Here is a 108,725-nt window from a genome sequence, read left to right on the forward strand (position 1 = left end):
GGTCCGGGGGGGGCCCCGCCCGCCACCCGCCACCGCCCCCCCCACCCACAACTACCCCCCCCCGCCCCCCCGGGGGGGGGGGGGGGGGGGGCCCCCCCCCCCCCACGCCCCTTCTTTGCGTTACGCCGACGTCTTCAGTGCGGTGATGAAGGGGGTCCAGGCGGCGGAGGGGAGGAGGAGGGTGGGGCCGCCGGGGATTTTTGAGTCGCGGACGGGGACGAGGTCGGGGATGTTGGGGGCTACTTCGACGCAGTTGCCGCCGTCTTCGTTGCTGTAGCTGCTCTTGAGCCAGAGAGCTTCACTCAAGTCGATCCGGTTGCTTGCCATTTCGGTAATCCTCTGCCGTTGCCTTGATCATGGCGAGGGACGTGTCTGGTGACAGCGCGACGGCCCTGAGCCGATCGTATGCCTTGCGATACCGCTCCACGAGGGCCGGATCATCGACGGTGACTCCGCTGTAGGACGCCTCCATGTACACCAACGGCGGGGCGTCCGGAAACGTCATCGTCATGATGGAGGCGGCCATCAAGGGATACGCCTTCTGCGTCCGCGGGATGATCTGCGGAGTGATCCGGCGCCGGTCCGCAAGCTCCGCGATGCGGTCGAGCTGGACGGTCATGTCCGCGGTTTCCAGAAGCGGTTCGGTGATCAGCGACTCGTGCAGGATCACCCAGTACTCAGGGGTGTGGTGGTCCGCCTCGAAGAGCTCGGCGCGCTTCATCCGGGCGCTGACCTTCTTCTCCACGTCGGCGTCGTCCGACAGGGGGAGGCCCGCCAGGATGACCGCCCGCGCGTAGACCGGAGTTTGAAGCAGCCCCGGCATGAGCATGGGACTCCACTCCTCGATGGTCGTGGCGTGCTTCTCCGCCTCCAGGACCTTCTCGAAGTAGGCGGGGTGCCCAGCCCTCCGCGCCTTCCTTACGTCCTCACACCGCCGCTCGAAGAACCCGTCCGTCTCCAGGACCCGGTCCGCATGCCGCGCCAGATCCAGCGGCATCCTCCGCTCCCCGCGCTCGATGTCGCTGAGGTACGTCTTGCCGTAGAAGCTGCCCTCCAGGAACGCTTCCAGGGACAGGCCCGCCGCCTCCCGCTTCCACCGCAACTCCTTGCCGTAGAAGGTCGGAACGCTCATCGAGCCGTCGATGTCCTTGCCCCGAGCCACCGCTCGCCCTCCTCCGCTGCCCCGGTCGCGAACGCGAAACCTCTTTCACGGTAGCGAGTCGGGCGACACTCTGTGAGGCGTTCGTCACAGACCGCACAGAAGGTTGCCCCCATGTCCGACCCCCACTCCCCCACCGCCTACGACGTCACCCTCTGCGTGGAGGACCTCCGCTCCGCCCTCTCCCTGCACGGCATCACACTCCCGTCGCTCACGGTCGATCTGGCGAGCTTCGCGGGTACGTACACGCCGCCGGCCGGACTCGTCACGCTCGGGAACTGCAACACGGCGACCGCCCGCGCGCTGGCGGCCGCGCTCAGGAAGACGGCGGGCCGGTGAGGACGGCGCTCGAACTCCGGTTCCTGGCCACGCCGAAGGCCGCGCCGGAGCTGCGGCACCAGCTCCGCGCACACGATTACGACGTCCGGCTGTGCGCCACGGAGCTGGTCACGAACGTCATTCGGCATGTCGGCGAGGGCACCCCGGTGACCGTACGGGTCATCGGTGCGGCGGGACACGGCCGTACCCGTATCGAGGTGAGCGACCCCGATCCGCGCGCCCTGCCGGTCCTCGTCCCGTCCGCCGGGGAGGGCGCGGAGGACGGGCGCGGGCTGGCACTGGTCGACGCGCTCGCCGAGCGGTGGGGGGTGGAACAGGGGCCGGACCGGAAGACGGTGTGGTGCGAGTTGAGGTGATCCGCGCTATCCGTGCAGCCAGACCCGCAGCGGGCCGACGGGTTCGAAGCCGTGGCGCAGGGCGGCCGTCAGGTTCTCGCCGTGTTCGTAGCCGACCAACGGCAGGTCCGGGAAGAGCCGGTGCGCCGTCTCCAGGACGCCCGGCCAGGCCGCGTCGGGGCCGCCCTCCACCGCGAAGACGTTGGAGATGCCGACCACCCGGTCGCTGCGGCTCGCCACCGCTCCGGCGGCCACCCGGCCGTCCGAGGAGCGGCCCGCGAGCACGAAGGTGGCCGGGTCGTCGAGCAGTTCGGGGCGGAAGAGGTCCGCGTCGCCGTCGCCGTCGTCCCAGGCCAGCGCCCAGGCGCGGAGGGTGTCCGGGTCGTCCGCCACGGTCCAGGTGAGGTCCGGGGCGGCGGCGGGTGCGCCTGCCGGGCGGTGGATCCACTGTGCCTCGAACAGGACGTCGAAGCCCGCCCCGCTCAGGTCGAGGTCGGCGAAGCTGTCCTTGACGGAGGCGCCCGGCGCGGTGGTGTCGATCCGGGCCGCCAGCGCGGCCGGGTCGGCGCCCGGTACGAGCGTCACCGCGTCGGGGTAGTACAGCGGCGTGCGGGCCGGGGCGGTCCACGCCTGCGGGCCGAACTCGCCCGCCAGGCCGTGCGAGCGGCTCATCGCCGCGCACCACTCGGCGTTGTTGCGGGCGGCGGCCAGGACCATGCTCTGCGTTGACGTCGTCACAATTACGGATCATGACGTGTGCCGGGCCGCAGGTCGAACGCTTTTCCGGCGCCGCCCCCGCCCCCCGGGTGAGAGCATCTGCCCATGAGCGACGACCCGGAAGTGAGTGCTCTGGCGATCAACGTCACGATCCCGCAGGAGCTGCGCTGGACGGACACGCGACGCGGCGAGGAGTTCATGCTGACCACGCTCAACGTCCGGCTGCTGCCGGACGGCCGCCTCGCCGCGAAGGCCTATGGGCGGCCGGTCGCCGGCGGGCGGGGCGCCTATGTCTCGTTCCCGGTGCCCGACCGGCCCGAACTGGCGGCCCTGGTCGCCGGCGCCGCCGAACGCGCCGGGGCGTTGTGGGCCGCCCATCGCGGTCTCGGCTGAGGCTCGGGCTCAGGCTCCCCGGCCCGCCTTCAGCCGTGCAGCGCCTGCGACTCCTGCGGCACCCGGCCCGCGACCACCCGGCCCGCCGACGGGGTCGCCCGGCGCCGGTCCACCGCGTAGGCCACGCCCGCCACCGCCAGGCCCAGCACCGCGAGCCCCGCTCCGGCCGTCGCCGGGGACGTCGTACCGAAGCCCGCGGCCAGCGCCAGGCCGCCGATCCAGGCGCCGCCCGCGTTGGCGAGGTTGAAGGCGGCCTGGTTGGCGGAGGAGGCGAGGGAGGGGGCCGCGGCGGCCTTCTCCATGACCATCAGCTGGAGCGGGGAGCCGGTGACGAAGGCCGCCGTGCCGAGCAGGGTCACCGCGAGGGCGGCGCTCCACTCCGCCCGCATCAGCAGCGGGAACAGCAGCAGGACGACGCCCAGGGCGGCCAGGCCGCCGAACAGGGTGCCGCGCAGGGAGTGGTCGGCGAGGCGGCCGCCGGCCAGGTTGCCGATCGTGGCGCCGACGCCGAAGAGGGCCAGCAGGAGGGTGACGGAGGTCTCGGCGTAGCCCGCGGCGCCGGTCAGCATCGGGGTGACGTAGCTGTAGGCCGCGAAGAGCGCGCCGAAGCCCGCGACCGTCGTACCGAGGGCCAGCCACACCGGCAGGGACCTCAGGGCGGCCAGTTCGCCGCGCAGGCCGCCGCTCGCGGTGGCGTGCCCCGTGCCGTGCGGGATCAGGAGGGCGAGCGAGGCGATCGCCGCCAGGCCGATCATGCTCACCCCGAGGAAGGTCGCCCGCCAGCCCAGGTGCTGGCCCACCAGCGTCGCCACCGGCACGCCCGCGATGTTGGCGACGGTCAGGCCGAGGAACATCAGGGAGACCGAGCGGGCCTTGCGCTCCGGCTCCACCAGCGACGTGGCGACGACCGCGCCGACGCCGAAGAAGGCGCCGTGCGGCAGCCCGCTGAGGAAGCGGGCGGCCAGCAGCGTGTCGTTGCCCGGGGCGAGCGCCGACAGCGCGTTGCCCACGACGAACAGCGCCATCAGGGCGATCAGCACCGTGCGGCGGGACATGCGGGCGGTGAGCGCGGCCAGCAGCGGGGCGCCGATGACGACACCCAGCGCGTACGCCGAGACCAGGTGCCCGGCGGTGGGGATGGAGATGTGCAGGTCGTCCGCCACGTCGGGCAGGATGCCCATCATGGCGAACTCGGTCGTGCCGATGCCGAATGCGCCGACGGCCAGGGCCAGCAGGGCCAGGGGCATGAAGAGCCTGTGCCTTTCGGGGAGAGAGCGGAGTGCGAGCGGTGGGTTCGCGCGGTGGGTTCGCGCGTTTAAGTTCAACCGCTGAACAAAGTCTCTCAGGCCCGGTATTCCAGCGGGTTACGAGGGTGTGTCCAGCTTCACTCGGGCCGCCACCGGGAGGTGGTCGCTGCCGGTGCGGGGCAGCGTCCAGGAGCTTTCCGGCTCGACACCCCGGACCATGATCTGGTCGATCCGCGCCATCGGGAACGACGCCGGCCAGCTGAACCCGAAGCCGCTGCCCGCCGCGCCCTGGGTGGAGCGCAGCTGCGAGGTGACCGCGTTGAGCGAGCGGTCGTTCATGGTGCCGTTGAGGTCGCCGAGCAGCACCACCCGCTTCAGCGGCTCGTCGGCGATGGCCTCGCCGAGCGCGTCGGCGCTGGTGTCCCGCTGGCGGGCGGTGAAGCCGGCCTTCACCTTCACCCGCACCGAGGGCATGTGGGCGACGTACACCGCGACCGGGCCCTTCGGGGTCGCCACGGTGGCCCGCATCGCCCGCTTCCAGCCGAGCTTGATGTCCACTGCCTGGACGTCGCTCATCGGGTACTTGCTCCACAGCCCGACCGTGCCGACGACCGCGTGGTGCGGGTAGGTCGCCGCCAGCGCCCTCTCGTAGACGGGTACGGCGGAGCCGGGGATCTCCTCCAGGGCCAGGATGTCGGCGCCGGACGCGGCCACCGAGCGGGCCGTCGCGGTCGGGTCGGGATTGTCGGCGTTGACGTTGTGGGTGGCCACCATCAGGTCGCCGCCGCCGCCGGTCTTGTCGGTGAGCAGCCCGCCGAACAGGTTCAGCCAGACGATCGCCGGCAGCAGTACCGCGACGAGCGCGGTCGCCGACCTGCGCAGCAGACCGCACAGCAGCAGCACCGGGACGGCCAGCCCCAGCCACGGCAGAAACGTCTCGGTCAGACTGCCGAGGTTGCCCACCCGGTTCGGGATGTGCGCGTGCAGCAGCATCACCAGGGCGAGCAGCAGCGCGCACAGGGCGAGCAGAATGCCCCGGCGCCACACGCCAGGATCGTTCCGCCAGCCGGCGAACAGACGGTGCATCAGGCGGCGGAACCGGTCTCCAGGTCGCTCGGGCCCCGAACCGCCGCCCGCCGTCTCCGTCATGTACGCCTGCTGCGCCATACCGTCTGCCTCACTGCCTGCCGTGCACACCGTTCGCCCCCGTGCTCTTCCGACCCTAGGGGATGTTCGGTGCTGTTCCCGCCGTCCCGTGACGGCCGTACGGAAGTCGAGGACGAACCGGGCGGCGGGAGAGGTTCCGATTACCGCCGTACACGCCCTGGTCTGTGACGAAACGCGTACACGAGCGCTACGACACTGTCGAGCTGACGGGCCGTAGACCGGCCAGCACGGCGTCGACGATCTCCTCCGCCAGCCCCTTTGGCAGCTGGGCGTCGGGGCGCAGCACGGAGCGGATCAGGATCGGCCCGATGAACAGGTCGTTGGCCAGTTCCACGTCCACGTCGGGCCGGAGTTCGCCGTCCCGCTGCCCGCGGCGCAGCACGTCGAGGACGAGGTTGCGCCGGGGCACTATGACGTTCTCGTGGTAGGCGGCCCACAGCCGGGGGTTGGTCTTCATCTGGGCGTGCACGTTGTGCAGCAGGGCCGAGGAGCGGCTGGCCAGTCCACGCTGGCGCAGGTTCTCCATCAGGACCACGAGGTCGTCGCGCATGGAGCTGCCGGGCAGCTCCGGGTCCGGTGGCTCGGCGGCGCGCACGACGTCGATGAGCAGTTCTTCCTTGCCGCTCCAGCGCCGGTAGATGGTGGCCTTGCCGACCCCGGCGGTGCGGGCGATGCGCTCGATGGAGAGTTCGCCCAGGGACACGCCCTCCTCCAGGAGCGTCATCACGCCTTCCAGGATGGCCTGTTCCACGGCCTCGCTGCGCGGGCGGCCCCGGGCGGGGCCCTCCGGGCGGGGCCGGCTGCCGGCAAGGATCACGTCGTCCGTCCTTCCACTGTGCTGCGGGAATTCTCCCGCAGCCGCCTCCTTCCCCCGTGGAGATCCGCTGGAATGCCCGGTGGCCGGGGGTCGGTCCCCGGCCGCGACATCAGTCCCCGGCCGCGACCAACTGCGCCTCCTTCTCGCCCCGCTGGGGGGCCGCCGGCCTGCCCGGCAGGAACAGGGCCGTCACCACGGCGCCGAGCAGCGCGACGGCCGCGCCGCACAGGGCGGTGGTGTGCATGGCGTGCAGGAACGCGTCGTTGGCCGGACCGACGAGCGCCTTGCCCCGCGGGCCGAGCTTCTCGGCGACGCCGAGGGTGGCCTCGATGGACTCGCCCGCGACGTCACGCAGGCCGGGCGGCAGCATGCCGAGCTTGCCGTCGATGCCGTTGCGGTACGCCGTGGACAGCACCGAGCCGAGGACGGCGATGCCGAGGGCGCCGCCGACCTGGCGGAAGGTGTTGCTGAGCGCGGAGGCGGAGCCCGCCTTCTCGCGCGGCAGCGCCTGCATGATGACGACGGAGGTCGGCGTCATCACATGCGCCATGCCGGTGCCCATGAGGAAGAACATGACCTCCAGCACCCAGATCGGCGTGTCGGCCTGGAGGGTGGCGAAGGCGGCGAGCATCGCGGCGAGCAGCACCAGCCCGGCGGTGGTGGTGACCCGGTAGCCGAACCGCTCGACGACCAGCCGGGCGCGCGGCGCGAAGACCAGCTGCGCGGCGGCCAGCGGGAGCATCAGCACACCGGACTCCAGCGGGGAGTAGCCGCGCACGCTCTGGGTGTAGAAGACGGCGAAGAACGTGACGCCCATCAGCGCGAAGAAGACCAGCGCGATGGCGCCGATCGCGGCCGAGAAGACCTTGTTCCGGAAGTAGCCGACGTCCAGCGAGGGGTGGTCGCTGCGCTTCTCGTAGATCACGAAGCCGGTGAGCACGGCGAGGCCCCCGATGATCGTCGCGAGCACCTTGGCGTCGGTGAAGTCGGCCAGCTCGCCGCCCTTGATGATGCCGTAGACGAGCAGCACGAGGCCGACGACGGACAGCACCACACCGACCGGGTCGAGCCGGCCGGGGCTGGGGTCGCGGGAGTCCGGGACCAGCCACAGCATCAGGGCGAGCGCGACGATCACGATCGGCACGTTGACCAGGAAGACCGAGCCCCACCAGAAGTGGTCCAGGAGCGCGCCGCCGGTGATCGGGCCGATGGCGATGGCGAGGCCGACACCGCCGGCCCAGATGCCGATGGCCTTGGGCTGCTCCTCGCGCTCGAAGACGTTCATCAGCACGGCGAGGGTGGCGGGCATCACGAAGGCGGCACCGACGGCCATCAGGGCGCGGAACGCGATCAGCTGCGTCGGGGAGCCGGACTCGGCGGCCAGGGCGGATCCGATGCCGAACACGGCGATGCCGCCGATCAGCACCTTCTTGCGGCCGAGGCGGTCACCGACGAGACCGGCGGTGAACAGCAGACCGGCGAAGACCAGGGTGTAGGCGTTGATCGCCCACTCGATCTCGCTCTGGGTGGCGCCGAGACCGGTCGGCGCCGGGGTGGCGATGGTCTTGATGGCGACGTTCAGGATCGAGTTGTCGAGTACGACGATGAGCAGGCTGAGCATCAGCACGCCCAGGATCGCCCAGCGGCGCCGGTGCACCGCTTCCGGTATTCGCGGGGCGGGGATGGGACTTGTCATGGTTCGAGCCTACGACCATTTCGATACGGGACCGTCTCGTATCTAAATTTCTTTACCCGGCTGTTACTGCACAGGGGTGGAGTCCCCGCTGCGGAAGGGATCACACCCGCAACCCGGGGGTCCCCCTGGCCGTGACTGGCACGAGGTGCCACCATGGAGACGATCCGGGGACGCCGTCAGGGCGCCTCGAGATGACTGAAGGAGCCGTTGCCATGACGCAGCTTTCGGCTGCCCAGAGCACGCAGCACACGCAGAGCACGCAGAAGTCCTCCGACGGCAGCAAGGCGCTGTACGGAGGGAAGAGCACCCGCCGCATCACCGTCCGCGACATCGCCCTCGCCAAGGAACGCGGCGAGAAGTGGCCCATGCTCACCGCCTACGACGCGATGACCGCGTCCGTCTTCGACGAGGCCGGGATCCCGGTGATCCTGGTCGGCGACTCGGCGGGCAACTGCCACCTCGGGTACGAGAGCACCGTGCCCGTCACCCTCGACGAGATGACCATGCTGTCGGCCGCCGTGGTCCGCGGCACCCAGCGCCCGCTGATCGTCGGCGACCTGCCCTTCGGCTCCTACCAGGAGGGCCCGGTGCAGGCGCTGCGCTCGGCGACCCGGCTGGTCAAGGAGGCCGGGGTCGGCGCGGTCAAGCTGGAGGGCGGCGAGCGCTCGCACGAGCAGATCCGGCTGCTGGTGGAGTCCGGCATCCCGGTCATGGCCCACATCGGCCTGACCCCGCAGTCCGTCAACGCGATGGGCTACCGGGTGCAGGGCCGGGGCGAGGAGGCGGCCCAGCAGCTGCTGCGCGACGCCAAGTCCGTCCAGGACGCGGGCGCCTTCGCGGTCGTCCTGGAGCTGGTGCCGGCGGAGCTGGCGGCCGAGGTGACGCGGGTGCTGCACATCCCGACGGTCGGCATCGGCGCGGGGCCGGAGACCGACGCGCAGGTCCTGGTCTGGACGGACATGCTGGGGCTGACCTCCGGCCGGGTCCCGAAGTTCGTCAAGAAGTACGCGAACCTGCGTGAGGTCATGGGCGACGCGGCGCGCGCGTTCGCCGAGGACGTCGTCGGCGGAACGTTCCCGCTGGAGGAGCACTCCGTCCACTAGGTCCACCAGGCCCACCAGGCCACTGCGGAAACACCAGGGCAGCCCGCCGATCGTCCCCCGTCGGCGGGCTGCCGGCTTTTTGCGCCGGGCGCGTGTCGGGCGGTGTCGGCAGGTTGTCGGAGAACTGTCGGTGGTTTGTCGGTCGGGGCTGGCAGTGTCTTGGGCATGACGCGAATCGATGACAACCCCGTCGGCGAAAGCCGCGCAGTGACGGTGCGGGGACTGGTCAAGCACTACGGCGAGACCAAGGCGCTCGACGGTGTGGACCTGGATGTGCGGGAAGGCACCGTGATGGGGGTGCTCGGGCCGAACGGCGCCGGGAAGACCACCCTCGTCCGGATCCTGTCCACCCTGATCACACCGGACGCCGGACAGGCCACCGTGGCCGGGTACGACGTCGTACGGCAGCCCCGGCAGCTGCGCCGGGCGATAGGACTGACCGGGCAGTACGCCTCGGTGGACGAGAAGATCCCGGGCTGGGAGAACCTCTACATGATCGGGCGGCTGCTGGACCTGTCCCGCAAGGAGGCCCGCGCCCGCGCCGACGAGCTGCTGGAGCGGTTCTCGCTGACCGAGGCCGCCCGGCGCCCGGCCGGCACCTACTCCGGCGGTATGCGGCGGCGGCTGGACCTGGCCGCGTCGATGATCGGCCGGCCCGCCGTGCTGTACCTGGACGAGCCGACGACCGGGCTCGACCCCCGCACCCGCAACGAGGTGTGGGACGAGGTCAAGGCGATGGTCGGCAGCGGCGTGACCGTGCTGCTGACCACCCAGTACATGGAGGAGGCCGAGCAGCTCGCCGACGAGCTGACGGTGGTGGACCGCGGCAAGGTCATCGCCGCCGGCGGCATCGACGAGCTGAAGGCCCGCGTCGGCGGACGCACCCTGCGGGTACGGCCGGTCGACCCGCTGGAGCTGCACCCGCTCGCCGCGATGCTGGACGAGCTGGGCATCACCGGCCTCGCCACCACCACGATCGACGCCGAGACCGGCACCCTGCTGGTGCCGATCCTCAGCGACGAGCAGCTCACCGCGGTGATCGGCGCGGTCACCGCGCGCGGCATCACCCTCTCCTCCGTCACCACCGAACTGCCCAGCCTGGACGAGGTGTTCCTGTCCCTCACCGGCCACCGCGCCGGTGCCCCCGAGGACCGCACCGCGTCCGCCGACTCCCGCGAGGAGGTCGCCGTATGAGCGCCGCCACCACCACCGCCCCCGCCACGGCCCATCTGACCGACGCCCGGATCCCGCTGCGCGGGCACCTGCGGCACACCGGGGCGCTCATCCGGCGCAACCTGCTGTGGATCCGGCAGGACCCGGAGTCGATGTTCGACGCGCTGCTGATGCCGGTCGTCTTCACGCTGCTGTTCGTGTACGTCTTCGGCGGCTCGATCGGGCTGGCGCTGGGCGGCGGACAGGACCGATACGTGCAGTACGTCATCCCCGGCATGATCGCGATGATGAGCATGTCTCTGTCCCAGGGCGTCGGCACCGGGTTCAGCCAGGACTTCAACAGCGGGGTCATGGACCGGTTCCGGACGCTGCCGATCGGGCGCGGGTCCGTGCTCTTCGCGAAGATCGCCGTGGAGCTGGCGCGGATGCTGTTCGCCACGACCGTGCTGATGGTCGTCGCCGTCCTGGTCGGCTTCCACATCCATCACTGGGTCGGGCTGTTCGCGGCCGTGGGGCTGTCCGCGCTGTTCGCCTCCTCGATCATGTGGGTGTTCCTGACCCTCGGCGTGATCCTGAAGAGCGCCCAGTCGGTGCAGGCGATGGGCTTCCTGGTGCTGTTCCCGCTCCAGTTCGGCTCGTCGATCTTCGCGCCGACCACCTCCATGCCTGGCTGGCTGCGGCACTTCACCGACTACAACCCGCTGTCCACGCTGGCCGACGCCTCCCGTGGCCTGATGGTGGGCGGCCCGGTGGCGCACGACCTGTGGGTGACCGTCGCCTGGTCGGTGGCGATCACCGCGGTCATGGCACCGGTCGCGATCCACAAGTTCCGTACGAAGAGCTGAGCCGTGGCTCAGAGCAGGGCGGTGGCCTCCGCGAGGGAGAGGCCACCGCCCTCGGCGTACGCGGAGTCGTACGCCTGCTCGTCCAGCGCCTCCCGGACCCGGGCCTCGGCCATCTCGTACAGCCGGCGCTCCATGCCGGAGGAGAGGTGCCCCTGCGGCAGCAGGGCGTCGGCGGCGCCCAGGCAGCGGGCCGCGTCGGCGGCGCGGCCGCCCTCGCCGTCGGCGGCGAGGGCCATCGCGGCGGCGGCGAGCACGATGGACGGCAGCTGCGGGGAGACGGTCCGGGCCAGTGGCTCGACGGCCAGCCGGAGCGTCTCGCGGGCCCGGGACAGGGCCTGCTCGACACGGCCGTCCAGGGCGTCCAGCCAGGCCTCCTGGGTGAGGATCTGCGCGTCGAAGACGACGAAGTGCGCGATGCCGAACTCCTCGCGCAGCAGCCGCAGTTGCTCGCGCGCCTCGGGTGTACGGCCGATCAGGCCGAGCCAGCAGGCGAGGAAAAGGCGGGCGGCGGGCATGGCCTCGTTGGTGGCTCCCTGCTGGCCGGCGATGACCTCCCGCAGCAGCCGTTCGCCGCGCTCCGTCTCGCCCTGCTCCATGAGCACGTTGCCGAGGCGGGCGGTGAGGATGGCGGTCTGGGCGTGCGCGCCGAGCCGCTCGGCGTGTTCCATGGCGGCCGTGTAGTCGGCTGCGGCCTCGCGGTAGGCGCCCTTGCGCTCCTGGGCCTCGCCGCGCGCGGACAGCGCCTCGGCGGTGCCCCACTCGTCGCCGAGCCGGCGGAAGATCTCCAGCGCCTCCTCGGCGTCGCGGGCGGCGTCACCGGCCCAGGCGGAGCGGTTGGCGAGGAGGTTGGCGCGCAGCTGGAGGGCGCCGGCCAGCTCCCACTCGAAGCCCGGGGTCTCCCGGCTGGTCCGTACGCTGGCGTCGATGACGGTCCGCATCCGGTCGGCGCCGCTGGTCATCAGCTCGGCGAAGAGCCAGAGCATGGCGGGCGGGCGGCAGGTCTGCGGCAGGCCCGGCTCGTAGACCTGGGTGATGATCCGCATCTTGGCCCGCGCCTCGGGCGTCTGCCAGACGTCCAGCTCCGTGTCCATGCAGGCGAGATGGGCCAGGTGCACCCCGCGCCGCGCCTCGGCGAGGATCTCGCCGGAGTACGGGGGCGGGCTGTCGGTGCAGCGCCGCCACACCGGGCGGGCCCGGCGCACCGGCTCGGTGAACGGGTCGGGGCCGAGCGCCATGACCTCCGAGCACCAGGTGCGTATCTCGATGCGCTGGTCGCGCATCCACCAGAACCACTGGAGGGACAGCACCAGGCAGAGCGCCTCCTGCTCGTCGCGGGCGGCGACCGCGTGCCTCAGGGCGGTGCGCAGGTTCTCGTACTCCAGCTGGAACCGGTCGATCGCGGCACGCTGTCCGGGGCCGCGCGTCAACGCGTCGGTGGCGCGGGCGAGTTCGCGGTAGTACACCAGATGGGCGCGCTCGGCATCGGCGCGGCCGCCGGCCTCGGCGAGGCGTTCGGTGGCGTACTCGGCGACGGTCTCCAGCAGCCGGTAGCGCATCGTGCCGTCGGCCGAAGGGGCGGCCACCACGAGGGACTTGTCCACGAGGGAGCCGAGGGCGTCCAGGGCGGCCGGGCCGCACACCGCCTCGGCGGCGGCCAGGTCGCAGCCGCCGGCGAAGACCGACAGCCGGGCGAGGACGTCCCGTTCGGCGGTGTCCAGCAGCTCCCAGGACCAGTCCACGACGGCGCGCAGGGTCTGCTGGCGGGGCAGTACGGTGCGGCTGCCGGAGGTGAGCAGCCGGAAGCGGTCGTCCAGCCGGTCCGCGATCTGGCGCGGTGTCAGCATCCGCAGCCGGGCCGCGGCCAGCTCGATCGCGAGGGGCAGTCCGTCGAGGCGCCGGCAGATCTCGGCCGCCGCCTCGGGGTCGTCCTCGACCCGGAAGCCGGGCCGGGCCGCCGCCCCCCGGTCGGCGAGCAGCCGCAGCGCGACCGGTTCCGGCAGCGGCTCCACCGGCCGGACCAGCTCCCCCGGTACGGCGAGGGGTTCGCGGCTGGTGGCGAGGACGGTCAGGTGCGGGCAGCGGGCCAGCAGGCGCTCGGCGAGGCGGGCGGCGGCCTCGATCACATGCTCGCAGTTGTCGAGGATGATCAGCATCCGGCGCCGGGCGCAGTACTCCACGAGCCGTTCGAGGGGGTCGTCGTGCCGGTCGGCGACCGCGCGCATGCCGTCCGCGCCGGCGCCGTGCAGCACGGTCTCGCGGGCGCCGATCGCGGTGAGCACGACGTGCGGTACGGCTTCGGGGTCGTCCACGGGTGCCAGCTCGGCCAGCCACACCCCGTCCCGGAGGGTGTGCCGTACCGCCTCGGCGGCCTCCTGCGACAGCCGGGTCTTCCCGGCGCCGCCGGGCCCGAGCAGGGTGACCAGCCGGGCGCGGGCGAGATCGGCGCCGATGGCCGCGATGTCGGCCTCCCGGCCGACGAAGGAGGTGAGCCGGGCGGGCAGGTTGCCGGGCGGGGCCGCGGGCGCGGCCGTTGTCGGGGCCGTGACCGGTGCGGTGCTTCCGGCCAGCAACTCTGCGTGCAGCGCGCGCAGTTCGGGGCCCGGGTCGGAGCCGAGCCGGTCGGCGAGCAGCCGGCGGACGTCCTCGTAGCCGGCGAGCGCCTGGGCCGGGCGGCCGGCGTCGCGCAGGGCGCGCAGCCGCAGGGCCTGGAGCGGCTCGTCCAGCGGGTGGGCGTCGCACAGGGCGGTCAGCTCGGGCAGCGCCTCCTCGGCGTGGCCGAGGGCCAGGGCGGCGCCGTGCCGGGCGCGCAGGGCGTCCAGGCGGCGGGTCTCCCAGCGGGCCGCCTCGGCGCTGTGCTCGGGCAGGTCGGCGAGGGCCGGGCCGCGCCACAGGCCGAGGGCGTCGTCCAGCACGGCGGCGGCCTTGGCGGGGTCGCCGTCGGCGAGGGCGGCGAGGCCGTCGCCGGTCAGCCGGTCGAAGCGGGTGAGGTCGACGTCGTCGGGGGTGGCGGTGAGCCGGTAGCCGCCGTCGGCGGAGGCCACGGCCTCGGCGCCGAGGGTACGGCGGAGGCGGCCGACCAGCGCCTGGAGCGCGCCGTTCGCGTCGGCCGGCGGATCGGCGCCCCACACCTCCTCGACGAGCACGCCGACCGGCACGATGCGGCCGGGGCGCAGCGCGAGCACGCTCAACAGGGCACGCAGGCGGGCTCCGCCCAGGGTGACGGGGGTGCCGTCGGGGCGCAGCGCTTGGGTGGTACCGAGCAGGCGATAGCGCACGGGGTTCACTGTCTCCGGGGGTGGTCCGAGGTGGTCGGGGTCGGTGGGGGTGGTCAGAGGTCGTCGGCGTGGTCCGCGGGTGCCTCCCGGGGCAGGTCCCGGAAGCCGGTGACGTCGAGCGTGACCAGGAGGCCCTCGACGCGGCGGACCCGGTACGGCCCCTCGCCCCCGGCCGGCGGTTCCTCCTCGAACCGGCCGGGACTGGCGTCGGCGGGTTCCCGGGTCAGGGTGCCGGGCAGCGGTTCCGCGCGGTGGGCGGCGGGCAGGAGGACCAGTCCGGCGGGCTCCGGGCCGGTGGGTGCGGGGGGCCGCGCCATGAGTTCCCGCACGCGCGGGTCGGTGTGGACCAGGTACTCCCTGCACACCAGCTCGATCGCGGCGACCCGGCCGGTGGTCGCCCGGTCGGGGCCGCCGTGGTTCTCCACCCAGGCCTCGGCGCCGTGGCCCTCGCCGCGCCGGCGGGCCCGGCCGTCGTAGCGGACCAGCCGCCAGGCCACCTCGTCGCCCACCGCGAACGGCGTGCCGCAGCACTCCATCTGCCAGTCCTCGTAGAAGACCCTCATCCGCGCCATTCCCCCAGCTTCCAGGAACCGGACCGCGATCGCGAGACGTTTCCCCCTCGAGTCGCGCGGCCGGTACGGTCGCACTCCGCGACCGTCCCCGGCCACCGCAGGAGCCGCACATGACCACCGCCACCACCCGGCACGGCGACCGCCGGGTCAGCCCCGTGTTCGTCGGGATCCTGGCCGTCACGGCGGTGACCGGCTGGGCCACCTGGACCGGTTTCGCGGCGCAGCCGGGGCTCGCGGTGTTCCTGTTCGTGACGGCGGCCTGGATCGTCTCCCTGTGCCTGCACGAGTACGCGCACGCGCGCACCGCCCTGCACAGCGGGGACATCACGGTCGGCGCCAAGGGGTATCTCACGCTGAATCCGCTGAAGTACACGCACGCCCTGCTGAGCATCGTGCTGCCGGTGCTGTTCGTGATCATGGGCGGGATCGGTCTGCCGGGCGGCGCGGTGTTCATCGAGCGCCACCGCATCCGGGGCCGCTGGCGGCACAGCCTGATCTCGGCGGCCGGCCCGCTGACGAACGTGCTGTTCGCGGCGGTGTGCACGGCGCCCTTCTGGCTGCACGCACTGGACGGCGTGCCGCCGGACTTCCGGTACGGCCTGGCGTTCCTGGCGCTGCTCCAGGTGACCGCGGCGATCCTGAACTTCCTGCCGGTGCCGGGCCTGGACGGCTACGGCGTGCTCGAGCCGTGGCTGTCGTACGACGTGAAGCGGCAGGTGGAGCCGTTCGCGCCGTTCGGTCTGCTGTTCGTGTTCGCGCTGCTGTGGGTGCCGTCGGTCAACAGCGTGTTCTTCGACGCGATCGACGCGGTGCTGCGCGCGCTGGGCGTGGACGACTTCTCGCAGGCCTGCGGTCACGCGCTCTACCAGTTCTGGAAGGGCACCCCCGAGGCGTGCACGGTCAGCCCGTGACCGAGCCGTCACGCCCGGCGGCGATGCGGGCGCGCTTCACGTAGTACCAGGTCATGTTGGACGACAGGCCCGCCAGCAGCACCCAGACGATCCCCAGCCAGCTGCCCTGGACGAAGGAGACGACGGCCGCGGCCACGGCGAGGACGCAGACGGCAAGGGTGTAGAGGGCGATGCGGGGCATGACGGACGGCTCCTGTCGGGGACACTGCTCGGTACTTCTTCGCCGACCAGTGTCCCCCATGGGTCATACGTCCGTGACGCGGAGCCCGGCGTGTGCCTTGTAGCGGCGGTTGACGGAGATCAGGTTGGCGACCAGCGACTCGACCTGGTGGGCGTTGCGCAGCCGGCCGGCGAAGACGCCGCGCATGCCGGGGATGCGCCCGGCGAGGGCCTGGACGATCTCGACGTCGGCCCGCTCCTCGCCCAGCACCATCACATCGGTGTCGATCCGCTCGATCTCCGGGTCCTGGAGCAGGACGGCCGACAGGTGGTGGAAGGCGGCGGTGACCCGGGAGTCCGGCAGCAGGGCGGCGGCCTGCTCGGCGGCGCTGCCCTCCTTGGGCTTGAGGGCGTAGGCGCCCTTCTTGTCGAAGCCGAGCGGGTTGACGCAGTCCACGACGAGCTTGCCGGCCAGCTCCTCGCGCAGCGACTCCAGGGTGGCGCCGTGCCCGTCCCACGGCACGGCGACGATCACGATGTCGCTGCGGCGCGCGGTCTCGGCGTTGTCGGCGCCCTCGATGCCGTGGCCGAGTTCCCCGGCGGCGGCCGCGGCGCGCTCGGCGGCGCGGGAGCCGATGATCACCTTCTGGCCGGCCTGGGCGAGCCGGTAGGCGAGGCCCTTGCCCTGGGGTCCGGTACCGCCGAGCACGCCGACGACGTACCCGGAGACGTCGGGCAGGTCCCAGGGGTCCTTGGCGGGGGCCTTGGCGGCGGCCTTCGCGGGGGTCTGTGCGCTGTCGCTGGAGGTCGTAGAGGTCATGGGCCGACTCTACGTCCGGGCGGCGGGCTCGCTCGCCGGTGTCCCCGGGTCGGGGGAATCCGGGGTGAACGCCCCGCCGCGGGGGCGCGGTTGCGGCAGGATCCGGCACATGGACGCCGTACGGGTCGCGCTGCTGCGGGAAGTGCTCGCCGGGACCGAGTGGCTGGGGGCCACCCGGAGGTTCGGCGGGGTGCTGCGTGAGTCGGTGGTGGCGCACGGGGGCGGGCTGCTGCTGGTGGGCACGCCCGCGTACGAGCCGTGGCATCTGGCGGCGCATCTGGTGGACGAGGCGGCCTGGTCGGGCACGCCGGAGCTGGCGCCGACGCTGGTACGGCACGGTGCGCGCCCCAGTGACCCCGCGCATCTGGCGGTCGGCCCGGGCCGTATCGAGGCGGCGCGGCGCGGCGAGACCCTGCTGGTCGTGGCGCCCGAGGAGCCCGCGCCGCTGCTGGAGCGGGTGCACGACGCCCGGCGGGCCGGGGTCAGGGTGCTGGCGCTGGGCGCGGGCGGGGGCGAGCTGGCGGCGATGGCCCACGAGACGCTGGCGGTGCCGGACGGCGCGGAGCTGGACCTGGACACGGTCCAGCACCTGGTCAGCGCGGCGGCCGGGGAGAACGGCGGGGTCTCTCCGAGGGTCCGGCGGGGGCTGCGGGACCGGTTGGCACGGCTGGCGGAGGCTCTGACGGCGCCGCCGCCGGCCCCCTGGTGACGTCGGCCTGTCAGTCCTCCTCGGAGCCGTCACCGGGCGGGGTGTCGTGCCAGCGCGGGTCGTTCTCCCACTGGAGGTTGCGCTCGCGGGCGGTCTCCATCGCGGCCTCGGCCTCCTGACGGGAGGCGTACGGTCCGAAGCGGTCCTTGCCCGGGCAGTCCGGGCCCTCCTCGACCGTCTTGTGCTCCAGGCAGTAGTACCACTCGCCCGGCCTACCGGCCGTGCGCTTCTTGAACAGCGCCATGAACGGCTCCTTTCGCCATCGACATGGTGCCCCATGTGCGTGGATAGACTCGCTTGCATGTCTGGCCAGTCGCTGCTCGTCCCAGGGGAGCTGTCTCCCACCCGTTCGGTACCCGGAAACATCCGCCGTCCCGAGTACGTCGGCAAGCCCGCGCCGACGCCCTACACCGGTCCGGAGGTGCAGACCCCGGAGACCATCGAGGCGATGCGGATCGCCGGCCGTATCGCCGCGCAGGCGATGGAGGAGGCCGCGAAGATCATCGCGCCGGGCGTCACCACGGACCAGCTGGACAAGGTCGCGCACGCGTACATGTGCGACCACGGCGCCTACCCGTCGACGCTCGGCTACCGCGGCTTCCCGAAGTCGCTGTGCACCTCGGTCAACGAGGTCATCTGCCATGGCATCCCGGACTCGACGGTGCTGCGCGACGGTGACATCGTCAACCTGGACGTGACGGCGTACATCGGCGGGGTGCACGGCGACAACAACGCCACCTACCTGGTCGGGGAGGTGGACGAGGAGTCGCGGCTGCTGGTGGAGCGGACCCGCGAGGCCCTCGACCGCGCGATCAAGGCGGTCAAGCCGGGTCGGCAGATCAATGTCATCGGCCGGGTGATCGAGTCGTACGCCAAGCGGTTCGGGTACGGCGTGGTGCGGGACTTCACCGGGCACGGGATCAACTCGTCGTTCCACTCCGGGCTGATCATCCCGCACTACGACAGCCCGCACGCGACCACGGTGATGCAGCCCGGGATGACGTTCACCATCGAGCCGATGCTGACGCTGGGGACGCACGAGTACGACATGTGGGACGACGGCTGGACGGTCGTCACCAAGGACCGCAAGCGGACCGCGCAGTTCGAGCACACGCTGGTGGTGACGGAGACCGGCGCGGAGATCCTCACCCTGCCGTGACACCGGCCCCCTGCCGCTGCCCGCCCTCGTTCCGGGGGCGGGCTTTTTCGTACCGGTGAACGGCGCTCCGATGTTTTTCCGACAGTGCGTCGGTAAAATTACCGACAGCAGGTCGGACAGCTGAGGAGAACCCCATGGAGCCGTTCTCGACCCTCATCCGCACCGCGACCCGCGAACAGCACGCGGCTGCGGAGACCTCGACGTTCATGACCGACCTGCTCGGCGGCCGGCTCGGCGTGTCCGCGTACGCGCGCTACACCGAACAGCTCTGGTTCGTGTACGAGGCGCTGGAGCGTACGGCCGCCGCCCTGGCCGGGGACCCGCTGGCCGGCCCCTTCATACGCCCCGAGCTGTTCCGGCTGGCCGCGCTGGAGCGGGACCTGGCGCATCTGCGGGGGCCCGGCTGGCGGGCGGGGCTGAGCGCGCTGCCCGCGACCCGGGCGTACGCGGACCGGATCCGGGAGTGCGCCGAGCACTGGCCCGGCGGCTATGTCGCCCACCACTACACCCGCTACCTCGGCGATCTGTCCGGCGGCCAGGTCATCCGGGACCGGGCGGAGCGGACGTGGGGCTTCGCGAGGAAGGGCGACGGCGTCCGCTTCTATGTCTTCGAGGGCCTGTCCAGCCCGGCCGCCTTCAAGCGGTCGTACCGCGAACTCCTGGACGCGATACCGGCGGACGAGCTGGAGCGGCAGCGGATCGCCGGCGAGTGCAGGCGGGCGTTCACCTTGAACACGGAGGTGTTCCGGGCCCTGGGCGAGGAGTTCCGGCTGAGCGCCTGAGGGTCGCCTGGCGTTCTGGGTGCCTGAGGGTCGCCTGGCGTTCTGACCGCCTGAGCGTTGCCTAGCGTTCGAGGACGACCCGGCCGCCGATCTCCACCCAGCCGTGCGGCTGGGGTGCGGTGAGGAGCTGGGAGCCCTTGCCCTGGGTGATGTTGAGGGCGCGGCCCAGCCGGTCGGTGAGGAGGAGGGCCGCGGCGCCCGTCGCCTCGTCCTCCTCGACGCCGTCGCCGCGGCCGGGGAAGCCCCGGGCGCGGACCCGGCCGGCCGCCTCGTCCTCCCAGGCCCACGCATAGATCCTCCCCCAGACTTCGTCCGGGGGGACCCCCATCTCGCTTCGCTCCCCCGGCGGCGGCACCTGGAGGGCGTCCACCTCGGCGGCGGTGGCGTACTGGCGCAGGGTGCGCGGCGGCACCCACTCCGCGCGGGCCTCGATCCAGCTGAACTCGCCGTCCAGCCGGGCGCCGACCACCCCGGCCGGGGTGACCAGTTCGGGCACGTCGAGCAGCCAGGCGGCGCCGACGCAGGGGTAACCGGCGAAGGGCAGCCGCACACCGGGGGTGTAGATGTCGATCACGCCGCGCTCGGGGTCGTCCACGAACACAGTCTCGCTGAACCCGAGTTTGGCCGCGAGGGCCTGCCGGTCGCTCCGCTCGGGCAGCAGCGAGCCCTCGCGGACGACGCCGAGTTCGTTGCCGTAACCGCCGTTCGGTGCGCAGAAGACGCGGAGTACGTCGTAATCAGTCACGCGGGCATTGAAACATCGCGGCCCGGGCGAGCGCGTCCCAGGCGGGGGCGCCGCCGGGCAGCAGGTGGATGCCGGTGCGCACCACGGCGTACGGCAGCTCGGCGAGGGCGTCGCCGTAGCCCCGCTCGATGGTGACCCGTTGGCGCTCGGTGCCGGGGCCGGGCGGGAGGGCGGCGAGCCGCTCCAGGTGGTACTCGTAGGCCCGGGCGATCTCGTCGGCGCCCTCCTGCTGCTTGTCGGCGTCGGGCACCCGGGTGAGCACCACGGACTCGGGGATCCGCCCCTCGGCCAGCGCGGCCACCGCCCGGTCGTGCCCGTCGAGCAGCAGCCAGCCGTCGAGGAAGGTCACCCACCACAGCAGGACCGGCGCGGCCGTTCCCTCGCGGACCTGCTTGCGGTACGCCTTGACCCGGCCGGAGTCGGGCGGCGACAGCGGGCGCAGCGGTATCACGCCGTGCCAGCCGCCGCCGCAGTACAGCTCGATGCTGCCGCCGGGCCACTCGCGGACGAGGTCGGCGTCCCAGATGCCGGGCGGGAAGCCGGTGCGCAGGGCCAGTTCCCAGCGGCCGTCGGCCAGCGGGGTGCCGTCCGCGTGTTCCAGCAGCCGGGCGTAGGCGTGCGGCCAGTTGACCGGGGAGCGCTGGAGCGCCGCGGTCGGCGGCGGCAGCGGCGAGCGGTAGCCGTCGAGCCGGTGCAGATGCAGATCGCGGCAGCAGCTCGGGCCGGCCACCGAGCGGCCGAGCAGCAGGGGGCGCCCGGACTGACGGAGCAGCAGTCTGCCGTCGTCGGCGGTCTCGAAGCGCAGCGGGGGCGGGCCCGGCCGGTTTCCGATGTCCAGGACCAGGCGGTGCTCCCCGAGGAACTCCCGGCGCGCGTTCTGCATGCCCGCCAGCCTTCCACACGGCTCGGTGAGAGATGAATCACCGCAGGATTGGGTAAGACTCAGGTAAGGCTCAGTTAAATTAGGCAAGCCTCACCAACCTTACTTGCCTGGAGCCTGCATGCGAGCCGCCCGACTGACCGTCATCGCCGCCGCCGGCGCTGCCGCTCTGACCGCCCTCACAGCCTGCACGGCGAAGAGCGACGCCAAGGACGGCGACGCCATCCGGGTCACCGCCGCCGACGCCACCTGCGACACCTCGGCCCACTCCGTGCCCGCGGGCCAGGTCACGCTGAAGATAGAGAACAAGGGCTCCCAGGCCACCGAGGTCGAGATCCTGCTCCCGGACGACCGGATCGTCTCCGAGAAGGAGAACATCGGCCCCGGCACCAAGTACACGCTGACCGCCGAGGTGAAGGCCGGTGCGTACGAGATCGCCTGCCGCCCCGGCATGAAGGGCCGCGGCGTCCGGCAGAAGCTCACCGTCACCGGCGGCGCCCGGGCCGCGCAGCGGGACCCGCGGCTGGACCAGGCGGTCGCCGCGTACCGGCAGTACGCGCAGGACCAGGCCGACGCCACCGTGCCGCTCGCCGAGACCTTCGCCAAGGCCGTCCGGGACGGCGACCTCGACGCCGCGAAGAAGGCCTACGCGCCCTCGCGCCTCGGCTGGGAGCGCACCGAGCCGATCGCCGAGTCCTTCGGCGACATCGACCCCCTGACCGACACCCGCGCCGACGGCCTGGAGAAGGGCCAGAAGTGGACCGGCTGGCACCGGCTGGAGAAGGCCCTCTGGCAGGACCGGAAGATCGGTGCCGAGGAGAAGGCCCTCGCCGCCCGGCTGGTGACGGACCTGAAGGACTGGCGGGACCGGGTCGGCACCGCCCAGATCACCCCTACCTCCATGGCCAACGGCGCCAAGGAACTGCTGGACGAGGTCGCCACCGGCAAGGTCACCGGTGAGGAGGACCGCTACGCGCACACCGACCTGGTCGACTTCAAGGCCAACGTCGAGGGCGCGCAGAAGGCGTACGAGCTGCTGAAGCCGGTCGCCGCGAAGAACGACCCGGCGCTGGCCAAGGAGCTGGACAAGCAGTTCCCGGCGCTGAACACGCTGCTGGACAAGTACCGCACCGACAAGAAGTCCTACGACTTCGTCTCCTACGACAAGGTGACCGAGGACCAGCGCAAGGAGCTGTCGGACGCGGTGAACGCGCTCGCCGAGCCGCTGTCCAAGCTCGCCGCCGCGGTGGTGAAGTGACCATGACCGAGCAGAACCAGGCGCCCTCCCCCTCGCGCCGGGCGCTGATCGGCTGGGGCGGGGCCGGGCTCGCGCTCGGTGCCGCGGCGGCCGGCGGCGCGGTGGCGATGGCCAGGGCGGGCGACGACATGGCCCCGGCCGCCGCCGACGCGGGCGGCGCGGTGCCGTTCCACGGCGCCCACCAGGCCGGTATCGCCACACCGGTGCAGGACCGGCTGCACTTCGCCGCGTTCGACGTGAAGACCGACGACCGCGCCGAGTTCGTGCAGCTGCTGAAGGACTGGACCGAGGCGGCCCGGCGGATGACGGCCGGCAAGCCGGTCGGCGAGGGCGCCTTCGACGGGCTCGCCGAGGCGCCGCCGGACGACACCGGCGAGGCGATGGGGCTGAAGCCGTCCCGGCTGACCCTCACCCTCGGCTTCGGGCCGTCCCTGTTCGAGAAGTTCGGCCTGCACGACCGGCGGCCGGCCGCCCTGGTCGACCTGCCGCGGTTCCCCGGGGACAACCTGGAGAAGGCCCGCACCGGCGGCGACCTGTGCGTGCAGGCCTGCGCGGACGATCCGCAGGTCGCCGTGCACGCCATCCGCAACCTGGCCCGGATCGGCTTCGGCAAGGTCGCCGTCCGCTGGTCCCAGCTGGGCTTCGGCAAGACCTCCTCCACCACCCCGGACGCGCAGACCCCGCGCAACCTCTTCGGCTTCAAGGACGGCACCCGCAACATCGCGGGCACCGAGACGGACCGGCTGAAGAAGCACGTCTGGGTGGGCGAGGGCGACGGCCCGGCCTGGATGACCGGTGGGTCGTACCTCGTCGCCCGGCGCATCCGCATGAACATCGAGACCTGGGACCGCACCCCCTTGCAGGAGCAGGAGGACGTGTTCGGGCGGGACAAGCGCGAGGGCGCCCCGGTCGGCAAGGCCAAGGAGCACGACGAGCCGTTCCTGAAGGCGATGAAGCCCACCGCGCACGTGCGGCTCGCGCACCCGGACGCCAACGGCGGCATCACCATCCTGCGCCGCGGCTACTCCTTCACCGACGGCACCGACGGGCTCGGCCGGCTCGACGCGGGCCTGTTCTTCCTGGCCTACCAGCGGGACGTGCGCCACGGGTTCATCCCGCTCCAGCGCAAGCTGTCCGCGCACGACGCGCTCAACGAGTACACGCAGCACGTGGGTTCGGCCGTCTTCGCGGTGCCGCCCGGTGTCCGGGACGCCCACGACTGGTGGGGCCGCACCCTCTTCTCGAAGGAGGCGTAGCAGTGTTCTCCAACTACCTGATCGGACTGCGGGAGGGCCTGGAGGCGTCGCTCGTCGTCTGCATCCTGATCGCCTACCTCGTCAAGACCGGCCGCCGGGACGCCGTGAAGCCGATCTGGACCGGCATCGCCATCGCGATCGCCATCGCCATGGGCTTCGGCTGCGCCCTGGAGTACGGCTCGCAGGAGCTGACCTTCCAGGCCCAGGAGGCGCTCGGCGGCTCGCTGTCGATCGTCGCCGTCGGCCTGGTCACCTGGATGGTGTTCTGGATGCGGCGCACCGCCCGGCACCTGAAGTCGGAGCTGCACGGCAAGCTGGACGCGGCCCTCGCGCTGGGCACCGGCGCCCTGGTCGCCACCGCCTTCCTCGCGGTCGGCCGGGAGGGCCTGGAGACCGCGCTGTTCGTGTGGGCGTCGGTGCACGCGGCGAGCGACGGCACCCCGCGCCCACTGGCCGGCGTGGCGCTCGGCCTGGCCACCGCCGTGCTGCTCGGCTGGCTGTTCTACCGCGGCGCCCTGCGGATCAACCTGGCCAGGTTCTTCACCTGGACCGGCGGCATGCTGGTCGTGGTCGCGGCGGGCGTGCTGGCGTACGGCTTCCACGACCTCCAGGAGGCCGGCTGGATCCCGGGCATCAACCGGCTCGCCTTCGACATCAGCGGCACCATCCCGCCGGACAGCTGGTACGGCACGCTGCTCAAGGGCGTGTTCAACTTCCAGCCCGACCCGACGGTCGTCCAGATCACGGTGTGGGCGCTGTACGTGGTCCCGGTACTCGGGCTGTTCCTCTCCCCGGTAGGGTTCGCCTCCGGAAAGGGGAAGGTGAAGGAGCCCGATGACCAGGGAACGCAGCCGTCGACGGCGTCGGCGTGACCGGAACGCACTCATAGCGGCCTCGCTGACCGCTTTGTCGCTGACCGCGAGCGGATGCATGGTGGTGCACGGCGAGCGCACGGTCCTCCCGGCCGCGACACGCGCCGAGACCACCAGGGCGCTCACCGCCTTCACGGACGCGTACAACAAGGCCGACAAGGCCTACGACAGCTCCCTGGACGCCCCCTATGTCACCGGCCCGTTCGGTGACGTCGACGCCGCGCGGCTGAAGGCCGGGCACACCAACAGCCCGTCGGGCAACTCCGCTCACGTGCCGCTGAAGCTGACGGACGTGAAGATCACGATCCCGAAGAAGGCGGGCTGGCCGCGCTGGTTCGTCGCCGACGCCCAGGGCAACATCGCCACCGGCTACCGCTGGCTGCTCGTCTTCACCCGGGGCGACCTCGGCGAGCGCTGGCGGGTGTCGTATCTGACGCTGGTGCGGCCCGGTGCCGTACCCGCCTTCACGACCGGTGACGACGGTTTCGCCGAGGCGGTGCCGGCCGACGCCGCCGGGCTGGCGATGAAGCCCGCCGAGCTGAGCAAGGCCTACACGGGCTATCTGAAGAACGGTGGCAGCGGCTTCGCCGAGGGCCCCTTCACCAGCGGGCTGCGCGCCGGCCGCACCCACCAGGCCAAGCGGCCGGGGCTGGTCCGGCAGTACCTCGACCAGCCGCTCGACCACGGCGCCTACGCGCCGCTCGCGCTGCGCACCGCGGACGGCGGCGCGCTGGTCTTCTTCAGCACGCACCACTTCGAGAAGCAGACGGCCGCCCAGGGCACCTCGGTACCGGCCCAGACGAAGGACGTGCAAGCCCTGACCCAGGGCGAGATCAAGCAGTCGCTGACGCTGGAGTCCGTCGCCGGCGATGTCGCCGTGGACCCGGCGGGCGGCGGGCAGGTGCGGATGCTCGGGCGGCTCCAGGGGCTCACGGCGGCCAAGGGCGAGTAGCGCCCCCGGCGCGGTCAGTGCCGCAGCGGCCAGGGGGCGGCGGTGTCCGCGTACCGGGCGCAGACGTCGGTGAGGACCTCCAGCAGGGTCAGCGGGTCCGGCAGCGGATGCTCCGGTCCGCGGGTCCAGCGCACCTGCTGGTCGTCGTCGCCGGGCAGCCGGGCGGGCGGCACCAGGACGTAGGAGCCCCGGCAGTGCCAGCGCAGGCCGGGGTGCTCGTCCATGGTCTCGGGGTGGCAGTCCAGCTCACAGGGCCACCACTCGTCCTCGTCCTCCGGGGTGCCCCGAGTCAGCGTGAAGAACAGCATGCGGCCGTCGTCGCTCTCGGCGACCGGGCCGACCTCGACGCCCGCGTCGAGCAGCCGGCCGAGGGCCTCGCGCCCGGCCTCCAGGGGCACATCCAGCACGTCGTGCACCATGCCGGTGGCGGTGATGAAGTTGGCCTGCGGCTGGTGCCGGGCCCAGCGCTCGATCTGGGCGCGGTCGGTCGTGGACTGGGTCTGCCAGGCGAACGACACCGGGTGCCGGGCCGGGGTGGGACAGCCCACGCGGTCGCAGGAGCACCGGTAGCCGGGGGCGGGGTGGGCGGCGGGCGCGAGCGGCAGGCCCGCCGCGGCGGCGGCCACCAGCAGGTCCTCACGGCCGCCGGGGTCGGCGGTCTCCTTCGCACGGCGTCCGAGCAGCCACTGGGAGAGTTTGCCCTGCCGACCGGACCGGCCGCCGAACGTCGCGCTCATCTATCCCCTCGGTTTGGTGGTCGCCAGGTGAGTGGTCGCCTCGCCGGCGTGCGGACAGCATGCCTTATCGTCCCATCTTCACGCGCTTCGGGGGTCCGCGATGCCGTGCAGGGCGTAGTCGACGAGGGTGTCCGTGTAGTCGTACGAGATCGGCCCGGTGCGCTGGAGCCAGCGCTGGGCGAGCGGCGAGACGAAGAGTTCCAGGGCGATCCGCGGGTCGATGCCGGCCCGCACCGCCCCGCTGCGCTGCGCCGAGCGGAGCCGGTCGACGTACAGCTGGAGCTGGGGTTCCAGGAGCCGGGTCACATAGGTGCGGCCGACCTGATCGTCCAGCAGGCCCTCGGCGGCCAGCGCCCGCGCCGGTGCCTCGAAGCGCGGGTCGCGGAGCGTGTCCACGGTGGCCCGGAGCACCGCCTTGAGGTCGGCGGCGAGATCACCGGTGTCCGGGATGACGTACGGCTGCTGCCCCGCCTCCCGGGCGGTCTGCTCGCCGAGGGCGAGGAACGCCTCCAGCAGCACGTCCGCCTTGGACGACCACCAGCGGTAGATGGTCTGCTTGCCGACGCCGGCGCGCGCGGCGATGCCCTCGACCGTGGTCCTCGGGTAGCCGATCTCGCCGACCAGGGCGAGGGCGGCGGCGTGGATCGCCCGCCGGGACTTCTCGCTGCGGCGGCTGGTGTCGGGGGCGGGCTTCCTCTCCATGGCTCGAAGCTAACAACCTACGCTTCGGCGTCCTCGGGCGGCCAGGCGTCGCCCCAGTCGGCGTCCCGGGCCGCCTTGTACAGATCGCCGTGGCGCTTGGTGACCGTGGTACGGCTCAGCCGCTCGTCCGCCTCGCACAGGTCGAGCAGCACCTGGCCCTTGCGGATCTGCGGGCGCCGGACGATCCGGGCGGGGGCCGGGGTGACGGGCAGCCGGGTCGCGGCGACATAGGAGAACTTCTCGTCCTCGTGGCCGAGGGAGCCGCCCTTGACCTGGCGGTGCAGCGAGGAGCGGCCGACCCGGGCGGAGAAGTGGCACCAGTCCTGGCCGGGCACGATCGGGCAGGCGGCGCTGTGCGGGCAGGGCGCGGCGATGTGGAATCCGGCGCGGACGAGCCGGTCGCGGGCCTCGATGACCCGGGCGTATCCGGCGGGGGTGCCGGCCTCCACGATCACCACGGCCCGGGCGGCGGCCGCGGCGGCGTCCACCAGGGCGGCCCGGTCGGCCTCGGCGAGTTCGTTGAGGACGTACGAGACGGTGACGAGGTCGGTGCTGTCGAGGGTGAGCGCCGAGCCGATCCGGGCGCGCTGCCAGCGGGCGCCGGCCAGGGCGGGGTTGGCGGCGGCCAGCTCCCGGCCGAGGGCGAGGGCGGGCTCGGCCCAGTCCAGCACGGTGATGCTGCGCCCGCCGGGCCAGGTGTCCGCGACGGCCCAGGTGGCGGCGCCGGTGCCGCCGCCCACGTCGACATGGCCGGCCGGGGTCCAGCCGGGCACGGCGTCGGCGAGGGCGGCGAGGGCCGAGCGGGCCGCCTCGAAGGTGGCCGGCATGCGGTAGGCCGCGTAGGCGGCGACGTCGGCGCGGTCACGCAGGATCGGGGCGTGGGTGGGGGTGTCGCCGCGGTAGTGGGCGATCAGTCGTTCCACGGCTCCGGCGGCCTGGGTGGGGGGCAGCTCGGCGAGCAGCTCCGCCAGTGCGCTGCGGAGGGTGTCGTTCACCCGGTGATTGTATGGCCGGGACGCGGCCGCCCCCGCCCGCCGCCCGGTCAGATCACCGCCCGGGCCAGCAGCGTGCCCAGGGTCGCCCGGGGCCGGCTGTCCGGTGGGCGGCGCCTCGGGTGGACCGTGTTGGCCAGCAGGACCAGGAAGGTGTCGGTGGCCGGGTCGAGGACCAGCGAGGTGCCGGTGAAGCCGGTGTGACCGGCCGCGCCCCGGCCCGCCAGCTCTCCCATGAACCAGGGCTGGTCCACGGCGAAGCCCAGCCCGGGCGGGGTGAGCAGCAGCTCGGTGAAATCCGGGCCGAGGATGCGCGCGGTGCCGTAGGAGCCGCCCGCGAGCAGGGTCCGGCACAGGATCGCGAGGTCGCCCGCGGTGGAGAAGAGCCCGGCGTGCCCGGCGACCCCGCCCAGCGCCCAGGCGTTCTCGTCGTGCACCACGCCCCGCAGCATGCCCCGGTCGGCCTTGGCCCAGGGCCGCCGCTGGTCCTCGGTGGCCGCGGCGCCGGGGCAGGGCCCGAAGCGGGTCGCGGTCATGCCGAGCGGGCGGGTGATGCCGTCCCGGACGAGGATGTCGAGGGGGCGGCCGGTGATCCGCTCCAGCACGAACTGGAGCAGCAGCATGTTGAGGTCGGAGTAGAGCGGGGTGCCGGGCGGCCCGGTGGGGGCCTCGGCGCGCAGCAGGTCGAGGCGGGCTGCGATGTCCGGGCAGTCGTACAGCGGGAGTTCGGGGCGCAGCCCGGAGGTGTGGGTGAGCAGCTGCCGCACGGTGATGCCGTGCTCGGCGGCCGCGCGGAAGTCGGGCAGATAGGCGCCGACCCGGGCGTCGATGCCGAGGGTGCCGCGTTCGATCTGCTGGACGGCGGCCACGGCGGTGCAGAGCTTGGTGAGGGAGGCCAGGTCGAAGGGGGTGCCGAGGGTCATCGGCACCCGGGCGGCGGGCGGGAGTTCGACAGCGTTGTCGGCGGCCGCGTCGTAGCCAGCGTAGCGGACGGCCCAGCCGGCGGCCTCGGCCACGGCGATCACCGGGCCGCGTCCGGCCAGCAGCACGGCGCCGGCCGCCCAGGGGCGGTCTCCGGCGGTGAGGGCGTGCAGCTCGTCGGTCATGTGCCGCAGGTGCGTGGGGTCGAGGCCGGCCCGCTCCGGGGTGTCGACGCGCAGTCGCGGTGCGCTCAGTTCCGGTCTCCCTCCGGCCCCACCTGTGTCGTCGGTGTCTTCCAGGGACGGCACATTGCCATGAAGCAGACCGTGGCGGCCAGTGCCGCCGTCAGTTGTACGACGGCCATGGGGACGGCGGTGCGCTCCCCGGCGATCCCGACCAGCGGGGAGGCGACCGCGCCGACCAGGAAGGAGGAGGTGCCGAGCAGGGCGGAGGCGGAGCCGGCGGCGCGCCGGGTGCGCAGCAGGGCGAGGGACTGGGTGTTGGGCAGGGTGATGCCCATCGCGGACATGAGGACGAAGAGGGCGGCGGCGACCGGGGCCAGGCCGGGCGTGCCGAGGGCGCCGGTGGACATCAGCAGCAGGGCGGTGGCGGCGAGGACGATCACGGCCAGTCCGGTCGCGAGCACCTTGTCCAGGCGGACCCGGCCCACCAGCACCTTGCCGTTGATCTGCCCGGCGACGACGAGACCGACGGAGTTGAGGCCGAACAGCAGGCTGAAGGTCTGCGGGGAGGCGCCGTAGATCTCCTGGATCACGAACGGGGACGCCGATATGTAGGCGAACAGCGCGGCGAAGGCGAAGCCGCCGGCCAGCATGTAGCCGGTGAAGGGCAGGTCGGTGAGGAGGCCGCGCATGGCGCGCAGGGCCTCGGGCACCCCGCCGTCGTGCCGGTCGGCGGGCGGCAGGGTCTCGGGCAGCCGCAGCCAGACCAGTGCGGCGAGTCCGGCGCCGACCACGGTGAGGACGACGAACACGCCCCGCCAGTCGGTCACCCGGAGGATCTGTCCGCCGACCAGCGGGGCCACGATCGGGGCGGTCCCGGAGATCAGCATCAGGGTGGAGAAGAAGCGGGCCATGGCCACACCGTCGTACAGGTCGCGTACGACGGCCCGGGCGATGACGATCCCGGCGGCGCCGGCGAGGCCCTGGGCCAGCCGGAAGGCGACCAGGGTCTCGACGTTCGGGGCGACGGCGCACAGGGCGGTGGCGAGGAGGTAGACGGCGAGGCCGGTGAGGAGCGGGCGGCGGCGGCCCCAGCGGTCGCTCATGGGGCCGACGACCAGCTGTCCCAGGGCCATGCCCAGCAGGCAGGCGGTGAGCGTGAGCTGGACGGTGGCGGCGGGGGCGTGCAGGGACCGGGTGACCTCGGGCAGCGCCGGCAGATACATGTCCATGGCCAGCGGGGGTGTGGCGGTGAGGCCGCCGAGCACGAAGGTGACGAGCAGGCCGGTGCGGCGCGCGGCGGCCGGCGGCGGGGTGGAGGCGGGGGTGGTGGTGTCGTGTTCCGTCTCCGGCGGCGGTGCCGCCGCGTGCTCGGACATCTGTCCCTCCCTGGTGGTGACCGGCCCCCATGCTCTCAGCTCGCACAGACTGCCGAGGCACACATGAGCGAGTGCGGCGGTGGGGGCGATGGCGGGCGGCTAACCGTATGGCGGACAGTGGATTCCGCATGACGGACCTGCCGCCTAGGCTGCGGAGCCATGACTGAGAGGCAATCGAAGATCGCGGTGGTGACCGGCGCGGGCTCCGGCATCGGGCGGGCCGTCGCCGTCGAGCTGCTGCGCGCCGGCTGGTCGGTGGCGCTGGCGGGCCGCCGCACCGGGACCCTTCAGGAGACGGCGGCGCTGGTGCCGGAGGGTGCCGCGCTCGCCGTGCGCACCGACGTGTCACGGCCCGAGGAGGTGGAGGCGCTGTTCGCGGCGGTGGTGGACCGGTTCGGGCGGGTGGACCTGCTGTTCAACAACGCGGGCACGTTCGGGCCCGGCGGGGTGCCGGTCGAGGACCTGCCGTACGACGCCTGGCGGCACGTGGTGGACACCAACCTCAACGGGGCGTTCCTGTGCGCACAGGCGGCGTACCGGCGGATGAAGGAGCAGGATCCGCAGGGCGGCCGGATCATCAACAACGGCTCCATCTCGGCGCACACGCCCCGCCCGCACTCGGTGGCCTACACCGCGACCAAGCACGCGCTGACCGGGCTGACCAAGTCGCTGTCGCTGGACGGGCGGCCGTACGGGATCGCGGTCGGGCAGATCGACATCGGCAACGCGGCGACGGACATGACGGCCCGGATGCAGACGGGGGCGCTCCAGGCGAACGGGGTGGTAGCCCCGGAACCGGTGATGGATGTGGCCGATGTGGCGCGTACCGTCCGGCACATGGCCGAATTGCCGCTGGAGGCGAACGTGCAGTTCGCGACCGTCCTGGCGACGGCCATGCCGTACATCGGGCGGGGCTGAGGGGCCCTTCCGCCCGCACACAAGCGGAATTTGATAATCCGCACTATTGCGGCCGGTCGAGGACGTATGCTCAACTCTCCTCCACCAGAGCTTCACACTTGAGGCACCGGAGTTCCGCAAGCCATACCGAGGGGGGCGCGGCAGCCGTTCCACCGGCCGGAGTTGGGGGTGGGCCTCGCGATCGACGCGAGGCACGCACCGGTGGGTGGAACGGCTGCCGCACACATACGGCGGGGCGCTGCCGCACACATACGGCGAGCCACCGCCGCAGACACACGGCGGGGCACTGCCGCAAGCACGCGGCGGGGACACATGGCGCCGCTCAGCGGCGATGCCTGCCTCCGGCCTCCCCCGCCTCCCCCGCCTCGCCGAACTCTCCCGCCGCTCCCCGCTCCCCGGCCCCCGGGCTCCGCCGTACCGCGGCCCGCGCCTGCGCTCGGGCCTGTGCCCTGGCCTCCGCCCTGCGCACCGCACGCCTGCGCAGCGCCCACACGCCGCCCCCCAGCAGCGCCAAGGTCCCCGCCGCACCCTCGGCGAGATGCCACGGCGAGTCCTTGCCGTCGGCCGGGTCCTGAGCGCCGGCGGCCGCACCGGAGGACGTGCGGGCGACGCCACCGGGGCCCGCGGCCGCGCCGCCCTCGCTCAGCGGATCGACCAGCATGCCCACGGCCCGCGCCGAACTGCCCTGCGCGAAGCCCCAGTCGAGCAGCGCGGCGGTCTGCTCGTAGACGGCGTTGCTGCCGGTCGCGGGGTGCATCACGGTCACCAGCAGGGTGCGCCCGCCGCGCGTGGCGGCGCCGGTGAAGGTGTTGCCCGCGTGACTGGTGTAGCCGTTCTTCACGCCGATGAGCCCGTCGTACGTCTTCAGGCCCCACGCCCCGGTCAGCAGGCGGTCGGTGTTCTGGATCTGGAAGGTCTTCCGGCCGCCCGCCGGGAAGTCGGCGGTGCGGGTGGAGCAGTAGCCCCGGAAGTCGGCGTCCTTCAGACCGTGCCGGGCGAACAGGGTGAGGTCGTACGCGGAGGACAGCTGGCCCGGGTGGTCGAAGCCGTCGGGGCTGACCACATGGGTGTCCAGGGCCTGGAGGTCCTCGGCCTTGGCCTGCATCTCGGCGACCGTCCGGGGCACACCGCCGTTCATGTGGGCGAGCACATGCACGGCGTCGTTGCCGGAGCGCAGGAACACCCCCTGCCACAGCTGCTCGACGGTGTAGGTGATGCCGGGTTTGATGCCGACCAGGCTGGAGCCGGCCGGGATGTCCGCGAGGTCGCTGTCCTTGACGGTGTACCGCTCGGTGCGGTCGAACTTCTTCAGCACGGTGTCCGCGAACAGCATCTTCAGCGTGGACGCGGGCGCGAGCCGCCGGTGCGCGTTGCACGAGGCGAGCACCTCACCGGTCTCCTGGTCGGCGACGAGCCAGGAGCGGGCGGTGAGTTTCGCGGGCAGTCCGGTGGCACCGTTCACCTGGACGCCGGGACGGGCCAGCCGCTCACCTCCGACGACCCTGGTGGCGGCGGAGGCTTCGGTGGCAGCGGAGAGGGGAAGGGCGGCGGCCGTCAGTCCGAGGACGGCACGCCGGCTGAGCCGGGAACATTCGCGCACTCCGGGACCGTACACCGCGCAGAGCTGGGGATTCCGGTACGCCGGGGCGGGAGGGAGCGGAATGTGCCGCCTTATGAAAATCGTACGAGCGGCTGGCTTTCCGAGCCCTTGTACACCTCTTACCGAGGGCGGCTTCTTATCCGCGGGCGGCTCGGAGCTGCTCGCTCAGGCCTGGCCGGTCTCGAACCGGAGGATCGATCCGTCGCCGTCGACGGTGAAGTGCCACCGGGTGCGCATCTCGCCCCAGGTGTCGTTGCGGTAGCCCGCGACCAGGGTCCGGCCGCCGTCGGACTCCCTCTCGACGTCCAGGTGGCCGTGGGAGGAGAAGATCTCCTGGTCGATCCACTCGGCGAGGTCGCGGTCGGTGCCGTCGTCGGACATGGTCGCGTCCGGGGCGAGGAGCTCCAGGAAGGCCTCGCGGTCATGGGAGTTGACGGCGGTGACGAAGGCGCGGACGGCCGGGTCGCTGAGTCGGGAGGGCTGAATCGTCATGGCGTCAGGCTCACACCGCTCCCTGGGCCCCGCCACCCGAACGCCCTCCAGGACGGGCCGCCCGGCGCCCCGGATGCGACGGTGGGAGGACAACAGCCCCCCCGTCCCCCTTGTCTGCCCGGGAGCCGCCATGACCTGTTACGACCGACGCGATCTGGGCCTGCTGCTGCTCCGGCTGGGGACCGGCGGGGTGCTGGTCGCCCACGGCGCGCAGAAGCTGTTCGGGTGGTTCGGCGGGCACGGCCTGGAGGGAACCGGCCAGTTCATGGAGTCCGTCGGCTACAAACCCGGCAAGGCGAGCGCCATGGCGGCGGGCCTCGCGGAGGCGGGCGGCGGCACGCTGCTCGCCCTGGGCCTGGCGACCCCGGCGGCGGGCGCGGCGGCGGCCGGCGCGATGACCGGCGCGGGGGCGGTGCACGCGCCCAACGGCTTCTTCGCCCAGGAGGGTGGCTACGAGCACGCGGCGACCGTGGGTCTCGCGGCGGCCGGTCTCGCGATCACCGGCCCCGGCCGCCTCTCCCTGGACCACGCCTTCGGCCACGTCTTCGACCGGGGCTGGATGGTCCCGGCGGCCCTCGGCGTGACCGCGGCGGCGACGGCCGTGGTGGTGGGCCTGCGCAACCAGCGGGTGCGGGCGCGGACGGAGGGCGAGCAGGAGCCGCTGTTCGAGGAGTAGGGATTCCAGGTGGTGGAGGGTGTTCCGGACCACCTGGTCACCCCCGCCGTGACCGGCCGCCTGCTGCACCGCCCGCCGCCCCGGCGTGGGGTGACGCACCTGACGGCGTGGGGAAGGACGTACCGTTCCCGACCCGCAGCCGGGGAGCCCGGGAGTCCTACTTGATCTTGTACTCGCAGCCCTTGGCCACCTTGCCCCCGTTGTTGTCGGCGACCTGCTTGCCGTCGACCTTGATCACGCAGCCGCCCATCGTGAGGGTGCCGTCCGCGGCCTGGACCGAGCCGGGCACGACCGACACCAGGTAACCGACCTTCTGCTCCGCGTCGGTGAGCGTGACCTTCTCCGTCTTGGTCCAGGGCAGCTGGTGCTTCTCGAAGCCGCTGCTCGCCGCGTGGTACATGACCTGGGTGGTGCCGGTGCCGGTCACCTCCATCGTCACCTCGTGCACCGCACCGTCGGCACCGGCCGTCGGGGTGGCGGACTGCGACACGGCCGCCTTGCCGTGGCCGCTGTCCGCGCCCTTACCCTGGTCCGTGCCCTTCCCGCCGCCGCCACCGCCGCAGCCCGTCAGCAGCGCCGCCGCCGCGACGCCCACGATGGCACCCTGAAGCGTCCTGAACATGAGTCCCCGTTCCTGGCCCTGATACGAACCCCAAGATCCAATCACGACCCGCACAGGGACCCGTCCCGCCCCCCTCAGACCGCGGCCGGCTTCCACACCCTGACCGAGAGATCGATATAGGGAGCGTAGTTGTCCGGCGTATAGACCTTGACGACCTTGGCCGCGACCACGCGCCCTTCCTCGGTCACCGAGCAGAGCGTGGCCCCCTCGACGAGTCCCTCCTCTTTCGCATTGCCGTAATGATCCATACGGCTGCTGGTCCAGGGAGCAGACCCCGTCGCGTCCAGACACGAATCCGCCGTGGCGTCGACACCGGGTTTGAGAATCCCGAACTGGCGCTCGTTCATCACGCTGAGAGCACCCTCGTCCGAATTCACATAGGAAAGATCGAACTTGGCTTTGTCGCCCTCGGACATCACACCGAATGCGTCGTCGCTGATCGCCCGCGCCCAGCTGCGCGCGTCGAAGTCCACATAGAGCGGGGTCTCGGGCCGGTTCAGCCGGAGATCACCGGTCCGCTCGACGGTGTAGACGGGGCTCGCGGACGGGCTCGACGACGGCTCGGACCGGTCGGAAGAAGACTGGTCCTGAGCGGGCTGCACCGGGCTCGACGCCCCGCCCTTCTGCCCCGCGTCGCCGCCGTGCACCACCGCACTCTTCGACGGCGTGGGGCCCGTGCCCGCGTTCGCGTCCTGCGCGCCTCCCTGGAACGGCTTCAGGACGATCACCGCGGAAACCGCGCTGACCACGACGATTCCCGCGACGATAAAGATGATCGTTTTCGAGCCGCTGTCCCTGGCCGCCGCCGGCCCTTCGTACTCGCCTTCCAGCAGCCCTCTGCGCCACTTGAAGCGATGTCCCTGACCGGTCTCGGATTCCTCGCGATTCGATTGCTGCTTCATGGCTCCCGCCCCGTCCGCCTCATAGTCGCCCTGAGAGGCGGCAGCCTAGCGGAACAACGGAGCACGCATGGACCACTATTGACGCTGAGTAATATCTCAGGCCAAGAATTCAATTTCCCGTGCACCATACAAAGAAAGGCCTCCGACCCGCGGTGCGCTGGTCGGAAGCCTTGAGGGGCAGACGAGTCGGGCTGTACGCCGGGTTCTGTTCTCCAGGGTCCTCGCGGGCCCTGGAGCGACGGCCATCCATCTAGGACCGACGTTGCCGTCGGCCTCGTGCGGTCTACCCGCGGACTCGGGCGGGCAGCCCTCGATCGTCCGCGCAGAGACACCGGGGTGTCTCCTCTTGACCTTGCTCCGGGTGGGGTTTACCTAGCTGCCCAGGTCACCCTGGGCACTGGTGGTCTCTTACACCACCGTTTCACCCTTACCGAGGACCGAGGTCCCCGGCGGTCTGCTTTCTGTGGCACTGTCCCGCGGGTCACCCCGGGTGGCCGTTAGCCACCACCCTGCCCTGTGGAGCCCGGACGTTCCTCGGGAAGCCCCCTAGGGGGACTCCACGCGGCCGCCCGCCCGGCTCGTCTGCCGTGCCGACCATGGTACCGGGCGGGAGCCGCGGCGCGGACCGGCGGCCGTCGCGAGGACCGAGCCCGCCAGGATCAGGGCGAACGCGGCCAGCACGGTGAGGGTCAGCGGCTCGTGCAGCAGCAGGGCACCCGCCGCCACCGCCACCGCCGGGTTCACATAGGTGATGACCGTCGCCCGGCTCGGGCCCGCCTCCTTGATCAGTTCCAGGAAGGCGACGAAGGCCACCGCCGTGCAGATCACGCCCAGGCCGGCCAGCGCCGCCAGGACGGACGGCGAGGGCAGGGAGGAGGGCCGGGTGAGGACCGCGGCGGGGGCGTAGACCAGGGCCGCCAGGGTCAGGCAGGCGGCCGTCAGATGCAGGGACGGGACGTTCTTCAGACTGCGCGCGGCTATCAGGGGGGCGGTCGCATAGCCCAGGACCGTCAGCAGCACCTCGGCCAGGGAGAGCGTGTCGCCCCCGGTCAGATGCGGGACGGTCAGGACCGTCACGCCCGCGAGGCCCAGGGCCAGGCCGGTGAGCCGCCGGGCTCCCAGGCGCTCCGCCTCGCCGAAGAACCGGCCCAGCAGCACACCGACGATCGGTACGCCCGCGATCAGCAGGCCGGCCGTGGAGCTGGACAGGTGCCGCTCCGCGTCGGTGAGGGTGAACCAGGGGCCCATGATCTCCAGGACCGCGAAGGCCAGCAGGGGGCGCCAGTGGGTGCGGACGGTGCCGGCGAGCCCGCCCTGGCGGAGGGCGAAGGGCAGCAGCAGGACCGCGCCGAGGGCGCAGCGCGTGAACACCACGACGGGCGGGGACACCGCGTCCACCGCCACCTTGATCATCAGATAGGGGATGCCCCAGACCACTCCCATCAGGGAGAACAGAAACCAGCCACGTGCAGTCATGGGACGAGTTTCGGCCGCCGCCTCACCCCGCGTCTTGAACGCTGTTGCGGTACGCCGCCGGGGTCGCCCCGAGCACCCGGCGGAACCAGCGGGTCAGATGCGCCTGGTCGGCGAAGCCCACCAGCCCCGCCACCTCGGCCGGGCGCAGGCCCGCAGCCAGCAGCCCGCGGGCCCGGTTCACCCGGTACTGGGCCAGCCAGGCGTAGGGGGGTATCCCCATCGTCGTACGGAAGGCGCGCAGCAGCTGGTAGCGGGAGACGCCCAGGTCGGCGGCGAGCAGGGCGAGGGAGGGCGGGTCGGTGAGTTCGTCGGCCAGCCGGTCGCGGACGGTGCGGGCCAGGCCGGCCGCGCCGGGGACGCGGTCCAGGACCGGCCGGGCCGTGGAGTGGCGCTGGGCCAGGGCCGTCAGCAGCCAGGGCAGGCGGGACTCGGCCTCCAGCGGGTCGGGGCAGATGCTCAGGTCCGTGTGGGCGAGGCGGAGGGCGGCGACCAGTTCGGGGTCGTGCACGAGCGGTTCGCGGAAGTGCGGGAGGCCGCCGAGGGTGCCGTCGGACAGCAGCGACGGCTCGGCGTACAGGGCCCGGTACGCGTAGCCCTCGCCGGCGTTCCCCGGGCCGCCGGTGTGTGTCTCGTCCGGCTCCAGGACCACGATCGTGCCGGGCCCGGTGCGGATGTGGCCGCCCCGGTAGTCGATCACCTCGGAGCCGCCGACGCACACCCCGACGGTGTACTCGTCATGGGAGTGCGGGGCGTAGACATGGCGGCGGAAACTGGCGGTCAGCAGGTCCAGCGGGGGCCCGCACCGGCCCAGCCGCGCCCGTGTCCACAACGCCTTCTCCACCATCGTGCCCCGCCCCCCGTTGCCGTACCGCGTGCGAAGGGTGCAACGCCTGCGGGGCCGTCCTGCTTCCATGCCGGGGGCCGCGCGGCCGGGGGCCACTCCGGCCCGGCGCCCCCGCGGTGACCGCCCGTACGATGAACTCCCTTACCAGGGAGGCGAGATGACGACACTGCGGCGGCTGTGCGGGCACGAGATGCGGCTCTACGCGAGCCTGGTGCTGTGGCTGGCCCGGCGCACCCAGGGCACCGCCGCCGGGCGGGCCTTCGGGTACGCGCGCGGGCAGGGTGCGACGATGGCGGGGCTCGCCTTCGTGTGCGTCGTCGAGGCGGTCGGCGTCGCGGTGATGCTGCGCGACTGGCCCGCCGCGCACGACGTCGTGCTGGTGCTGGACGTCTACACCGTGCTGCTCGTGGCCGGGGTGTACGCGGCCTGTGCGGTCCGCCCGCACGTGCTGACCGGGGAGGCGCTGCGGGTGCGGTACGGCGTCCATGTCGACCTGCGGATCCCGCTGGCCGCGATCACCGCCGTACGCCGTGAGACGCGGACCACCCACCGGCCGGACGACGACGCGCTCGACCTCGCCGTCGGGTCGCAGACGTCGGTGACGCTGGAGCTGGCCGAGCCGGTGCGCCATCTGTCGTTCCTCGGGCGGCGCCGGGACGTGCGTGTGGTGCGGCTGCACGCCGACGACCCCGGTGCCCTGGTCCAGGCGCTCACACGGGCGTGAACAGCACCTTCGCCGTGCCCGGGTCGGCCCGGACCAGCCGGACGCGCAGGCGCTCGCCGAGCGGCAGCTGCCCGCCCTCGACCCGGCCGACGACGGCGGGGGCCGCCAGCTGCACGGTCCCGGCCGTGGGGTGGGCCTCCTCCACGTCCACCACCAAGCCCTCGAACACCTCCCCGACCCGGTCCCGGAGCAGGGCCGCCTCCACGAGGTCGACGCACTCCCGCTCGACCGTGCCCACGCGGCGCGCCCCCTCGGCCATCCGCCCGGGCAGCGCGTCCAGCGCGGCGAGCACCCAGTCGGGCGCGGGCCGGCCGGCGCCGGCGGCCAGGCAGATCTCGGCGGCGTAGCGGTCGGCGAGCCGACGCAGCGGGGCCGTGCAGTGGGTGTACGGGGCGGCGACGGCGGCGTGCGTGGTGATCGCGGGCAGGGCGCCGTCCCGGAAGACGGTGTAGCCGGCGCCCCGCAGCAGGGTCGTGCACTCCTGGAGGAAGGCCGCGTGGTGCGGGGCGTGCGGGTTGAGGGAGCGGATCAGGGCCGCGTACAACACATGGTGCGGCCAGTCGATGTGCAGGGCGACGGCGGTACGGCGGAGCCGGGCCACCGCGCCGTCCGGGGCGGCCGGGAGGGTGCGCAGGATGCCGGTGCCGTGGGTGAGCATCAGCTCGGCGGCGGCCATGCCGGTGAGCAGCGAGAGCTGGGCGTTCCAGGCCTCGGCGGGCAGGGGGGCGCGGTAGCGCAGGAGGTAGCTGTGGTCCTGCTCGGCGATCTCCTGTTCGGGCACGTTGAGCGAGATGCCGCCGCGCGCCACCTCCAGCCGTTCCCGGGCCTCGCCGATCTCCCTGAGCAGGGCGACCGGCTCCTCCGCCGTCCCTGCGTCGATGGCCCGCTGGACGCCCGCGTAGTCGAGCCGGGCGCGGCTGCGGACCAGCGCCCGGCGCACGTCGACCGCGCCGGTCCGGCCCTCGGCGTCCAGGTCGAGGGTCCACAGCACGGCCGGCCTGACCTGGTCCGGCAGCAGGCTGGCCGCGTCCTCGCCGACGACGGCCGGGTGCAGGGGGATCTTCTCGTCGGGGAAGTAGAGAGTGTTCACCCGGCGGTGCGCCTCGGCGTCCAGCGGCCCGCCGGGTACGACGAAGGCGGCGACGTCGGCGATGGCGTACCGGACCCGGTAGCCGGCGCCCTGCCGGGACAGGTGCATCGCCTGGTCGAGGTCGGTGGCGCCGGGCGGGTCGACGGTGAAGAAGGGGACGTCCGTCACGTCGTACGGCAGCGGGGCGGGGTTCTTCGCGGCGCGCTCGGCCTCCTCGCGGACCTCGGACGGGAAGTCGGACGGCACGCCGAGTTCGGTGCGCAGCGCGGCGAGGGCGGCCCGCAGCGGGGCCTCGGGCGCGCCGGTCACCCGGATCATGCGGCGGGTCATGCCCCGAGCCTAGGCCGGGGGCCGGGGGGCGGCACGCCGTACGCTGGCGCGGAGGTCTATCTGAAGGAGTACGTGGTGCTGGTCCTGCTGCCGCCGTCGGAAGGCAAGGCGAACTCGGGCGAGGGCGTCCCGCTGGAGCTCTCGTCGCTGTCCCTGCCGGGGCTGACCGATGCGCGGGAGGCCGTGCTGGGCGAGCTGGTCGAGCTGTGTGCCGCCGACGAGGAGAAGGCGCGCGAGGTGCTAGGGCTGAGCGAGGGGCTGCGCGGCGAGGTCGCGAAGAACGCCGGGCTGCGCACGGCCGGGGCCCGTCCCGCCGGGGAGATCTACACCGGTGTGCTCTACGACGCCCTCGGCCTGGCCACGCTGGACGCGGCCGCCCTGCGGCGCGCGGCCGAGTGGCTGCTCGTCTTCTCGGGGCTGTGGGGCGCCGTGCGGGTGACCGACCGGATCCCGTCCTACCGCTGCTCGATGGGGGTGAAGCTGCCGGGTCTCGGGGCGCTGGCGGCGCACTGGCGGACCCCGATGGCCGAGGTGCTGCCCGCCGCGGCCGGCGACGGACTGGTGCTGGACCTGCGCTCCTCCGCCTACACGGCCGCGTGGAAGCCGAAGGGCGAGGTCGCGGGGCGTACGGCGACGGTACGGGTGCTGCACGCGCCGACCCGGAAGGTCGTCAGCCACTTCAACAAGGCGACGAAGGGCCGGATCGTACGGAGCCTGCTGACGGCCGGGGCCGCGCCGGAGGACCCGGCCGGGCTGGTGGACGCGCTGCGCGGCCTGGGATACGTGGTGGAGGCGGAGGCACCGGGCCGGGCGGGCAGGCCGTGGTCGCTGGACGTGCTGGTGGACGAGGTCCACTGACCCTGCCATTGCGCTCTGCGCAACGCCCTTTGCGCAGGGTGAAGCACGTCGGCACGATGAGCGCATGACCGTCCCGGACTCCGTGCTGGACCTCGCGCCCGTCGTCCCCGTGCTGGCCGTGCCGGACGCCGCGACCGCCGTACCGCTGGCGCGGGCGCTGGTGGCCGGCGGGCTGCGCGCGATCGAGGTGACCCTGCGGACCCCGGCGGCGCTCGACGCGATCCGCGCGATCGGCGCCGAGGTGCCGGAGGCGGTGGTCGGGGCCGGGACCGTACTCACCCCGGAGCAGGTCTCCGCGTGCGCGGCGGCCGGGGCGCGGTTCCTGGTGAGCCCCGGCTGGACGGATGCGCTGCTGGCGGCGATGCAGGCGTCCGGGGTGCCGTTCCTGCCCGGGGTGTCGACCGCCTCGGAGGTCGTGGCGCTGCTGGAGCGCGGGGTGCGGGAGATGAAGTTCTTCCCGGCGCGGGCGGCCGGGGGTACGGCGTATCTGCGGTCCCTCGCCGGCCCGTTGCCGCAGGCCCGCTTCTGTCCGACGGGCGGCATCGGCCCGGCCGACGCGCCGGAGTATCTGTCCCTGCCCAACGTCGGTTGCGTGGGCGGCAGTTGGCTCGCCCCGGCGGACGCGGTGGCCACCGGGGACTGGACCCGGGTGGAGGCGCTGGCCCGGGCCGCGGCGGGGCTCGGCGCTCAGCGCAGGTGAGAGGTGTCGTTGAACAGCCGGACGCTCGCGTTGCCGTCCGCGTAGTACGCCACCGCCGAGAGGGAGGCCGCCGACAGCTCCATGCGGAACAGCGCCTCGGGCGGGGCGCCGAGGGCGAGCCGGACGAGGGTCTTGATCGGGGTGACGTGCGTGACCAGCAGCACCGTGCGGCCCGCGTGCGCCGCGACCAGCTTGTCCCGGGCGGCCGCGATCCGGGTGGCCGTCTCGGCGAAGCTCTCGCCGCCGCCGGTGGGGTGGGCCTCCGGGTCGGCGAGCCAGGCGTTCAGGTCGTCCGGGTAGCGCTCGCGGACCTCGCCGAAGGTGAGGCCCTCCCAGGCGCCGAAGTCCGTCTCGCGCAGGCCCTCGTCCACGGCGACCTCCAGGCCGAGGCGCGCGGCGACCACCCCGGCGGTCTCGCGGGTACGGGCGAGGGGGGAGGCGATGACGGCCTGGACGGTGCCGCGGCGGGCCAGGGCCTCGGCGACCCGGTGGGCCTGTTCGCGGCCGGCGGCGGAGAGGGAGGGGTCGGTACCGCCACTGCCCGAGAAACGCTTCTGCGGGGTCAGCGGGGTCTCACCGTGCCGGAGGAGGACGAGGGTGGCGGGGGCCCCGAGGTCGGGCGCACTGCTCCAGCCGGGAGCGGGGGTGGCGGCCGGGGCGGGAAGCTGCTCGGCGGGGGCGGGGGTGGCGGCCGGGGTGGCGGCCGGGGTGCGACCCGGCTCGCCGAGGGCGGGGGTGGCGGCCCGGGCAGCAGACTGCTCGCCGAGGGCAGGGGTCGCGGCCCAGGCAGCAGACTGCTCACCGGAAGCAGGGGTGACGGCCGGGGTGCGACCCGGCTCGCCGAGGGCGGGGGTGGCGGCCGGGGCAGCAGACTGCTCGCCGAGGGCAGGGGTCGCGGCCCAGGCAGCAGACTGCTCACCGGAAGCAGGGGTGACGGCCGGGGTGCGACGCGGCTCGCCGGGGGCGGGGGTGGCGGCCGGGGCAGCAGACTGCTCGCCGAGGGCAGGGGTCGCGGCCCAGGCAGCAGACTGCTCACCGGAAGCAGGGGTGACGCCCGGGACGGGACGCTGCTCGGCGGGAGCGGGGGTGGCGGCAGAGGCCGGACGCTGCTCGGCGAGGTCTGCCGTCGAGCCGGACGGCGTCCACTGCTCGCCCCTCGCGCCCGCGTCCATCGCCTCGTTCGCCAGCCGGTCGGCGTGCTTGTTCTCGGCGCGGGGGATCCACTCGTAGCTGACCCGGTCGACGGGGAAGAGGGACCGTGCCTCGGTGGCCAGCGGCTTCAGGTCCGGGTGCTTGATCTTCCAGCGGCCCGACATCTGCTCGACGACCAGCTTGGAGTCCATGCGGACATGGACCCGTGCCGTCGGGTCCAGGGTGCGGGCGGCGCGCAGGCCGGCCACCAGGCCCCGGTACTCGGCCACGTTGTTGGTGGCGACACCGAGGTACTCCGCGGCCTCGGCCAGGGTCTGGCCCGTCGCCGCGTCGCGCACCACGGCCCCGTAGCCGGCGGGCCCTGGGTTGCCCCGTGACCCGCCGTCGGCCTCGACGATGAACTCCCGCACCCCTTCAGCCCCTTACCGGCTCTACAGCCCCGACTCGGCCGTGCGCACCAGGATCCGGCGGCAGTTCTCGCAGCGCACCACGGTGTTCGGCGCGGCCGCGCGGATCTCGTTCAGCTCGGTGATCGCCAGCTCCTGCCGGCAGCCCTGGCAGGTGCGGGCGTACAGCTTGGCCGCGCCGATACCGCCCTGCTGCGCGCGCAGCTTGTCGTACAGACCCATGAGGTCGGCGGGGACGGAGGCCGCGACGACCTCGCGCTCCTTGGTGACCGAGGCGACCTCGCCGTCGATCTGCTCGAAGGCGGCGTCGCGGCGGGCGGCCGCCTCGTCGATCTTCGACTGCGCCGACGCGACCCGCTCGGTCAGCTCCCGCACCCGCTCCTGCGCGGCCTCGCGGCGCTCCATGACCTCCAGGACGACGTCCTCGAGGTCGCCCTGGCGCTTGGCGAGCGAGGCGATCTCGTGCTGGAGGCTGGACAGGTCCTTCGGCGAGGTGACCGCGCCGGAGTCCAGCCGCTGCTGGTCGCGGGCGGCGCGCTGGCGCACCTGGTCCACGTCCTGCTCCGCCTTCGTCTGCTCGCGGGCGCAGTCGCTCTCCTCGGTCTGCGCGGCGACCAGCAGGTCGCGCAGCTGCGTGAGGTCCTTGGTCAGCGACTCGATCTCGGCGTGCTCCGGCAGCGACCTGCGCTTGTGCGCGAGCTGCTGAAGGCGGACGTCGAGGTCCTGGACGTCGAGGAGTCGGATCTGGTCGGCGGGCGCGGCGTTCAGTTGGGGGCTCCCTTGGGGCTAGCGGTGGTGGTGGACGCCGCGTGGGCGGTCCAGGGGTCGGTGACCGTCTTGGAGACGTGGACGCGCAGGTCCCAGCCGTGGCGGTCGGAGATCTCGTCGAGCTGGCTCGCGGCCAGCTCGCACCAGGGCCACTCGGTGGCCCAGTGCGCCGCGTCGAGCAGCGCGAGGGGACTCTGGGCGACCGCTTCGGACGCCGGGTGGTGGCGCAGGTCGGCGGTGAGGAAGGCGTCGACGCCGGCCGCGCGGACCTGCTCGAAGAGGCTGTCGCCGGAGCCGCCGCTGACCGCGACCGTGCGGACGACGGCCTCGGGGTCGCCGGCCACCCGGATGCCCTGGGCGGTGGCGGGCAGCCGCTCGGCGGCCCGGGCGGCCAGCTCGCGCACGGTGAGCGGGTGGTCGAGTTCGCAGACCCGGCCGAGGCCCCGGCAGCCGGCGGGGTCGGAGGGGTCCGGGACCAGGGGCCGTACGACGCGCAGGTCGAGCGCGCCGGCGAGGGCGTCCGAGACGCCCGGGTCCGCCGTGTCGGCGTTGGTGTGGGCGACGTGCAGCGCGATGTCGTTCTTGATCAGCGTGTGCACCACGCGGCCCTTGAAGTGGCCCGCCGCGACCGTGGTCGTCCCGCGCAGATAGAGCGGATGGTGGGTGACCAGCAGGTCGGCGCCGAGCTTCACCGCCTCGTCCACGATCTCCTGGACGGGGTCGACGGCGAACAGGACCCGGCTGATCTCCTGGTCGGGATCGCCCACGACCGTGCCGACCGCGTCCCAGGACTCGGCCCGCTCGGGGGGCCACAGGTTCTCCAGCGCGGCGATGACTTCAGACAGACGGGGCACGTAGGAAAGGCTACCTGGCCGTTCTGCGGGGCTGTACCCATCCGTGCGGATGGGCCCCGCTCTGCACAGAAGCCCCGGTTTCCTCAGAGGAATCGCTTCTGCACCACCCGTATGTGTGAAGCGGACGACGGCCGGTCCCACGCCCGTGCGTGCGAAAACTAGCTTCGTCGCCGGAGGTGACCGAACGATGACGGCCTGTGCGATCGAACCCCAGTCGACCGGTGCCGAGGACCCCTCGCCGACGGGCACGGAGGACTCCCCGGCGACCGGCGCGGAGGACTCCCCGTCGGCACCCGGCGCGGCGGGCCGCGCCCCGGACGGCGCGGAGACCGGCTGCACCCTCACGGCGGACGGCGCGTACGCCGCCCGGCTCGCCCGGGACGGCGACTGCTGGTTCCCGGAGCGCTGGACGCTGGACGGCCCGGAGCCGTACGCGGTGCCGCTCCCCGGCCACCAGCCGGAGGAGCCCGGCACCGAAGTGCAGCCCATGGGCGACGGCCGGGTGCTGATCCACCGGCTGGTGGCCGGGCAGCGGCACGACTTCGCGCTGCTCTACCCGACCGGTCCCGGCACCGGCGAGCTGCCGCTGGGCGCGGTCGACTGCCCGGGGCCCGGCATCCGGCTCCGGCTGCTGCCGCCGGCGCCGGACGGGGTGCGGGCGTACGCGCTCGCCGTCGGGCCGCGCTCCAGCGTGGTGTGGCTGGTGGCGGGCGGCGCGTTCGGTCCGGAGCGGCTCGCCGAGGTGCCGGGGCGCTGCTCGGGCGGGGTCTGGCTGGACGGCGGTGGCCGGCTGCTGGCGCTCGACCGGGAACTGGGCGGTCGTACCAAGACGGTCGTGGTGGATCTGGAGCGCGCGGAGGTCTCGCCGCTGTTGCAGATCGCGGAGGACAGCGACGACCGGCTGCTGCTGGCCGACCTGGACAGCGGGCTGCTGCTGATCTCCTCCGACGCGGCCTCGCCCGGGCGGCAGCGGCTGGGCTGGGGGGTGCTCGGCAGCACCCTGCCGGTGCGCTTCCCGGAGTGTCTGCGGATGCCGGAGTGCGCGGTGACGCCGTTCGCGATCCAGCCGGGGCAGGTGCTGACGCCGGAGGGCTGCGCGGTGGCCCTGCGCATCGACGGGCCGTTCGGCACCTGGGTGGGCGTCTGGCGGCCGGCCGAGCGGCGGGTACGGCATCTCGCGGCACCGGCGGGCTGGCTGCCGGGAGCCGGGCTGTGGACGCCGGCGGGGGTGCTGCGGCTGCCGTACTCCACCCAGGAGACCGCGTGCGCGGTGGCGGAGCTGACGGTGCCCGGGGCGGAGCCGGTGGAGGCGGCGGGGCCGGTGGCGCCCGTGGCGCCGGTGGAACCCGAGCGTCCGGAGCCGGCGGCGGAGACCACCCCGGGATGCGCGCAAGAACGCCTGGTGGAACGCGTGGTGGAACCGGTGATGGCCCGTCCGGTGCCGTTGCAGCAAGCGCCCCTGGGACGTCTTGTAACGAAGTAGTGCCGGTTGGCGTGTGCGCCTGGATTCGGCCCGTGGTGTGCCGGTTACACTCGCCCGGCTGTACGAAAGATGATGTTGACGGGGTGAATTCTTCCGATGAGCGACACCAGCACGACGGGGCAGCTGTCCGCCGACTCGCAGAAGGACGCCGGCCACGGCCGGCACCGCGGCCCGATCGCGGTCCAGGAGACGGATGCAGCGCCGCACGGCCGGCACCGCAAGCCGGTCCAGGAGAAGGCCGAGGCAGCCGCCTGACGGCAGTGGAGATGAGGGGGGCCTTCCGTCACCGGACGGAAGGCCCCTCTTCTGTTCAGCCCCGCTTGAGCCCCAGTACCTCGGTCGCCGCGAAGGTCTCCCCGGCCGGGCGGTCCGCGTAGTGCGGGGTGAGCAGCGCGTCGAGTTCGTCGTAGGTGAACGCCTCCTGCTTGCTGTCGAACTTGGCCCGCACCCGGGGCCGTTCCATGACCGCGACCATGCCGCCGTGGACGACGAGCAGCTGGCCGTTGATCCGGGCGGCGGCGGGCGAGGCCAGATAGCCGACGAGCGGGGCGACATGCTCGGGGGCCAGCGGGTCGAGGCCCTCCTCGGGCCGGGTGAACCCCGCGAAGACGTCCTCGGTCATCCGGGTCCGGGCGCGCGGGCAGATGGCGTTGGCCGTGACGCCGTACCGGGCGAGGGCGAGCGCGGTGGAGGTGGTGAGGCCGACGATGCCGCCCTTCGCGGCCGCGTAGTTGGGCTGTCCGGCGGATCCGGCGAGGAACGCCTCCGAGGAGGTGTTCACGATCCGCCCGTGCACCTTCTCTCCCCCGGCCGCCTTGGCCCGCTCCCGCCAGTGCGCGGCGGCGAACCGGGTGGTGTTGAAGTGGCCCTTGAGATGGACCCGCAGCACCGAGTCCCACTCGTCCTCGGTCATGGAGAAGACCATGCGGTCGCGCAGGATGCCGGCGTTGTTGACGAGGATGTCGAGCTTGCCGTACTCCTCGATCGCCGACCGCACGAGCGCTTCGGCCTGCCGGTGGTCGGAGACGTCCCCGGTGTGCGCGACGGCCGTGCCGCCGGCCGCGCGGATCTCGGCGACGACCTCCTCGGCCGGTCCCGCCGAGGCCTCGCCAGTACCGTCCCTACCAGGCCGGCCGTAGTCGTTGACGACCACGGCCGCGCCGAGCCGGGCGAGTTCCAGGGCCTCGGCGCGGCCGAGCCCGCGTCCGGCGCCGGTGACGATCGCCGACAGTCCGGCGAGCGGCTGTGACATGGGCAGTGACATGGGCCGCGTCCTCAGATCTCGATGCACGTACGCAGGGCCGTCCCGGTACGCATCTGGTCCAGTGCCTCGTTGATCTCCGCCAGGCGCACCCGGTGGGTGATCAGGCCGGCGAGGTCGATCCGCCCGGCCCGCCACAGGGCGATGGTGCGTTCGTAGGAGCGCAGCACGTCCCCGCCGCCGTACAGGGAGGGCAGGATGCGCTTCTCGTCGAAGAACAGCTCGAACATGTTGAGCTGGAGGAAGTCGTCCAGGGCGCCGGCCCCGACCACGACCAGGGTGCCGCCGCGCCGGGTGTTCTCGTAGGCGGTGCGGGCGGTGGCGGACCTGCCGACGACCTCGAAGACGTAGTCGAAGCCCTCGCCGCCGGTGATCTGCTGCCTGGCGTCGGGCAGTTCGTCCGGTGCCACGGCCCTGGTGGCCCCGAAGCCGAGGGCCGCCTCGCGCCGGGCGGCGACCGGGTCCACGGCGACGATCTCGGCGGCGCCCTTCAGCCGGGCCCCCTGGACGGCCGAGATGCCGACGCCGCCGCAGCCGATCACCGCGACCGACGAACCGGCCGCCACCTCGGCCGTGTTGAGGGCGGCGCCGAGACCGGTGGTGACCCCGCAGCCGATCAGCGCGGCGATGTCGTAGGGCACGTCCTCGGGGATCGGGACGGCGCACCGGGCGTCGACCACGACCTCCTCGGCGAAGGTGCCGGTGCCCGCGAAGCCGAAGACGTCACCGCCGGGGCGCCGGAAGTTGGGGGTGCCCGCGTTCAGGAACCCGGCCAGGCACAGCTGGGTCTGGCCGCGCCGGCAGGCGGGGCAGGCACCGCAGGCGGGCAGCCAGCACAGCACGACCCGGTCGCCGGGCTTCAGGTGCGCCACGCCCTCCCCGGCCTCGAGGATCTCGCCCGCGCCCTCGTGGCCGGGCACGAAGGGCGCCGGCTGGGGCAGCACCCCGCTCATCGCGGACAGGTCGGAGTGGCACAGCCCGGTGGCCCGCACCCGGACCCGGACCCGGCCGGGGCCGAAGCCCACCGCCTCGACGTCCTCGCGGACCTCCAGCTTCTCCTGGCCGATCTCGTGCAGTACGGCTGCGCGCATGGTGCGGCTCCCCTCGCTCGGGCGGTAGGGCGGCGGTACGGGTGCTGCGGGTGGTACGGCGTCGCGGGTGCCGGTCGCGGGTGTCGGTCGCGGGTGTCGGTCGCGGGTGCCGGTCGCGGGTGCCGGTCGCGGGTGCCGGTCGCGGGTGCCGGTCGCGGGTGTCGGTCGCGGGTGTCAGGAGTGCTCGACGACCGTGTCCGTGAGGACCGGCGCGTCGTCCCGGTCCGCCGCGCCGACGGCCACCCGCACCGTGCCCTCGCCCTGCCACATGCGGATGCGCAGGGTCTCGCCCGGGTACACCACCCCGGCGAACCGGGTGGTGTAGGAGCGCACCCGGGCGACGTCGCCGCCGAGCAGCGTGTCCACGACCGCCTTGAGGGTGATGCCGTAGGTGCACAGGCCGTGCAGGATGGGCCGGTCGAAACCGGCGCGCCGGGCGAACTCGGGGTCGGCGTGCAGGGGGTTGTAGTCGCCGCAGAGGCGGTAGAGCAGGGCCTGGTCCTCGCGCACGGGCCGCTCGACGGTCCGGTCCGGCTCGCCCGTGGGCGGCTCGGGGCGGGCGCCGGGGCCGCGGTCGCCGCCCCAGCCGCCCTCGCCGCGTACGAAGATCTGGGCGTCGGCCGTCCACAGCGGGCCGTCCGTGTCGGCGACGTCGGTGCGCAGGACGAGGAGGGCCGCCTTGCCCTTGTCGTACACGGCGGCGATGCGGGAGGTGGCGGTGGCGGTGCCGCGCACCGGGAGGGGCCGGTGGACCGTGAGCGACTGGCCGCCGTGCAGCACCCGGGCGAGGTCGACGTCGATGCCCGGCATGGACAGCCCGCTGATCACGCCGGGGGATCCGGCGCCCGCGACGGTGGCGAAGCTCGGCAGGACGTGCAGCCGGGACTCCAGGGTGTAGCGCAGTTCGTCGGGGTCGGTGGCGGGGTGGGGCCGGTCGGGGTTGGCGGCCGCGCCGATGCCGAGGTGGTAGAGCTGGACGTCCTTGGCGGTCCAGGTGATCTCGCCGGAGCGGGGTTCGGCGGCGAGGGCCTTGGCGGCGTCGATGGGCATGGGGCTCCTGACGGGTCTTCGAGACCTCGGCGCGGACGTCCGCACCGTCGGCCGCACCGAGGTCGTCCACGGGCGGGATCTAGAACGCGTTCCAGTCCGGCGGCCCCCTGTATAGCCGAGCGCTCCGCAGTTGTGAAGCCTCCTGACGTGGCGTCAGACACCGGGTTCTCTTCGTACGCTGTTTGCGACCATGCACTTCTTTCGGGGGAAACGGGGAACACGGACATGACGACGCGCGCACGGAGAATCCGGTGCCGCCTTCAGGACCTGCACGCCGAGCGGCTGAGATGGCAGGCCGAACACGAGCGCTTCAAGGCCGCGCAGCGGGCCGCCCGGAAGGAGGGCAGGACCCCGGACGTCGACCACCCGGGCCCGCCGCCCACCGGCTTCGCCCTGCTGCCCTGGCTGCTGATGGGGACGGGATCCCTCTCGGACCTGCTCCGCGGCGAGACCCCGAACCCGTGGTGGGGCGCCCTGGGCCTGGTCGCCTTCGACTGCCTGTACGTCTACGTCGCCTTCCGCTCCTTCGAACGGGACCGGCGGGAGGCGGTCCCCACCCGGGTGGCGCTGGCGCTGATGGGCCTGGTGGCGACGGGCCTGGCGCTCGGCTACGGCGGCGACTGGCTGGTCTTCCTCCCGCTGCTGGGGCTCGCGGCGGGCGCCGCCCTGCGCGGTCCGTGGCTGGGCCGTACGGGCCTGCTGCTGTCGGGGTACGCGGGCGCCGTCTCCTCCGTCCGCGGCGACTGGGGGGACGCGTCCGGCATCGGCTACGCCACCTTCCTCTCCACCATGGTGACCGCCGCCATCCTCGGTCTGTCCGAGGCCGTGCGGGAGCTGCGCGCCGCCCGGGAGGAGCTGGCCCGGCAGGCGGTGGAGCAGGAGCGGCTGCGGTTCTCCCGGGATCTGCACGACCTGCTCGGGCACACCCTGTCGGTGATCGTGGTGAAGTCGGAGGCGGCCCGCCGGCTGGCCCCGCGCGACATGGGCGCGGCGCTGGCGCAGATCACGGACATCGAGTCGGTGGGGCGGCAGGCGCTCACCGAGATCCGCGAGGCGGTGACCGGCTACCGCGAGGGCAGCCTCGCCACCGAGCTGACCCGGGCCCGGTCGGCGCTGTCCGCGGCGAGCGTGGTGCCGGTGGTGCAGCAGTCGGGGACGCCGCTCGCGCCGCAGACCGAGGCGCTGCTCGGCTGGGTGGTGCGCGAGGCGGTGACCAACGTGGTGCGGCACAGCGACGCCACCCGGTGCGAGATCACCGTCGAGGGCACCACCGAGCTGGTGCGGCTCACCGTCACCGACAACGGCGGCGGTGCGCCCGCGTCCCGGCCCGAGCCGGGCATCGGCGGCACGGGCCTGAAGGGGCTGACCGAGCGCCTGGCGGCGGCGGGCGGCTCGCTCACGGCCGGCCCGTCGCCGCGCGGCGGCTTCACGGTGACCGCCGAACTCCCCGTCAACTCCGGTGAGTTGGCGGCCCTCGGCGTGCCTACGGGGCCCACGGGGAGCTGACCGCCCAGCTGACGTCGTCGGTCCAGGACGTGCAGCTGCCGAGGAAGAGTCTTCGACCGGACCGCGGCTCGATGCGCGGCGCGCCGGCCCTGCACCGGCGCGTCAGATCACTCGAACACCTCCGCGTTCGCATAACTGGTCCCCTCCGGGGCTGTGCACACGAACCAGTTCACCGGGGAACCGGCCGCCCGCACCGGCCGGGTCAGGGTGCTGGTGCCGTCCTTCCAGACGCACTTGACCTGCGGGGCGGTGGTGGAGACCTCGCCCACCACGAGCCGCTCCGGGCCGTCGGAGTTCCCCTCGGCCAGCGGCAGCGCCGCCGACATGGAGTCCGTGGCGGTCATGGACGCCCACTTCACGGCCGAGTCGAACATGATCACCCTGAGGTGGTTGCCGCCGTAGTACAGGCCCGCGTAGTGCGAGGTCTTGCCGATCAGGTGCAGGCGGTCGGGCAGCGCGCCCTCGTCGATGCCGTACTTCCGCATCGCGGCCAGCTGACCGGTCACCTCGGTGTGGTCCCGCGGCGGTCCCCACACGGAGAGCACGACACGCCACCTCTTGCCGTGGTCCGTGCCCCGCGCCAGCTCGGTGAGCTGCGGGGTGTACACATGCCGGGGGTCCTGCGGGGCGGGCGGCGCGGTGGCCACGTCCGACCGGGTGCCGGTGTGGCCGCCGCCGGGCAGCCCCGTCACGGCCAGCGTCGCCCCCGTGGAGCCCGCCAGCACCAGGGCGGTGGCCGCGGCCACCGCCCAGCGGCGCGCCCTGCGGCGGCGGCCGCCCCGGATGACCGCCTGGACGGGGGCTATGCCGATCTCGACCTCGTCCGCGGCGTCCGCGAGAAGGAAGGAGATGTCGGTCCGGCTCATGTCGTTGTTCTCCGCGCTCATCACTTCCGCCCTCCGTGGGTCACCGTCTCCGCCAGTCCCGGTATGGCCCGCAGCTTCGCGATGCCCTTGGCCGCGTTGCTCTTGACCGTGCCGACCGAACAGCCCATCGCCTCGGCCGCCTGACTCTCGGTCAGGTCCTCCCAGTAGCGCAGGACCACCGCCTCGCGCTGCCGCACGGGCAGCTGGGCGAGCGCCTTGAGGAGGGTCCTGCGGTCGTCGGCCTGCGCGATCCGGTCCCCTGTGTCGGCCACCTCGGGCACCAGCCCCGAGTCGTCCTTCGGCGCCAGGTACTCCTTCAGCCTCCTGCGGTGCTTGCGCGCATGCAGATTGATCATCACGCGCCGTACGTACGCGTCGGGTTCGTCGGCCCTGCCGACCCGGCTCCAGGCCACGAAGACCCGCTCCAGCGTCGACTGCACCAGATCCTCGGCCGCGTGCTGCTCCCCCGTGAGAAGAAATGCCGTACGCATCAGCCGCGGCCAGCGGCCGACCATGAAGCTCTGGAACTCCTCGGCCCCTGTCTGCTTCCCGTCCCCCATGGGCACCTCCTAGACATTCAAAGGAGTCCATGAGCGGCCCGAACCGTTGCCCCTCCCACGGAAAATCCCGGAAGCCGGTGCACCCGGCCCCCGGGCAGCGCCTCGGCGTCCTTCACTGTGCCCGCTTCATGCGCACCGGCACCCCGCAGTGCCCGCTTCATGCGCACCGGCACCCCCCGCAGTGCCCGCTTCATGCGCACCGGCGCCCTCCGCAATACCCGCGTCAGCGCCCCGGCGGGCCCTCCGCAGCTCCCGCTTCAGCGCCCCGGCGCCGGCGCGCTCACTTCCGCGGCAGCCACAGCCGTACCAGCACCGCGCCGCACAGCAGGACCACCGTGCTCGCGCGGAAGGCCAGGGCGTAGCCGTCGGTCAGGGCCGCGGGGCCGGTGCCGCCGTCCGTGCCGGAGGCGGCGACCGTGGACATCACGGCGAGCCCCAGCGAGCCGCCCATCGTCCGGGAGGTGTTGATCAGGCCGGAGACCACCCCGGCCTCGCCCGGAGCCGCCCCGGAGGTGGCCAGCGAGGCGAGCGGGGTCGCGGCCAGGCCCGCGCCGAGCATCATCAGGACGCCCGGGATCATGATCGCGGTGACGTACTGCCCGTGCGCGCTCATCGTCGACTGCCAGCCGAAGCCGGCCGCGGCCACCAGCGTGCCCAGCACCGCCACCGACCGGGCGCCCGCCGTCCGCATCAGCCGCGGCGCCAGCTTGGAGCCGACGACCACGGACAGCGAGCTGGGCACCAGGGCGACACCGGCCTCCAGCGGCGAGTAGTGGAGCACGTTCTGCGCGTACAGGGTCATGAAGTACCACATGCAGAACATGGCCGAGCCGGAGACGAACATCGCCGCGTTCGCCGAGGCCACCGAGCGCAGCCGGAGCAGCCCGAGCGGCATCAGCGGGGCCGCCGTACGCGCCTCGACCAGCAGGAAGCCGCCGATCAGCAGCAGACCGGCGAGCAGCGGCAGCAGCGTGGCCGGTGCCGCCCAGCCCTCGGCCTCGGTCTGCGAGATGCCGTAGGCCAGGGTGCCGAGGCCCGCCGTCACCAGCAGCGCGCCCGGCAGGTCCAGGCGCCGTCCGTCCCCGATGCGGCTCTCGGTGAGCCACAGCACCGAGCCGGCCAGCACCACCGCGCCCACCGGCACGTTGATCAGCAGCACCCAGCGCCAGGACAGCGCGTCCACGAGCAGCCCGCCGACCAGTCCGCCCGCGGCGCCGCCGCCCGCGCCCACCGCGGTCCAGGTCGCGATCGCGCGGGCCCGGGCCGGTCCCTCGGGCACGGCGGAGGTGAGCAGGGTCAGGGTGGAGGGGGCGAGCACCGCCGCGCCGAGCCCCTGCACGGCCCGCGCCAGCAGCAGCTGCCAGCCCTCCTGGGCCAGGCCGCCGCCCAGCGAGGCCAGCGTGAACAGGCCGAGCCCGACGAGGAACATCCGCTTGCGGCCGTACAGGTCGCCGGCCCGGCCGCCGAGCAGCATGAACCCGGCGAAGGCGATGGCGTAGGCGTTCACCACCCACTGGAGCCCGGAGGCGCTGAGCCCGAGGTCGGTGCGCATCGACGGAAGGGCGACGTTCACCACCGACACGTCCAGGACGACCAGGAACTGGCCGGCGCAGGCCAGCGCCACCACCAGCCAGGTGGGCGGCTTCGTCCGACGGGATATGACGGGCGGGGTCTCGGTGGCTTCCAGCATGGGTGTCATGTTCTCAACCCCATGACGGTCCTTGCATCGGCATTTCGGACCACCGGGCCCTAGGCCGCTGGGCCTACGCGGGGAGCCCTGGGACCCCCGCCGGCCCTTGACGCCATCTCAGAAACCCATGGAACGGTCAAGAATTCATTAGGAGCTCGAAGCAACGGAATAGTTGCCTGCGCATACGAGGTTTACCCAGCACTTATGTACACGGGAGGCCTCACTCAATGACGCAGACGACGACCGACCAGCCCACCCGGGCGGTGAGCGGGGCCGTGGTCCCGGTGCTCGCCTTCGCGGGCATCGTGGTCGCGGTGATGCAGACCCTGCTCGTGCCGGTCATCAAGGACCTGCCGCAGCTGCTGGACACCGCCCCCAGCAACGCCACCTGGGTCCTCACCTCGACCCTCCTGTCCGGCGCCGTGGCCACCCCGATCATGGGCCGGCTCGGCGACCTCTACGGCAAGCGGCGCATGCTGATCCTCAGCCTCGCCGTGATGGTGGTCGGCGCCCTGGTCAGCGCGCTCACCAGCCAGCTGCTCACCATGATCGTCGGTCGCACCCTCCAGGGCTTCGCCATGGGCGCGATCCCGCTCGGCATCGGCCTGATGCGGGACATGCTGCCGCGCGAGAAGCTCGGCTCGGCCATGGCCCTGATGAGCTCCTCCATCGGCGTCGGCGGCGGCCTCGCACTGCCCGCCGCCGCCCTGGTCGCGCAGCACGCCGACTGGCACGCCCTGTTCTACGGCGCCGCCGGCCTCGGCGTGCTGTCCATCGCGCTGACGCTCCTCGTCGTCCCCGAGTCCCCGATGCGGGCCGAGGGCACCTTCGACCTGGCCGGCGCGATAGGCCTGTCCACCGGTCTGGTGCTGCTCCTGCTGCCGATCACCAAGGGCAGCGACTGGGGCTGGTCCTCCGGCACCACGCTGGGCCTGTTCGCCGCGTCCGTCGTCGTGCTCCTCCTGTGGGGCCTGTTCGAGCTGCGCGCCGCGGCTCCCCTGGTCGACCTGCGCACCACCGCCCGCCCGGCGGTGCTCTTCACCAACCTGGCCTCGATCATGGTCGGCGTCGCGTTCTACGTCGTCTCGCTGGTCCTGCCCCAGCTGCTCCAGCTGCCGAAGGCGACCGGCTACGGCCTCGGCCAGTCCATGGTCGTCGCCGGACTGTGCGTGGCGCCGCTGGGCCTGACCATGATGTTCACCGCCCCGATCTACGCCCGCCTCTCCGCCCGCTTCGGCCCCAAGGTCACCCTCATCATCGGCCTGCTGATCATCGCCCTCGGCTACGGCGGCGGCCTCGGCCTGATGGACGCGGCCTGGCAGACGATCGTCACGTCCGTGGTCCTCGGCGCGGGCATCGGTCTGGCCTACTCCTCCCTGCCCGCACTGATCGTCGGCGCCGTCCCGGCCTCCGAGACGGGCGCCGCGAACGGCCTGAACACCCTGATGCGGTCCATCGGCACCTCGGTGTCGAGCGCCGTCATCGGCATGGTCCTGGCCAACACGGCGAACGACGTCGGCGGCATCGAGATCCCGACCATGCACGGCTTCCGGGTCTCCTTCCTGATCGCCACGGCCGCCGTCGCCGCGGGTCTGGTGCTGGCGCTGTTCCTGCCGAAGGCCGGCCGCCCGGCCCCGCAGGAGCACCCGCAGCTGCGGGCCAGCAGCGAGGAGGACGCCGTGCTGGAGCGCGCCGAGGAGGTGCTGCGCGGCTTCCGCGGGCGGGTCCTGGGCGCCGACGGGGTACCGGTCGCCCGGGCCAAGGTCACGCTGATCGACCGCCGGGGACGGCAGGCCGGGGCGACCGTCTCCGACGAGGACGGCGGGTATGCGCTGGCCGTGCCGGAGCGGGGAGCGTACGTGCTGGCGGCGAAGGCCTCCGGCCATGGGCCGCTGGCTTCTGCCGCGACGCATTCCGGTGAGGAGCGGACTGTGGAGCTGGATCTGGCGTTGCCGGTGGAGGTGGTGAGCGCGTAGCGCTCTGCGCGTGGAGCTCGGGGGGTTCTGTTCGTCTTGCGGGTGACGCGCCGTCGTGGCTTGTCGCGCCCGCGCGGCGGAGCCGCATATCGATACAGCCCCGCGCCCCTTTGGGGCGTTGCCGCACCCCCGGTCACCTGAGTGACCGGGGGTGCGGCAGCATGGGCGGCCGGAACAGTCGTACGACCGGAAGGCTTCCCATGCCCGGCAGCGCCCCCAAGCCCGAAGTTCTGGCCGCGTTCGAAGCGGCCAAGGGTTTCATGCCCGTGGACGAGGGGCTGGCGTTGTACGAGGCCGCCGTCGAGGCCGGGGCGCTCGGGTTGCCGTTGCTGGAGGTCGGTACCTACTGCGGGCGGTCCACCATCCTGCTCGCCGACGCCGCCCGGGCGGCCGGGGTGACGGCGCTGACCGTCGACCACCACCGGGGCAGCGAGGAGCAGCAGCCCGGCTGGGACTACCACGACCCGGAGACGGTCGATCCGGAGGTGGGGCTGATGGACACGCTGCCGACCTTCCGCCGGACGCTGTTCCGGGCCGGGCTGGAGGAGCACGTGGTCGCCCTCGTCGGGCGCTCCCCGCAGATCGCCGCCTTCTGGAACTCCCCGCTCGGTCTCGTGTTCGTGGACGGCGGCCACACCGACGAGCACGCCACCGCCGACTACGAGGGCTGGGCGCCGCACCTCGCCGAGGGCGGACTGCTCGTCATCCACGACGTGTTCCCGCACCCCGAGGACGAGTTCACCGGCCAGGCGCCGTACCGGGTGTATCTGCGGGCGCTGGAGTCCGGGGCGTTCACGGAGGTCTCCGCCACCGGCTCGCTGCGTGTCCTGCGGCGAACCGGCGCCGGGATCGGAACGGCCGGTTAGAGTCGCAGACGTGTCGTACGCAGGACCGGAATTCGAACCCCCGCAGGTACGCCGGCTCCGGCGTGGCCCGCTGACCGTGGCGCTGGCCGCGCTGGTGCCCGGGGCGCTGGCCGGCTGGGCGGTGTACGCGGCGGTGGGCGGCGGCGGCGCGGACGGCCCGGACCGTGCGCAGGCCGGCGCCTCGCACACGAACCCCTCGGCGGCCTCGTCCGCACCGTCTCCTGGACGACCCTCCCCCGACGACGGGAAGTCGTCCGCCACCCCGCTCGCCGGGAAGGTCATCGTCATCGACCCGGGCCACAACCCGGGCAACTTCCGGCACACGACGGAGATCAACCGCCCGGTGGACATCGGCACGAACCGCAAGGAGTGCGACACCACCGGGACGTCCACGAACGCCGGTTACACGGAGGCCGAGTTCACCCTCGACGTGGCACACCGGGTGCGCACCCTGCTGGAGAAGCAGGGCGCCACCGTGAAGTTCACCCATGACGGGAACAGCCCGGCGTGGGGGCCGTGCGTGGACCAGCGGGCCCGGATCGGGAACACCGCGCACGCCGACGCGGCCGTCTCCATCCATGCCGACGGCGCCACGGAGGGCGACCGGGGCTTCCATGTCATCCTGCCCGGGCCGGTGCACTCCGGTGCCGCCGACACCCGCCCGATCGTCGGCCCCTCGCGCGACCTGGGCACCCGGATCGTGGGCCGCTTCCTGCGCGACACCGGGGAGCCGCCCTCCAACTACCTCGGAAAAGGTACCGGTCTCGTCACACGTACGGACCTGGGCGGTCTCAATCTGTCAACAGTTCCCAAGGTGTTCATCGAGTGCGGCAACATGCGCGATAGCAAGGACGCGGCACTCCTGACCAGCGGGACGTGGCGGCAGCGTGCGGCGCGAGGGATCTCTGAGGGAATCGTGAGTTTCCTGCGTCGGTCGTGACCGCCGGGTGGATTCGGCCGTACGGCCGAATCCCGCGGCAGGTAGTGTCTACCGACGACGAGACGACCGACGAAGGACCTGAAGTGAATATCCGCTCCCTCACCAGGGGCGACGGCGCGGTGATCGTGGCAGCGTTGGTGCTGTTCATCGCGTCGTTCCTCGACAACTACTCGTACAACGTCGACGGCGCAGACAGCCTCGACATGCCGAACCTCTGGGCGAGCGGACCGGTCTTCCTCGGCGTGGTGCTCACGGGGATCATCGGCGCCGCGCTCGTCGTCGTGAACCGCGGGCTGCCGCAGCCCCGCAAGGTGGCCGGGCTCGACCTCGGCCAGGCCGGCGTCGCGTTCACCGTGGCCGCCGCGCTCTCGGCGCTCGGCAATGTCATCGACCCGGCCGGCGGCGGCAACAACTTCGGCGGCTCCAGCAGCGACGGGCCGGACGCGGGCACGGGGCTGATCCTCGCCCTGGTCGCCACGCTGGTCATGGCCGCGGCCGCCGTCGCCACCCCGCTGGTCCCGGCGCTCCAGGCCGCGCTGCTCCCGGCCAACAAGCCGGCCGCCCCGCTGCCCTACGGCGGTCAGCCGTCCGGTGGTTACGGCTACCCGGGTGCCCCGGCCGCCGCGCAGACGCCGTACGGCGCCCAGCCGCAGCCGGGTCAGCCGTTCGGCCAGCAGCAGCCGGCGGCCCCGCAGGGGGCCGCGGCCCCGGCTCCGGAGGCGCAGCCGGCCGGGGACTTCTCGCCGTTCTGGTTCGCGGTGCCGGTGGCCCGTCCGCTGTTCGGTGAGGACGGTTCGCCGACCCCGATCGCCGAACTGGCGCCCGGCACCTGGTACCTGGCGGTCGAGCAGCGCGGTGCCGCGCTGGTCGCGCAGACCCAGGACGGCCGCCGTGGCGTCCTCCAGGACACCTCCGGCATCCAGCGCGGCTGACCCGCCGGAACCGTCGCACACGGCCCCTCGCCCTTCCGGGCGGGGGGCCGTTGCCGTACAGTCACGCGACCGGCAGGGAATTGACGGACCGTCAGGAGGATCCGGTATGCGGCTGGGTCTGGCACTCGGATACTGGGGGCGCGGTCCCGATCCCCGGCACGTGGCGCTCGCGCGGGAGGCGGAGCGGCTCGGGTACGCCTCGGTGTGGACGGCGGAGTCCTGGGGCTCGGACGCCTTCACCCCGCTGACCTGGATCGCCGCGCACACCTCGACGATCGGGCTGGGTACGGCGGTTGCCCAGATGGCCGCCCGCTCACCGGCCGCCACCGCGATGCACGCCCTCACCCTGGACCACCTCTCCGGCGGGCGGGTGCTGCTCGGGCTCGGACTGTCCGGGCCGCAGGTGGTGGAGGGCTGGTACGGCCGTCCGTTCCCGGCGTCGCCGCTCGCCGCGACCCGGGAGTACGTGGAGGTCGTACGGCAGGTGCTGCGGCGGGAGGCGCCCGTGGAGGCGGCCGGACGGTTCCATCCACTGCCCTACCGGGGACCGGACGGCACCGGACTCGGCAGGCCCCTGAAATCCATCACGCATCCGCTGCGCCGGGACCTGCCGGTGCTGCTGGGCGCCGAGGGCCCGAAGAACGTCGCCCAGACCGTGCGGATCGCCGACGGCTGGCTGCCGCTGTACTGGGCGCCGAGCCGGCCCGAGGTGTACGGCGAGGCGGTGCGGGAGCTGCCCGAGGGGTTCATGGTGGCGCCGATGGCGCGGGTGAAGGTCTGCGACGACGTGGCGGAGGGGCTGCTGGCCGTCAAGGCCATGCTGGGCTTCTACATCGGCGGCATGGGGCACGCGGCCCGGAACTTCCACGCCGATCTGATGGCCCGTATGGGGTACGAGGAGGCGGCGCGGCGGATCCGGGAACTGTTCCTCGCCGGGCGGCGGCAGGAGGCGGTGCTGGCCGTGCCGGACGCCTTCGCCGACGAGATCTCCCTGGTCGGCCCGCGCGAGCGCATCGCCGAGCGGCTGGCGGCCTGGCGGGCGGGACCGGTGACGGACCTGCTGGCCCTGTCCCCGGACCCGCACACGCTCCGGGTGCTCGCGGAGCTGAACTCCTGAGCGGCGGCTAGCCCTTGGAGAGCTGGGAGGCCGAGGGGACCTGGTCCTTGACCGTGGCGCCGGCGCTGGCGCCCGCCTCCTTCACCTTGGCGATGACGTCGTCGAAGGAGTTGGCCGCGTTCGAGTCACCGCTGCGCAGCTTGGCCGGCAGGCTCTTCAGGGCCGCGATGCTCGCGCTGAGCGGGGCGAGCGCCTTGGACAGCGCCGGATCGCCCTGGGCGTTGCGGACGGCCGCCTTGAGCCGGTTGTAGGTGAACGCGCCCGCCAGCCCGGCCTTCACCAGGGCCAGCTTGCGGCCGTGCGCGCCCTTCTTGAACTTGCCGGCCTTCCAGGGCTTCACGATCCACTGGTAGGTGGCGCCGGCGGCGAGGCCCGCGTTCGCCACGAAGCGGGTCTTGGCGAACTTCTGCCGTTCGGCGGAGGTGCTGGGGCTCGGGCTGTCGGCGGCGGGCATGGCCTGCACCGCCACGCTGTCCTTCGTACGGGTCTGGCCGGTTCCGCAGGCGGTGGCACCGGCCAGCATGGCACAGCACAGGGTGAGCGCCACGACAAGGCGCCGCATCGGCACGGACATCGGTACGGGCACGGGGTCCTCCGGACACGTCCTCCCCGAGTGGTCTGCTTCCTCGGGCAGCCTCCCCCGGGGCGGCCGCACGCGCCACTTGGCGTCCGCCGTCCGGGTTTCACCGCCCGTCGCCCGGCAATCCGGAAGGTATGTCCCCTCGATATCGCAACCCTGCGAATCAGGCCGGGACGGTCGTCGCGATCGTCGCCGACGTCATGGCCGTGATCCTCGGCCTGTGGATCCTGATGTATCTGCTGGAGGCGAACCGGGCCAACAGCCTGGTCCAGTTCGTCCATGACACAGCCAGGTGGCTGGCGGGCTGGTCCCACGACCTCTTCACGTTCAACGAGGCGTGGGCCCGGGTCGTCGCAGGCTATGGCCTGGCCGCCGTGGTCTATCTGTTCGTCGGCCACGCCATCGCCCACCGCCTGCACCGGCACTGACGCCGGGCCCCGGCTCGCTGTCGGCTAGCCGCAGCAGTCGGGGTCCAGGCCGCTCGGGAGGTGTTCGGCGCCGAAGACCGCGCACGTCGCGTCGTGCCCGCCCAGCGCCGCCACCGCGAGCAGCAGCGACCCCGCCGTCCACGAGGTGAGTTCGCGCGGCCAGATCGCGTCGTCCTCGAAGACGTAGCCCGTCCAGTACAGGCCGGTCTCCGGGTCGCGCAGATGCTGGATGGACTGGAGGATCTCCAGCGCCCGGTCCGACTCGCCCATCGCCCACAGGGCCAGGGCGAGTTCGCTGGACTCGCCGCCGGTCACCCAGGGGTTGGGGACCACGCAGCGCACCCCGAGGCCGGGGACGACGAAGCGGTCCCAGGACTCCTCGATGCGGGCCTTGGCCTCGGCTCCGGTGAGGGCGCCGCCGAGGACCGGGTAGTACCAGTCCATCGAGTAGCGGTCCTTGTCGAGGAACCGCTCCGGGTGCCGGCGGATGGCGTGCCGCAGCGCCCCGGCCGCCAGCTCCCAGTCCGGCTGCGGCTCCTCGCGCTGCTCGGCGATGGCCAGCGCGCAGCGCAGCGCGTGGTGGATCGAGGAACTGCCGGTCAGCAGGGCGTCCGTGGCCGCCGTACCGTCGTCGTCGCGGCGCCAGCCGATCTGCCCACCGGGCTGCTGGAGCCGCAGCACCCACTCCATAGCCGCGTAGACACAGGGCCACATGCGGTCCAGGAACGTGTCGTCGCCGGTGGAGAGGTAGTGGTGCCAGACGCCTACGGCTATGTAGGCGACGAAGTTCGACTCGCGGGCGCGGTCGGTGACGTCGTCGTGGGCGCCGTCGGCGTAGGCCGCGTACCAGGAGCCGTCCTCGTTCTGGTGCCGGGCCAGCCAGAGGTAGGCCCGCTCGGCGGCCTCGTGCTCGCCGGCCGCGTCCAGGGCCATGGCGGCCTCGGTGTGGTCCCACGGGTCGAGGTGGTGGCCGCGGAACCAGGGGATCGCGCCGTCCTCCCGCTGCACCGCGAGGATCCCGCGCACGGTCGCGGCGGCCTGCTCGGCGGTGAGGACCCCGGGCAGGACGAGGTGTTCTGTCCGGGGAGTGGTCACCGGGCGGCCGCCTCGTCGGAGAGCCGGGGCAGGTGCGGCTTGGTCGCGTAGACGACGAAGCTCTTGCCGATCAGCGGGTTGAGCGCCTGCTCGGCGACCCGGGTGGCGAGCGGCTTCTTCATGATGTCCCAGACCAGCAGCTTGTGGTACGCCTTCACCGGCAGCGCCTTGTCGTTGTCGACTCCGAAGGCGCACTTCAGCCACCAGTACGGCGAGTGCAGGGCGTGCGCGTGGTGGGTGCCGTACGGCTTCAGGCCCGCCTCGCGGACCTTGGCGAGCAGTTCGTCCGCCTTGTAGATGCGGATGTGGCCGCCCTCGACCTCGTGGTAGGCGTCGGACAGCGCCCAGCAGACCTTCTCGGGGCCGTAGCGCGGCACGGTGATCGCGATGCGGCCGCCCGGCCGGAGGACCCGGACCATCTCCGCGAGGACGCCCTTGTCGTCGGGGATGTGCTCCATCACCTCGGAGATGATGACGACGTCGAAGGACTCGTCCGGGAAGGGCAGGGCGAGGGCGTCGCCCTCCATCGCGGTGGCGGTGGCCCCGGCCGGCGCCTCCCCGGCCTCCTTCATCGCCGCGAACCACTTGGCGACCTCGCGGATCTCCTCGGCGTTCTGGTCGAGGGCCACCACCTGGGCGCCGCGCCGGTAGCACTCGAAGGCGTGCCGGCCGGCCCCGCAGCCGAGGTCCAGGACTCGGTCGCCCGGGGCGAGCGGGAACCGGGAGAAGTCGACGGTCAGCACGTGGCCCTGCTTTCGGAGGAGACGCCTGCAACGGTTACCGGGTCCGCGAAGCGGCCGGGGGTCTGGGCCGCCGAGCGGCCGGAGCCCGGGGTGCGGGGGGTGCCCGCGGAGCGGGCGATGGCCTCGCGGTAGTGGGCGACGGTGCCCTCCGCGGCGCGCGCCCAGGTGAAGTGCCGCAGCACCCTGTCCCGGCCCGCCGAGCCGAGCCGGGCCCGCAGCTCCGGGTCCCCGAGCAGCCGGCCGAGCCCGGCGGCCAGCGCCCCCGCGTCCCCGGGCGGTACGGCCAGACAGGTCTCGCCGTCGCGGCCGGCGACCTCGGGGATCGCGCCGCCGGTGGTGGCGAGCAGCGGGGTGCCGGTGGCCATGGCCTCGGCGGCGGGCAGCGAGAACCCCTCGTACAGCGAGGGCACACAGGCGATCTCGGCCGAGCGGATCAGGTCGACCAGCTCGGCGTCGGAGATGCCCTTGACGAAGTCGACGGCGCCGTCGAGGCCGTACCGCTCGATGGCCGCCGCGACCGGCCCCTTCGTGGGCCGCTTGCCGACGACGACGAGATGGGCGGCCGGGTGCTCGGTGCGCACCTTGGCCAGCGCCTCCACCAGGAACACCAGGCCCTTGAGGGGCACGTCCGCGCTGGAGGTGGTGACGATCCGGCCCGGCACCTCGGCCACGGACGGATCCGGCGCGAACAGATCGGTGTCGGCGCCGATGTGGACGACGTGCAGCCGGTCGTCGCGGACGCCGAGGTGGTCCACGATCTCCTGCTTGGAGGTGCCGGAGACGGTGAGCACCGAGGGCAGCCGGCGGGCGACGCGCTTCTGCATCCGGGTGAAGGCGTACCAGCGGCGCACCGCGTAGCGGCGCTGCCGGCTGTCGGCCGCGTCCAGTTCGAGCTGCCGGTCGACGGTGATGGGGTGGTGGATGGTGGTGACCAGCGGGGCGCCGATGTCACCGAGGAGGCCGTAGCCGAGGGTCTGGTTGTCGTGGACGACGTCGAACTCGCCGCGCCGGGCGCGCAGATGGCGGCGGGCCCGCAGGGAGAAGGTCAGCGGCTCGGGAAAGCCGCCGGTCCACATCGTCGCCACTTCGAGGGCGTCGATCCAGTCCCGGTACTCGCCCCGCCCGGGGGTGCGGAAGGGGTCGGGCTGGCGGTAGAGGTCGAGGCTCGGCAGCTCGGTGAGGGTGAGGCCGGGGTATCCCTCGTCGAGGACGGGGTACGGCTGCGATCCGATGACCTCGACCCGGTGCCCGAGCCGGGCCAGCTCCCGCGAGAGGTGACGTACGTACACCCCTTGGCCGCCGCAGAACGGGTTCCCTTTATAGGTGAGGAGAGCGATGTCGAGCGGTCGCCCGCCGTCGGCAGCGGGGCCTTCTTCGGCGCCTGCCGTCCGGGCCTCAGCGGTCACTCCGTGCCCCCTTCTGCCTGCACTGTCCCGCGAGACTACGACGGGACGCTAATCTAGAACAAGTTACAGACTTGATCGTTCAGGAGGCTCTGAATCTACCGGCAGGTAGGGGTGCTGTGAGCAGTGGATCAGGTGATTCGCGCCACGGCGCGCCGCCCTGTCGTGCAGGGTGATCACGAGCCCTGGAGATGCTCCTCACCGACTGTCACGGAACGGGACCCATGCCTGCGGAAGCCAGTACCACGCGGCCGGCGGCGCCGGCCCTGACCGAGCGGCAGGAAGCCCGCCGCCGCAGGATCCTGCACGCGAGCGCCCAGCTGGCCAGCCGGGGCGGCTTCGACGCCGTCCAGATGCGCGAGGTCGCCGAGTCCTCACAGGTGGCCCTCGGCACCCTGTACCGCTACTTCCCGTCCAAGGTGCATCTGCTGGTCGCCACCATGCAGGACCAGCTGGAGCGCATGCACGGCACCCTGCGCAAGAAGCCCCCGGCCGGCGACACCGCCGCCGAGCGGGTCGCGGAGACCCTGATGCGCGCCTTCCGCGCCCTCCAGCGCGAGCCGCAGCTGGCCGACGCGATGGTCCGCGCCCTGACCTTCGCCGACCGCAGCGTGTCGCCCGAGGTGGACCAGGTCTCCCGGCAGACGACGGCGATCATCCTCGACGCGATGGGGCTGGACCACCCCACCCCGGAGCAGCTCTCCGCCGTCCGCGTCATCGAGCACACCTGGCACTCGGCCCTGATCACGTGGCTCTCCGGGCGTGCGTCGATCGCCCAGGTGAAGATAGACATCGAAACGGTGTGCCGGCTGATCGACCTGACCTCGGACTGATCCGGGGCAGCGAAAGACCTACGAGACGGGTTCCCTTCGCCGGCATGGTCCGGATCAGGTGATGGGGGTCGCCGTCGGGCCCGACTGCTGCCCTCCGGCCTCTCAGCCCTACCGTCGCTGTCGGCCCGGGCGGATGCGTGTGCGTCTCGCCTGAGTCGGCTACCTCGGTCGGGCTCCCTCACTCGCCTCGTAGGCTGCTTCCAGGATAATCCCGACTCCGCCGGATGGAACCCCCCAATTACGACTATTTCCCCTCGGGGAACTCCATGGCACCGGGGCTACTCCTCGGGCGGGAAGACCGCTTCCCCGCTGCCCAGCAGGGTGATCAGGATGGCCTCCACCGGGCACTGCTCGGCCGCCGCCAGGACCGGCTCGCTCGCGTCGGCGTCCGGGGCCACCGGGTGGGACTGGCGGGCGGAGTCCAGGCGGAAGGCGTCGGGGGCGTGGTGCAGGCACTGGGCGGAGCCGATGCACACCGACCGGTCGACCTCGATGTGCCAGCGGTCGCCCATCGTCAGGCCCCCGCCGGGAGGTGGATCATCTTGTGCTCGAGGTAGGCGCCGTAGCCCTCGGGCCCGAACTCCCGCCCGAGGCCGGAGTTCTTGTAGCCGCCGAACGGGCCGAGCATGTCCAGGCTGAAGGTGTTGACGGAGTAGGTGCCGGTGCGGACCTGCCGCGCCACCTCGATGCCGCGCTCGACGTCCGCGGTCCAGACGCTGCCGGACAGGCCGTACTCGGAGTCGTCGGCGATCCGTACGGCCTCGGTCTCGTCGCCGTACGGCAGCAGGCAGATCACCGGGCCGAAGATCTCCTCGCGGGCGATCCGCATGGTGTTGTCGACGTCGCCGAAGAGGGTCGGCTCGACGTACCAGCCCTTCTCCAGGCCCGCCGGGCGGCCGCCGCCGGTGAGTATCTTGGCGCCCTCCTCCTGGCCGATGCGGATGTAGTCGAGGCTCCGCTGCTGCTGGCGCCGGGCGACCAGCGGGCCGACCTGGGTGGCCGGGTCGAGCGGGTCGCCGACCCGGAGCGCGCTCGCGGCCTGGGCGAAGGCGTCGGCGAACTCGGCGTAGCGGGCGCGCGGGACCAGGATCCGGGTCTGTGCCACGCACGCCTGGCCGTTGTTCATCCAGGCCGCCGGGACGATGCCGGACACGGCCGTCTCCAGGTCGGCGTCCGGGAGCACGATCGCCGCGGACTTGCCGCCCAGCTCCAGGGTGACCCGGGTGAGGTTGCGGGCGGCGACCTCCATCACCCGCCGGCCGGCCGGGACCGAGCCGGTGAAGGAGACCTTGTCGACGCCGGGGTGGCCGACCAGATACTCGCTGACCTCGCGGTCGGCGGGCAGCACGGAGAGGACGCCGTCGGGGAGACCGGCGTCCCGGGCGATGTCCGCCAGCAGATACGCGTCCAGCGGGGACTCCGGGGACGGCTTGAGTACGGCCGTGCAGCCGGCCAGCAGCGCGGGCGCGAGCTTGGCGGCGGCGACGAACTGCGGCACGTTCCAGGGGACGACCGCGGCGACCACCCCGACCGGTTCGCGCCGGACCAGGATCGGGCCGAGGACCCCGGCGCGCCGCTCCTCGTACGGGTACGCGCGCGCGACCCCGATCGCCGCGTCCCACACCATCATCGCGCCGAGCGCCTGGGCGAGGACGCTCCAGGAGTACGGGGAGCCGTTCTCGGCGGAGATCACCCGGGCGATCTCCTCGTGCCGGGCGGCGATGCCGTCCTTGATTCGGCTGACGACCTCGATCCGCTCCTCCAGGCCGGCGCGCGGCCACGGCCCGGCGTCGAAGGCCCGGCGCGCGACCGCCACGGCCCGGTCGACATCGGCCCGGGAGGCGTGCGGGACACGACCGATGACCTCCTCGGTGTGCGGGGAGATCACCTCGATGACGCCCTGCCCCAGGGGATCGGTCAACTCCCCGCCGATGAACAGCTGTCCGTGTTCCACGACCTCGGCCATACCCGACCGCCTCCCGCCGCACCGCAGGTTTCTGACGCTGTTTCAGAACTGATATCAGTTCTAGTTCAAGTAGTCCACGGAGAGGACGAGAATGCGCCTGACCAGGGGTTTCCCGGAGATCAGGGGCGGGCGCGGATCCCGTGGGCCATCAGGGGGCCGTCGGATCCTTGTGGGCCGTGCGGTACATCGCGTCGACGGCGTTCCCTCGTACGCGTCTCGCTGCTCGGCATGAGGTGGGTGTAGGTACGGAGCGTGAAGCGGGCGTCGGCGTGGCTGAGGTAGGCGCTGAGGGCCTTGATGCTCTCCCCGGAGTCGAGGAGCACCGAGGCGTAGAAGTGCCGGAGCGCGTGCATGCCGGCGAGCATGCGTCGCCCGAGTGGTTCGACTGGTTCAGTCCCGTCCGCCTGGCCGCGTTCAGGGGGAACACCCAGCTCCGCGCCGGTCATCTCCCGCAGGCCCGGACCACGCTCCTCGAAGTCCTGGACGCGCTCGGCCCGGCCGACGAGAAGCAGAGCACGGTCGTCCTCGGCGATCTCGCCGCAGTCGAAGCAGCCGCAGGCGACCCGGAAGCCGCGTGCGGGTACGCGCTCCGGGCACTGGATCAGCTGGAGCGGACCTGGTACGCGACGGGCATGGACCGCGTGCGGGAGGTGCGGCGCGCCCTGGCGCCGCACCAGCACGAGCGGTGCGTCCGCGACCTCGACGATCGCCTGTACGGATGGTCGACGACCGTCAGTGCCCTTGCTCGTTGAACTGCTTGATCAGCGGCGACAGTTCCAGGAGGCTCTCGACCCGGAAGGTCGGGAGCTTCTCCGCCTCTTCGCTCCGCCACTGAATCGTCGCCCACGGCCCGCGGTGCACCAGCGCGGTGTGCATGCCCGCAGCGGCGGCCGGCCTGATGTCGTTGTCGACGCGGTCACCGACATACAGCATCTCGTCCACCTCGGCCGGCACCACCTCGGCGACCCGGTCGAAGAACGCGCGGTCCGGCTTGCTGGCGCCCCAGTCGTCACTGGTACCGATCAGGTCGACGTCCGGGGTGAACAGCTCCCGGAGGATCCGGCCGGCGCGCACGGTCTGGTTCCCGGCGATGCCGAGCCACAGCCCGTCTGCGCGGAGCGCGGCGAGCGCGTCGCGGACGTCGGGGTAGAGATCCTCTTCACCGAAGTGCTCGGGCTTCCCGGCAGCGGCCCGCTTCTCCCGCTCCTCGTACAGGTCGAAGCCCGGCCGGAAGGCCTGAAACACCTCGCGGTAGTCGCGGCCCTGGGCGATGATGGCGCCGAACATCGCCGCGAAGGTGTGGCGGGGGACGCCGAGCCAGTCGGCCCAGGTGCCGTACTCGGTGGTCTCGTCTACGAGGCACTCGCCAACGTCGAAGATCACAGCGCGAATCATGCGCTCAGCCTACGGCGCCAAGGGCTCCGCCCTCAGGGCTGGGCCGTCCCTGGGCCGTCCGGGGGTGGTCGACGTCGGCAAGCGGCGGCGGACAGCGGAGACATCAGCACAGGTCAGCTCAACGCCGCGTCGGATCAGCCTAGTTGGGCATCCGCTGAAACCCGTTCTAGTTATAGTGGGCAATGGCCGTGGGGTGGGCGGGCGGAGGGACCCTGATGGGGAAGGTGTTCGAGCACGGCGGGGGTGTGTGGTCGGTTCGGGTGCCTATTCCGGACAATCCCCTTGGGTACACACTGGTGTACGTGGTGGACACCGACCGGGGGCCGGTGCTGGTCGACACCGGGTGGGACGATCCCGGCTCCTGGGACACGCTCACGGCGGGGCTGGAGGGCTGTGGTACGTCGGTGCGGGAGGTGTACGGGGTCGTCATCACGCATCACCACCCGGACCACCACGGGCTGTCGGCGCGGGTGCGCGAGGTCTCCGGTGCGTGGCTGGCGCTGCACGCGGCGGACGCGGCGATCGTGCGGCGGACGCGGGAGACCCGGCCCGAGCGCTGGTTCGCGTACATGGCCGCCAAGCTGACCGCCGCCGGGGCGCCCGCGGAGCATGTGGCTCCGCTGCACCGGCCGCGTCGGGGCGCGCTGCCCGCTCTCGCCCCCGCCCTGCCGGACCGGGAGATCGTCCCCGGCGAGCTGCTCGATCTGCCCGGCCGCCGGCTGCGCGCGATCTGGACCCCGGGGCACACCCCCGGCCATGTCTGCCTGCACCTGGAGGAGGAGCACCCGGCAGGACTGGCCGGGTACGGGCGGCTGTTCAGCGGTGACCATGTGCTCCCGGGGATCAGCCCGCACATCGGCCTGTACGAGGATCCCGACGACGCGACCGTGACCGATCCCCTCGGCGACTACCTCGACTCCCTGGAGCGCGTCGGCCGCCTCGCCCCCGCCGAGGTGCTCCCCGCGCACCAGCACGCCTTCACCGACGCGGCCGGGCGGGTACGGGAGCTGCTGCGCCACCACGAGGAGCGGCTGGCCGGTCTGCTCGCCCTGCTCGCCGAGCCGCTCACGCCCTGGCAGCTGGCCGAGCGCATGGAGTGGAACCGGCCCTGGGCCGAGATCCCGTACTCCTCCCGGAACATCGCGGTGTCGGAGGCCGAGGCCCATGTGCGGCGGCTGGTGAAGCAGGGGCGGGCGGAGCCGGTCGCGGGGAGCGCGCCGGTGGCGTACGTGGCCGTGTGATCCGGTCGCGGGCAGCGGGCCGGTGGCGTACACGGCCGTGTGAGCCGGTCGCGGGCAGCGGGCCGGTGGCGTACACGGCCGTGTGAGCCGGTCGCGGGCAGCGCGCCGGTGGCGTACACGGCCGTGTGATCCGGTCGCGGGCAGCGGGCCGGTGGCGTACACGGCCGTGTGAGCCGGTCGCGGGCAGCGCGCCGGTGGCGTACACGGCCGTGTGAGCCGGTCGCGGGCAGCGCGCCGGTGGCGTACACGGCCGTGTAATCCGGTCGCGGGCAGCGCGCCGGTGGCGTACACGGCCGTGTAATCCGGTCGCCCACGCAGGGCCGGCGCTGCTAGACAGTCGCCATGGACACGATCGAGCAGCTCCTCGCCCGGCACGCCTGCGAGCGCGTCATCCTGGACTTCGTCCACCGCCTCGACCTCGGCGAACCGGCCACCGTGGCCGAGCTGTTCACCGAGGACGGTGTGTGGGAGTGGCCCGCGCCGGGGGACGGCCGGCGCAGCGAGGGCCGGGCGGCGCTGCGCGCCTACTTCGGCTCCCGGCCCGCCGACCGGCTCTCGCGCCGCTTCATGTCCAATGTCCTCGTCACCCTGACCGGCCCGGACACCGCCACCGCGGTCTCGTACTTCGCCACCTACCGCGTCGACGGCTACCACGGCGAGATGATCCCCGCGGGGCCGCCCGTGCAGATCGGCCACTACGAGGACACCTTCCGCCGCGTCGACGGAGAGTGGCTGCTGGCACACCGGGCGCTCCACCTCCCCTTCGGCGGCGCCACGCCGAAGGCCGGCTGAGCAGGCAGCCGGGTCACGCGGGTGAGGGGAGGCCTTCGGCGGCTGCCGCCTGGCGGCGGAACCTGTCGATCGCCGGGCCGTGCAGCCGCAGCGCCTGGGCGATGCACTCCAGTTCGCTGTCCGGGATGTCGGCGGCATCCGTGGGTGCTTCGGCGAGGCTGTCGGGAACCGGGGCGGGGGCCCGGTCGAGCGGCGCGGCCAGGATCTCCACCGCGGTCAGGACGTCCACCGCGCCGGCGATGCCCCGCGCGGTGCGGACCGGATAGCCCACCTCCGTCGCCGCCCGGCGCACCCGTTCGCGGCGGGCGCAGCTGAGGTGCGGGGCGAGCTTGAGCAGGCCGTCGTTGATGGTGGCCCGGCGCAGTTCCAGGCGGAGGGCGGCGCCGCTGACCCGGCCGGTGGCGGGGGCGGCCGGTGCCGCGACGGTCAGCATGGTCTGCCAGAGCGGCTTCAGGCGCCGGTGCGTGCGCACCAGCCGTCTCCGCTCCTCGACCACCGGACCCGCCTGGCCCGCGATGAAGCCCACCCCGACCAGGCCCGCCTCGGCGATGGCGAACGGCGGGGCGACATACGTGGACAGCCAGTCCCAGTCCCGGCCGCTCCAGCGGGCCCCGATCGCGGCGAGCTTGGAGGCGTCGAAGATGAGCCCGAGGGCGTAGGCGGTCTGGAGGAATATCACGCCCCGACGCAGCCAGGTGTCCTCGACCTCCTGGAACCAGGCCCACAGCATCCCCGCGGCGACCAGCGCGGACACCAGGTGCGCCACGAGGTACAGCACCCCGAACTCGCGCATCCACGGCGTGTTGGCGTAGTAGGTGTCGAGGTCGCGGAGCCGCTCCACATGGTGGTCGCCGAGCAGGAACGTCGTCCACAGTCCGGCGACGATGGCGCCGTACGCGATCCAGACCAGGCGGGTGCGCCGGCGCCGTACGGCGGACGGCGGTTCGCGCCAGGTGATGATGAGCCACAGACAGGCGCCGCAGTAGGCGGTCAGCAGCGAGTACACCCACAGCCCGGCGAAGTTGGGGACGCCGCTGATCCGGTTGATGCGGTGCAGATTGGCGGGCGGCAGCGAGGCGAACACGATCGCGCCGATGCCGAGCAGCACCGCGGTGGCCCGCAGGATCGGGTCCTGCCAGGCCCGGCGCAGCAGCGGCAGCTTGATCACGAAGGCCACGGCGAACAGCGCGGACGGCACGGCGTACGCGGCGAAGGTGCCGGCGATGTCCCAGTCCATCACGGCCCGCCGATGTTGCCGAGCGAGGAGGACAGCCGGTCGGTGAGGGTGTCCTGGGTCAGCCGGCCGGCCGCCGCGCCCGGCCCGACCACCTTGGAGAACTTCGCCGCGAGCCGCAGCCCGCACTCCTCGGCCTCCCACTCGGCCGCGGCGGACCGGCCCGCGGGCGCCCGGGTGGCCATGGCGACGACCTCGTCCCAGGGGATGTCCTCCTCGGCCCGGGACAGCAGCCGGCGCGCGGCGGCGGGCAGCCCGTCCGGGTAGTGGACATCGAGGGTGCCGTAGTGGATGTGGCCGATCTCGTGCCCGGCGATGACGAACTTGTGCGGGTCCGGGGCGCGGTCCTCGACGACCACGATGTACCGCTCCTCGGTGGCGAGGGTGACCCCGGACACGTCCAGGTCGGACGGGAAGGCGACGAACTTCAGCCCGACCGGGCGGTCCAGCTGCGGGCTGAGCGTGGCGCACAGCGCGTGCAGGAACGCCTTGGCGGTGGTGGGCGGGGTGAGCGTGCGGGCGGTGTCGCGCACCAGCCGGTCGAGGAAGCGCTTGGGGGACCTGTCGGGCTTGGGCTTGCCGAGGTGTCGGGCCAAAGGGGCTCTCCAGGACGTCGGTTCAGGCACTCCCGGCGTCCCCCGCCCGGCCGGCCGACGCCCCCGCGGCGGTCGCCCGCGGGGCGGTCGCGCGCCCGGCCGGCGCGCCCGCGGCGGTCGCTCCCGCGGTCGCTCCCGCCGTCGCTCCCGTGGCGGCGCGCTCGGGGGCCCGCTCGGAGGAGATGATCATCTCGGCCAGATCGGCGAGGGTGGCGAGCTGGCGGGCGTTCATCTGCGGGGCCCGCGCGGCGAGCCGGACCAGTCCGCTCTCGCGCAGCCGCAGCAGCGGGTCCGCCTCGGCCTCCAGGCTCTGCACCACCGGCTGCAACGCCTCGTGCAGCGCCTCGGGTTCGTCGGCGGTGAAGTAGCCGGCGGGCAGGCCGAAGAAGCGGCGCAGCCGGTCGGTGTGCTCCAGGCTCGGCATGCCGCTCTTGCGCCACTCGCTCAGCCACTGCCGGCTGGTCCCGGCGATCCGGGCCAGCTCGTCCAGTGAGTACCGCTTGCCGTCCGGCCGGCGCCGGGTCTCGCGTATAAAGTCCAGCCGCTGGCGCACCCGCTCGGCCAGCCCCGTCTCCGGTGCCCGGCCGCCGGAGAGGAGCTCCACGACGGTGGCGACGGGAATGCCGGTGCGATGGGACAGGTCGGCCACGTCGAGGACCTCCGGCAGCCGCCCCGGCGGCCGTCCGGTCAACTCGCCGAGCCGGTGCAGGGCTTCGGCCAGCTCGGCATAGGCGTCACTCACCGGAATCCCCCCTGGGCCTGTCGTGGTGTCGTGCTCGGTGACTGGCCCGACGAGGTTACCGGGTCGTCGGTTCCCCGGCCAGATGTGACAAGAGCCCCTGCGGAATTAGGCAGCAATCGTTGACAGTTCGGGGTGCGATGGGTGAGGATCACGGCACAGAGAGCAAGATCCGACAGACCCGTCCCGGGTGCCGCCTATGGGGGAGCGGCATCCGGGGCGCCCTGTTCGCCTCGCACGAGAAGCCTGACCCCCTTCTCCACGCGACTGCCATGGACTCCCTTACGCCTGGCCGTCGTGCACACGTTTGGTGAACCTCTCTCTGCATGAAGGTGAGGCGTCGATGACGCAGCCCGTCCTTCTGCTCGGGGCCGGCCGGGCCGCGTACGGCGAGTTCCCGCTGGCCCGGATCGCCGCCGGCCGCCCGGTGGTGCTGGTCGCGCCCGCGCCGCCCGCCTGGGCGCGGCCGTACCTGGCCGGCCATGTCGCCGCCGATCCGGGCCGGGAGGCGGAGACGGCCGAGGCGGTCCTGCGGTACACGGCCCGGCACCGGGTCGGCGGCGTCCTGACCTGGTCCGGGCGGTACGTCCGCAGCACCGCGCGGATCGCCGCCTGGCTCGGACTGCCGGGCCTGCCGTACACGACGGCCGCGACCTGCGCCGATCCCTCGGCGGTACGGACCCTGCTCGCCCGGCACCGGGTGGTACCGGCAGCCGTGGAGGACGCGGAGGACGCAGAAGGGCCGCTGGTGTCCGCCGTGGCCGTGGTCCTCGACGACGAGGTCCGCATCACCGCACTCGTCCGTACGACCCCGGCGCCGCCGCCCGCCGAGGGCGCGCTGCGGCACTCGGTGCACGCCCATGACCCGCTGCTGCACAACCGGTTCCTCCGCCAGACCGTCGAACGCGCCGCCCGCGCCCTCCGGCTGGCCCACACCGTCGCCCATGTCGGCCTGCGGCTGACCTCCCGCGGTCCGCGGGTCACCGGGGTCACCCCCTGTCTGCCGGGGGACCTGGTACCGCTGCTGGTGGAGGAGGCCACCGGGGTCGACCTCGCGGGCGCCGCGGCGACGCTGGCCACCGGCGGCCTCCCGGACGTGTCGCCGACCCGCCAGCGGGCCGCCGCCGTCCAGTTCGCCCGCCCCGCCCCGCCCGCCGGCCGGCCCGCGCACTGGGTGGTCACGGGCGAGGACACCACGGAGTGCGAGCGCGCCCTCGACCACCTGACCCGCTCCCACCCGCGACCGGCCCTGTCCGACGCACCGTGGGAGCCGCGCGCGGCCTGAGCCGGTACGGGGCACGGCCCCCTCGGCGCGCGGCCCGACCCGGTACGGGGCACGGCCGCCCCTCGGCGCGCGGCCCGACCCGGTACAGGGCACGGCCCCCTCGGCGCGCGGCCCGACCCGGTACGGGCACGGCCGCCCCTCGGCGCGCGGAGAGCTGCCGGTACAGTGGCTGGGTCGTCATCACGCCCGTACGGGAGGAAGCCGGTGCAATTCCGGCGCTGACCCGCAACCGTCAGCCACCCTTGTTCTTCCGGGTGGTGAGCCGGAGCACCCGTGCGGGACGTTGACCGGCTCACGTGCGTGGCGGCCCGCCGCGCACGGCACCGTCGAGGTCTACGGAGCCGAGCCGCCCGGGGCCTTCCCGCGCGCTGCCCGGCTCCCCGCAGGAGAGGCAGTCGCCGATCATGAACGTCCGCCGCAGCGCAGCGGCCCTGGCCGCCATAGGCGTGCTGGCCGCCGCCGCACCCGCCACGGCAGCCGGCCGGCCCCCGGCCTCTTCTCCCTCCCCCAAAGCCGCGATCCCCTCCGGCCTGTACGGCACCACCGACCCGACCTACGACGGGGTGTGGCGCCAGTCGCTCACCCTGATCGCCCAGCGCACCCTCGGCTACCGGCCCGCCCCCGCGGCCGTGGACTGGCTCGCCGGACAGCAGTGCGCCAACGGCGCGTTCGCCGCCTTCCGCGCCGACCCGGCGCGGGCCTGCGACAGCAAGGTCACCGTCGACACCAACAGCACGGCCGCCGCCGTACAGGCCCTCCAGGCGGTCGGCGGGCACGGCGGCGCGGTCGAGAAGGCGGTGCACTGGCTGAAGTCCGTGCAGAACAAGGACGGAAGCTGGGGCCTCTACCCCGGCGGCACCGGCGACGCCAACTCCACCTCCGTCGTCATCGGCGCGCTGTCCGCGAACGGCACCGACCCCGCGGACGTCCGCACCTCCGGCAAGTCCCCCTACGACGCCCTGGCCGCCTGGTCCGTCCCGTGCGACCAGGACGGCGGCGGCGCCCTCGCTTACCAGCCGGACAAGAAGGGCAAACTGGTCGCCAACGCCGACGCGACGGCCGCCGGCGTGCTGGGCGCGCTCGGCAAGGGCTTCGTCGCGCAGGCCGGCAAGCCCCCGGCGCACGACACGTGCACCAAGGGCGGCCACCCCACGCCCGCCCAGATCGCGGACAACGGCGGCGCCTATCTGGCCTCGGCCCTCGCCAAGACCGGCCACCTCATGTCCACGCTGCCCGGCGCCACGGACCAGCCGGACTTCGGCAACACGGCGGACGCGGTCGTCGCGCTCGCCGCGGACGGCCGGGTCGAGCAGGCGAAGAAGGCGTACGGCTGGCTGGAGAAGCACGCCTCCCCCTGGGCGGCGCAGAGCGGCCCGGCCGCGTACGCCGAGCTGATCCTCGCCGCGCACGCGGTCGGCGCACAGCCGGGCGACTTCGGCGGCACCAGCCTGGTGCACTCCCTCAACACCCTCGGCCCAGCTCCCCACATGTCCGCCGAGCAGCAGGAGAAGAAGAAGTCCGACGACAACTCGACGTTCGGCGTCTGGTGGTTCGTCGGCGTCTGCCTCGTCGCGGGCATCGGGGTCGGCTTCCTGCTCAGCGGCCGGAAGAAGCGGCAGCCGTGAGCGTCGTCCGCCGTACCGCGCCCGCGCTGCTCGCCGCGCTCGCCCTGCTGCTCGGGGCGACGGGCGAGGCGCGGGCAACCGGCTACCGCTACTGGTCCTTCTGGGAACGCACCGACGGCACCTGGACCTACGCCACCCAGGGCCCCTCGACCGCCCGCCCCGACGACGGCGCCGTCCTGGGCTTCCGCTTCGCGGTGAGCGCGGACTCCGCCGACGCGAGCAGGCCACGCGGTACGGCGGACTTCCACACCGTCTGCGCCGCCGTACCGGCGCGGCCGGGCACCAAGCGGGTGGCCCTGGTCCTCGACTTCGGCACCCCGGCGGACGCGCCCTCCGGCGAGACGCCGCCGGCCCGCCGCACGGCCTGCGCGCGGGTGTCCGGCGACGCCTCGGCCGCGGAAGCGCTGGCGAGTGTGGCCAAGCCGCTGCGGTACGACACCAACGCCTTGTTGTGCGCGATCGACGGGTACCCGCGCAAGGGCTGCGGGGAGGCGGTGTCCACGGACCACAGCAGCGGCGGCGCGAAGAGCAGCCCCGCGGGCGGGGGCGGCCCTTCGCTGGGGCTGCCGATCGGCGCGGGCGCCGTGGCCCTGCTGGCGGCCGCGGCGGCCTGGCAGGCGAAGCGGCGGCGAAATGCCTCCGGCTGAGCGGGAGCCGTCGCCGGCCGAGCGGGGATCGGGGGCGGCTGACCGGGGATTTTCGCCGGCCGGCCGTGGATCGGGGGCGGCTGACCGGGGACTGTCACCGGCCGACCGTGCACCGTGGGTGGCCAAGCAGGAGCCGTCGCCGGCCGGGCGTGGGCTGTCGCCGGCTGACGGTGGATCGGAGTTGGCCGACCGGGGACCGTCACCGGCCGACCGTGCACCGTGCTCGGCCGAGCAGGAGCAGTCACCGGCTGACCGTGGCTCACGGGCGGCCGAGCAGGAGCCATCGCCCGCTGACCGTGCCCCGCGGTCGGCCGAGCAGGAGCCGTCGCCGGCCGGCGTCGTCCCGGCGGCATCGGCGACGCACGAGACACCGCCCCATGCCCCGGCGACCCCGGCGCCCCCTGAGACACCGCGCCACCCCACGGCAGCCCCGCATCAGGCGCCGCAGGCCGCCGCACCGGCGGCGCGTCAGGCCCGGATCCACGCGACGGCGCCCGCGCCCCGGGAGCCGCGCCACGCCACGGCAGTCGCACGCCCGGTGCCGCCCCACGCCACGGCAGTCGCACGCCCGGTGCCGCCCCACGCCACCGCCTCACGCCCCCGGCGCCGGGGCGGGGCCGCCGTGCATCCCGGTGCCTGGTGGCTCTGGGCGATAGCGCTCGGGACCGCCGCCACCCGCACCACCAATCCCCTCCTCCTCGCCCTTCTCATCACCGTCTCCGCCTATGTGGTGGCGACCCACCGCAGCGCCGCCCCGACAGCCCGCTCCTACACCGCCTTCGCCAAACTCGCCCTCGCCGTGCTCCTCGTCCGCCTCTTCTTCGCCACCGCGCTCGGCTCCCCCATCCCCGGCACCCACACCCTCCTCACCCTCCCCGAGGTGCCGCTCCCCCACTGGGCCCAGGGCATCCGCCTGGGCGGCGAGGTCACCGCCGAAGCGCTCCTCTTCGCCGCCTACGACGGTCTGAAACTGGCCACCCTCCTCATCTGCGTCGGCGCCGCGAACGCCCTCGCGAGCCCGGGCCGCCTGCTCAAGTCCCTGCCGGGCGCGCTGTACGAGACCGGCGTGGCCGTCGTCGTGGCCCTCACCTTCGCCCCGCACCTGGTCGCGGACGTACAGCGCCTGCGCGCGGCCCGCCGGCTGCGCGGCCGCCCGGACCGGGGCGTCCGCGGACTGCTCCAGGTCGGACTGCCGGTCCTGGAGGGCGCGCTGGAGCGTTCCGTCGCGCTGGCCGCCGCTATGGAGGCGCGCGGTTACGGCCGTACCGCCGAGGTCCCGGCCCGGGTCCGCCGTACGACGACCGCGCTCACCCTCGGCGGCCTGCTCGGCGTCTGCGCGGGGACGTACGGCTTGCTCACCGCGGAGGGCGGCAGCTATGGGCTGCCGGTCCTGCTGGCCGGGGTCGCCGCCGCGCTCGCCGGGCTGCGGCTCGGCGGCCGCCGCTCGCTGCGGACCCGGTACCGGCCGGACCCCTGGGACCTGCGCGCCTGGCTGGTCTCCGGCTCGGGTGCCGCCGTCGCCGCGCTGCTCACGCTCGCCGCCGCACGCGACCCGGAGGACCTGCACCCCGGTGTCGTCCCCCTCGTCGCCCCCGCCCTCCCCCTCTGGCCGGCCGCGGCCGTGCTGCTCGCCCTGCTTCCCGCCTTCATCGTCCCCCAGGCCCCCGAGGAGCCGTCTTGATCCGCTTCGAGGACGTCGGCGTGACCTACGACGGCGCGACCGGACCCGCCCTCCACGGCGTCGACTTCGAGGTGCCGGAGGGTGAACTGGCGTTGCTCGTCGGGCCGTCCGGGGTCGGCAAGTCGACCGTGCTGGGCGCGGTCAGCGGGCTGGTCCCGCACTTCACCGGCGGCACGCTGCGCGGCCGGGTCACGGTGGCCGGCCGGGACACCCGTACCCACAAGCCGCGGGAACTCGCCGATGTCGTCGGTACGGTCGGACAGGACCCGTCGGCGCACTTCGTGACGGACGTCGTGGAGGACGAACTCGCCTACGGCATGGAGTCGTTGGGCCTCTCCCCGGCCGTCATGCGGCGCCGCGTCGAGGAGACCCTCGACCTGCTGGGCCTCGCCGCCCTGCGCGACCGCCCCCTCGCAAGCCTCTCCGGCGGTCAGCGGCAGCGGGTCGCGATCGGCTCGGTCCTCACCCCGCACCCCCGGGTGCTGGTCCTGGACGAGCCGACCTCGGCACTGGATCCGGCCGCGGCGGAGGAGGTGCTGGCCGTGCTCCAGCGCCTGGTCCACGACCTGGGTACGACGGTCCTGATGGCCGAGCACCGCCTGGAACGCGTCATCCAGTACGCCGACCGCGTCGTCCTGCTCCCCGGCCCCGGCGAAGCGCCCTTCATCGGCACCCCGGCCGAGGCGATGGCCGTCTCCCCCGTCTTCCCGCCCGTGGTGGCCCTGGGCCAGCTCGCGGGCTGGTCCCCCCTCCCCCTCACCGTGCGAGACGCCCGCCGCCAAGCCACCAGCCTGCGAGAACGCCTGTCGGTCGCACATGGAGCTCCGGGCAGTCGGGCCGCCGGGCAAGCGACACCCCACCCGGCCAGCACAATCGCCGCACGCCCCTCCCTCTTCCGCCGCCGCTCCAGCCGTACCGCGGACACCCCGTCCACCAACCTCGCCGACATCCACAACCTCTCCCTCCGCCGCGACAACAACCTCCTCACCCTCAACAAGATCAACCTCACCCTCACCCCCGGCGAGACCCTCGCCCTCATGGGCCGCAACGGCGCCGGAAAGTCGACGCTCCTGAACACCCTGGTCGGCCTGCTCGCACCGACCTCCGGGACCGTGCAGGTCGGCGGAGTCACCCCCCACCGCACCTCGCCCCGCGACCTCGTCCGCCGCGTCGGCCTCGTCCCGCAGGACCCCCGCGACCTCCTCTACGCCGACACGGTCGCCGACGAGTGCGCGGCGGCCGACGTGGACGCGGGCGCCCCGCCCGGCACCTGCCGCGCCCTGGTCTCCGAGCTGCTGCCGGGCATCACGGACGACATCCACCCCCGCGACCTCTCCGAGGGCCAGCGGCTGGCGCTCGCCCTGGCCGTCGTCCTGGCCGCCCGCCCGCCGCTGCTGCTCCTCGACGAGCCGACCCGCGGCCTGGACTACGCGGCCAAGGCCCGGCTGGTGACCGTACTGCGCGGGCTCGCGGCCGAGGGGCATGCGATCGTGCTGGCCACGCACGATGTGGAGCTGGCGGCGGAGATCGCCGACCGGGTGGTGCTGCTGGCGGAGGGCGAGGTGATCGCCGACGGTCCGACCGCGGAGATCGTCGTCTCCTCCCCCTCCTTCGCCCCGCAGGTGACCAAGATCCTGGCCCCGCAGCGGTGGCTGACGGTGTCCGAGGTCCGGCAGGCGCTGTCATGACCGCCGCCCGGGCCTCCCGGCTGCACGCCGTCCGTCTCGGCCCCCGCTCCCTGGCCGCTCTGGCGCTGGTCAGCGCGGTCGGTGTGGTCGCCTTCGGCTGGCCCTTCCTGGCCCCGCCCGACTCCCGGCTGAGCGCCCACGCCCAGGACGCGCCCTGGCTCTTCGCGGGCCTGCTGGTGCTGCTGGTCGCGGTCGTGGCGGCGACGATCGCCGAGTCGGACCTCGGGCCGAAGGCGGTGGCCATGCTGGGTGTGCTGGCGGCGACGGGGGCGGCGCTGCGGCCGATCGGCGCGGGTACGGCGGGAATCGAGCCGATGTTCTTCCTGATGGTGCTGAGCGGCCGGGTGCTCGGTCCCGGGTTCGGCTTCACCCTGGGTTCGGTGACGATGTTCGCGTCGGCGCTGCTGACCGGCGGGGTGGGGCCGTGGCTGCCGTTCCAGATGCTGGCGATGGGCTGGTTCACGATGGGCGCGGGTCTGCTGCCGGGCCCGGTGGCGCTGCGCGGCCGGGCGGAAGCGGTGCTGCTCGCCTGTTACGGCTTTCTCGCGGCCTTCGCCTACGGCACGGTGATGAACCTGGCCGGCTGGCCCTTCCTCGGCGCGGCCGCCTCGGGCATCTCCTTCGACCCGTACGCCTCCGTCCCGGCGAACCTGGCCCGTTTCGTCGCCTACTGCACGGCCACCTCCCTCGGCTGGGACCTGGGCCGGGCGCTGTGCACGGTGCTGCTGACCCTCACCCTGGGTCCGGCGGTGCTGCGGGCGCTGCGCCGGGCCACCCGGCGGGCCGCGTTCGAGACCGCGGTCACATTCGAGGGTCCCGGGCGGTGACCGCTGGGTGACGGGTTCCGTGCGGGCCGTGAGCGAGACGGTGAAGCACCCCACATGACGCAGGTCACCTACGACCCGGGGCCGTAGTCCTAAATGTCCGATACATCCTTTCGGGCACCCCTTCTGACCTGCACTTTGAGACCCACGCCACAGCACCGATATTTCCGCTCGATCCGGCCACAACTAGTAAAAGGGGTCATTGCGGACGGCTCTCCGGGCTGCTTGTCTTGAGGACGTCGCCAGGCGCCACGAGCCCCCACGGGCCGCGGCGCCGACGCATGCCGGACACACCACGTGGTCCATCCCGTGCAGGCGATCCCCTGTCCCCGACGCAAGAGGTTCTCCGTGTCCGTCGCTTTCATCCGCCGCATCGCTTCCCCGAAGAAGGCCCTCACCGCCGCCGCCCTGGCCGCCGCCACCGCCGGCATGGCGCTGAGCGCGGCGCCCGCCCAGGCCGCCACCACCTCGGCCTCCTCCGCCCAGGCGATCGCGCACAAGATGATTCCGGACGCCGCGCAGTTCAACGCGTTCAGCAAGATCGTGGAGCACGAGAGCGGCTGGAACCCCTCCGCCACCAACTCCTCCTCCGGCGCCTACGGCCTGGTCCAGGCCCTGCCGGGCTCGAAGATGGCCTCCGCCGGTGCCGACTGGAAGACCAACCCGGCCACCCAGATCAAGTGGGGCCTGGACTACATGAACTCCCGCTACGGCAGCCCGGTCAAGGCCTGGTCCTTCTGGCAGGCCAACGGCTGGTACTGAGCCGTTCCCCGCGCGTCGACCGCGCTGATGTGAGCTACCGCACCCCCGCCCTTCCCGGGCGGGGGTGCGCGTGTATGCGCGCCCGTTCCCCGTCCCGCGCCGCCACCCGTGGTGGAGTGGAGCGGTGACGAGGACGCCCGCCCCGCAGGAACCGCCGAAGGCCCCGGACCGGGAGGCGCGCGGAGTGCGCCTGGTGGCCGTGCTGCTGGCACTGACCGTGGTGAGCGGGCTGATCGACGCGGTCAGCTATCTGGGGCTGGGCCGGGTCTTCACCGCCAACATGACCGGCAACGTCGTCGTCCTGGGCTTCGCGGCCGCCGGGGCGCCGGGCTTCTCGGTGCCCCACACGGCCGCGTCGCTCGGCTGCTTCCTGACCGGCGCGGTGACGGGCGGCCGGGTGGCGGCCCGCTTCGCCGCGGTGTCGCGCAGACGGTGGGCCCGGCTGGCGCTGGCGGCGGAGGCCGTGCTGGTGGGCGGGTCGGCGGCGGTGGCCTTCGTCTGGCCGGGCACCGTCGGCACGACGTACGCGCTCATCGCGCTGACCGCCCTGGCGATGGGCCTGCGCAACGCCACCGTCCGCAAACTGGGCGTCGCCGACCTGACCACCACGGTCCTGACCATGACCCTGACCGGCCTCGCCGCCGAGTCCCCGCTCGGCGACGCCACCGGCCACCGCACCCGGCGCCGTACCGCCTCCGCGGTCGCCATGTTCGCCGGCGCCTGCCTGGGCGGCTGGCTGGTCCTGCACCACGGCCTTGCGCTCCCCCTGCTGATCGCGGCCGTCACCGCCGCGGTCCTGGCGGCGCTGGCCTCCGGCCGGGAGTGAGGGACGGGCCGGGTCAGACCCGCACCCTCAGCTCCTTCACCCCGTTGATCCAGGACGAGCGCAGCCGCCGGGGGGCCTCGGTCAGGGTCAGGGTGGGCATCGCGTCGGCGATGGCGTTGAAGATCAGGTCGATCTCCAGGACGGCCAGCGACTTGCCCAGGCAGTAGTGCGGGCCGCCCCCGCCGAAGCCGAGGTGGGGGTTGGGGTCGCGGGTGATGTCGAAGGCGTCGGGGTCGGTGAAGACCTCGGGGTCGTGGTTGGCGGAGGCGTAGAAGAGGCCGACCCGGTCGCCCCGGGCGATCCGGACCCCGCCCAGCTCGGTGTCCTGGGTGGCGGTCCGCTGGAAGGCGTGGACCGGGGTCGCCCAGCGCACGATCTCCTCGGCGGTGGTCGACGGGCGCTCGCGGCGGAACAGCTCCCACTGGTCGGGGTGGGTGAGGAAGGCGTGCATGCCGTGCGTGATGGCGTTGCGGGTGGTCTCGTTGCCCGCCACCGCCAGCATCAGCACGAAGAAGCCGAACTCGTCGGCGTTCAGGTTGCCCTCGTCCTCGGCCGCGACGAGCGTGCTGACGATGTCCCGCGCCGGGCACTGTTTGCGCTGTGCGGCCATGGCCATCGCGTAGGCGATGATCTCGGCGGCCGACTGCGCGCCGACCTCCTCGGTGATGGCGTACTCGGGGTCGTCGTAGGCGATCATCCTGTTCGACCACTCGAAGATCCGGGACCGGTCCTGCTGGGGCACCCCGATCAGCTCGGCGATGGCCTGGAGCGGCAGTTCGCAGGCGACCTCGGTGACGAAGTCGAAGGGGCCGGTGCGGGCGCGGGCCGCCGCGACGATCGCCTCCGCGCGGGCGCGCAGCCGCCCCTCCAGGGCCCGGATGGAGCGTGGCGTGAAGCCGCGCTGCACGATCTGGCGCACGCGCGTATGTTCCGGGGGATCCATGTTGAGCAGGATGAGCCGCTGGGCGTCGATCGTCTCGCGCCGGATGTGCGCGTCGAACCGGATGACCGCGGTGTTGAGGGAGGAGGAGAAGAGTTCCGGGTGGGTGGAGACGTACTTGACGTCCGCGTGCCGGGTGACGGCCCAGTAGCCCGCGTCCGCGAAGCCGGCGACCCTGCCGGCCTGCGGGATCCAGCGGACCGGTTCGCTGCGGCGCAGCTCGGCGAACTCGGGCAGGGGCACGCGGTGGTGCAGCAGATCGGGGTCGGTGAAGTCGAACCCGTCGGGCAGCGCTGGACAGGGCATCGGCGGCTCCAGCCATCTGACGGTCCATCAGCGAGTGGGGCGAACGTAGTAACGGGTTCTACAACTGACAAGGGGTACGGCCTCCCCAATCCGCCGGCCGCGCACCCGTAATCCGCTGCAAGACTCTTGCGGTGATGCACGTCACGTCAGCAGACTGCACAACAGAACTAGAACGCGTACTAGTTCGGAGGAGAGCCCTCTCGGAGAGGACCCGCACCCATGGCCGCCGAACCCGTGATCGTCGAAGCCGTACGGACCCCGATCGGCAAGCGCGGCGGCGCGCTCGCCAATCTGCACCCCGCCTACCTCCTGGGCGAGACCTACCGGGAACTCCTCGGCCGCACCGGCATCCCCGCCGACGCGGTCGAACAGATCGTCGGCGGCACGGTCACCCACGCCGGCGAGCAGTCCATGAACCCCGCGCGCACCGCCTGGCTGGCCATGGGCCTGCCCTACGAGACGGCCGCGACGACGGTCGACTGCCAGTGCGGCTCCTCCCAGCAGGCCTCGCACCTGGTCGCCAACATGGTCGCGACCGGGGTGATCGACGTCGGGATCAGCTGTGGCGTGGAGGCCATGTCCCGGGTACCGCTGGGCTCGGGGTCGAAGCACGGCCCCGGCAAGCCGTTCCCGGACGAGTGGAACGTGGACCTGCCCAACCAGTTCGAGGCGGCCGAGCGCATCGCCCGCCGCCGGGGGCTGACCCGCGAGGACGCGGACGCGCTGGGCCTGCGCTCGCAGGAGCGGGCCGCCGTCGCCTGGTCCGAGGAGCGCTTCAAGCGGGAGACCTTCGCCGTGCAGGTGCCCACCACCGAGGAGGAGCAGCACGCCGGGCAGGGCATGTGGCGGCTGGTCGACAAGGACGAGGGGCTGCGCGACACCTCCCTGGCGGCGCTGGCGGGCCTGAAGCCGGTGATGCCGACGGCGATCCACACGGCCGGGAACTCCTCCCAGATCTCGGACGGCGCGGCCGCGATCATGTGGGCGTCGAAGCGGATGGCGCGGGCGCTGAAACTGCGGCCCCGGGCCCGGATCGTGGCCCAGGCCCTGGTCGGCGCGGACCCCCACTTCCATCTGGACGGGCCGGTGGACGCGACCCGTGCGGTGCTGGGCAAGGCGGGCATGTCCCTGAAGGACATCGACCTTGTCGAGATCAACGAGGCCTTCGCGTCCGTGGTCCTCAGCTGGGCCAGGGTCTTCGAGCAGGACCTGGACAAGGTCAACGTCAACGGCGGCGCGATCGCCCTGGGACACCCGGTCGGCGCGACGGGCGCCCGGCTGATCACCACCGCCCTGCACGAACTGGAGCGCGCCGACAAGGAGTTCGCCCTCATCACCATGTGCGCGGGCGGCGCGCTGGCGACCGGGACGATCATCCAGCGGCTGTAGCCTCACCACCGCCGAAGCGGCGGCGCACGTCGGCAGCTCAGCGCCCCACCCGGTGCAGGACGCCGTGCGGGCCGACCCAGGCCTCCAGGCCGGTGAGGCGTTCGCCGCTGGGGGCGGTCAGGGCGCGGGCCGTCTGACGGGCGGCGAGGAGGGCCACCACGGCCCACAGGGCGAGCCGGGCGGCGCGCAGTCCGGCACCCGGTGCGCTGCCGAAGGCGTCCCCGGGCCGCCTGCCGCGCTGCACATTCGCGTTCGCCACGTCTCGCCGGCCTCCCACCCCGTTCGTCCGCGGCGCCCTGTACGCCGAGGGGTTCCGTCGCGCACCCCATGAGGCGCGCGAGCCCCGGGAGGGAGACCCGGGATACGCCCGTTTCGCTTGACGTCCCTCCTTCTTTTGTCCGGAAAGACCATCATCCGTCCGGCCTCCGAACGCCCACGGGACGCGAGAAGGATCACAGTGAGCCCTCGGACCGGGGCGGAGCGAGCGGCCGGAAACGCCTGGGTGCGGCGCATTAAATTGCACCATGCACTTATTTGCATACGCCACGTAAGGGCCCCGAGTCGCCCTATGGTCGATTCAGTGTTCTTCGGTCCCGGGCGTCACCGCCGCCGCCCCCGGACCGCGTCCCTGTCCCCGTCGAAAGGCAGGCGAGCCCCGTTTTGGCCAGCGCCACAGCCGTCATCCCGCAGACCCGGCCGGTCGTACCGGCCCGCGACCGCAACCGCGACCTCACCGTCACCGACCCCGCGCTCGTCCGGCGTGCCGTGAAGGCGGCCGCGCTCGGCAACGCGATGGAGTGGTTCGACTTCGGTGTCTACAGCTACATCGCGGTCACCCTGGGCAAGGTCTTCTTCCCGTCCGGCAACCCGACCACGCAGCTGCTGTCGACCTTCGGCGCCTTCGCGGCGGCCTTCCTGGTCCGCCCGCTCGGCGGCATGGTCTTCGGCCCGCTGGGCGACCGCGTGGGCCGGCAGAAGGTGCTCGCGGTCACGATGATCATGATGGCGGCGGGCACGTTCGCGATCGGCCTGATCCCGTCGTACGGGGCGATCGGCGTGGGCGCGCCGCTGCTCCTGCTGGCCGCCCGGCTGGTGCAGGGCTTCTCCACCGGCGGTGAGTACGCGGGCGCCTCCACCTTCATCGCCGAGTACGCCCCCGACAAGCGGCGCGGCTTCTTCGGCAGCTGGCTGGAGTTCGGCACGCTGGCCGGGTACATCGGCGGCGCGGGCCTGGTCACCCTGATGACGGCCCTGCTGTCCACGGACCAGCTGCTGGCCTGGGGCTGGCGGATCCCGTTCCTGATCGCGGGTCCGATGGGTCTGATCGGCCTCTATCTGCGGATGCGGCTGGAGGAGACCCCGGCGTTCGCGGCCGAGGTGGAGAAGGCGGAGGCGGCCCGGCCGAAGGTGCCGCTGCGCGAGATGGTGGCGGGTCAGTGGAAGGCGCTGCTGCTGTGCATGGGCCTGGTGCTGGTCTTCAACGTCACCGACTACATGCTGCTGTCGTACATGCCGAGCTATCTGACGAGCGAGCTGAAGTACGACGAGACGCACGGGCTGCTGGTCGTGCTGGGCGTGATGGCGCTGATGATGATCGTCCAGCCGTTCGCGGGGGCGCTCACCGACCGGGTGGGCCGCCGCCCGGTGATCGCGGCCGGCTGTGCGGGCTTCCTGTTCCTGTCGGTTCCGGCCCTGCTGCTGATCCGCCAGGGCAGCCTGCTCGCCGTCGCGCTGGGCATGGGCGCGCTGGGCCTGCTCCTGGTCTGCTTCACGGCGGCCATGCCGGCCGCGCTGCCCGCCCTCTTCCCGACCCGGGTGCGCTACGGCTCGCTGTCCATCGGCTTCAACGTGTCCGTGTCGCTGTTCGGCGGGACGACTCCGCTGGTGGTGACCGCGCTGATCGGCGCGACGGGCAACATGATGATGCCCGCGTACTACATGATGGCCGCGGCCGTGGTCGGCGGTTTCGCGGTCTGGCGGATGGCGGAGTCGGCGGGCCGCCCGCTCCCGGGTTCCGCGCCCTCCGTCGAAGCGTCGTAAACCGGCAGGCGCCGGGGGTGTTCCGTGAAGACCCCCGGCCCCGGAACCGTCCGCGCGCACGTACCGTCTGTAGCCCTGGCGACGATCAACAGGGGGGCGGCACTTCATGCGCGGACGACTCGTACGGGGACAGCGGGCACATCCCGGGGCACAGCGCAGAGCCCGCGTCCTCGCGGTCGTCCTCGCCCTGCTCGGCATCCAGCTCGGCTGGCTGATCTCACCCGCCTACGCGTGCGGGTGCGGCGCCATGGTGCCGGACCCGTCGACGCAAATCGCCGTCTCCAGCGAGCAGTCCGTGCTCCGCTGGGACGGCCGGCAGGAACAGATCGTGATGCGGCTGACGGTGAACGGGGACGCCCGGCACGCCGCCTGGATCATGCCCGTCCCGCACCGGGCCGAGGTCCGGCTCGGTGACGCGGCCCTCTTCGACCAGCTGTCGAAGGCCATCGCCCCCGTGCACCGCACCCGCTACCACTTCTGGCCGCAGACCGGCGACTGGCCCTTCGACAGCCGACTGAACGGCGACGGTGCCCTGCCCGCCCAGGCCGCCCCCGGGGTCGGCGTGGTCGACCGGCAGCGGCTCGGCCCCTTCGACGTGGCCCGCCTCACCGCCACCGACCCGGCCGGCCTCGCCGACTGGCTGCACCGCCACGGCTTCGGCTTCCCCGACCGGCTCCGCACCGCCCTGAAGCCGTACGTCGACCAGCACTGGGAGTACGTGGCGGTACGCCTCGCCCCGAAGAGCGAGGGCACCGCCCTGCGCGGCGCCCTGGACCCGCTGCGGCTCACCTTCGCCAGCGACCGGCCGGTCTACCCGATGCGGCTGTCCCGGCTGGCCAGCACCCCGCAGTCGCTCGGCCTGTATGTGCTCGCCGCGCACCGCATGGAGACCAGCGGCACCATCGGCGGCCCGACGCCCGAGGTGGTCTTCGCCGGCCGGCTGCGCACCGGCTCCGCCGACGCCCTGGGCAGGCTGGCACGGGGAACGCCCTACCTGACCGCCCTGAGCCAGTCCTTCCCCTACCCGGAGCAGATCACCGGCGACCACGAGCTGCGCCGGGCGGCCGCCGACACCCCGGTCCAGCAGGTGATCTACGACGACGAGCTGCGCCGGGTCGCCGGGATCCCGGCCTGGGTGCTGACCGCCGGCGGCGGCCTGCTGGCCGTCGTGGCGGTGGTCGCCCTGATCGTCGTACGACGCTCCCGGCGGCCGGTGATCCCGCCGCCGCCCGTGCAGGCACCGCCGCCGGTCACCCCGCGGGCGCCCCTGGGCTGAGACGATGGGACCGCACCATGCGCAGCCACACAGCCACCACCGAACTCTCTTCCACCGGTCACTCGGGAAAGGCAGCAGGAGCATGAACGGGTCGCAGGTCTGGGACGACGTCGACGACTACTTCATCACCCGTCTCTCCCCGGACGACGAGGTGTTGCAGGCCGCGCTGCGGGAGAGCGAGGCGGCCGGGCTGCCGCCCATCGCCGTCACGGCCGCCCAGGGCAAACTGCTGCATCTGCTCGCCCAGGTGCAGGGCGCGCGCTGCATTCTGGAGATCGGCACGCTCGGCGGGTACAGCACCATCTGGATGGCCCGCGCGCTGCCCGAGGACGGCAGGCTGATCTCACTGGAGTACAGCGCCAAGCACGCCGAGGTGGCGACCCGGAACCTCGCCCGGGCCGGCCTGGACCGGATCACCGAGGTGCGGGTGGGCCCGGCCCTGGAGTCGCTGCCCAAGCTCGCGGACGAGAACCCGGCCCCCTTCGACCTGGTCTTCATCGACGCCGACAAGGTCAACAACCCGCACTACGTGGAGTGGGCGCTGCGGCTGACCCGGGCGGGCAGCCTGATCGTCCTGGACAACGTGGCGCGCGGCGGCCGGGTCGCCGACCCGGACAACACCGACCCGGACGTGGTCGGCACCCGGGCCGCCCTGGAGCTGATCGCCACCCATCCCCGGCTGACCGGCACGGCGATCCAGACCGTGGGCCACAAGGGCTACGACGGCTTCGCCCTGGCCCGGGTGCTGGGCTAGGGCCTTTCTTTCGCCGGCAAGATCCGAAAGAGAGGCCCTAAGCAGCCCGGTCCGATCTCACCCCTCGTGGTAGAAGCCGACGTTGACGCTGCGCGGCGCGGTGCGGTCCTGGACGATGATCTCGCCGGACGCCCCCCGCGGCAGCGCGACGCTGGTGCCGTAGGCCACCGTCTGCGCGTACTCCCCGACGACCAGCCGCACCTCGGAGGCCGGGTCGGCCTGGGAACCGCGCAGCCAGGTCAGCTGCCAGCCGCCGTCGGGGCCACAGCGGAACTCCAGATGGACGCGGGAGACGAACAGCCAGTCCTCCGGGGTGACCAGCCGGCACACCGCCCCGTCCCGGCCGACCCGCAGCACGGCGTCCGGCTCGCTCGGCGCGTCGGCCATCGTCATACCGGCCGTGGCGCCCGTGTCGTCCCCGGACACGGTGGCCATGGTGAGTTCGAGCACGCGTCTTCCCCCTGAAACGTCCCTGAGCGGCGGGCGGTTCGCCGTTCGTACCCGCCGCCGCATGATAAAACGCCCGGCGGGGTGGCGTCCGGCACAATGGGTTCATGACCGAGCGAAAGCCACCGGGCGTGTCGTTCGAGACCTGGGCGGACAAGCAGATCCGGGACGCACAGGCGCGCGGGGAGTTCGAGCATCTGGCCGGGGCGGGGGCGCCGCTGCCCGCCGAGGTCGACTCGACCTATGACGAACTGTGGTGGGTCAAACGCAAGATGGTCCGCGAGGGGCTGTCCGTGCTGCCGCCCGCGCTGGCGCTGCGCAAGGAGGCCGAGGACGCGCTCGCGGCGGCGTACGCGGCCCCCTCGGAGCGGATCGCGCGGAAGATCATCGAGGACGTGAACGTCAAGATCAAGGACATGATGTTCAAGCCCCCGCCCGGCCCGCCGCTCGGCAGGAAGCCGTACGACGTGGAGGAGGTCCTCCGCGAGCGCCGCCGCCGCAGAGGACCGTCCCCGTCGCCCGGGGCGTCAGAGGTGTAGCAGCCGTCCGGCCAGCTCCCGGTAGTCGCGCATCGCGAGCCGCAGCTGCTCGGTGTCGCTCTCGGAGTCCTGCCAGGACATGCGCAGGGTACGGCGCCGGCGGCTGACGGCCTCGCCGAACCGCTGGGCGATGTCCTCCAGCGCCCGGTCGGCCTGCGCGACGGCCTCCCCGGGCTGCTCCACGAACCCCGCGGCCAGCTCCCGCAGGCGCTGCTCCCAGCGCTCGGTCTCCTCGTGCGGGAGCAGCGGGGCACCGGCGCCGGCGGGCGCGGGGCCGCCGCCCGGCCAGGCGTCCCGGTCCGGGGCCTCGGAGCTGCGGGCCTCCCGTGCACTGGCCGGCTGCGCCGCGGGCGCGCCCAGCCCGTCCTCGGGCATCGCGCCCTCCTCGCCGCCGCTCGCCAGCTCCTCGGTCCCCGGCCGCAGCCCCTCTCCCCCGGACCACGCGTCCTCCCGGGATCCGGCCGGGCCCCGGTCGTCCCCGGTCAGCCCGTCCCTCCCGGGTCCGGCGGCGCCGGGCAGCCGGGAAGGCGGCTCGTCGGGAGCGGGTGCGGCCCCGCCGGGCGCCGACCGGGCGCCGGGCTCACCGGGCAGCCGCTCCTCCGGCCGCGCCGCCCGTGCCGCCCGCCGCCCCGGGGTCGCCTCCCCCGGCGCCCACTCGGCCCCGGTGTCCGCCCACTCGTTCCCGGTGTCCTCGTAGCGTTCCTGCCCGCTCGCCTCGACGCCGTTCCCGCCGCGGTCCTCGAAGCGGTCCGAGCGGGGCGCGGCAAAGTCGTCCGGCGGCCTGTCCCTCCGGTCCGGCATGGCTATACCCCCTCTTGCGAGCGGCCCCTGGTGGAGGAGCCGGCTGTGGTGGTCAGGTCGTCGAAGAGGGCGCGGGCGCCGACGAGGGCCCGGCGCATCTCCTCGGTCCCGGCACCGTTCCCGCCCGCGGCACCGGTACCGCCGGCCCCGCCCGACGCCACCCGGTGCACCTGCCGGTAGCCGTCGACGTGGCCGGGGTGGTGGACGGAGAGCGCGGCGAGCTGCTCCTCGTAGCGCGCGCCGTCCGGGTAGCCGCGGGCGGCGGCCAGTTCCGCGAGCAGCCGGTCGGCCTCGGCGACCGCCTCGCGCGGTGCCTCGACGAAGTGTTCCTGGACGGTCGCCCAGCGGTCCGTGTACTGCCGCAGCGCCGCCTCGTCCAGTGGACGTTCGCGCAGGTCGCCGTGGTGTTCCAGGCGGTCGGCCAGCTCCCGCTCGGCGGCTCCCGCGTCCCCGTCGTGCCGGGCGACCGCCCGGTCGTACTCGGGCCCGAAGCGCTGCTCCAGGCTGGGCCCGTGGCGCCGTGCCCGGCCGCGCAGCGCCAGGGCGACGGTGCCGACGACCACGACTGCCGCGATCACGATCAGAGCGATGATCAAGCCTGTGGACATGTCCTCCGGGTGACCCGGAAGGGGACCGGCAAACAGCGGCTCGCGGGAGTCGGCCGACAATGGCCCCCATGACATGGACCATCGCCCCGGAGCCGTACGACTCGCCCACGGCCGCCGCCCTGTGGCGGGCGTACTACACGGAGGTCAGCGACCGCTGGTACCTGCTGCACGAGGGGCGCCGCACCGACCCAGCGGAGCTGGAGCGGGAGATCGCGGCGGAGACCGGCGCCCATCTCGCGCCGCCCGGCGGGCAGTTGCTGGTCGGCCGGTACGACGGCGTCCCGGCCGGCTCGGCGGGCGTACGGCTGCTGAATCCGGACACCGCCGAGCTGACCCGGGTCTTCGTGGCCGAGGGCAGGCGCGGCACGGGCGGTGCCGCGCTGCTGGTGGCCGCCGCCGAGGAGGCCGCCCGCGCCCTGGGCGCCCGGCGGATCGTCCTCGACACCCGCTCCGACCTGCGGGAGGCCCGCGCCCTGTACGCCCGGCTCGGCTATGCGGAGACCGCACCGCACAACGCGGAGCCGTACGCCGAGCACTGGTTCCGCAAGGAGCTGCGGGCGGTCAGCTGACCTCGGCCCGCGGGCCGTGGTGGACCGGCTGCCCCTCCTCCGGCCCCTCCCGCGACGAGCCGCACAGCTCCCCGGTCAGCTCCTTCACCAGCTGCACCAGGTCGGTCGAGCGGCCCGGCTGCCACCAGTCGCCGAGCAGCTCGGCCAGGGACTCCTCGCGGGCCGCCGCCAGCCGTTCGGCGACCTCGCGGCCGGACGCGGTCAGGTACAGCTCGACGCCCCGGCGTTCGGCCAGCCGCCGCTCCTCGACCTGGCGGGCGGCGGCGAGGACGGCCTCCAGCGGGACGGGGCCGCGCTCGGCGAGCTGGGCCGGCTCGACGCAGCCGTGCTTGCGGATGCGCAGCAGCACCCAGCTCGCGGCGGGCAGCAGATCGTAGCCGGCCCGTTCGGTGATCTTCCGGTAGACCTGGCGGCGGCCCTCCCGGGTGCCGAGCACGGACAGCGCCCGGCAGACCTCGTCGTACGAGGACCGCTCGACCGGGTTGGGCGCGAGCGTCTCGGAGACGTCCGGCGCGGTGACCGAGCCGCGCAGCGGGTCCTCCTTCAGGAACCACGCCAGGACGAAGCCGAGGAGGGCGACGGGGGCGGCGTAGAGGAACACGTCGGTGATGGCGGACGCGAAGGCGTGCAGGGCCGCCGGGCGCAGCGCGGGCGGCAGGGCGGCGATGCCGCGCGGGTCGGCCTTGAGGGCGTTCGGGTCGGCCCCGGGCGGCAGCCGCACGCCCGCGAAGGCCGCGGTGAGCTTGTCGGCGAGACGGCCGGAGAAGACCGTGCCGAAGATGGCGACGCCGAAGGAGGCGCCGATGGAGCGGAAGAAGGTGGCTCCGGAGGTGGCGACGCCCAGGTCCTCGTACGCCACCGCGTTCTGCACGATCAGCACCAGCACCTGCATGACCAGGCCGAGACCGAGGCCGAAGACGAGGAAGTACACGCTCATCTCCGCGGTGCCGCTGTGCTCGTCGAGCCGGTGCAGGAGCAGCAGCCCGAGGGCGGTGACGGCGGTGCCGGTGACGGGGAAGACCTTCCACCGGCCGGTGCGGCTGACGATCTGCCCGGAGACGGTGGACGACAGCAGCAGGCCGAAGACCATCGGCAGCATGTACACGCCGGACATGGTGGGGCTGACCCCGTGCACGACCTGGAGGAAGGTCGGCAGATAGGTCATCGCGCCGAACATCGCGAAGCCGACGATGAAGCTGATGACGGCGGCGAGGACGAAGGTGCGGATCCGGAACAGCTTCAGCGGCAGGACGGGTTCCGCGGCCCGGCGCTCGACGGCGACGAACGCCACGGCCAGCAGCACGCCCAGCACGGCCAGCCCGATGATCTGCGCCGAGTCCCACGCCCAGGTGGTGCCGCCGAGCGAGGCGTCGAGGACCAGGCAGGTGGCGACCGCCGCGATCAGGAACGTACCGAGGTAGTCGATGGCGTGCCGCTCGGTGCGGCGCGGGATGTGCAGGGTGGTGGCGATGACGGCGAGCGCGACGACACCGACGGGCAGGTTGACGTAGAACACCCAGCGCCAGCTCAGATGCTCGGTGAACAGGCCGCCGAGCAGCGGCCCGAGCACGCTGGTCGCGCCGAACACGGCTCCGAACAGCCCCTGGTAGCGGCCACGGTCGCGCGGCGGTACGACGTCCCCGACGATGGCCATCGACAGCACCATCAGCCCGCCGCCGCCCAGGCCCTGCACCGCCCGGAACGCGATCAGCTGGGGCATGTCCTGGGCGGCCCCGCACAGCGCCGAGCCGATCAGGAAGATCACGATCGCGGTCTGGAACAGCCGCTTGCGCCCGAACTGGTCGCCGAGCTTGCCCCACAGCGGGGTGGCGGCGGTCGAGGCGAGCAGATAGGCGGTGACCACCCAGGACAGGTGCTCCAGACCGCCGAGGTCGCTGACGATGGTGGGCAGCGCGGTCGACACGATCGTCTGGTCGAGTGCGGCGAGCAGCAGCCCGAGCAGCAGGGCGCCGATCGAGACGAGCACATTGCCGGGGACGTGTTCGCCGTCCTTCACGTCCTTCGCCGTTCCGTGCGTGTCCAGGGCCATGGAGACCTCCCGGGGCTCGGTGCGCCTCTTCCATCGTGGTGGGTGTCACCGTTTATGGCCTGTTGAGTCCTGTGTCGCGGCGGGAGATACGGAGAAGGTCTGCATAGTCTCGGAAGGCCGCGAGGGGGAGGGGCGAACACATGAGCGAGCACGGCAACGAGCACATAGGCGCGCGCAGCGCCGCCGTCTGCCCGGAGTGCGGGGCGCCGCGGGGAGCGGACCGCAGCCCGTCGTGCGACTGCACCGCGCGGGCCGCAAAGGTGCTGCGCGAGACGCGGACGGCCGAGGCAGCGGCGGCGGAGGACTTCGATCCGCTGCGGATCCGGCCGTACGTCGAGATGCCCGACCAGGACCCGGGAGCGGCGGCCACCGCGTCCTTACCAGTGGTCGTCGGGGCCACGCTGCCGCCGGGCCCGGCCCGTGCGGACCCGCCGGTGTGGCAGAGGGACGGCGGACCGGCCGCGCAGGAGACCGGCCGGGGCCGGCGCCGTACGGTTCTGCTGTCGGTCGCGGGCGTGGGGGCCGCGGTCCTGGCGGTGGCCGGTTTCGCGCTGTTCTCCTATCACGCGCCGTCCCGGGACCGGGACCGGGCGGCGGCCGAGGAGGTCAGGGCGAGCGTCCCGGACGTCACCGCGCAGCGGTCCGCCTCGCCGACGGCCCGGACGGCGACCGCGACACCCCCGCCGCCCCCGCAGGCCGCGCCGGCCGCGTCGCCCCCCTCGCCTTCGGCCACCGCCGGCGCGTCCCCCTCCCCGACGCCCTCGCCGACGCACAGCGCGACCGCGTCCCCCTCCGCCTCCCGCGCCCCGTCGGCGACGGCCAGCGCCGCTCCGGGCGCCACACCGGCCGCCGGCCCGGTGCTGCGGACCGGCGACTCGGGCCCGCAGGTCGTCGAACTCCAGGAGCGGCTACGGCAGTTGAACCTGTACGACGACCCGGTCGACGGCGTCTACGACCGCCCGGTGTGGGACGCCGTACGCACCTACCAGCTGGCGCGCGGCATCCAGGGCGACACGCTCGGCGAGTACGGCCCGGCGACCCGGGCGAGCCTGGAGGCGGAGACGTCGAAGCCCTGAGCGCAGGGGCCGTCAGCCGATGTGCAGCCGGATGGTGCCGTCCGCCGCGGGCTCGACGCGGACCCGGGTGAGGTCGGGCACGGTCACGTCGGGGCCGTGCGCGGCGGCGCGCGGGCCGACGCCGACCACCCGCATACCGGCGGCGCGCCCCGCCGCGATACCGGCGCCGGAGTCCTCGAAGACGACGCAGTCGGCCGGGTCGACGCCCAGCTCGGCGGCGCCCTTCAGAAAGCCCTCGGGGTCGGGCTTGCTCGCGCCGACCGACTCGGCGGTGACCCGGACCTCGGGCAGGGGCAGCCCGGCGGCGTTCATGCGCGCGGTGGACAGCGGCACGTCGGCGGAGGTCACCAGCGCGTGCGGCAGGCCGTGCAGGGCGGCGAGGAAGGCGCTCGCGCCGGGGATCTCCACCACGCCGTCGGTGTCGGCGGTCTCCTCGGCGAGCAGGCGCGCGTTGTCGGCGAGGTTCTCCGCCACCGGCCGGTCGGGCAGGAGGACGGCCATGGAGGCGTGCCCCTGACGGCCATGGACGACCCGCATCACCGCGTCGCCGTCCAGCCCGTGCCGCCGGGCCCAGCCTCGCCAGACGCGTTCGACCACGGCGTCCGAGTTGACGAGGGTGCCGTCCATGTCGAGCAGGAGGGCGCGGGCGGTCAGGACGGCGGGCGTGGCGGTGGCCGGCATCGGCAGCTCCAGGAACGGACGAGCCCCCGGGGAGACGCCGGGGTGCGGGACAAGGCGGCCCCGCCCGCCGGTCAGGGAGAACGGGCGGGAGCCACTTTGTTTCTCCACGGTACAAAACCGGGGGGCGTTTCCGCCACCGGCTTTCCCGGGTGCGCCGCCGGCGGACTCAGCCCGCCACCGCCTCCCACAGGGTCCACACGCCGAGCGCCAGCATCAGCAGCGCCGCGATCCGTGTGATCAGCCGCAGCGGCACCTTCCTCATCAGGGCCTTTCCGCCCACGATGCCGAGTCCGGCGACGGCCCACAGGCCGAGCGTCGCGCCGAGGCCGACGGAGAGCGGGTCGTCGTAGCGGGCGGCGAGGTTGGCGGTCATGATCTGGGTGAGATCGCCGAACTCGGCGACCAGGATCAGCATGAAGCCGGTGCCGGCGACCTTCCAGAAGGACTGGTCGGCGGGCTTCCTGATCTCCTCCTCGCCGTCGTCGTGCTTGAGCAGCAGCATCGCGGCGCCGCCGAGGAAGAGGACGCCGGTGACGGCGTGCACGAGCCGCTGCGGCATCAGGGTCAGCACGCTGCCGGCCGCGACGGCGAGCACGACATGCAGCAGGAAGGCCGCGGCGACACCGGCGAAGACATGACTCGCGCGGTAGCGGGTGCCGAGGACCAGGCCGGCGAGCGCGGTCTTGTCCGGCAGCTCGGCGAGGAAGATGACGCCGAAGACGAGCGCCGTCACGGTGATGCTGATCAAGGTTCCTCAATCGGTCGGGGCTGCCCGCCGAGAGTGTGGTGCGTCCCACGATGACACCTCGGCACGGCAGCGCACTGGGCGCCCGCACCGGGGCACGGGCCTGCACTGCTTGCCGAAGGTCTCGCTGGCGGCCCGCACGAGGTCCGCCTCCGGGCGCCGGCTCAGCCTGGCTGAGCAGTATGTCGACGGTCCGGCGAAGAGCTACTCCCCTTCTGCGCTCCCCATCGTACGGGATGTGAAGGTTTTCCCGTGAACCTTGGCGTGACATGAACACGCCACTACCTTCTTACCGAGCGCTCACCTCCCGGCAACACACCGCGGCGAGCATTGCCTCGCCCGCGCCCCAATCCCCCACATCCCACAGGGAGTTCGCATGCCGCAGAGCTACGCGCGTCGACGCTGGAGCATAGTCGGGGCGCTTACCGGACTCATAGCCTCCGCAGCCCTGTTCAACAGCCCGAGCGCCTCCGCCGCCCTGCCCACCCCGGTCAGCGCCGCCACCGCCCGCACCTACCTCGCCGAGCTCACCGTCGCCGCCGAGAACCGCACCGGCTACGACCGGAGCCTGTTCCCGCACTGGATCACCATCAGCGGCACCTGCAACACCCGCGAGACGGTCCTCAAGCGGGACGGCTCGAACGTCGTCACCGACTCCTCCTGCGCGGCCACCGGCGGCAGCTGGTACTCGCCGTACGACGGCGCCACCTGGACCGCCGCCTCGGACCTGGACATCGACCACCTGGTCCCGCTGGCCGAGGCCTGGGACTCCGGGGCGAGCGCATGGACCACCGCCCGGCGCCAGGCCTTCGCCAACGACCTGACCCGGCCCCAGCTCATCGCCGTCACCGACAACGTCAACCAGGCCAAGGGCGACCAGGACCCGGCCACCTGGGTGCCGTCCCGCTCCGCCTACGTGTGCACCTATGTCCGCGCCTGGGTGCAGGTGAAGTACTACTACGACCTCTCGGTCGACCCGGCGGAGAAGACGGCGCTCACCCACTACCTGGCCGGCTGCTGAACCGGCGCCGCCCGGTGCGTCAGGAGACCGGGCGGCGGCGCACCAGGAAGCCCGCGACCGCCCCGACCCCGAACAGCGCGGCCACCGACACCCCGGTCGCCACCCAGGTGGCACCCAGCCACCGGGCGCCGTAGTAGCCGAGGGCGACGCTGTAGCCGGCCCAGGACAGACCGGCCAGGGCGGACCAGGGCACGAAGTCGCGGGCGCGGCGGTGCGCGGCGCCCGCGCAGAAGGAGACCACCGAGCGGCCGGCCGGGGCGAACCGGGCCAGCACCACCAGCGCGCCGCCGCCCCGGGCGAGGGCCTCGCCGAGCCGCTCCTGGGCGCTGGTCAGCCGCCGGGAACGGGCTATCGCCCGGTCCAGCCGCTCACCGCCGCGCCAGGCGAGGCGGTAGGCCACCAGGTCGCCGAGGACGGAGGCGGTCGTCGCGCTGAGGATCAGCGCGAGGATGTCCGGCACATCGTGCGGCACGCGTCCGGTCGCCGCGCCCGAACCGGCCGCGGCGGCGGTGGCCGCCGTGATGACGAGCACCCCGCTCGGCAGCACCGGCAGAAAGACGTCGAGCAGCACGGACAGCGCCACCACGGCATAGATCCACGGCCCGGCCGCCAGCGACCCCAGGCTCTCCCACACGACGACTCCCGTTGCTCCCCCGTTGACAGCCATACAGCGTACGCGGGGGGTGTGACACCGGGGTCCCTGGGGCCTCGGGAGGCGGATGCGGCGGAGCCGCACGCACACGCATCGGCGCCCTCCCCGAGGACCGGGAAGGGCGCCGTGGCACGGGTGACGCGGGATCAGGCCGCTATCGGGGCACGGTCGGTGGCGCGGCCGCCCTCGGCGGCGGTGCGGCGGCCGAACAGGCGGTCCAGGCCGAAGGCGCCGGAACCGGTGAAGACGAGCAGCAGGAACGCCCAGCAGAACAGGACGGACAGCTCGCCGCCGTTCTGGATGGGCCACAGCGCGACCTTCTGGTGCACGTCGAAGTACGCGTACGCCATCGAGCCGGAGGCGACCAGCGCGGCCCCGCGGGTGCCGAGACCGAGGAGCACCAGGGCGCCGGCGACCAGCTGGATCACCGCCGCGTACCAGCCGGGCCAGGTGCCGGCCGGGACGGTGGCGCCGGTGCCCATGGCGCCGCCGAGGACGCCGAAGAGCGAGGTGACGCCGTGCACGGCGAAGAGCAGACCGATCACGATGCGGAAGAGCCCGAGGACGTAAGGCTGAGCGGAGTCGAGACGTGCGGACATGGGGGGTTCTCCTCTTCGGTGTCTTACGGACCGGCCCGCCGGGGACGGACGGGGCGGATGGGGAGCGGGTACCGAACGGAGAACTCAGGTTAGGCCGACCTAAGCAGTACTTGCAACTTCAACATTCAGCCGATTTTCCGCTTCCGCTTGCGGGCAGGCCGAGGACCCGCACCGCAACGTAGAGCCAATTGCGGTGCGAGGGAAGGAGATTGACGGCCAGTCAGCGCACGGGGTGGCCCCGCACCTCGAGGCCGCCCAGCAGCTCCGCTGTGGCTCGGGCCACAGCGTCCACGGCCTGGTCGAAGACCTCGCGGTTGTGGGCGGCCGGGGCCCGGAAGCCCGAGACCTTCCGTACGTACTGAAGGGCGGCGGCGCGAATGTCGTCCTCCGTGGCCTCACCGGGCAGCACGGGCGGACGCAGCGTCTTGATACTCCGGCACATACCCGAAGTCTCCCGCGCGCCCCGCGTTCCTGCGATGATCACGTGCGAAGGCGGCCACCGATCCCCGGGGCCGACCGTCGAAGGGAACAACTCCATGACGAACCAGCGCTCTCCACAGCCTGCCCGGACGCCGTACAGCGTGGCGGTGCTCGGGCCCGGCGGCACGGGCGGTCTGCTCGCCGCCCTGCTGTCCCGGGCCGGCCACCGTGTCGTCTGCCTGGCCCCGGAGGCCACCGCGGACACCCTGCGGCGCGACGGAATCACCGTCCGCAGCGCCCAGTTCGGGAACTTCACCGCCCCCGTCGAGGCGGACACCGAGCTGCGCACCCCGGTGGACGCCTGCCTGATCACCGTCAAGCACACCGCGCTCGACGCCGCCCTGACCCGCGTCCCGCCCGCCGCACTCGGCGACGCCCTCGTCGTACCGCTGCTGAACGGCGTCGAGCACCCGGACACGCTGCGCGCCCGCTACGGCGCCGGCCGGGTCGCGCCGGCCGTGATCCGGGTGGAGTCCACCCGGGTGGCACCGGGCGTGATCGAACACGGCAGCCCGTTCACCGAGATCGACCTCGCCGGGCAGGCGGTACCCGGGCCGCGGCCGGCCGCGCTCGCCGCCGCCCTCACCGCCGCCGGTACGACGGCCCGGCTGGTCGAGGACGAGACGGCGGCGCTGTGGGCCAAGATGGCCTTCCTCGCCCCGTTCGCCCTCCTCACCACCCGCTACGCCCTCCCCCTCGGCGAGGCCCGCACCCGCCACCGGGAGGAGCTGGAGGCGCTGGTCGCGGAGACCGCCGCGGTCAGCCGTGCCTGCGGCGCCCCCGCCGACCCGGCCCAGGCCCTCGCCCGGTACGCCGCCTTCCCGGCCGCCACCAGGTCGTCCATGCAGCGCGACGCCGAGGCGGGCCGCCCGCTGGAGCTGGACGCCATCGGCGGCGCCCTGCTGCGGGCGGCCGAGCGGCACGGCGTACCGGTACCGGTGACGGCCAGGCTGGTCGCCGAGGTGGCGGCGGCCGGGGCCGCCCGCCGGCGGGACTGACCCGGGACACGACGAAGCCCCCGGCCGTGGTCGGCCGGGGGCTCCTTGTCGGTGGGCGCGGACGGTTTCGAACCGCCGACATCCTGCTTGTAAGGCAGGCGCTCTACCCCTGAGCTACGCACCCGCACCCCGGGCCGTACGCCCAGGACGAGTCGACAGCCTACCTTGCCCGGACGGGTGCACCGCAAACCCGTACCGCCGGGCCACAGGCCTATAGGGGGGTTATCCCCACCCTGGGCCGGGAGCAGGCCGGAGTCCCCTCCCGAGCATGATCGTCTACGGTCGTGGCAGACCATCTCAGGGGGAGTTCTCGCATGACCCGTTCCCTTCCCGTCCGCGCCGCCGTCACGGCCGTACTCGCCGGTGCGCTCGTCGCCGGGCTGAGTGCCTGCGGCGCGTCCGCCGACGACGACAAGCACCCGGACCACCGGTCCTTCGCGCTGCACGGCCGCACCCTCACCGTCGACTCCGACGACGCGGCCCTCGACATCGTCCCCGCCCGGGGCGGCGGCAAGGCGGGCACGGTCGCGGTCACCCGCTGGTTCCAGGGCTCCGTGACCGTCGGCAGCGGGCCCTCGCTGAAGTGGTCGCTGGACGGCGACCGGCTGGTGCTGCGCACGGACTGCTCCGGGCTGATCGCCGACTGCTCGACCCGCTACCGCGTCGAGGTGCCGGCCGGGGTCGGCGTCCAGGTCGTCGACGGCAACGGCAGCGTGCGGGCGCACGGCTTCACGACCGCGCTCGGGATCCACACCAGCAACGGCGAGGTCCACGTCACCGACTCCACCGGCCCGCTGGACCTGCGCTCGGACAACGGCGCGGTGCAGGCCACTGTCTCCTCGCGGCGGGTGCACGCCGAGTCCAGCAACGGCACGGTGGACCTGGAGCTGAAGGCTGTACCCGACTCCGTGGACGCCTCGACCGACAACGGCGCGGTGACGGTCACCCTGCCCCGCGCCGAGTACCACGTGCGGGCCGACTCGGACAACGGGGCGGTCTCGGTGGGGGTGCAGCAGCGCGACCGCAGCCCGCACCGGGTGACCGCGAACTCCTCCAACGGCTCGGTCACGGTACGGAACGCGAACTGACCGGCCCGTGTCTTCGTCCGCACCGGGTGGGAGAATGACTCCACGTCCGCCACCCAGGGCGAAGCACAGCACGGGAGAGGGATGTGACGGCGACACCCGGCACGCCATCGACACCGCCGTACCCGCCGCCGTCCGCCGCACCGGCCCGGCGCGGGCCGGGCACCGCCACGGCCGTGCGGGACATCCTCACCCTGCTGGGACTGCCGGTGCTGCTCGCGCTGGCGCTGCCCGGCGCGTTCGCCGGGGGCGGTACCCGGCGCTGGTTCGGCGGGCGGGCGGAGAGCCTGCGCGCCGAGGCGCAGGCCGCGAAGGACGCGGCGGCGGCCGCGTTCTACGAACTCGACACCGCCCAGCGGGACCTGCGGATCTCCGTGGAGACCATCACGGCCGTGGACGACTCCCCCGCCGCCCGCCGTACCGTCACCGACTTCGAGGCGCTCGGACAGCGCATCGACGAGGTCAGCCGGCGCTACATCCAGGCCGTCGACGCGCACGACCTGGACCGGGACGACCTGGAGGCCGCCGCCGCCACCCGGGCGCGGTCGGAGCTGACCGCGGCCCGCGACGAACTGGTGCGGGTCAAGCAGGAGCTGGACCGGTTCGGCAGCTCGCTCGGGCCGCTGCTCGACAAGGCCGAGACCCAGCTGGCCCGGGTCGCGCCCGCCGTGGAGCGGGCCCGGCAGGCGCTGCTGGCCGCGAGCAACGCCCTGGACGCGGTCCGGGAGCAGGGGCTGCGGGCCGACGACCTCGCCGCCCGGCTGGCCGCCCTCTCGCCCGAGCTGACCCGGCTGAACCAGGGGGCGGGGCAGCACGGGGTGCAGCAGACGCTGGAGCGGGCCGAGCGGGTGCAGCGGGAGGCCGGGGCGATCCGGGCGGAGGCCGAGCGGCTGCCGGAGCGGGCGGCCGAGATCGACCACCGGCTGGTCTCGCTGCGCACCCGGGCCCAGGCGCTGACCACCCGGGCCGGTCAGGTCGACCCGGTCCTCAGCGAGCTGCGCCGGCGGTTCTCGGCCGCCTGCTGGCAGGACCTCCAGCAGGTGCCGGAGCGGGCCGCGGAGGCGGTACGGCAGGCCGAGGAGAAGCTGCGCGAGGCGCAGACGGCGCGGGACGCGCAGCGCTGGGCGGACGCGGCCTCCCTGCTGTCGACCGTGCGGGCACTGCTGAACAGCACGGACGAGGCCGTCTCGGCCGCCGGGGAGCGGCTGAACCGGCTGAACGCCGTACAGAAGGACCCGCGGGCGGAGGTCGAGCGGACCCGGTTCGCGATCCGGGACGCGCAGCGGCTGGCGATGGCGGGGCGTACGACACCGGATCCCCGGCACGCCGGTCCGCTGGACGAGGCGGTGGCCCGGCTGGAGCGGGCGGCCGCGGCGGTGCAGGAGGGGCGGCACCCGGACTACTGGCACTTCCTGGGCGAGACGGAGGCCGTGCGGCGGGTCGCGGCGGCGGTGGTGGCGCGGATCCGGGAGGAGCGCGGCGGCCACTGAGCGCGGCGGCCGTCGGCGGCGGCCGGGTGCCGCCGGTTGCAGGGCTCCGGGCGGCGGGCGGATATTGGGGGGAACGGACGTATGGCCTCCGCTAGGGCTTTCTTTCGGATCAGGTCGGCTGCGGTGGCGGTGCCGTTCGGCGTCGGCAAGATCCGAAAGAGAGGCCTTAGCGCCCGAGGGAGGCGGACATGGCCACACATGCAGCTCACCCGGAGCCGCGACAGCAGCGGATCCGGTTCGACGAGCACCTTCCCGTCGACCACCGGCTGAACACCGTCTACCGGATCGGTGCGGGCCTGATCGGCGTGTTTCTGCTGGTCTTCGGCATCCTCGGGGTGCTCGACCACATCGGCTTCTTCAACACCGGCGGTGACACGGTCGCCGGGCTGAACACCAACGGCGCGCTGAGCTGGCTGTCGATCGTCGTCGGGGCGATCCTGCTGGCCGGCATGGTGGTCGGCGGAAACGTGGCGTCCACGCTGAACATGGTGTTCGGCGTGCTGTTCCTGCTGAACGGCTTCCTCAATCTCGGCCTGCTGGACACGACCCACAACTTCCTGGCGTTCAAGATCCAGAACGTGTTCTTCAGCTTCGTCGTGGGCCTGCTGCTGATGACCTTCGGCATGTACGGCCGGGTCGGCTCGGCCCTGCCGCACGACAACCCGTACTGGCGGGCCCGCCACCCCGATGCGGAGGAGCGGGCACGCCGGCTGACGCGGCAGGGCGAGCTGGACGGACCGGACCGGGGTCCGGGCCCGGGTCAGGTGCGGTAGGCGTAGAAGTACGCGTTCGGGTACGACGCGACGAGGCTCGCCACCGACCGGTTGTAGGTGTTGGTGGAGTGGTACGTCACGTACGGCACGCCCCAGCGGTCGCGGTAGGTGACGATCATCGAGTGGTCCTTGGACCCGTCCCGGTTGAAGTCCATCTGGATCACGTCGCCGAGGTCCGCCTGGTAGACGTTGGCGAGCGGCGTGACCCGCTTGGAGGACAGGGCGAACCAGGAGAACTCGTTGACGCCGACGAAGGAGTCCGACTGGATGTCGGCGTTGCCGAACCACTTGTGGAAGTCGTTCGTGTAGCCGGGCACGTGCTTCCAGCCGCCCGCCTTCAGGGACTGGCTGACGAAGTTGGTGCAGTCACCGCCGTCGGCCTCGCCGTTGAAGTCCGGGTAGTCCGGGTTGTAGTTGCGCCAGTACTTGGTCGCGTACGCCACCATCGCCTGGTAGTCGTAGGCGCCGCCGGTGAGGGTCTTGCGGTTGGCGGGCGCGGGCCAGCTGGTGGCCGCGCGGGGCGCGTCCGGCGGGCCGTCGTCCGCGGGGGTGGTCCGCGACTTGGCGACGGAGGGCGTGGCGACCTGGTTCACGGCCAGGTAGCCGTCGTCGGTGTCGCGGATCCCGGTCAGCTGCCAGTCGCCGCTCGCGTCGGCCTTGAAGCTCAGCTCGTGGTGGGCCTGGAATCCCGTGGTCTTCGGGCCCTTGGCCGCCGGCTTCTCGTAGGTCAGCGTGGTGGTCTCGGTGACGGCGACCTTGGCGCGCCGTCCGTGGACCTCGGTCGCGTCCAGGGTGACCCGGGTGCTGCCCGCGCTGTACTTCTCGCCGAGCTTGGCGAGCCGGGACTTGCGGGCGCGCAGCTGGCCCACGGCGGCCGTCTGCTGGTCCTGCTGCCCGCCGGACATCCGCACCGAGCCGGTGAACCCGGCGGTGTGCTTGGTCCCGGCGTTGCCGGCGCCGTCCACCAGGGCCTGGGTGCGGTCGGTGAACACCGCGTCGGCCAGCTTCTGGAAGGTCGCCTTCGTGGCCGCGTCCACCGTCGGGTCATTGGTGACGGCGGCGCCCGCGCTCCAGTTGGGGACGAGGGCCACCGCGGCGACCACGGCGGCGGCCGAGGCCGTGACTATGGCCGTACGGCTGCGCTTACGGCTCAGTTTTCTTGATCTCAATGATGTTCCCCTCTACGCCGGTACACCTACCGGGCGAGGGGCATCTTCGCATGCATCGAGCGTCGGTTGTGAAGGGGGTTGCACAAGTGGAATCTCCTGTGCCCCAGGGCTATTTGACGACCGATGACCAGTCCGGTGACTGTGCGGGATCAAGGCTGCGCAGAGCGGTGAGCGTTTCCGGCTTCTGCACGTCCAGCCAGTCGGCGAGTTCCTTGAACGACACGCACTTGACGCCCTTTTTGGTGCAGATCTTCGGAATGATCTGGTCGATGGCCTTCATGTAGATGCCGCCGTTCCAGTCCTCGAAGTGGTTGCCGATGAACAGCGGCGCGCGGCTGCCGTAGTAGGCCCGGTTGAAGCCGTCCATGTAGGAGGAGACGGTCTGCTGTTCCCACTCGGGGTACTTGGCCGGATCACCGTGGGTCTCGCCGTTGGACTGGTTGTAGAGGAAGTTGAAGTCCATGGACAGGCCCTGGAACTTGCCGTTCTCGTACGGCAGCATCTGGAGCGGGAAGTCCCAGACGCCGTTCTTCTTGGTCGGCCATATCTGGAAATCGCCCGGGGAGCTGGCGTCATAGCGCCAGCCGTAGCTCTTGATCGCTTTCAGCAGATTGGGCTGGCCCTCCAGACAGGGCGCGCGGCCGCCGGTGACCTCCTGCTTGAAGTCGAAAGGCAGGGCGGGAACGTCCGTGAAGCCGGTGTTGGTCTTCCATTTCTCCACGAACGAGTAGAACTGGTCGATCTCGCTCTTCCACTGGTCCACGCTCCAGTCGCCGCCGCCCTTGGCGCCGCAGAAGTGGCCGTTGAAGTGGGTGCCGATCTCGTTGCCCTGGTCGTAGGCGAGGCGCAGCTGTTCCAGGGTGCTGCGGATGTGGTCGTCGGTGGCGTAGTCGATCGCGGCGTCGCCGGGCGCGTGCATCGGGCCCTGGTACAGGGACTTCTTGCTCTTGGGCAGCAGGTAGATGCCGGTGAGGAAGAAGGTCATGTGGGCGTCGTACTGCCTGGCCATCTCCCGGTAGTGCGAGAAGAGGTGGTCGCTGCCCTCCAGCGCGCCGTCCCAGGAGAAGACCACGAACTGCGGCGGCTTCTCCCCGGGCTTGAGCGGCACCGGCTTCAGCTCGCCCTTCTGCGGGCCGGTGTAGGAGGTGGAGCCGTCCCCGAGGACCTTGGTCCTGCCGTCCCAGGAGGGGGTCGGCGAGACCTTCGGAGCGGCCTTGCCGCCATGGGCGCCGCCGGAGGCCGCGGTCGGCGCGGTGTCGTCCGGGCGGGACAGGGCGAGATAGCCGGCGACGAGCGAGGCCACGACGAGGAAGGCGGCCAGCGTCAGCACCTGCGGGCGGGTGGCGGCGGGGACACGGCGCCGGCGGCCGGCGGCCCGGCGGCGGCCGGTCGGTGACTTCTTGCGGGACATGCGCGGCTCATTCTCCGAGAGGGGCGAGTGGGGTACGGGTCTTGCTGTCAGCCAAGACCCATCGCGGCCGACCAGAGGTTGTACGGAACGCTGTCGGATGTTCCGGCCAGCCCCTCCAGCGGGAGGGGCTCCAGGGACTTGGCCAGATCCATCCGGTAGACCACGACCGCCGTCGACACCGAGCCGGCGGTGCCGGCGTACCAGGAAGCGGTGGGCTTGCCGGAGCCGTCGGTCTTCCCGACGGCGATCCCGGTGTCGGCGCTGCCCGCCTTCCCGGCCACCCCGTCCTGGGCGGCCGCCGTGGCCGGGTGGGTCAGGCGGAAGGACTCGGTGAGGGCCTCGGTGACGTCGTGGGCCACCTGCGCGCTCACCGCCGGGCGGGGGCGCGGGGTGTTGAGGGCGACGGGTGCGCCGTTGCGGGTGATGCGGCTCACCGAGTAGGGCTCGGTGTGGCTGCCGCCGGCGGCGAAGGTGGCGTACCCGCTCGCCATCCGGATGGCGCTGGGCGTGGAGGTGCCCAGGGACAGGGCGGGCACCTGGCTGCCGATGCTGGAGGACAGCAGTCCGGACGACACCGCGGTCTGCCGCACCTGGTCCAGGCCGGTGTCCATGCCGAGCTGCATGAAGGGCGTGTTGACGGACTTGGCGAGGGCCTCGCCGAGAGCGATCTTGCCGTAGGACCTGCGGCCGTCGTTGTGCGCCGCGACCTTCTTGCCGCTGCGGTCCCAGTAGGGCCCCTCCGGCGTGGTGACCGGGATGCCGTCGTCGCCGTCGTAGACGCTCTCGGGGGTGACCGGGGTGGCGGCTCCGTCGCGTGTCTTGTGCACGCCGTGTTCGAGTCCCGCCGCGTAGACGAACGGCAGGAACGCGGTGCCGGCCGGGACGGTGGCCGCGTTGGACTCGTTGTAGCCCTGGGTACGGTGGTCCGGGCCGCCGTAGACCGCGAGGATCCGGCCGTCGGTGGCGACCGAGGCGGCGCCGTAGTGCCCGTCCTTCGCCGCGCCCGGATGATCCCTCCTGGCCTGCTTGCGGGCCTGGGTGACGGCGTCGGTGAGGGCCTGCTCCCGCTTACGGTCGAAGGTCGTGTAGATCTGGTAGCCGCCGAGGTCGAACTGCTTGTCGGTGAGGTGCCCGGCCTTCTTGGCGTACTGCGCCGCCAGCTCCACCAGATAGTCGCTCTGCGCGCCGGTGTTGTAGAGCGGGTTGCTCTTCAGCGGCTCGGGGAAGGTGGTGTACCGGGCACGCTCCTGCGGCGACAGCCGGTGGATCTTGACCATCCGGTCCAGGATCCACTTCCAGCGCTCCTCGGCCCGGTGGTGGTTGGCCTTGCCGAGCGTCGGGTCGTACAAGCCCGCGCCCTTGAGCAGGCCGGCCAGCATGGCCGCCTCGGAGGCGTTGAGCTTGCTGACGTCCTTGCCGTAGTAGGCCTGGGCGGCGCGCTGGATGCCGTAGCTGCCGCGGCCGAACCAGCTGGTGTTGAGATAGCCCTCCAGGATCTGGTCCTTGCTCATCTTGTTGTCGAGCTTGAGGGCGATCATCGCTTCGGTGAACTTGCGGCTGACCGTCTGGTTCTGGGTCAGATAGACGTTCTTGACGTACTGCTGGGTGATGGTGGAACCACCCTCGGTGTCCCCCTGGCCCACCGTGCGGTACAGCGCCCGGGTGAGACCTTTGACGGATATGCCCGGGTCCGAGTAGAAACTCTCGTTCTCCGCGGCCAGCACCGCCCAGCGGACGTCCTCGGGTATGTCCTTCAGCGGCATCGCCTGCCGCTGCACCCAGCCCGTCCGGGCCATCGGGGTCCCGTCGGACCAGAAGTACACATTGTCCTGTTGTGTGGCGTACGAGTTGAGGTTGCTGGGTATGTCGGTGAGGGCGTACGCGGTCACCAGGAAGGCGCTGAGCAGCCCGAAGGAGGTCAGGACGCCGCCCACCCACTGCCGCCAGGACGGCATCCAGCGGCGCCAGCCGGTCCGGCCGGGACGCGGATAGCGGGGCCTGAGGCGGCGTATGTACGGCGCGAGGCGGCGCGCGTAGGGTGCCAGCGGCCCGAGCAGGCGGCCGACGGCGGCCGTGACGCGCTCCCGCGCGGCCGGGCGCGCACTGCGCCGCCGCTCGGCCCGGCCGCCGACGGGCGGCTGGGCGGGCCCGCCCGGAGGCGGTGGCACACGCAGCTGCATGGTCTCGTCCGCTCTGAGAGCGTCCACTCTCAGATGCAGGGTCTCGTCGGCGGCGACCGGCTTGTCCGCACGGCCGCCGTCCCCCCGGGGGCGACCCTCCCCCTGCGACGCATCGGTCACGCCTGCGTCTCCCTCCGCACTCGCTGTTGCTCGCGCGGGGCTGAGCGTCCTCGCAACGGCGTTCACAAGTTATCAGCGATGTTTTCGAAACCCCCGCACAACTGTCGGGTGGCAAGGAACACTCACCAAAGATTGAGA

110 protein-coding genes, 1 tRNA gene, 1 other RNA gene, 2 pseudogenes and 1 riboswitch are annotated in these 108,725 nt (G+C 73.1%); of the genes and pseudogenes, 52 read left to right on the forward strand and 62 right to left on the reverse strand.

Annotated elements, in window-relative coordinates:
• Positions 1 to 120: 120 nt before the first annotated feature.
• Entirely contained in the window at positions 121 to 327 is a 207-nt protein-coding gene (locus tag ACFVIU_RS24800) for a DUF397 domain-containing protein (protein WP_385845135.1), read from the reverse strand.
• The gene (locus tag ACFVIU_RS24805; protein ID WP_385845137.1) at positions 299 to 1,162 is read right to left on the reverse strand and encodes a helix-turn-helix domain-containing protein; all 864 of its coding nucleotides are present in this window, start codon (positions 1,160 to 1,162) and stop codon (positions 299 to 301) included. The genes ACFVIU_RS24800 and ACFVIU_RS24805 overlap by 29 nt, the downstream gene beginning before the upstream one ends.
• A gap of 111 nt (positions 1,163 to 1,273) precedes the next feature.
• On the opposite strand from ACFVIU_RS24805, the gene ACFVIU_RS24810 reads away from it, so the two are divergent.
• Positions 1,274 to 1,498, forward strand: a complete 225-nt coding sequence (locus tag ACFVIU_RS24810) for a hypothetical protein (protein ID WP_385845138.1) — start codon at positions 1,274 to 1,276, stop codon at positions 1,496 to 1,498.
• The gene (locus ACFVIU_RS24815; protein ID WP_385845140.1) at positions 1,495 to 1,854 is read left to right on the forward strand and encodes an ATP-binding protein; all 360 of its coding nucleotides are present in this window, start codon (positions 1,495 to 1,497) and stop codon (positions 1,852 to 1,854) included. Before ACFVIU_RS24810 ends, ACFVIU_RS24815 begins: the two co-directional genes overlap by 4 nt.
• Before the next feature lie 6 nt (positions 1,855 to 1,860).
• On the opposite strand, the gene ACFVIU_RS24820 is transcribed toward ACFVIU_RS24815, so the two are convergent.
• Positions 1,861 to 2,550 carry a hypothetical protein gene (locus ACFVIU_RS24820; RefSeq protein ID WP_385845283.1) on the reverse strand — a complete coding sequence of 230 codons (690 nt, stop codon included), beginning with the start codon at positions 2,548 to 2,550 and terminating at the stop codon, positions 1,861 to 1,863.
• A 105-nt stretch (positions 2,551 to 2,655) separates the two neighbouring features.
• Between ACFVIU_RS24820 and ACFVIU_RS24825 the strand changes: the two genes are divergently transcribed.
• Positions 2,656 to 2,943 (forward strand): hypothetical protein, encoded by a 288-nt coding sequence (locus ACFVIU_RS24825; RefSeq protein WP_385845141.1) that lies wholly within the window; start codon positions 2,656 to 2,658, stop codon positions 2,941 to 2,943.
• Positions 2,944 to 2,972: 29 nt separating this feature from the next.
• On the opposite strand, the gene ACFVIU_RS24830 is transcribed toward ACFVIU_RS24825, so the two are convergent.
• From ACFVIU_RS24830 to ACFVIU_RS24845, 4 genes are all read right to left on the reverse strand, one after another.
• Positions 2,973 to 4,190: an MFS transporter gene (locus tag ACFVIU_RS24830; RefSeq protein ID WP_385845142.1), complete on the reverse strand. Its 1,218-nt coding sequence runs from the start codon at positions 4,188 to 4,190 to the stop codon at positions 2,973 to 2,975.
• 117 nt (positions 4,191 to 4,307) lie between these two features.
• On the reverse strand, positions 4,308 to 5,276 hold the full coding sequence (locus tag ACFVIU_RS24835; RefSeq protein WP_385845284.1) for an endonuclease/exonuclease/phosphatase family protein: 969 nt from the start codon (positions 5,274 to 5,276) through the stop codon (positions 4,308 to 4,310).
• 268 nt (positions 5,277 to 5,544) lie between these two features.
• Positions 5,545 to 6,174, reverse strand: coding sequence for a TetR/AcrR family transcriptional regulator (locus ACFVIU_RS24840; RefSeq protein ID WP_385845143.1), 630 nt, complete (start codon positions 6,172 to 6,174; stop codon positions 5,545 to 5,547).
• 109 nt (positions 6,175 to 6,283) lie between these two features.
• On the reverse strand, positions 6,284 to 7,870 hold the full coding sequence (locus tag ACFVIU_RS24845; protein ID WP_385845145.1) for an MFS transporter: 1,587 nt from the start codon (positions 7,868 to 7,870) through the stop codon (positions 6,284 to 6,286).
• Positions 7,871 to 8,082: 212 nt separating this feature from the next.
• Between ACFVIU_RS24845 and panB the strand changes: the two genes are divergently transcribed.
• The 3 genes from panB (at position 8,083) to ACFVIU_RS24860 (ending at position 10,991) form a co-directional block, all read left to right on the forward strand.
• Complete coding sequence (gene panB / locus ACFVIU_RS24850) at positions 8,083 to 8,973, forward strand: 3-methyl-2-oxobutanoate hydroxymethyltransferase (RefSeq protein WP_385845146.1); 891 nt, start codon at positions 8,083 to 8,085, stop codon at positions 8,971 to 8,973.
• Positions 8,974 to 9,138: 165 nt separating this feature from the next.
• Complete coding sequence (locus ACFVIU_RS24855; RefSeq protein WP_385845148.1) at positions 9,139 to 10,167, forward strand: ATP-binding cassette domain-containing protein; 1,029 nt, start codon at positions 9,139 to 9,141, stop codon at positions 10,165 to 10,167.
• The gene (locus ACFVIU_RS24860) at positions 10,164 to 10,991 is read left to right on the forward strand and encodes an ABC transporter permease (RefSeq protein WP_385845149.1); all 828 of its coding nucleotides are present in this window, start codon (positions 10,164 to 10,166) and stop codon (positions 10,989 to 10,991) included. Before ACFVIU_RS24855 ends, ACFVIU_RS24860 begins: the two co-directional genes overlap by 4 nt.
• Before the next feature lie 8 nt (positions 10,992 to 10,999).
• On the opposite strand, the gene ACFVIU_RS24865 is transcribed toward ACFVIU_RS24860, so the two are convergent.
• Together ACFVIU_RS24865 and ACFVIU_RS24870 are read right to left on the reverse strand one after the other, a co-directional pair.
• The gene (locus ACFVIU_RS24865) at positions 11,000 to 14,275 is read right to left on the reverse strand and encodes a BTAD domain-containing putative transcriptional regulator (protein ID WP_385845150.1); all 3,276 of its coding nucleotides are present in this window, start codon (positions 14,273 to 14,275) and stop codon (positions 11,000 to 11,002) included.
• A 44-nt stretch (positions 14,276 to 14,319) separates the two neighbouring features.
• Positions 14,320 to 14,829: a DUF6578 domain-containing protein gene (locus ACFVIU_RS24870; RefSeq protein WP_385845152.1), complete on the reverse strand. Its 510-nt coding sequence runs from the start codon at positions 14,827 to 14,829 to the stop codon at positions 14,320 to 14,322.
• A 119-nt stretch (positions 14,830 to 14,948) separates the two neighbouring features.
• Here ACFVIU_RS24870 and ACFVIU_RS24875 point away from each other — a divergent pair, with 119 nt between their 5' ends.
• Positions 14,949 to 15,749 carry a site-2 protease family protein gene (locus ACFVIU_RS24875; protein ID WP_385845153.1) on the forward strand — a complete coding sequence of 267 codons (801 nt, stop codon included), beginning with the start codon at positions 14,949 to 14,951 and terminating at the stop codon, positions 15,747 to 15,749.
• Here ACFVIU_RS24875 and ACFVIU_RS24880 read toward each other — a convergent pair.
• The gene (locus ACFVIU_RS24880) at positions 15,739 to 15,990 is read right to left on the reverse strand and encodes a hypothetical protein (protein ID WP_385845154.1); all 252 of its coding nucleotides are present in this window, start codon (positions 15,988 to 15,990) and stop codon (positions 15,739 to 15,741) included. The two genes, ACFVIU_RS24875 and ACFVIU_RS24880, sit on opposite strands and share 11 nt — an antisense overlap.
• Positions 15,991 to 15,993: 3 nt before the next feature.
• Positions 15,994 to 16,728 (reverse strand): NADPH-dependent F420 reductase, encoded by a 735-nt coding sequence (npdG, locus tag ACFVIU_RS24885; RefSeq protein ID WP_385845155.1) that lies wholly within the window; start codon positions 16,726 to 16,728, stop codon positions 15,994 to 15,996.
• 109 nt (positions 16,729 to 16,837) lie between these two features.
• Here npdG and ACFVIU_RS24890 point away from each other — a divergent pair, with 109 nt between their 5' ends.
• The gene (locus tag ACFVIU_RS24890; RefSeq protein ID WP_385845156.1) at positions 16,838 to 17,437 is read left to right on the forward strand and encodes a hypothetical protein; all 600 of its coding nucleotides are present in this window, start codon (positions 16,838 to 16,840) and stop codon (positions 17,435 to 17,437) included.
• 10 nt (positions 17,438 to 17,447) lie between these two features.
• Here the strand turns inward: ACFVIU_RS24890 and ACFVIU_RS24895 are convergent, their stop codons facing one another.
• Complete coding sequence (locus ACFVIU_RS24895) at positions 17,448 to 17,681, reverse strand: hypothetical protein (RefSeq protein WP_385845157.1); 234 nt, start codon at positions 17,679 to 17,681, stop codon at positions 17,448 to 17,450.
• Between the two features lie 57 nt (positions 17,682 to 17,738).
• Here ACFVIU_RS24895 and map point away from each other — a divergent pair, with 57 nt between their 5' ends.
• The gene (map, locus tag ACFVIU_RS24900) at positions 17,739 to 18,596 is read left to right on the forward strand and encodes a type I methionyl aminopeptidase (RefSeq protein WP_385845158.1); all 858 of its coding nucleotides are present in this window, start codon (positions 17,739 to 17,741) and stop codon (positions 18,594 to 18,596) included.
• Between the two features lie 134 nt (positions 18,597 to 18,730).
• Positions 18,731 to 19,378: a heme oxygenase (biliverdin-producing) gene (locus ACFVIU_RS24905; RefSeq protein WP_385845159.1), complete on the forward strand. Its 648-nt coding sequence runs from the start codon at positions 18,731 to 18,733 to the stop codon at positions 19,376 to 19,378.
• Between the two features lie 61 nt (positions 19,379 to 19,439).
• Here the strand turns inward: ACFVIU_RS24905 and ACFVIU_RS24910 are convergent, their stop codons facing one another.
• Positions 19,440 to 20,123: a PhzF family phenazine biosynthesis protein gene (locus tag ACFVIU_RS24910; RefSeq protein WP_385845160.1), complete on the reverse strand. Its 684-nt coding sequence runs from the start codon at positions 20,121 to 20,123 to the stop codon at positions 19,440 to 19,442.
• On the reverse strand, positions 20,116 to 21,006 hold the full coding sequence (locus ACFVIU_RS24915) for a hypothetical protein (RefSeq protein ID WP_385845161.1): 891 nt from the start codon (positions 21,004 to 21,006) through the stop codon (positions 20,116 to 20,118). Before ACFVIU_RS24915 ends, ACFVIU_RS24910 begins: the two co-directional genes overlap by 8 nt.
• 118 nt (positions 21,007 to 21,124) lie before the next feature.
• On the opposite strand from ACFVIU_RS24915, the gene efeO reads away from it, so the two are divergent.
• From efeO to ACFVIU_RS24935, 4 genes are read left to right on the forward strand one after another with little or no spacing between them, the layout of a single operon-like run.
• A complete protein-coding gene (efeO, locus tag ACFVIU_RS24920) occupies positions 21,125 to 22,261 on the forward strand; it encodes an iron uptake system protein EfeO (RefSeq protein WP_385845162.1) in 1,137 nt (378 codons plus the stop codon).
• 2 nt (positions 22,262 to 22,263) lie between these two features.
• On the forward strand, positions 22,264 to 23,517 hold the full coding sequence (gene efeB, locus ACFVIU_RS24925; RefSeq protein ID WP_385845163.1) for an iron uptake transporter deferrochelatase/peroxidase subunit: 1,254 nt from the start codon (positions 22,264 to 22,266) through the stop codon (positions 23,515 to 23,517).
• 2 nt (positions 23,518 to 23,519) lie between these two features.
• Positions 23,520 to 24,389, forward strand: a complete 870-nt coding sequence (efeU, locus tag ACFVIU_RS24930; RefSeq protein ID WP_385845164.1) for an iron uptake transporter permease EfeU — start codon at positions 23,520 to 23,522, stop codon at positions 24,387 to 24,389.
• A complete protein-coding gene (locus tag ACFVIU_RS24935) occupies positions 24,352 to 25,341 on the forward strand; it encodes a hypothetical protein (RefSeq protein ID WP_385845165.1) in 990 nt (329 codons plus the stop codon). The genes efeU and ACFVIU_RS24935 overlap by 38 nt, the downstream gene beginning before the upstream one ends.
• A gap of 14 nt (positions 25,342 to 25,355) precedes the next feature.
• Here the strand turns inward: ACFVIU_RS24935 and ACFVIU_RS24940 are convergent, their stop codons facing one another.
• The 5 genes from ACFVIU_RS24940 to ACFVIU_RS24960 all read right to left on the reverse strand — a co-directional run bounded on the left by ACFVIU_RS24940 (position 25,356) and on the right by ACFVIU_RS24960 (position 30,254).
• Positions 25,356 to 26,078, reverse strand: a complete 723-nt coding sequence (locus tag ACFVIU_RS24940) for a bifunctional DNA primase/polymerase (RefSeq protein WP_385845166.1) — start codon at positions 26,076 to 26,078, stop codon at positions 25,356 to 25,358.
• A gap of 78 nt (positions 26,079 to 26,156) precedes the next feature.
• Positions 26,157 to 26,780 (reverse strand): TetR/AcrR family transcriptional regulator, encoded by a 624-nt coding sequence (locus ACFVIU_RS24945; RefSeq protein ID WP_385845167.1) that lies wholly within the window; start codon positions 26,778 to 26,780, stop codon positions 26,157 to 26,159.
• A gap of 17 nt (positions 26,781 to 26,797) precedes the next feature.
• On the reverse strand, positions 26,798 to 27,775 hold the full coding sequence (locus ACFVIU_RS24950) for a small ribosomal subunit Rsm22 family protein (RefSeq protein WP_385845168.1): 978 nt from the start codon (positions 27,773 to 27,775) through the stop codon (positions 26,798 to 26,800).
• A gap of 47 nt (positions 27,776 to 27,822) precedes the next feature.
• Positions 27,823 to 29,001, reverse strand: a complete 1,179-nt coding sequence (locus ACFVIU_RS24955; protein ID WP_385845169.1) for a serine hydrolase domain-containing protein — start codon at positions 28,999 to 29,001, stop codon at positions 27,823 to 27,825.
• The gene (locus tag ACFVIU_RS24960) at positions 28,944 to 30,254 is read right to left on the reverse strand and encodes a multidrug effflux MFS transporter (RefSeq protein WP_385845170.1); all 1,311 of its coding nucleotides are present in this window, start codon (positions 30,252 to 30,254) and stop codon (positions 28,944 to 28,946) included. Before ACFVIU_RS24960 ends, ACFVIU_RS24955 begins: the two co-directional genes overlap by 58 nt.
• Positions 30,255 to 30,413: 159 nt before the next feature.
• Here ACFVIU_RS24960 and ACFVIU_RS24965 point away from each other — a divergent pair, with 159 nt between their 5' ends.
• Positions 30,414 to 31,172 carry an SDR family oxidoreductase gene (locus ACFVIU_RS24965; protein ID WP_385845171.1) on the forward strand — a complete coding sequence of 253 codons (759 nt, stop codon included), beginning with the start codon at positions 30,414 to 30,416 and terminating at the stop codon, positions 31,170 to 31,172.
• A 322-nt stretch (positions 31,173 to 31,494) separates the two neighbouring features.
• On the opposite strand, the gene ACFVIU_RS24970 is transcribed toward ACFVIU_RS24965, so the two are convergent.
• Together ACFVIU_RS24970 and ACFVIU_RS24975 are read right to left on the reverse strand one after the other, a co-directional pair.
• On the reverse strand, positions 31,495 to 32,772 hold the full coding sequence (locus ACFVIU_RS24970) for a D-alanyl-D-alanine carboxypeptidase family protein (protein WP_385845172.1): 1,278 nt from the start codon (positions 32,770 to 32,772) through the stop codon (positions 31,495 to 31,497).
• Between the two features lie 165 nt (positions 32,773 to 32,937).
• Entirely contained in the window at positions 32,938 to 33,264 is a 327-nt protein-coding gene (locus ACFVIU_RS24975) for a nuclear transport factor 2 family protein (protein ID WP_385845173.1), read from the reverse strand.
• A gap of 130 nt (positions 33,265 to 33,394) precedes the next feature.
• Between ACFVIU_RS24975 and ACFVIU_RS24980 the strand changes: the two genes are divergently transcribed.
• Entirely contained in the window at positions 33,395 to 33,940 is a 546-nt protein-coding gene (locus ACFVIU_RS24980) for a DoxX family protein (protein ID WP_385845174.1), read from the forward strand.
• Between the two features lie 157 nt (positions 33,941 to 34,097).
• On the opposite strand, the gene ACFVIU_RS24985 is transcribed toward ACFVIU_RS24980, so the two are convergent.
• From ACFVIU_RS24985 to ACFVIU_RS25005, 5 genes and pseudogenes are all read right to left on the reverse strand, one after another.
• Positions 34,098 to 34,562, reverse strand: coding sequence for a hypothetical protein (locus ACFVIU_RS24985; RefSeq protein WP_385845175.1), 465 nt, complete (start codon positions 34,560 to 34,562; stop codon positions 34,098 to 34,100).
• Positions 34,563 to 34,636: 74 nt separating this feature from the next.
• Positions 34,637 to 35,464: a hypothetical protein gene (locus tag ACFVIU_RS24990; RefSeq protein WP_385845176.1), complete on the reverse strand. Its 828-nt coding sequence runs from the start codon at positions 35,462 to 35,464 to the stop codon at positions 34,637 to 34,639.
• 178 nt (positions 35,465 to 35,642) lie between these two features.
• Positions 35,643 to 36,045, reverse strand: an RNA gene (gene rnpB / locus ACFVIU_RS24995) — RNase P RNA component class A.
• Positions 36,046 to 36,160: 115 nt separating this feature from the next.
• Positions 36,161 to 36,940, reverse strand: a pseudogene (locus ACFVIU_RS25000) (DMT family transporter); the annotation flags it as partial.
• A 22-nt stretch (positions 36,941 to 36,962) separates the two neighbouring features.
• On the reverse strand, positions 36,963 to 37,784 hold the full coding sequence (locus ACFVIU_RS25005; protein WP_385845177.1) for a helix-turn-helix domain-containing protein: 822 nt from the start codon (positions 37,782 to 37,784) through the stop codon (positions 36,963 to 36,965).
• A gap of 157 nt (positions 37,785 to 37,941) precedes the next feature.
• Between ACFVIU_RS25005 and ACFVIU_RS25010 the strand changes: the two genes are divergently transcribed.
• On the forward strand, positions 37,942 to 38,508 hold the full coding sequence (locus ACFVIU_RS25010; RefSeq protein WP_385845178.1) for a hypothetical protein: 567 nt from the start codon (positions 37,942 to 37,944) through the stop codon (positions 38,506 to 38,508).
• On the opposite strand, the gene ACFVIU_RS25015 is transcribed toward ACFVIU_RS25010, so the two are convergent.
• Positions 38,495 to 39,928 (reverse strand): RNB domain-containing ribonuclease, encoded by a 1,434-nt coding sequence (locus ACFVIU_RS25015; protein WP_385845179.1) that lies wholly within the window; start codon positions 39,926 to 39,928, stop codon positions 38,495 to 38,497. The two genes, ACFVIU_RS25010 and ACFVIU_RS25015, sit on opposite strands and share 14 nt — an antisense overlap.
• Positions 39,929 to 40,003: 75 nt before the next feature.
• Here ACFVIU_RS25015 and yaaA point away from each other — a divergent pair, with 75 nt between their 5' ends.
• Together yaaA and eda are read left to right on the forward strand one after the other, a co-directional pair.
• Positions 40,004 to 40,786, forward strand: coding sequence for a peroxide stress protein YaaA (yaaA, locus tag ACFVIU_RS25020; protein ID WP_385845285.1), 783 nt, complete (start codon positions 40,004 to 40,006; stop codon positions 40,784 to 40,786).
• A 64-nt stretch (positions 40,787 to 40,850) separates the two neighbouring features.
• The gene (gene eda / locus ACFVIU_RS25025) at positions 40,851 to 41,486 is read left to right on the forward strand and encodes a bifunctional 4-hydroxy-2-oxoglutarate aldolase/2-dehydro-3-deoxy-phosphogluconate aldolase (RefSeq protein ID WP_385845180.1); all 636 of its coding nucleotides are present in this window, start codon (positions 40,851 to 40,853) and stop codon (positions 41,484 to 41,486) included.
• Here eda and ACFVIU_RS25030 read toward each other — a convergent pair.
• Genes ACFVIU_RS25030 through ACFVIU_RS25040 form a run of 3 tightly spaced genes read right to left on the reverse strand, consistent with a single transcriptional unit; the run spans position 41,474 to position 44,667 of the window.
• On the reverse strand, positions 41,474 to 43,048 hold the full coding sequence (locus ACFVIU_RS25030; RefSeq protein ID WP_385845181.1) for a bifunctional RNase H/acid phosphatase: 1,575 nt from the start codon (positions 43,046 to 43,048) through the stop codon (positions 41,474 to 41,476). The genes eda and ACFVIU_RS25030 overlap by 13 nt on opposite strands.
• A 21-nt stretch (positions 43,049 to 43,069) precedes the next feature.
• Entirely contained in the window at positions 43,070 to 43,813 is a 744-nt protein-coding gene (locus ACFVIU_RS25035) for a zinc ribbon domain-containing protein (RefSeq protein WP_385845287.1), read from the reverse strand.
• Positions 43,810 to 44,667, reverse strand: coding sequence for a Nif3-like dinuclear metal center hexameric protein (locus ACFVIU_RS25040; protein WP_385845182.1), 858 nt, complete (start codon positions 44,665 to 44,667; stop codon positions 43,810 to 43,812). The genes ACFVIU_RS25035 and ACFVIU_RS25040 overlap by 4 nt, the downstream gene beginning before the upstream one ends.
• Before the next feature lie 187 nt (positions 44,668 to 44,854).
• On the opposite strand from ACFVIU_RS25040, the gene ACFVIU_RS25045 reads away from it, so the two are divergent.
• Both ACFVIU_RS25045 and ACFVIU_RS25050 read left to right on the forward strand, forming a co-directional pair.
• A complete protein-coding gene (locus ACFVIU_RS25045; protein ID WP_385845183.1) occupies positions 44,855 to 46,150 on the forward strand; it encodes a hypothetical protein in 1,296 nt (431 codons plus the stop codon).
• Between the two features lie 96 nt (positions 46,151 to 46,246).
• Positions 46,247 to 46,405, forward strand: a complete 159-nt coding sequence (locus tag ACFVIU_RS25050; RefSeq protein WP_385845184.1) for a hypothetical protein — start codon at positions 46,247 to 46,249, stop codon at positions 46,403 to 46,405.
• 55 nt (positions 46,406 to 46,460) lie between these two features.
• Here the strand turns inward: ACFVIU_RS25050 and ACFVIU_RS25055 are convergent, their stop codons facing one another.
• From ACFVIU_RS25055 to ACFVIU_RS25065, 3 genes are all read right to left on the reverse strand, one after another.
• Positions 46,461 to 47,402, reverse strand: a complete 942-nt coding sequence (locus ACFVIU_RS25055) for a 3-oxoacyl-ACP reductase (protein WP_385845288.1) — start codon at positions 47,400 to 47,402, stop codon at positions 46,461 to 46,463.
• A gap of 23 nt (positions 47,403 to 47,425) precedes the next feature.
• A complete protein-coding gene (locus ACFVIU_RS25060; RefSeq protein WP_385845185.1) occupies positions 47,426 to 48,502 on the reverse strand; it encodes a Zn-dependent alcohol dehydrogenase in 1,077 nt (358 codons plus the stop codon).
• Positions 48,503 to 48,676: 174 nt separating this feature from the next.
• Positions 48,677 to 49,552, reverse strand: a complete 876-nt coding sequence (locus ACFVIU_RS25065) for a MaoC/PaaZ C-terminal domain-containing protein (protein WP_385845186.1) — start codon at positions 49,550 to 49,552, stop codon at positions 48,677 to 48,679.
• Positions 49,553 to 49,777: 225 nt separating this feature from the next.
• Here ACFVIU_RS25065 and ACFVIU_RS25070 point away from each other — a divergent pair, with 225 nt between their 5' ends.
• On the forward strand, positions 49,778 to 51,058 hold the full coding sequence (locus ACFVIU_RS25070; RefSeq protein ID WP_385845187.1) for a sensor histidine kinase: 1,281 nt from the start codon (positions 49,778 to 49,780) through the stop codon (positions 51,056 to 51,058).
• Positions 51,059 to 51,165: 107 nt separating this feature from the next.
• On the opposite strand, the gene ACFVIU_RS25075 is transcribed toward ACFVIU_RS25070, so the two are convergent.
• The 3 genes from ACFVIU_RS25075 to ACFVIU_RS25085 all read right to left on the reverse strand — a co-directional run bounded on the left by ACFVIU_RS25075 (position 51,166) and on the right by ACFVIU_RS25085 (position 54,174).
• Positions 51,166 to 51,945, reverse strand: a complete 780-nt coding sequence (locus ACFVIU_RS25075; protein ID WP_385845188.1) for a hypothetical protein — start codon at positions 51,943 to 51,945, stop codon at positions 51,166 to 51,168.
• On the reverse strand, positions 51,945 to 52,484 hold the full coding sequence (locus ACFVIU_RS25080; protein ID WP_385845189.1) for a SigE family RNA polymerase sigma factor: 540 nt from the start codon (positions 52,482 to 52,484) through the stop codon (positions 51,945 to 51,947). Before ACFVIU_RS25080 ends, ACFVIU_RS25075 begins: the two co-directional genes overlap by 1 nt.
• A gap of 280 nt (positions 52,485 to 52,764) precedes the next feature.
• The gene (locus ACFVIU_RS25085; protein ID WP_385845190.1) at positions 52,765 to 54,174 is read right to left on the reverse strand and encodes an MFS transporter; all 1,410 of its coding nucleotides are present in this window, start codon (positions 54,172 to 54,174) and stop codon (positions 52,765 to 52,767) included.
• Between the two features lie 227 nt (positions 54,175 to 54,401).
• Between ACFVIU_RS25085 and ACFVIU_RS25090 the strand changes: the two genes are divergently transcribed.
• The 5 genes from ACFVIU_RS25090 to ACFVIU_RS25110 all read left to right on the forward strand — a co-directional run bounded on the left by ACFVIU_RS25090 (position 54,402) and on the right by ACFVIU_RS25110 (position 60,005).
• Positions 54,402 to 56,150 (forward strand): MFS transporter, encoded by a 1,749-nt coding sequence (locus ACFVIU_RS25090; protein WP_385845191.1) that lies wholly within the window; start codon positions 54,402 to 54,404, stop codon positions 56,148 to 56,150.
• 200 nt (positions 56,151 to 56,350) lie between these two features.
• A complete protein-coding gene (locus ACFVIU_RS25095) occupies positions 56,351 to 57,016 on the forward strand; it encodes a class I SAM-dependent methyltransferase (protein WP_385845192.1) in 666 nt (221 codons plus the stop codon).
• Between the two features lie 10 nt (positions 57,017 to 57,026).
• Positions 57,027 to 57,956: an N-acetylmuramoyl-L-alanine amidase gene (locus ACFVIU_RS25100; RefSeq protein WP_385845193.1), complete on the forward strand. Its 930-nt coding sequence runs from the start codon at positions 57,027 to 57,029 to the stop codon at positions 57,954 to 57,956.
• Between the two features lie 83 nt (positions 57,957 to 58,039).
• Positions 58,040 to 58,888 carry a hypothetical protein gene (locus ACFVIU_RS25105; protein ID WP_385845194.1) on the forward strand — a complete coding sequence of 283 codons (849 nt, stop codon included), beginning with the start codon at positions 58,040 to 58,042 and terminating at the stop codon, positions 58,886 to 58,888.
• A 106-nt stretch (positions 58,889 to 58,994) separates the two neighbouring features.
• On the forward strand, positions 58,995 to 60,005 hold the full coding sequence (locus ACFVIU_RS25110) for an LLM class F420-dependent oxidoreductase (protein ID WP_385845195.1): 1,011 nt from the start codon (positions 58,995 to 58,997) through the stop codon (positions 60,003 to 60,005).
• A 7-nt stretch (positions 60,006 to 60,012) separates the two neighbouring features.
• On the opposite strand, the gene ACFVIU_RS25115 is transcribed toward ACFVIU_RS25110, so the two are convergent.
• On the reverse strand, positions 60,013 to 60,579 hold the full coding sequence (locus tag ACFVIU_RS25115) for a hypothetical protein (RefSeq protein ID WP_385845290.1): 567 nt from the start codon (positions 60,577 to 60,579) through the stop codon (positions 60,013 to 60,015).
• 140 nt (positions 60,580 to 60,719) lie between these two features.
• Here ACFVIU_RS25115 and ACFVIU_RS25120 point away from each other — a divergent pair, with 140 nt between their 5' ends.
• Positions 60,720 to 61,013: a hypothetical protein gene (locus ACFVIU_RS25120; protein WP_385845196.1), complete on the forward strand. Its 294-nt coding sequence runs from the start codon at positions 60,720 to 60,722 to the stop codon at positions 61,011 to 61,013.
• A gap of 24 nt (positions 61,014 to 61,037) precedes the next feature.
• On the opposite strand, the gene ACFVIU_RS25125 is transcribed toward ACFVIU_RS25120, so the two are convergent.
• Genes ACFVIU_RS25125 through ACFVIU_RS25135 form a run of 3 tightly spaced genes read right to left on the reverse strand, consistent with a single transcriptional unit; the run spans position 61,038 to position 64,257 of the window.
• Positions 61,038 to 62,108, reverse strand: a complete 1,071-nt coding sequence (locus tag ACFVIU_RS25125; RefSeq protein WP_385845197.1) for a prenyltransferase — start codon at positions 62,106 to 62,108, stop codon at positions 61,038 to 61,040.
• Entirely contained in the window at positions 62,105 to 62,851 is a 747-nt protein-coding gene (locus tag ACFVIU_RS25130) for a class I SAM-dependent methyltransferase (protein ID WP_385845198.1), read from the reverse strand. Before ACFVIU_RS25130 ends, ACFVIU_RS25125 begins: the two co-directional genes overlap by 4 nt.
• A complete protein-coding gene (locus ACFVIU_RS25135; protein WP_385845199.1) occupies positions 62,845 to 64,257 on the reverse strand; it encodes a glycosyltransferase family 4 protein in 1,413 nt (470 codons plus the stop codon). The genes ACFVIU_RS25130 and ACFVIU_RS25135 overlap by 7 nt, the downstream gene beginning before the upstream one ends.
• 221 nt (positions 64,258 to 64,478) lie before the next feature.
• Between ACFVIU_RS25135 and ACFVIU_RS25140 the strand changes: the two genes are divergently transcribed.
• Complete coding sequence (locus ACFVIU_RS25140; protein WP_385845200.1) at positions 64,479 to 65,087, forward strand: TetR family transcriptional regulator; 609 nt, start codon at positions 64,479 to 64,481, stop codon at positions 65,085 to 65,087.
• A gap of 278 nt (positions 65,088 to 65,365) precedes the next feature.
• Here the strand turns inward: ACFVIU_RS25140 and ACFVIU_RS25145 are convergent, their stop codons facing one another.
• From ACFVIU_RS25145 to ACFVIU_RS25155, 3 genes are all read right to left on the reverse strand, one after another.
• Positions 65,366 to 65,599 carry a ferredoxin gene (locus ACFVIU_RS25145; protein ID WP_385845201.1) on the reverse strand — a complete coding sequence of 78 codons (234 nt, stop codon included), beginning with the start codon at positions 65,597 to 65,599 and terminating at the stop codon, positions 65,366 to 65,368.
• Positions 65,600 to 65,601: 2 nt separating this feature from the next.
• Positions 65,602 to 67,053 carry an aldehyde dehydrogenase gene (locus ACFVIU_RS25150; RefSeq protein ID WP_385845202.1) on the reverse strand — a complete coding sequence of 484 codons (1,452 nt, stop codon included), beginning with the start codon at positions 67,051 to 67,053 and terminating at the stop codon, positions 65,602 to 65,604.
• Positions 67,054 to 67,172: 119 nt separating this feature from the next.
• Complete coding sequence (locus ACFVIU_RS25155; RefSeq protein WP_385845203.1) at positions 67,173 to 67,406, reverse strand: integrase; 234 nt, start codon at positions 67,404 to 67,406, stop codon at positions 67,173 to 67,175.
• Between the two features lie 6 nt (positions 67,407 to 67,412).
• Between ACFVIU_RS25155 and ACFVIU_RS25160 the strand changes: the two are divergent.
• Positions 67,413 to 67,805, forward strand: a pseudogene (locus ACFVIU_RS25160) (transcriptional regulator); the annotation flags it as partial.
• Here ACFVIU_RS25160 and ACFVIU_RS25165 read toward each other — a convergent pair.
• Positions 67,786 to 68,448, reverse strand: coding sequence for an HAD family hydrolase (locus tag ACFVIU_RS25165; protein WP_385845204.1), 663 nt, complete (start codon positions 68,446 to 68,448; stop codon positions 67,786 to 67,788). The pseudogene ACFVIU_RS25160 and the gene ACFVIU_RS25165 sit on opposite strands and share 20 nt — an antisense overlap.
• 215 nt (positions 68,449 to 68,663) lie before the next feature.
• Here ACFVIU_RS25165 and ACFVIU_RS25170 point away from each other — a divergent pair, with 215 nt between their 5' ends.
• Together ACFVIU_RS25170 and ACFVIU_RS25175 are read left to right on the forward strand one after the other, a co-directional pair.
• Positions 68,664 to 69,689 carry an MBL fold metallo-hydrolase gene (locus tag ACFVIU_RS25170; protein ID WP_385845205.1) on the forward strand — a complete coding sequence of 342 codons (1,026 nt, stop codon included), beginning with the start codon at positions 68,664 to 68,666 and terminating at the stop codon, positions 69,687 to 69,689.
• A 342-nt stretch (positions 69,690 to 70,031) separates the two neighbouring features.
• Positions 70,032 to 70,481 (forward strand): nuclear transport factor 2 family protein, encoded by a 450-nt coding sequence (locus ACFVIU_RS25175; RefSeq protein ID WP_385845206.1) that lies wholly within the window; start codon positions 70,032 to 70,034, stop codon positions 70,479 to 70,481.
• Between the two features lie 13 nt (positions 70,482 to 70,494).
• On the opposite strand, the gene ACFVIU_RS25180 is transcribed toward ACFVIU_RS25175, so the two are convergent.
• From ACFVIU_RS25180 to ACFVIU_RS25190, 3 genes are read right to left on the reverse strand one after another with little or no spacing between them, the layout of a single operon-like run.
• Positions 70,495 to 71,718, reverse strand: coding sequence for an MAB_1171c family putative transporter (locus ACFVIU_RS25180; protein WP_385845291.1), 1,224 nt, complete (start codon positions 71,716 to 71,718; stop codon positions 70,495 to 70,497).
• A complete protein-coding gene (locus tag ACFVIU_RS25185; RefSeq protein WP_385845207.1) occupies positions 71,718 to 72,311 on the reverse strand; it encodes a hypothetical protein in 594 nt (197 codons plus the stop codon). Before ACFVIU_RS25185 ends, ACFVIU_RS25180 begins: the two co-directional genes overlap by 1 nt.
• Before the next feature lie 22 nt (positions 72,312 to 72,333).
• The gene (locus ACFVIU_RS25190; RefSeq protein ID WP_385845208.1) at positions 72,334 to 73,053 is read right to left on the reverse strand and encodes a helix-turn-helix domain-containing protein; all 720 of its coding nucleotides are present in this window, start codon (positions 73,051 to 73,053) and stop codon (positions 72,334 to 72,336) included.
• A 340-nt stretch (positions 73,054 to 73,393) separates the two neighbouring features.
• On the opposite strand from ACFVIU_RS25190, the gene ACFVIU_RS25195 reads away from it, so the two are divergent.
• The 8 genes from ACFVIU_RS25195 to ACFVIU_RS25230 all read left to right on the forward strand — a co-directional run bounded on the left by ACFVIU_RS25195 (position 73,394) and on the right by ACFVIU_RS25230 (position 82,388).
• The gene (locus ACFVIU_RS25195) at positions 73,394 to 74,335 is read left to right on the forward strand and encodes a hypothetical protein (RefSeq protein WP_385845209.1); all 942 of its coding nucleotides are present in this window, start codon (positions 73,394 to 73,396) and stop codon (positions 74,333 to 74,335) included.
• Between the two features lie 160 nt (positions 74,336 to 74,495).
• Positions 74,496 to 74,629, forward strand: a riboswitch (cobalamin riboswitch).
• 110 nt (positions 74,630 to 74,739) lie between these two features.
• Positions 74,740 to 75,960: a prenyltransferase/squalene oxidase repeat-containing protein gene (locus ACFVIU_RS25200; RefSeq protein WP_385845210.1), complete on the forward strand. Its 1,221-nt coding sequence runs from the start codon at positions 74,740 to 74,742 to the stop codon at positions 75,958 to 75,960.
• Positions 75,957 to 76,607, forward strand: coding sequence for an SCO2322 family protein (locus ACFVIU_RS25205; RefSeq protein ID WP_385845211.1), 651 nt, complete (start codon positions 75,957 to 75,959; stop codon positions 76,605 to 76,607). Before ACFVIU_RS25200 ends, ACFVIU_RS25205 begins: the two co-directional genes overlap by 4 nt.
• 622 nt (positions 76,608 to 77,229) lie before the next feature.
• The gene (locus ACFVIU_RS25210; RefSeq protein ID WP_385845212.1) at positions 77,230 to 78,288 is read left to right on the forward strand and encodes an energy-coupling factor transporter transmembrane component T; all 1,059 of its coding nucleotides are present in this window, start codon (positions 77,230 to 77,232) and stop codon (positions 78,286 to 78,288) included.
• Positions 78,285 to 79,976 (forward strand): ABC transporter ATP-binding protein, encoded by a 1,692-nt coding sequence (locus ACFVIU_RS25215; RefSeq protein WP_385845213.1) that lies wholly within the window; start codon positions 78,285 to 78,287, stop codon positions 79,974 to 79,976. The genes ACFVIU_RS25210 and ACFVIU_RS25215 overlap by 4 nt, the downstream gene beginning before the upstream one ends.
• Positions 79,973 to 80,803: an ECF transporter S component gene (locus ACFVIU_RS25220; RefSeq protein WP_385845214.1), complete on the forward strand. Its 831-nt coding sequence runs from the start codon at positions 79,973 to 79,975 to the stop codon at positions 80,801 to 80,803. The genes ACFVIU_RS25215 and ACFVIU_RS25220 overlap by 4 nt, the downstream gene beginning before the upstream one ends.
• Positions 80,804 to 81,148: 345 nt before the next feature.
• Entirely contained in the window at positions 81,149 to 81,562 is a 414-nt protein-coding gene (locus ACFVIU_RS25225; protein ID WP_385845215.1) for a transglycosylase SLT domain-containing protein, read from the forward strand.
• Between the two features lie 124 nt (positions 81,563 to 81,686).
• The gene (locus ACFVIU_RS25230) at positions 81,687 to 82,388 is read left to right on the forward strand and encodes a YoaK family protein (protein WP_385845216.1); all 702 of its coding nucleotides are present in this window, start codon (positions 81,687 to 81,689) and stop codon (positions 82,386 to 82,388) included.
• A gap of 13 nt (positions 82,389 to 82,401) precedes the next feature.
• Here ACFVIU_RS25230 and ACFVIU_RS25235 read toward each other — a convergent pair whose 3' ends face one another.
• Positions 82,402 to 83,634, reverse strand: a complete 1,233-nt coding sequence (locus ACFVIU_RS25235; protein WP_385845217.1) for a cytochrome P450 — start codon at positions 83,632 to 83,634, stop codon at positions 82,402 to 82,404.
• A gap of 219 nt (positions 83,635 to 83,853) precedes the next feature.
• Between ACFVIU_RS25235 and ACFVIU_RS25240 the strand changes: the two genes are divergently transcribed.
• Positions 83,854 to 85,023 (forward strand): steroid 3-ketoacyl-CoA thiolase, encoded by a 1,170-nt coding sequence (locus tag ACFVIU_RS25240; RefSeq protein WP_385845218.1) that lies wholly within the window; start codon positions 83,854 to 83,856, stop codon positions 85,021 to 85,023.
• Between the two features lie 37 nt (positions 85,024 to 85,060).
• Here the strand turns inward: ACFVIU_RS25240 and ACFVIU_RS25245 are convergent, their stop codons facing one another.
• Entirely contained in the window at positions 85,061 to 85,282 is a 222-nt protein-coding gene (locus tag ACFVIU_RS25245; RefSeq protein WP_385845219.1) for a hypothetical protein, read from the reverse strand.
• 401 nt (positions 85,283 to 85,683) lie between these two features.
• Between ACFVIU_RS25245 and proP the strand changes: the two genes are divergently transcribed.
• The 3 genes from proP to ACFVIU_RS25260 all read left to right on the forward strand — a co-directional run bounded on the left by proP (position 85,684) and on the right by ACFVIU_RS25260 (position 89,093).
• Positions 85,684 to 87,063: a glycine betaine/L-proline transporter ProP gene (gene proP, locus ACFVIU_RS25250; RefSeq protein ID WP_385845220.1), complete on the forward strand. Its 1,380-nt coding sequence runs from the start codon at positions 85,684 to 85,686 to the stop codon at positions 87,061 to 87,063.
• A gap of 106 nt (positions 87,064 to 87,169) precedes the next feature.
• The gene (locus tag ACFVIU_RS25255; RefSeq protein WP_385845221.1) at positions 87,170 to 88,339 is read left to right on the forward strand and encodes a DUF2330 domain-containing protein; all 1,170 of its coding nucleotides are present in this window, start codon (positions 87,170 to 87,172) and stop codon (positions 88,337 to 88,339) included.
• Between the two features lie 82 nt (positions 88,340 to 88,421).
• Positions 88,422 to 89,093, forward strand: a complete 672-nt coding sequence (locus ACFVIU_RS25260; RefSeq protein ID WP_385845222.1) for an O-methyltransferase — start codon at positions 88,422 to 88,424, stop codon at positions 89,091 to 89,093.
• Between the two features lie 57 nt (positions 89,094 to 89,150).
• Here the strand turns inward: ACFVIU_RS25260 and ACFVIU_RS25265 are convergent, their stop codons facing one another.
• Positions 89,151 to 89,543 (reverse strand): hypothetical protein, encoded by a 393-nt coding sequence (locus ACFVIU_RS25265; protein WP_385845223.1) that lies wholly within the window; start codon positions 89,541 to 89,543, stop codon positions 89,151 to 89,153.
• A 104-nt stretch (positions 89,544 to 89,647) separates the two neighbouring features.
• Between ACFVIU_RS25265 and ACFVIU_RS25270 the strand changes: the two genes are divergently transcribed.
• Positions 89,648 to 90,079, forward strand: a complete 432-nt coding sequence (locus tag ACFVIU_RS25270; RefSeq protein WP_385845224.1) for a DUF1992 domain-containing protein — start codon at positions 89,648 to 89,650, stop codon at positions 90,077 to 90,079.
• Here the strand turns inward: ACFVIU_RS25270 and ACFVIU_RS25275 are convergent.
• Together ACFVIU_RS25275 and ACFVIU_RS25280 are read right to left on the reverse strand one after the other, a co-directional pair.
• Positions 90,068 to 90,880, reverse strand: a complete 813-nt coding sequence (locus ACFVIU_RS25275; protein ID WP_385845226.1) for a hypothetical protein — start codon at positions 90,878 to 90,880, stop codon at positions 90,068 to 90,070. The two genes, ACFVIU_RS25270 and ACFVIU_RS25275, sit on opposite strands and share 12 nt — an antisense overlap.
• Positions 90,881 to 90,882: 2 nt before the next feature.
• Entirely contained in the window at positions 90,883 to 91,488 is a 606-nt protein-coding gene (locus tag ACFVIU_RS25280) for a hypothetical protein (protein ID WP_385845227.1), read from the reverse strand.
• Positions 91,489 to 91,556: 68 nt separating this feature from the next.
• Between ACFVIU_RS25280 and ACFVIU_RS25285 the strand changes: the two genes are divergently transcribed.
• The gene (locus ACFVIU_RS25285) at positions 91,557 to 92,057 is read left to right on the forward strand and encodes a GNAT family N-acetyltransferase (protein ID WP_385845228.1); all 501 of its coding nucleotides are present in this window, start codon (positions 91,557 to 91,559) and stop codon (positions 92,055 to 92,057) included.
• On the opposite strand, the gene ACFVIU_RS25290 is transcribed toward ACFVIU_RS25285, so the two are convergent.
• Positions 92,050 to 94,107: a DHA2 family efflux MFS transporter permease subunit gene (locus tag ACFVIU_RS25290; RefSeq protein WP_385845229.1), complete on the reverse strand. Its 2,058-nt coding sequence runs from the start codon at positions 94,105 to 94,107 to the stop codon at positions 92,050 to 92,052. The genes ACFVIU_RS25285 and ACFVIU_RS25290 overlap by 8 nt on opposite strands.
• A gap of 140 nt (positions 94,108 to 94,247) precedes the next feature.
• Here ACFVIU_RS25290 and ACFVIU_RS25295 point away from each other — a divergent pair, with 140 nt between their 5' ends.
• Positions 94,248 to 95,183, forward strand: a complete 936-nt coding sequence (locus tag ACFVIU_RS25295; protein ID WP_385845231.1) for a peptidoglycan-binding protein — start codon at positions 94,248 to 94,250, stop codon at positions 95,181 to 95,183.
• A gap of 12 nt (positions 95,184 to 95,195) precedes the next feature.
• Here ACFVIU_RS25295 and ACFVIU_RS25300 read toward each other — a convergent pair whose 3' ends face one another.
• Entirely contained in the window at positions 95,196 to 95,864 is a 669-nt protein-coding gene (locus ACFVIU_RS25300; protein ID WP_385845232.1) for an HAD-IA family hydrolase, read from the reverse strand.
• Between the two features lie 166 nt (positions 95,865 to 96,030).
• A complete protein-coding gene (locus ACFVIU_RS25305; RefSeq protein ID WP_385845234.1) occupies positions 96,031 to 96,612 on the reverse strand; it encodes a TMEM165/GDT1 family protein in 582 nt (193 codons plus the stop codon).
• 373 nt (positions 96,613 to 96,985) lie between these two features.
• On the opposite strand from ACFVIU_RS25305, the gene ACFVIU_RS25310 reads away from it, so the two are divergent.
• Complete coding sequence (locus ACFVIU_RS25310) at positions 96,986 to 97,630, forward strand: HNH endonuclease family protein (protein ID WP_385845235.1); 645 nt, start codon at positions 96,986 to 96,988, stop codon at positions 97,628 to 97,630.
• Positions 97,631 to 97,649: 19 nt separating this feature from the next.
• On the opposite strand, the gene ACFVIU_RS25315 is transcribed toward ACFVIU_RS25310, so the two are convergent.
• From ACFVIU_RS25315 to ACFVIU_RS25325, 3 genes are all read right to left on the reverse strand, one after another.
• Positions 97,650 to 98,297, reverse strand: a complete 648-nt coding sequence (locus ACFVIU_RS25315) for a DedA family protein (RefSeq protein WP_385845237.1) — start codon at positions 98,295 to 98,297, stop codon at positions 97,650 to 97,652.
• A 131-nt stretch (positions 98,298 to 98,428) separates the two neighbouring features.
• Positions 98,429 to 98,881 (reverse strand): DoxX family protein, encoded by a 453-nt coding sequence (locus tag ACFVIU_RS25320; protein WP_385845238.1) that lies wholly within the window; start codon positions 98,879 to 98,881, stop codon positions 98,429 to 98,431.
• A 220-nt stretch (positions 98,882 to 99,101) separates the two neighbouring features.
• On the reverse strand, positions 99,102 to 99,323 hold the full coding sequence (locus ACFVIU_RS25325) for a DUF2277 domain-containing protein (RefSeq protein WP_385845239.1): 222 nt from the start codon (positions 99,321 to 99,323) through the stop codon (positions 99,102 to 99,104).
• Between the two features lie 94 nt (positions 99,324 to 99,417).
• On the opposite strand from ACFVIU_RS25325, the gene ACFVIU_RS25330 reads away from it, so the two are divergent.
• Positions 99,418 to 100,359 carry a ketopantoate reductase family protein gene (locus ACFVIU_RS25330; protein ID WP_385845240.1) on the forward strand — a complete coding sequence of 314 codons (942 nt, stop codon included), beginning with the start codon at positions 99,418 to 99,420 and terminating at the stop codon, positions 100,357 to 100,359.
• A 52-nt stretch (positions 100,360 to 100,411) separates the two neighbouring features.
• On the opposite strand, the gene ACFVIU_RS25335 is transcribed toward ACFVIU_RS25330, so the two are convergent.
• Positions 100,412 to 100,483: transfer RNA gene (locus tag ACFVIU_RS25335), tRNA-Val, on the reverse strand.
• A 190-nt stretch (positions 100,484 to 100,673) separates the two neighbouring features.
• Between ACFVIU_RS25335 and ACFVIU_RS25340 the strand changes: the two genes are divergently transcribed.
• The 3 genes from ACFVIU_RS25340 (at position 100,674) to ACFVIU_RS25350 (ending at position 103,707) form a co-directional block, all read left to right on the forward strand.
• The gene (locus ACFVIU_RS25340) at positions 100,674 to 101,447 is read left to right on the forward strand and encodes a DUF4097 family beta strand repeat-containing protein (RefSeq protein ID WP_385845242.1); all 774 of its coding nucleotides are present in this window, start codon (positions 100,674 to 100,676) and stop codon (positions 101,445 to 101,447) included.
• A gap of 83 nt (positions 101,448 to 101,530) precedes the next feature.
• Complete coding sequence (locus tag ACFVIU_RS25345; protein ID WP_385845243.1) at positions 101,531 to 102,934, forward strand: hypothetical protein; 1,404 nt, start codon at positions 101,531 to 101,533, stop codon at positions 102,932 to 102,934.
• A 188-nt stretch (positions 102,935 to 103,122) separates the two neighbouring features.
• Positions 103,123 to 103,707 (forward strand): DUF4383 domain-containing protein, encoded by a 585-nt coding sequence (locus tag ACFVIU_RS25350; protein WP_385845245.1) that lies wholly within the window; start codon positions 103,123 to 103,125, stop codon positions 103,705 to 103,707.
• Here ACFVIU_RS25350 and ACFVIU_RS25355 read toward each other — a convergent pair.
• From ACFVIU_RS25355 to ACFVIU_RS25365, 3 genes are all read right to left on the reverse strand, one after another.
• Positions 103,695 to 104,810, reverse strand: a complete 1,116-nt coding sequence (locus tag ACFVIU_RS25355; protein WP_385845292.1) for an amidase domain-containing protein — start codon at positions 104,808 to 104,810, stop codon at positions 103,695 to 103,697. The genes ACFVIU_RS25350 and ACFVIU_RS25355 overlap by 13 nt on opposite strands.
• A 175-nt stretch (positions 104,811 to 104,985) precedes the next feature.
• On the reverse strand, positions 104,986 to 106,287 hold the full coding sequence (locus tag ACFVIU_RS25360; RefSeq protein ID WP_385845246.1) for a hypothetical protein: 1,302 nt from the start codon (positions 106,285 to 106,287) through the stop codon (positions 104,986 to 104,988).
• 47 nt (positions 106,288 to 106,334) lie between these two features.
• Positions 106,335 to 108,467 (reverse strand): transglycosylase domain-containing protein, encoded by a 2,133-nt coding sequence (locus ACFVIU_RS25365; protein ID WP_385845294.1) that lies wholly within the window; start codon positions 108,465 to 108,467, stop codon positions 106,335 to 106,337.
• Positions 108,468 to 108,725 lie beyond the last annotated feature (258 nt).

The sequence above is a fragment of the Streptomyces sp. NPDC127190 genome (assembly GCF_042672505.1).
In the GTDB taxonomy this organism is placed as follows: Bacteria; Actinomycetota; Actinomycetes; order Streptomycetales; family Streptomycetaceae; genus Streptomyces.

Coding starts and splice junctions, on each gene's coding strand:
- ACFVIU_RS24800 (WP_385845135.1), bottom strand. CDS start 327: ATGGCAAGCAACCGGATCGACTTGAGTGAAGCTCTCTGGCTCAAGAGC.
- ACFVIU_RS24810 (WP_385845138.1), top strand. CDS start 1,274: ATGTCCGACCCCCACTCCCCCACCGCCTACGACGTCACCCTCTGCGTG.
- ACFVIU_RS24820 (WP_385845283.1), bottom strand. CDS start 2,550: ATGGTCCTGGCCGCCGCCCGCAACAACGCCGAGTGGTGCGCGGCGATG.
- ACFVIU_RS24825 (WP_385845141.1), top strand. CDS start 2,656: ATGAGCGACGACCCGGAAGTGAGTGCTCTGGCGATCAACGTCACGATC.
- ACFVIU_RS24830 (WP_385845142.1), bottom strand. CDS start 4,190: ATGCCCCTGGCCCTGCTGGCCCTGGCCGTCGGCGCATTCGGCATCGGC.
- ACFVIU_RS24835 (WP_385845284.1), bottom strand. CDS start 5,276: ATGCACCGTCTGTTCGCCGGCTGGCGGAACGATCCTGGCGTGTGGCGC.
- ACFVIU_RS24845 (WP_385845145.1), bottom strand. CDS start 7,870: ATGACAAGTCCCATCCCCGCCCCGCGAATACCGGAAGCGGTGCACCGG.
- panB (WP_385845146.1), top strand. CDS start 8,083: ATGACGCAGCTTTCGGCTGCCCAGAGCACGCAGCACACGCAGAGCACG.
- ACFVIU_RS24855 (WP_385845148.1), top strand. CDS start 9,139: ATGACGCGAATCGATGACAACCCCGTCGGCGAAAGCCGCGCAGTGACG.
- ACFVIU_RS24860 (WP_385845149.1), top strand. CDS start 10,164: ATGAGCGCCGCCACCACCACCGCCCCCGCCACGGCCCATCTGACCGAC.
- ACFVIU_RS24870 (WP_385845152.1), bottom strand. CDS start 14,829: ATGAGGGTCTTCTACGAGGACTGGCAGATGGAGTGCTGCGGCACGCCG.
- ACFVIU_RS24875 (WP_385845153.1), top strand. CDS start 14,949: ATGACCACCGCCACCACCCGGCACGGCGACCGCCGGGTCAGCCCCGTG.
- ACFVIU_RS24880 (WP_385845154.1), bottom strand. CDS start 15,990: ATGGGGGACACTGGTCGGCGAAGAAGTACCGAGCAGTGTCCCCGACAG.
- npdG (WP_385845155.1), bottom strand. CDS start 16,728: ATGACCTCTACGACCTCCAGCGACAGCGCACAGACCCCCGCGAAGGCC.
- ACFVIU_RS24890 (WP_385845156.1), top strand. CDS start 16,838: ATGGACGCCGTACGGGTCGCGCTGCTGCGGGAAGTGCTCGCCGGGACC.
- ACFVIU_RS24895 (WP_385845157.1), bottom strand. CDS start 17,681: ATGGCGCTGTTCAAGAAGCGCACGGCCGGTAGGCCGGGCGAGTGGTAC.
- map (WP_385845158.1), top strand. CDS start 17,739: ATGTCTGGCCAGTCGCTGCTCGTCCCAGGGGAGCTGTCTCCCACCCGT.
- ACFVIU_RS24905 (WP_385845159.1), top strand. CDS start 18,731: ATGGAGCCGTTCTCGACCCTCATCCGCACCGCGACCCGCGAACAGCAC.
- ACFVIU_RS24915 (WP_385845161.1), bottom strand. CDS start 21,006: ATGCAGAACGCGCGCCGGGAGTTCCTCGGGGAGCACCGCCTGGTCCTG.
- efeO (WP_385845162.1), top strand. CDS start 21,125: ATGCGAGCCGCCCGACTGACCGTCATCGCCGCCGCCGGCGCTGCCGCT.
- efeB (WP_385845163.1), top strand. CDS start 22,264: ATGACCGAGCAGAACCAGGCGCCCTCCCCCTCGCGCCGGGCGCTGATC.
- ACFVIU_RS24935 (WP_385845165.1), top strand. CDS start 24,352: ATGACCAGGGAACGCAGCCGTCGACGGCGTCGGCGTGACCGGAACGCA.
- ACFVIU_RS24940 (WP_385845166.1), bottom strand. CDS start 26,078: ATGAGCGCGACGTTCGGCGGCCGGTCCGGTCGGCAGGGCAAACTCTCC.
- ACFVIU_RS24945 (WP_385845167.1), bottom strand. CDS start 26,780: ATGGAGAGGAAGCCCGCCCCCGACACCAGCCGCCGCAGCGAGAAGTCC.
- ACFVIU_RS24960 (WP_385845170.1), bottom strand. CDS start 30,254: ATGTCCGAGCACGCGGCGGCACCGCCGCCGGAGACGGAACACGACACC.
- ACFVIU_RS24965 (WP_385845171.1), top strand. CDS start 30,414: ATGACTGAGAGGCAATCGAAGATCGCGGTGGTGACCGGCGCGGGCTCC.
- ACFVIU_RS24975 (WP_385845173.1), bottom strand. CDS start 33,264: ATGACGATTCAGCCCTCCCGACTCAGCGACCCGGCCGTCCGCGCCTTC.
- ACFVIU_RS24980 (WP_385845174.1), top strand. CDS start 33,395: ATGACCTGTTACGACCGACGCGATCTGGGCCTGCTGCTGCTCCGGCTG.
- ACFVIU_RS24985 (WP_385845175.1), bottom strand. CDS start 34,562: ATGTTCAGGACGCTTCAGGGTGCCATCGTGGGCGTCGCGGCGGCGGCG.
- ACFVIU_RS24990 (WP_385845176.1), bottom strand. CDS start 35,464: ATGAAGCAGCAATCGAATCGCGAGGAATCCGAGACCGGTCAGGGACAT.
- ACFVIU_RS25005 (WP_385845177.1), bottom strand. CDS start 37,784: ATGGTGGAGAAGGCGTTGTGGACACGGGCGCGGCTGGGCCGGTGCGGG.
- ACFVIU_RS25010 (WP_385845178.1), top strand. CDS start 37,942: ATGACGACACTGCGGCGGCTGTGCGGGCACGAGATGCGGCTCTACGCG.
- ACFVIU_RS25015 (WP_385845179.1), bottom strand. CDS start 39,928: ATGACCCGCCGCATGATCCGGGTGACCGGCGCGCCCGAGGCCCCGCTG.
- eda (WP_385845180.1), top strand. CDS start 40,851: ATGACCGTCCCGGACTCCGTGCTGGACCTCGCGCCCGTCGTCCCCGTG.
- ACFVIU_RS25045 (WP_385845183.1), top strand. CDS start 44,855: ATGACGGCCTGTGCGATCGAACCCCAGTCGACCGGTGCCGAGGACCCC.
- ACFVIU_RS25050 (WP_385845184.1), top strand. CDS start 46,247: ATGAGCGACACCAGCACGACGGGGCAGCTGTCCGCCGACTCGCAGAAG.
- ACFVIU_RS25055 (WP_385845288.1), bottom strand. CDS start 47,402: ATGTCACAGCCGCTCGCCGGACTGTCGGCGATCGTCACCGGCGCCGGA.
- ACFVIU_RS25060 (WP_385845185.1), bottom strand. CDS start 48,502: ATGCGCGCAGCCGTACTGCACGAGATCGGCCAGGAGAAGCTGGAGGTC.
- ACFVIU_RS25065 (WP_385845186.1), bottom strand. CDS start 49,552: ATGCCCATCGACGCCGCCAAGGCCCTCGCCGCCGAACCCCGCTCCGGC.
- ACFVIU_RS25070 (WP_385845187.1), top strand. CDS start 49,778: ATGACGACGCGCGCACGGAGAATCCGGTGCCGCCTTCAGGACCTGCAC.
- ACFVIU_RS25075 (WP_385845188.1), bottom strand. CDS start 51,945: ATGAGCGCGGAGAACAACGACATGAGCCGGACCGACATCTCCTTCCTT.
- ACFVIU_RS25080 (WP_385845189.1), bottom strand. CDS start 52,484: ATGGGGGACGGGAAGCAGACAGGGGCCGAGGAGTTCCAGAGCTTCATG.
- ACFVIU_RS25085 (WP_385845190.1), bottom strand. CDS start 54,174: ATGCTGGAAGCCACCGAGACCCCGCCCGTCATATCCCGTCGGACGAAG.
- ACFVIU_RS25090 (WP_385845191.1), top strand. CDS start 54,402: ATGACGCAGACGACGACCGACCAGCCCACCCGGGCGGTGAGCGGGGCC.
- ACFVIU_RS25095 (WP_385845192.1), top strand. CDS start 56,351: ATGCCCGGCAGCGCCCCCAAGCCCGAAGTTCTGGCCGCGTTCGAAGCG.
- ACFVIU_RS25110 (WP_385845195.1), top strand. CDS start 58,995: ATGCGGCTGGGTCTGGCACTCGGATACTGGGGGCGCGGTCCCGATCCC.
- ACFVIU_RS25115 (WP_385845290.1), bottom strand. CDS start 60,579: ATGTCCGTGCCGATGCGGCGCCTTGTCGTGGCGCTCACCCTGTGCTGT.
- ACFVIU_RS25120 (WP_385845196.1), top strand. CDS start 60,720: ATGTCCCCTCGATATCGCAACCCTGCGAATCAGGCCGGGACGGTCGTC.
- ACFVIU_RS25140 (WP_385845200.1), top strand. CDS start 64,479: ATGCCTGCGGAAGCCAGTACCACGCGGCCGGCGGCGCCGGCCCTGACC.
- ACFVIU_RS25145 (WP_385845201.1), bottom strand. CDS start 65,599: ATGGGCGACCGCTGGCACATCGAGGTCGACCGGTCGGTGTGCATCGGC.
- ACFVIU_RS25150 (WP_385845202.1), bottom strand. CDS start 67,053: ATGGCCGAGGTCGTGGAACACGGACAGCTGTTCATCGGCGGGGAGTTG.
- ACFVIU_RS25155 (WP_385845203.1), bottom strand. CDS start 67,406: ATGCACGCGCTCCGGCACTTCTACGCCTCGGTGCTCCTCGACTCCGGG.
- ACFVIU_RS25165 (WP_385845204.1), bottom strand. CDS start 68,448: ATGATTCGCGCTGTGATCTTCGACGTTGGCGAGTGCCTCGTAGACGAG.
- ACFVIU_RS25170 (WP_385845205.1), top strand. CDS start 68,664: ATGGGGAAGGTGTTCGAGCACGGCGGGGGTGTGTGGTCGGTTCGGGTG.
- ACFVIU_RS25175 (WP_385845206.1), top strand. CDS start 70,032: ATGGACACGATCGAGCAGCTCCTCGCCCGGCACGCCTGCGAGCGCGTC.
- ACFVIU_RS25180 (WP_385845291.1), bottom strand. CDS start 71,718: ATGGACTGGGACATCGCCGGCACCTTCGCCGCGTACGCCGTGCCGTCC.
- ACFVIU_RS25195 (WP_385845209.1), top strand. CDS start 73,394: ATGACGCAGCCCGTCCTTCTGCTCGGGGCCGGCCGGGCCGCGTACGGC.
- ACFVIU_RS25200 (WP_385845210.1), top strand. CDS start 74,740: ATGAACGTCCGCCGCAGCGCAGCGGCCCTGGCCGCCATAGGCGTGCTG.
- ACFVIU_RS25220 (WP_385845214.1), top strand. CDS start 79,973: ATGACCGCCGCCCGGGCCTCCCGGCTGCACGCCGTCCGTCTCGGCCCC.
- ACFVIU_RS25235 (WP_385845217.1), bottom strand. CDS start 83,634: ATGCCCTGTCCAGCGCTGCCCGACGGGTTCGACTTCACCGACCCCGAT.
- ACFVIU_RS25240 (WP_385845218.1), top strand. CDS start 83,854: ATGGCCGCCGAACCCGTGATCGTCGAAGCCGTACGGACCCCGATCGGC.
- ACFVIU_RS25255 (WP_385845221.1), top strand. CDS start 87,170: ATGCGCGGACGACTCGTACGGGGACAGCGGGCACATCCCGGGGCACAG.
- ACFVIU_RS25260 (WP_385845222.1), top strand. CDS start 88,422: ATGAACGGGTCGCAGGTCTGGGACGACGTCGACGACTACTTCATCACC.
- ACFVIU_RS25270 (WP_385845224.1), top strand. CDS start 89,648: ATGACCGAGCGAAAGCCACCGGGCGTGTCGTTCGAGACCTGGGCGGAC.
- ACFVIU_RS25275 (WP_385845226.1), bottom strand. CDS start 90,880: ATGCCGGACCGGAGGGACAGGCCGCCGGACGACTTTGCCGCGCCCCGC.
- ACFVIU_RS25280 (WP_385845227.1), bottom strand. CDS start 91,488: ATGTCCACAGGCTTGATCATCGCTCTGATCGTGATCGCGGCAGTCGTG.
- ACFVIU_RS25285 (WP_385845228.1), top strand. CDS start 91,557: ATGACATGGACCATCGCCCCGGAGCCGTACGACTCGCCCACGGCCGCC.
- ACFVIU_RS25290 (WP_385845229.1), bottom strand. CDS start 94,107: ATGGCCCTGGACACGCACGGAACGGCGAAGGACGTGAAGGACGGCGAA.
- ACFVIU_RS25295 (WP_385845231.1), top strand. CDS start 94,248: ATGAGCGAGCACGGCAACGAGCACATAGGCGCGCGCAGCGCCGCCGTC.
- ACFVIU_RS25300 (WP_385845232.1), bottom strand. CDS start 95,864: ATGCCGGCCACCGCCACGCCCGCCGTCCTGACCGCCCGCGCCCTCCTG.
- ACFVIU_RS25310 (WP_385845235.1), top strand. CDS start 96,986: ATGCCGCAGAGCTACGCGCGTCGACGCTGGAGCATAGTCGGGGCGCTT.
- ACFVIU_RS25315 (WP_385845237.1), bottom strand. CDS start 98,297: ATGGCTGTCAACGGGGGAGCAACGGGAGTCGTCGTGTGGGAGAGCCTG.
- ACFVIU_RS25320 (WP_385845238.1), bottom strand. CDS start 98,881: ATGTCCGCACGTCTCGACTCCGCTCAGCCTTACGTCCTCGGGCTCTTC.
- ACFVIU_RS25325 (WP_385845239.1), bottom strand. CDS start 99,323: ATGTGCCGGAGTATCAAGACGCTGCGTCCGCCCGTGCTGCCCGGTGAG.
- ACFVIU_RS25330 (WP_385845240.1), top strand. CDS start 99,418: ATGACGAACCAGCGCTCTCCACAGCCTGCCCGGACGCCGTACAGCGTG.
- ACFVIU_RS25340 (WP_385845242.1), top strand. CDS start 100,674: ATGACCCGTTCCCTTCCCGTCCGCGCCGCCGTCACGGCCGTACTCGCC.
- ACFVIU_RS25350 (WP_385845245.1), top strand. CDS start 103,123: ATGGCCACACATGCAGCTCACCCGGAGCCGCGACAGCAGCGGATCCGG.
- ACFVIU_RS25360 (WP_385845246.1), bottom strand. CDS start 106,287: ATGTCCCGCAAGAAGTCACCGACCGGCCGCCGCCGGGCCGCCGGCCGC.
- ACFVIU_RS25365 (WP_385845294.1), bottom strand. CDS start 108,467: ATGCAGCTGCGTGTGCCACCGCCTCCGGGCGGGCCCGCCCAGCCGCCC.